70 protein-coding genes and 2 tRNA genes are annotated in these 102,117 nt (G+C 63.2%); 34 read left to right on the top strand and 38 right to left on the bottom strand.

Annotated features, from left to right (window positions below; genetic code table 11):
• From Q7P63_06745 to nuoB, 7 genes are all read right to left on the bottom strand, one after another.
• Positions 1 to 915 (bottom strand): NADH-quinone oxidoreductase subunit H (locus tag Q7P63_06745; protein MDP0499784.1); only part of this gene is annotated, 915 nt, incomplete at its 3' end.
• 12 nt (positions 916 to 927) lie between these two features.
• A complete protein-coding gene (locus tag Q7P63_06750; protein MDP0499785.1) occupies positions 928 to 2,631 on the bottom strand; it encodes a 2Fe-2S iron-sulfur cluster-binding protein in 1,704 nt (567 codons plus the stop codon).
• A gap of 45 nt (positions 2,632 to 2,676) precedes the next feature.
• Positions 2,677 to 4,050 (bottom strand): NADH-quinone oxidoreductase subunit NuoF, encoded by a 1,374-nt coding sequence (gene nuoF, locus Q7P63_06755; GenBank protein MDP0499786.1) that lies wholly within the window; start codon positions 4,048 to 4,050, stop codon positions 2,677 to 2,679.
• A 12-nt stretch (positions 4,051 to 4,062) separates the two neighbouring features.
• Positions 4,063 to 4,587, bottom strand: a complete 525-nt coding sequence (locus tag Q7P63_06760) for an NAD(P)H-dependent oxidoreductase subunit E (GenBank protein MDP0499787.1) — start codon at positions 4,585 to 4,587, stop codon at positions 4,063 to 4,065.
• Positions 4,588 to 4,612: 25 nt separating this feature from the next.
• Positions 4,613 to 5,848: an NADH dehydrogenase (quinone) subunit D gene (gene nuoD, locus Q7P63_06765; GenBank protein ID MDP0499788.1), complete on the bottom strand. Its 1,236-nt coding sequence runs from the start codon at positions 5,846 to 5,848 to the stop codon at positions 4,613 to 4,615.
• A 20-nt stretch (positions 5,849 to 5,868) separates the two neighbouring features.
• Positions 5,869 to 6,534, bottom strand: a complete 666-nt coding sequence (locus tag Q7P63_06770; protein MDP0499789.1) for an NADH-quinone oxidoreductase subunit C — start codon at positions 6,532 to 6,534, stop codon at positions 5,869 to 5,871.
• Between the two features lie 53 nt (positions 6,535 to 6,587).
• On the bottom strand, positions 6,588 to 7,124 hold the full coding sequence (gene nuoB / locus Q7P63_06775) for an NADH-quinone oxidoreductase subunit NuoB (GenBank protein MDP0499790.1): 537 nt from the start codon (positions 7,122 to 7,124) through the stop codon (positions 6,588 to 6,590).
• A gap of 222 nt (positions 7,125 to 7,346) precedes the next feature.
• On the opposite strand from nuoB, the gene Q7P63_06780 reads away from it, so the two are divergent.
• A tRNA-Ser gene (locus tag Q7P63_06780) sits at positions 7,347 to 7,436 on the top strand.
• A gap of 491 nt (positions 7,437 to 7,927) precedes the next feature.
• A complete protein-coding gene (locus tag Q7P63_06785; GenBank protein MDP0499791.1) occupies positions 7,928 to 9,757 on the top strand; it encodes a transporter in 1,830 nt (609 codons plus the stop codon).
• On the opposite strand, the gene Q7P63_06790 is transcribed toward Q7P63_06785, so the two are convergent.
• The 6 genes from Q7P63_06790 to Q7P63_06815 all read right to left on the bottom strand — a co-directional run bounded on the left by Q7P63_06790 (position 9,754) and on the right by Q7P63_06815 (position 19,456).
• Positions 9,754 to 10,521 (bottom strand): SDR family oxidoreductase, encoded by a 768-nt coding sequence (locus Q7P63_06790; protein MDP0499792.1) that lies wholly within the window; start codon positions 10,519 to 10,521, stop codon positions 9,754 to 9,756. The two genes, Q7P63_06785 and Q7P63_06790, sit on opposite strands and share 4 nt — an antisense overlap.
• A gap of 6 nt (positions 10,522 to 10,527) precedes the next feature.
• A complete protein-coding gene (locus tag Q7P63_06795) occupies positions 10,528 to 11,613 on the bottom strand; it encodes a mannonate dehydratase (protein MDP0499793.1) in 1,086 nt (361 codons plus the stop codon).
• A gap of 73 nt (positions 11,614 to 11,686) precedes the next feature.
• Positions 11,687 to 14,593 carry a glycosyl hydrolase 115 family protein gene (locus Q7P63_06800; protein ID MDP0499794.1) on the bottom strand — a complete coding sequence of 969 codons (2,907 nt, stop codon included), beginning with the start codon at positions 14,591 to 14,593 and terminating at the stop codon, positions 11,687 to 11,689.
• A gap of 2 nt (positions 14,594 to 14,595) precedes the next feature.
• Positions 14,596 to 16,236, bottom strand: a complete 1,641-nt coding sequence (locus Q7P63_06805; protein MDP0499795.1) for a DUF5597 domain-containing protein — start codon at positions 16,234 to 16,236, stop codon at positions 14,596 to 14,598.
• 51 nt (positions 16,237 to 16,287) lie between these two features.
• The gene (locus Q7P63_06810) at positions 16,288 to 17,325 is read right to left on the bottom strand and encodes an NAD(P)-dependent alcohol dehydrogenase (GenBank protein ID MDP0499796.1); all 1,038 of its coding nucleotides are present in this window, start codon (positions 17,323 to 17,325) and stop codon (positions 16,288 to 16,290) included.
• Positions 17,306 to 19,456: a glycoside hydrolase family 3 C-terminal domain-containing protein gene (locus Q7P63_06815; protein ID MDP0499797.1), complete on the bottom strand. Its 2,151-nt coding sequence runs from the start codon at positions 19,454 to 19,456 to the stop codon at positions 17,306 to 17,308. Before Q7P63_06815 ends, Q7P63_06810 begins: the two co-directional genes overlap by 20 nt.
• A 259-nt stretch (positions 19,457 to 19,715) precedes the next feature.
• On the opposite strand from Q7P63_06815, the gene Q7P63_06820 reads away from it, so the two are divergent.
• The 7 genes from Q7P63_06820 to Q7P63_06850 all read left to right on the top strand — a co-directional run bounded on the left by Q7P63_06820 (position 19,716) and on the right by Q7P63_06850 (position 26,579).
• Positions 19,716 to 20,852, top strand: coding sequence for a LacI family DNA-binding transcriptional regulator (locus Q7P63_06820; GenBank protein ID MDP0499798.1), 1,137 nt, complete (start codon positions 19,716 to 19,718; stop codon positions 20,850 to 20,852).
• Between the two features lie 215 nt (positions 20,853 to 21,067).
• On the top strand, positions 21,068 to 22,084 hold the full coding sequence (locus tag Q7P63_06825) for a TRAP transporter substrate-binding protein (protein MDP0499799.1): 1,017 nt from the start codon (positions 21,068 to 21,070) through the stop codon (positions 22,082 to 22,084).
• A complete protein-coding gene (locus Q7P63_06830) occupies positions 22,081 to 22,626 on the top strand; it encodes a TRAP transporter small permease (protein MDP0499800.1) in 546 nt (181 codons plus the stop codon). The genes Q7P63_06825 and Q7P63_06830 overlap by 4 nt, the downstream gene beginning before the upstream one ends.
• Positions 22,627 to 22,646: 20 nt before the next feature.
• Positions 22,647 to 23,954, top strand: coding sequence for a TRAP transporter large permease (locus Q7P63_06835; protein ID MDP0499801.1), 1,308 nt, complete (start codon positions 22,647 to 22,649; stop codon positions 23,952 to 23,954).
• A gap of 205 nt (positions 23,955 to 24,159) precedes the next feature.
• Complete coding sequence (gene kduI, locus Q7P63_06840; GenBank protein ID MDP0499802.1) at positions 24,160 to 24,984, top strand: 5-dehydro-4-deoxy-D-glucuronate isomerase; 825 nt, start codon at positions 24,160 to 24,162, stop codon at positions 24,982 to 24,984.
• A complete protein-coding gene (gene kduD / locus Q7P63_06845) occupies positions 24,985 to 25,752 on the top strand; it encodes a 2-dehydro-3-deoxy-D-gluconate 5-dehydrogenase KduD (GenBank protein MDP0499803.1) in 768 nt (255 codons plus the stop codon).
• A 56-nt stretch (positions 25,753 to 25,808) separates the two neighbouring features.
• On the top strand, positions 25,809 to 26,579 hold the full coding sequence (locus Q7P63_06850) for an IclR family transcriptional regulator (protein MDP0499804.1): 771 nt from the start codon (positions 25,809 to 25,811) through the stop codon (positions 26,577 to 26,579).
• Positions 26,580 to 26,638: 59 nt separating this feature from the next.
• On the opposite strand, the gene Q7P63_06855 is transcribed toward Q7P63_06850, so the two are convergent.
• The 9 genes from Q7P63_06855 to Q7P63_06895 all read right to left on the bottom strand — a co-directional run bounded on the left by Q7P63_06855 (position 26,639) and on the right by Q7P63_06895 (position 46,448).
• Complete coding sequence (locus tag Q7P63_06855) at positions 26,639 to 28,714, bottom strand: methyl-accepting chemotaxis protein (GenBank protein ID MDP0499805.1); 2,076 nt, start codon at positions 28,712 to 28,714, stop codon at positions 26,639 to 26,641.
• A 232-nt stretch (positions 28,715 to 28,946) separates the two neighbouring features.
• A complete protein-coding gene (locus tag Q7P63_06860) occupies positions 28,947 to 30,341 on the bottom strand; it encodes an MFS transporter (GenBank protein ID MDP0499806.1) in 1,395 nt (464 codons plus the stop codon).
• Positions 30,342 to 30,353: 12 nt separating this feature from the next.
• Entirely contained in the window at positions 30,354 to 31,796 is a 1,443-nt protein-coding gene (locus Q7P63_06865) for a glucoamylase family protein (protein ID MDP0499807.1), read from the bottom strand.
• A 20-nt stretch (positions 31,797 to 31,816) separates the two neighbouring features.
• Positions 31,817 to 34,093 (bottom strand): glycoside hydrolase family 3 N-terminal domain-containing protein, encoded by a 2,277-nt coding sequence (locus Q7P63_06870; protein MDP0499808.1) that lies wholly within the window; start codon positions 34,091 to 34,093, stop codon positions 31,817 to 31,819.
• Entirely contained in the window at positions 34,093 to 37,506 is a 3,414-nt protein-coding gene (locus Q7P63_06875; protein ID MDP0499809.1) for a hypothetical protein, read from the bottom strand. Before Q7P63_06875 ends, Q7P63_06870 begins: the two co-directional genes overlap by 1 nt.
• A 94-nt stretch (positions 37,507 to 37,600) precedes the next feature.
• Entirely contained in the window at positions 37,601 to 40,492 is a 2,892-nt protein-coding gene (locus Q7P63_06880) for a TonB-dependent receptor (GenBank protein ID MDP0499810.1), read from the bottom strand.
• 405 nt (positions 40,493 to 40,897) lie between these two features.
• Positions 40,898 to 41,983, bottom strand: coding sequence for a LacI family DNA-binding transcriptional regulator (locus Q7P63_06885; protein ID MDP0499811.1), 1,086 nt, complete (start codon positions 41,981 to 41,983; stop codon positions 40,898 to 40,900).
• A gap of 72 nt (positions 41,984 to 42,055) precedes the next feature.
• Entirely contained in the window at positions 42,056 to 44,230 is a 2,175-nt protein-coding gene (locus Q7P63_06890) for a glycoside hydrolase family 31 protein (protein MDP0499812.1), read from the bottom strand.
• Positions 44,231 to 44,258: 28 nt separating this feature from the next.
• Positions 44,259 to 46,448, bottom strand: a complete 2,190-nt coding sequence (locus Q7P63_06895; protein MDP0499813.1) for a glucoamylase family protein — start codon at positions 46,446 to 46,448, stop codon at positions 44,259 to 44,261.
• A 244-nt stretch (positions 46,449 to 46,692) separates the two neighbouring features.
• On the opposite strand from Q7P63_06895, the gene Q7P63_06900 reads away from it, so the two are divergent.
• Positions 46,693 to 47,541, top strand: a complete 849-nt coding sequence (locus tag Q7P63_06900; protein ID MDP0499814.1) for a DUF6515 family protein — start codon at positions 46,693 to 46,695, stop codon at positions 47,539 to 47,541.
• 151 nt (positions 47,542 to 47,692) lie between these two features.
• On the opposite strand, the gene Q7P63_06905 is transcribed toward Q7P63_06900, so the two are convergent.
• The 4 genes from Q7P63_06905 to Q7P63_06920 form a co-directional block, all read right to left on the bottom strand.
• Positions 47,693 to 50,293 (bottom strand): metallophosphoesterase, encoded by a 2,601-nt coding sequence (locus Q7P63_06905; GenBank protein ID MDP0499815.1) that lies wholly within the window; start codon positions 50,291 to 50,293, stop codon positions 47,693 to 47,695.
• Positions 50,294 to 50,661: 368 nt separating this feature from the next.
• Positions 50,662 to 51,672, bottom strand: coding sequence for a glycoside hydrolase family 5 protein (locus tag Q7P63_06910; protein MDP0499816.1), 1,011 nt, complete (start codon positions 51,670 to 51,672; stop codon positions 50,662 to 50,664).
• A 31-nt stretch (positions 51,673 to 51,703) separates the two neighbouring features.
• Positions 51,704 to 53,128, bottom strand: coding sequence for an MFS transporter (locus Q7P63_06915; protein MDP0499817.1), 1,425 nt, complete (start codon positions 53,126 to 53,128; stop codon positions 51,704 to 51,706).
• 242 nt (positions 53,129 to 53,370) lie between these two features.
• The gene (locus Q7P63_06920) at positions 53,371 to 56,901 is read right to left on the bottom strand and encodes a TonB-dependent receptor plug domain-containing protein (GenBank protein MDP0499818.1); all 3,531 of its coding nucleotides are present in this window, start codon (positions 56,899 to 56,901) and stop codon (positions 53,371 to 53,373) included.
• 173 nt (positions 56,902 to 57,074) lie between these two features.
• Between Q7P63_06920 and Q7P63_06925 the strand changes: the two genes are divergently transcribed.
• Positions 57,075 to 58,247 (top strand): DNA-binding transcriptional regulator, encoded by a 1,173-nt coding sequence (locus Q7P63_06925; GenBank protein MDP0499819.1) that lies wholly within the window; start codon positions 57,075 to 57,077, stop codon positions 58,245 to 58,247.
• A gap of 3 nt (positions 58,248 to 58,250) precedes the next feature.
• Here Q7P63_06925 and Q7P63_06930 read toward each other — a convergent pair whose 3' ends face one another.
• Positions 58,251 to 59,216, bottom strand: coding sequence for a D-2-hydroxyacid dehydrogenase (locus tag Q7P63_06930; GenBank protein ID MDP0499820.1), 966 nt, complete (start codon positions 59,214 to 59,216; stop codon positions 58,251 to 58,253).
• Positions 59,217 to 59,295: 79 nt separating this feature from the next.
• On the opposite strand from Q7P63_06930, the gene Q7P63_06935 reads away from it, so the two are divergent.
• From Q7P63_06935 to Q7P63_06945, 3 genes are read left to right on the top strand one after another with little or no spacing between them, the layout of a single operon-like run.
• Positions 59,296 to 59,709: a hypothetical protein gene (locus Q7P63_06935; protein MDP0499821.1), complete on the top strand. Its 414-nt coding sequence runs from the start codon at positions 59,296 to 59,298 to the stop codon at positions 59,707 to 59,709.
• A gap of 15 nt (positions 59,710 to 59,724) precedes the next feature.
• Positions 59,725 to 60,189 (top strand): hypothetical protein, encoded by a 465-nt coding sequence (locus tag Q7P63_06940; GenBank protein ID MDP0499822.1) that lies wholly within the window; start codon positions 59,725 to 59,727, stop codon positions 60,187 to 60,189.
• A gap of 56 nt (positions 60,190 to 60,245) precedes the next feature.
• Positions 60,246 to 61,121 (top strand): hypothetical protein, encoded by an 876-nt coding sequence (locus tag Q7P63_06945; GenBank protein MDP0499823.1) that lies wholly within the window; start codon positions 60,246 to 60,248, stop codon positions 61,119 to 61,121.
• Positions 61,122 to 61,228: 107 nt separating this feature from the next.
• Here Q7P63_06945 and Q7P63_06950 read toward each other — a convergent pair whose 3' ends face one another.
• The 3 genes from Q7P63_06950 to lysS are packed head-to-tail and all read right to left on the bottom strand — an operon-like array spanning position 61,229 to position 64,674.
• The gene (locus tag Q7P63_06950) at positions 61,229 to 61,906 is read right to left on the bottom strand and encodes an ABC transporter ATP-binding protein (GenBank protein ID MDP0499824.1); all 678 of its coding nucleotides are present in this window, start codon (positions 61,904 to 61,906) and stop codon (positions 61,229 to 61,231) included.
• A gap of 7 nt (positions 61,907 to 61,913) precedes the next feature.
• Positions 61,914 to 63,146, bottom strand: coding sequence for an ABC transporter permease (locus tag Q7P63_06955; GenBank protein MDP0499825.1), 1,233 nt, complete (start codon positions 63,144 to 63,146; stop codon positions 61,914 to 61,916).
• A 10-nt stretch (positions 63,147 to 63,156) separates the two neighbouring features.
• Positions 63,157 to 64,674, bottom strand: coding sequence for a lysine--tRNA ligase (gene lysS, locus Q7P63_06960; protein MDP0499826.1), 1,518 nt, complete (start codon positions 64,672 to 64,674; stop codon positions 63,157 to 63,159).
• A gap of 207 nt (positions 64,675 to 64,881) precedes the next feature.
• Here lysS and Q7P63_06965 point away from each other — a divergent pair, with 207 nt between their 5' ends.
• The 3 genes from Q7P63_06965 (at position 64,882) to Q7P63_06975 (ending at position 69,227) form a co-directional block, all read left to right on the top strand.
• The gene (locus Q7P63_06965; GenBank protein ID MDP0499827.1) at positions 64,882 to 65,547 is read left to right on the top strand and encodes a hypothetical protein; all 666 of its coding nucleotides are present in this window, start codon (positions 64,882 to 64,884) and stop codon (positions 65,545 to 65,547) included.
• A gap of 88 nt (positions 65,548 to 65,635) precedes the next feature.
• Positions 65,636 to 66,292 (top strand): hypothetical protein, encoded by a 657-nt coding sequence (locus Q7P63_06970; protein MDP0499828.1) that lies wholly within the window; start codon positions 65,636 to 65,638, stop codon positions 66,290 to 66,292.
• A 106-nt stretch (positions 66,293 to 66,398) separates the two neighbouring features.
• Positions 66,399 to 69,227 (top strand): alkaline phosphatase family protein, encoded by a 2,829-nt coding sequence (locus Q7P63_06975; GenBank protein ID MDP0499829.1) that lies wholly within the window; start codon positions 66,399 to 66,401, stop codon positions 69,225 to 69,227.
• Between the two features lie 67 nt (positions 69,228 to 69,294).
• On the opposite strand, the gene Q7P63_06980 is transcribed toward Q7P63_06975, so the two are convergent.
• Positions 69,295 to 70,269 (bottom strand): hypothetical protein, encoded by a 975-nt coding sequence (locus tag Q7P63_06980; GenBank protein MDP0499830.1) that lies wholly within the window; start codon positions 70,267 to 70,269, stop codon positions 69,295 to 69,297.
• A 174-nt stretch (positions 70,270 to 70,443) separates the two neighbouring features.
• Between Q7P63_06980 and Q7P63_06985 the strand changes: the two genes are divergently transcribed.
• Positions 70,444 to 71,262 carry a hypothetical protein gene (locus tag Q7P63_06985; GenBank protein MDP0499831.1) on the top strand — a complete coding sequence of 273 codons (819 nt, stop codon included), beginning with the start codon at positions 70,444 to 70,446 and terminating at the stop codon, positions 71,260 to 71,262.
• A gap of 88 nt (positions 71,263 to 71,350) precedes the next feature.
• Here the strand turns inward: Q7P63_06985 and Q7P63_06990 are convergent, their stop codons facing one another.
• Entirely contained in the window at positions 71,351 to 73,000 is a 1,650-nt protein-coding gene (locus tag Q7P63_06990; protein ID MDP0499832.1) for a sigma-54 dependent transcriptional regulator, read from the bottom strand.
• Positions 73,001 to 73,186: 186 nt separating this feature from the next.
• Here Q7P63_06990 and Q7P63_06995 point away from each other — a divergent pair, with 186 nt between their 5' ends.
• The 6 genes from Q7P63_06995 to Q7P63_07020 all read left to right on the top strand — a co-directional run bounded on the left by Q7P63_06995 (position 73,187) and on the right by Q7P63_07020 (position 81,357).
• Positions 73,187 to 74,422, top strand: a complete 1,236-nt coding sequence (locus Q7P63_06995; protein ID MDP0499833.1) for a site-2 protease family protein — start codon at positions 73,187 to 73,189, stop codon at positions 74,420 to 74,422.
• A complete protein-coding gene (locus tag Q7P63_07000) occupies positions 74,373 to 77,210 on the top strand; it encodes a hypothetical protein (GenBank protein ID MDP0499834.1) in 2,838 nt (945 codons plus the stop codon). The genes Q7P63_06995 and Q7P63_07000 overlap by 50 nt, the downstream gene beginning before the upstream one ends.
• A 120-nt stretch (positions 77,211 to 77,330) precedes the next feature.
• A complete protein-coding gene (gene glnA / locus Q7P63_07005) occupies positions 77,331 to 78,740 on the top strand; it encodes a type I glutamate--ammonia ligase (protein MDP0499835.1) in 1,410 nt (469 codons plus the stop codon).
• 90 nt (positions 78,741 to 78,830) lie between these two features.
• Complete coding sequence (locus Q7P63_07010) at positions 78,831 to 79,553, top strand: rhomboid family intramembrane serine protease (protein MDP0499836.1); 723 nt, start codon at positions 78,831 to 78,833, stop codon at positions 79,551 to 79,553.
• Positions 79,554 to 79,571: 18 nt separating this feature from the next.
• Entirely contained in the window at positions 79,572 to 80,510 is a 939-nt protein-coding gene (locus tag Q7P63_07015) for a PfkB family carbohydrate kinase (GenBank protein MDP0499837.1), read from the top strand.
• Positions 80,511 to 80,583: 73 nt separating this feature from the next.
• Positions 80,584 to 81,357: a phosphatase PAP2 family protein gene (locus Q7P63_07020; protein ID MDP0499838.1), complete on the top strand. Its 774-nt coding sequence runs from the start codon at positions 80,584 to 80,586 to the stop codon at positions 81,355 to 81,357.
• On the opposite strand, the gene Q7P63_07025 is transcribed toward Q7P63_07020, so the two are convergent.
• Both Q7P63_07025 and Q7P63_07030 read right to left on the bottom strand, forming a co-directional pair.
• Entirely contained in the window at positions 81,350 to 83,134 is a 1,785-nt protein-coding gene (locus tag Q7P63_07025) for a glycosyltransferase family 39 protein (protein MDP0499839.1), read from the bottom strand. The two genes, Q7P63_07020 and Q7P63_07025, sit on opposite strands and share 8 nt — an antisense overlap.
• Positions 83,135 to 83,212: 78 nt before the next feature.
• Positions 83,213 to 83,545, bottom strand: coding sequence for a GxxExxY protein (locus Q7P63_07030; protein ID MDP0499840.1), 333 nt, complete (start codon positions 83,543 to 83,545; stop codon positions 83,213 to 83,215).
• 114 nt (positions 83,546 to 83,659) lie between these two features.
• On the opposite strand from Q7P63_07030, the gene Q7P63_07035 reads away from it, so the two are divergent.
• Both Q7P63_07035 and Q7P63_07040 read left to right on the top strand, forming a co-directional pair.
• Positions 83,660 to 85,072 (top strand): RICIN domain-containing protein, encoded by a 1,413-nt coding sequence (locus Q7P63_07035; GenBank protein ID MDP0499841.1) that lies wholly within the window; start codon positions 83,660 to 83,662, stop codon positions 85,070 to 85,072.
• Between the two features lie 242 nt (positions 85,073 to 85,314).
• Entirely contained in the window at positions 85,315 to 86,886 is a 1,572-nt protein-coding gene (locus Q7P63_07040; protein MDP0499842.1) for an ankyrin repeat domain-containing protein, read from the top strand.
• Positions 86,887 to 86,958: 72 nt separating this feature from the next.
• On the opposite strand, the gene Q7P63_07045 is transcribed toward Q7P63_07040, so the two are convergent.
• The 3 genes from Q7P63_07045 to eda form a co-directional block, all read right to left on the bottom strand.
• The gene (locus Q7P63_07045) at positions 86,959 to 88,569 is read right to left on the bottom strand and encodes a pectinesterase family protein (GenBank protein MDP0499843.1); all 1,611 of its coding nucleotides are present in this window, start codon (positions 88,567 to 88,569) and stop codon (positions 86,959 to 86,961) included.
• Positions 88,570 to 88,854: 285 nt separating this feature from the next.
• A tRNA-Ala gene (locus Q7P63_07050) sits at positions 88,855 to 88,930 on the bottom strand.
• A gap of 194 nt (positions 88,931 to 89,124) precedes the next feature.
• Positions 89,125 to 89,766 (bottom strand): bifunctional 4-hydroxy-2-oxoglutarate aldolase/2-dehydro-3-deoxy-phosphogluconate aldolase, encoded by a 642-nt coding sequence (gene eda / locus Q7P63_07055; GenBank protein MDP0499844.1) that lies wholly within the window; start codon positions 89,764 to 89,766, stop codon positions 89,125 to 89,127.
• A gap of 174 nt (positions 89,767 to 89,940) precedes the next feature.
• Between eda and Q7P63_07060 the strand changes: the two genes are divergently transcribed.
• From Q7P63_07060 to Q7P63_07080, 5 genes are all read left to right on the top strand, one after another.
• On the top strand, positions 89,941 to 90,474 hold the full coding sequence (locus tag Q7P63_07060; protein ID MDP0499845.1) for a helix-turn-helix domain-containing protein: 534 nt from the start codon (positions 89,941 to 89,943) through the stop codon (positions 90,472 to 90,474).
• Positions 90,475 to 90,502: 28 nt separating this feature from the next.
• Positions 90,503 to 91,879 (top strand): glycosyl hydrolase, encoded by a 1,377-nt coding sequence (locus tag Q7P63_07065; protein ID MDP0499846.1) that lies wholly within the window; start codon positions 90,503 to 90,505, stop codon positions 91,877 to 91,879.
• Entirely contained in the window at positions 91,876 to 92,712 is an 837-nt protein-coding gene (locus Q7P63_07070; protein ID MDP0499847.1) for a sugar phosphate isomerase/epimerase family protein, read from the top strand. Before Q7P63_07065 ends, Q7P63_07070 begins: the two co-directional genes overlap by 4 nt.
• Positions 92,713 to 92,947: 235 nt before the next feature.
• Positions 92,948 to 94,105, top strand: a complete 1,158-nt coding sequence (locus Q7P63_07075; protein ID MDP0499848.1) for a Gfo/Idh/MocA family oxidoreductase — start codon at positions 92,948 to 92,950, stop codon at positions 94,103 to 94,105.
• 6 nt (positions 94,106 to 94,111) lie between these two features.
• Complete coding sequence (locus tag Q7P63_07080) at positions 94,112 to 94,885, top strand: 3-ketoacyl-ACP reductase (protein MDP0499849.1); 774 nt, start codon at positions 94,112 to 94,114, stop codon at positions 94,883 to 94,885.
• An 84-nt stretch (positions 94,886 to 94,969) separates the two neighbouring features.
• Here the strand turns inward: Q7P63_07080 and Q7P63_07085 are convergent, their stop codons facing one another.
• Complete coding sequence (locus Q7P63_07085) at positions 94,970 to 96,913, bottom strand: methyl-accepting chemotaxis protein (GenBank protein MDP0499850.1); 1,944 nt, start codon at positions 96,911 to 96,913, stop codon at positions 94,970 to 94,972.
• Between the two features lie 375 nt (positions 96,914 to 97,288).
• On the opposite strand from Q7P63_07085, the gene Q7P63_07090 reads away from it, so the two are divergent.
• The 3 genes from Q7P63_07090 to Q7P63_07100 all read left to right on the top strand — a co-directional run bounded on the left by Q7P63_07090 (position 97,289) and on the right by Q7P63_07100 (position 101,783).
• Positions 97,289 to 99,130, top strand: a complete 1,842-nt coding sequence (locus Q7P63_07090) for a 5'-nucleotidase C-terminal domain-containing protein (protein ID MDP0499851.1) — start codon at positions 97,289 to 97,291, stop codon at positions 99,128 to 99,130.
• Positions 99,131 to 99,349: 219 nt separating this feature from the next.
• Positions 99,350 to 100,495, top strand: coding sequence for a DUF481 domain-containing protein (locus Q7P63_07095; GenBank protein MDP0499852.1), 1,146 nt, complete (start codon positions 99,350 to 99,352; stop codon positions 100,493 to 100,495).
• A gap of 394 nt (positions 100,496 to 100,889) precedes the next feature.
• Positions 100,890 to 101,783: a transposase gene (locus tag Q7P63_07100; protein ID MDP0499853.1), complete on the top strand. Its 894-nt coding sequence runs from the start codon at positions 100,890 to 100,892 to the stop codon at positions 101,781 to 101,783.
• Positions 101,784 to 102,117 lie beyond the last annotated feature (334 nt).

Genomic DNA, 102,117 nt, shown 5'->3' on the forward strand with positions numbered 1-102,117 from the left:
CCACGGGTTGGCGACCCAGTCCGGCAGGACCCCAAAGGTCGGCAGGAACTGCCACCCGCCGAAGAGCAGCAGAGTGAAGATAGCCGAGCCGATGACCATGTGCGCGTATTCACCGGTGAAGTACAGGCCGAACTTGAAGCCGCCGTACTCGGTGTGGAAACCGCCGACCAGCTCGGTCTCGGTTTCGGGCATGTCGAAAGGCAGACGGTTCGTCTCGGCAAAAAGCGCGGTCAGGTACACGAAGGCCGGGATGGGCATCCAGATGACGTTCCACAGGGCCGTCTGCGAGGTCACGACGTTGAACAGCGTGAGGTCGCCGAGACCGCCGGTCGGGCCGTTGGCCCACATGAACACCGGCAGGATGCTCATGCCCAGCGCGAGCTCGTAGGAGATCATCTGCGCCGAGGAGCGCACGCCGCCGAAGAAGGAGTACTTGTTGTTACCGGCCCAGGCACCGAGCACGATCCCGTACACCCCCAGCGAGCTGATCGCCAGGATGAAGAGGATGCCGATGTCGAGGTTGGCCAGGACGAGGGGCAGCGTGCCTTCATCGGTCTTCCAGATGCCGACGGGCAGCACCGTCATCGTGGTCATCGCAGGGATGAACGAGACGATGGGCGCGAGGATATAATAGAAGCGCTTGACGTGGCCGGGGGTGGGCTCCTCCTTGACGAGGAACTTGAGGCCGTCGGCCATCGGTTGCCAGATGCCCAGCCGGGTGAGGAAGGGCCCGATGATGGGGAGATCGCCCAGGATCGGCAGCTTGGTGCGGTTCGGGCCGGGGCGCCCCTGGATCCAGGCGCAGACCTTGCGCTCCGCCAAAACGGCGTAAGCGGCCATGCCCATCACGACGCCGACCATGATCAGCGACTTGACCAGCGCGAGAAGCAGAGGGTTTTCGAGGAGGAAGTCCATGGCGGCAAGCGCTTAGGCGTTGGCGGCCTCCGCCGCCGGGGTGTAGTGGAGGGATTTGCCCTCGCGGAAAGGAACTTGGGCGAAGCGGCTGGCGTCGAGCACCTTGCCGGTGCCGGGGATGTCCTGGTAGCGCAGGCCGGCCAGCTCGGGCACTTCGGCGGCGAGGTGGCTCCAGATCGCGGCCGGGCTGGGCGCGTAGGGCGACTCGCCGGTGAGCGCGGCATACAGCTTGGTAAAGGTGCTGAGGCCAAAGAGCGTGCCGACGGGGCCCGCGACGGCCTGGTGGAACTTCTGCACGCGGAACTGCTGGTTCACAAAGGTGCCGGACTTTTCGAAGGCGGTGAGCAAGGGCAGCTCGATCTTCGAATGTTGGCAGGTGTCGCAGTGTTGCGTGCCGATGTAGGCGACTTGAGCCTGCTTGACCAGCTCGGCCGGGATGCCAGCGGCGGTGAGGTCTTCGCCCACCACGAGGAGGTGGGTGACTTCGCCGTTTTCGAGCTTGCCGCGCAGGGTCGCCAGTTGCTCTTCGGGCAGCTCGGAAATGAGGCCGGTCAAGAGGGCACCGCGGACATTGGGGTTACGGTCGGCCGAAATCAGCTTGCCGTCGGGCTCGCCATAGCGGGCCACAAGGTATGTCGGGGCGTCGTTGAGGACGCTGGCGATCTTCTTGAGCAGGAACTGCTCTTCGAGGCTCAGGCGTCCGCTGCCGACGATGGCCACCTTGCCCTGCCCTTGCAGCAGCAGCTCGGCGGCGGCCTTGACGGCTTCTTCGCCGGTGCAGGGTTTGCCTGCGATGCTGTAGGTGGTCAGGCGGTCTTCGGCCTCGACTTGCTTGTAGAGCATGCGGCCGGTGTCGGGCATCCAGGTGTCGTTGACCTGGTCGTTGCGGCGCGGGGTGATCCGGTGGATCTTGCCTTCGCGGCTGCCGACCACGGTGTTGCAGCCGACGCTGGACTCGGTGTCGATGCTGTCGGTTTCCTTGAGGAACCAGACGCGCATCTTGAAGCGGAAATCGGTGCTGGTGAGCGCGCCGACGGGGCAGATGTCGACGGTGTTGAGCGAGTAATTGTCGTCCAGCTCCTTGCCAGGGAAAGTTGTCAAGGTGCTGTAGCTGCCGCGCTCGGTGAAGCCGAGGATGGGCTTGCCGATGACTTCGTTGCAGAAGCGCACGCAGCGGCTGCAGAGGATGCAGCGTTCGTCGTCGAGCATGACACGCGGCCCGATGCGGGTGCGCTTGGGCTTGACGTTCTTGCGCTCGACGAAGCGGCTGTAACCGCGGCCATAATCGGTAGCAAACTCCTGCAGGCGGCACTCACCGGCCTGGTCGCAAATCGGGCAATCGAGGGGGTGATTGATGAGGAGGAACTCCATCACGCCTTCGCGGCACTCCTTGACAGAGTCGGACTCGGTCTTGATGTGCATCCCGGGCGCGATCTTGGTCGCGCAGCCGATCACGGGCTTGGGCACCCACATGATCTGGGGCGTGCCGTCGGGGTTGAGCATGGGCTCGCCGGTGGCGCGGTCTTTGCCGGGCATGCCCATCTCCACCAAGCACATGCGGCAGTTGCCGGGCACGCTGAGGTGCGGGTGGTAGCAGTAGTGAGGCACCTCGACCCCGAAGCGATTCGTCGCCTCGATGATGTTCAGGCCCGGCTCCACCTGCACGTCCTTGCCGTTCAGGTTGATGGTGATGAGGTTGCTGGGTTGTTCGCTCATTGCGAGGAAAGTGGTGTGCGTGAGGGGCGCGGGCGCCCGTTAAGGCTAGATGAGGCGGGTCTCCCCGGTGCCGGAGGCTGCCTGGCGTTGGGCGCGCTCGATGAACTTGTCGCGGAATTTGGCGACGAAGCTTTGGGTGGGCCAGGCGCAGGCTTCGCCGTGGGCGCAGATGGTGCGGCCAGCAATCTGGTCGCCGATGCTCGCGAGCAGGTCGACGTCTTCCACCCGGGCTTGGCCGGCGGCCATGCGGGAGGTGATCTTCTTCATCCACAGGCTGCCTTCGCGGCAGGGCGTGCACTGGCCGCAGCTTTCGTGGGCGTAAAAAGCGTTGATGTTGGCGAGCACGTCGACGATGTCGACCGAGTCGTCGACCACGATCACGGCACCGGAGCCGCTCATGGAGCCGGCTGCGGCGGGGCCGTCGAAATTGAGCGGCACGTCTTCGATACCCCAATCATACTCGCTGCCGTCGCGGTTCTTGCCTTTGAAGCGGTCGCCCGCGCGCCAGACCTTGGAGCTGGACCCGCCGGGGATGACGGCGAGCAGGCTGCGGCCGGGCTTGAGGCCGCCACCGATGTCGTAGATCAGCTCGCCGTAGGTGTGCTTGCCGTTTTCCAGCTCGTAATAGCCGGGGCGCTGCACGTGGCCGGAGAGGCTCCAGATGCGGGTGCCGGAGTTGTTGGGCGTGCCGAGCTTGGCGTATTCGTCGCCGCCCATGTCCACCGCGTGCTTCACGTGGCAGAGGGTCTCCACGTTGTTCACGATGGTGGGGCACATGTAGAGGCCGAGGGCGGCCGGGAAATATGGGGGCTTGATCCGCGGATAAGCGCGCTTGCCTTCGAGGGACTCGATGAGGCCGGTTTCCTCGCCACAAATGTAAGCGGCGGCCCCGCGGTGGACGATCAAGTCGCACGAGTAGCCGCTGCCGCCGATGTTATCGCCCACGAAGCCCTTGGCGCGGGCTTCTTCGATCGCCTGCTCCAGGATCAGAGCGCCGTGCGGCATCTCTTCGCGGATGTAGATAAAGGCTTTGGCCGTGTTGGTGGCCCAGGCGGCGATCATCATGCCTTCGACCAACTGGTGCGGGTCTTTGTGCATGATCTGGCGGTCCTTGAAGGTGCCGGGCTCCGATTCGTCTGCATTGCAGATGAGGTAGATCGGCTTCCCGCTCTTGCGGTCGAGGAACTTCCACTTCATGCCGGCAGGGAACCCTGCCCCACCCCGGCCGCGGATGCCGGCCTTCATGACGTGGTCCTGCACCTCTTCGGGCTTCATCGCGAGGGCCTTTTTCAGCACCTCGTAGCCACCATGGCGCATGTAGCAGTCGATGGAAGTATCGTAATTGGGATCGTCCGCATGCTTGAGGATCATGCGGCGTTCCTTCGGGTGGATCTCCGTGCGCTTGGGGGCGACAATCATGACGGCAAAGGCTTAGTGGTGGTGCGTGTCGGCGGCGGGGGCCGGGGTTTCGGCGGGGACTTCCGCCTTGATGCGGTCGCACAGTTCCTTGACCTTGTCTTCGGTCAGGTTTTCGTAGAGGTCGTCGTCGATCATGGCGACGGGCGCGGTGCCGCAGGAAGCCAGGCACTCGGCAAACTCGACCGTGACGCGTCCGTCGGGCGAGGTGTGGCCCAGCTTGGCGTCAAACTCGGCCAGGAACTTGTCGCACACCTTGTAACCGCCGTTGAGCGCGCAGGAGAGCGTTCGGCAGACGCGAATGAACTTCTTGCCGACGGGGTGCTCGCGGTAGAACGGGTAGAAGGTGACGACTTCGCGCACCTGGATGGGCTGCAGGTCGAGCTGCGCGGCCACCCACTCCTGCGCTTCGAGGGAGATAAAGCCCTGCTCGCGCTGGATAAAGTGGAGGATCATCATGATCGCGCTCCGCTTTTGCGGGTAGCGCGGGATGAGCTTCTCGGTGTATTCGCGGAGTGGCTGGGACGGTTCGAAAGCCATGGGAAATCGGTGCAGGATTCAGCGCTTAGCGGTCGCATTCGCCCATCACGAAGTCGAGCGAGCCGAGGATGACAGGGACGTCGGCGACCATGTGCCCGGGCACGATCTTGGGCAGAATGGAAAGGTTGCAGAACGAGGGGGAGCGGATCTTCATGCGGTAAGGCACGCCACCGCCCTTGGAGACGATGTAGAAGCCGAGCAGGCCCTTCGGGTTTTCGGCCTCGAAGTAGACTTCGCCCGCCGGGATCTGGGGGCCTTCGGTCACGATCATGAAGTTCTGGATCAGCTCTTCCATGCTCGTCATGACCTTGTCTTTGCGCGGGGCGAAGATCTTCTTGGCCTCTTCGGCATACCAGGGGCCGTCGGGCATGTTGTCGATCGCTTGCTTGACGATTTTAATCGACTCGCGCAACTCGACCATGCGGACAAGCCAGCGGTCGTAGCAGTCGCCAGTCGAGCCAATCGGCACGTCGAACTCGTAGTTCTCATAGCCGAGGTAAGGGTCGTCCTTGCGCAGGTCGAGCGCCACGCCACTGGCGCGCAGGTTCGGGCCGGTCAGGCCGTAGGCGATGGCGTCTTCCTTCGTGATCACGCCCAGACCGTAGGCGCGGTCGTAGAAAATGCGGTTGCGGGTGATGAGGGCGTCGAGTTCGTCGATCACCGGCTCCATCTCATCCACTACCTTGCGCACATTGCCCAGCCAGCCGTCGGGGATGTCGCGCATCAGACCGCCAATACGGGTGTAGCTGGTGGTGAAGCGGGCGCCGCAGAGCTGCTCCATCAAGCTGTAAAGCTTTTCGCGCTCGGTAAAGGTATACATGAACGCGGTGATGGAGCCGCAGTCCATCGCATACACGCCGACACCGAGCAAGTGGCTCTGCAGGCGGGCCAGCTCGCAGCAGAGCAGGCGGATGGCTTCACAACGCGGCGGGACCTTGATGCCTGCCAGCTTTTCGACCGCAAGGGCAAAGGTAACGTTGTTGTGGATCGGCCCGATGTAGTCCAACCGGTCCGTATAGGGCACGAACTGGTTGTAGGTCATGTTTTCGGCGATCTTTTCGTCACCACGGTGCAGGTAGCCCAGCACAGGCTCGCACTTGGTGATGGTCTCGCCGTCCAGCTCCAGCTTCAGGCGCAGCACGCCGTGGGTCGCCGGGTGGGAGGGGCCCATGTTGACCACGAGGTGGTCGCCCTTGAATTCGCCCTCGGCGGCGGCGCTGCGGGCGCTGATGTCGCCGATACTGACTTCTTTGATGGCCATGGAAAATAAAAGGGGGTCGGTTATTGCTCCTTGCGGGCGGATTCGCGGAACTCGCGCGGCTTTTCGAAGCTTTCGAGCTCGTCCGGGCGGGGCTTGGTCTCGTTCCAGGACTCGTCGTCGGCACGGGGCTCGCGGCGCGACATCGGGCCGGTCTGGCCAGAGTGGAAGGGCCCGCCCATCATCGGGGCCGGCTTCACCTTCACGCCGGTGCGCTCAGCGATCTCCTCGTTGGGCAGCTCCACTTCGTGGCCCGCCAGCGGGAATTCCTTGCGCAGGGGGAAATACGGGTAGCTCTCCCACATCAGGATGCGGCGCAGGTCGGGGTGGCCGACGAACTTGATGCCAAACATGTCGTAGGTCTCGCGCTCATGCCAGTCGGCCGTGGGCCAGAGGCCGGCCACGCTGGGTACGCTCGGCTCATTGTCGTCCACACAAGGCGTCGCGACGCGGATGTAGCGCGACTGCTGGATCGAGTAGAGGTGGTAGACCACCACGAAGCGCGGGGACTCCTCATACCAGTCGATCGCCGTCACGTCGCTGAGGAAATCGTAGCCATATTCCTCACGGAGAGCCTGGAGGAATGCAAGCAGGTGCTCCGGCGGGCAGTCGAAGGCCGGCCAGTCGCGACTGGGCCGCGTGGTCAGATAAGGGAAAGCCTGGAGCAGGTCGTCAGTCAATTCAGACATAGCGATGCAACTTCGTCAAAAGGCGGGAGGATGATAGACCCGGCCCGGTTGGTTCAAGATTTATAGGCGAGCTCGCGGGTCTCGCGGTTCTTCAGCAGCGTCTGGCTGGAGTGTTCACGCTGGATCTTGCTCTGCAGCTTGATCATCGCGTCCAGCAAAGCCTCGGGCCGCGGCGGGCAACCGGAGACGTAGACGTCGACAGGGACGATCCGGTCGACCCCTTGCAACACCGCATAGCTGCGATACATGCCGCCGGACGAGGCGCAAGCGCCCATCGCCACTACCCATTTGGGCTCGGCCATCTGGTCGTAAATCCGGCGCACGGCTTCTGCCATCTTGTAGGTGACGGTGCCCGCCACGATCATGCAATCGCACTGGCGGGGGCTGAAGCGCATGACCTCCATGCCGAAGCGGGAGATGTCGAAACGGGAGGCACCCACGCCCATCAGCTCGATTGCGCAGCAGGCCAGGCCCATCGGCATCGGCCACACGGAGTGGCTGCGGATCCAGTTGATGGCCGCATCCAGCTGCGTGACCACCACATCGCCCTCAATCCGGCTATCGTAGGTGTAATCTTTGGCAGTAACCATCAGTCAAAAAAGTCCAAGATAATCGAAGCAAAACCCAGCCTGTAGGTGGCTCGCCCCGATTGCAAGTACCTAACTAATGGCGGCGATCAAAAGACAGGCAAGCTGTTTGTAAGAGGAAACGAGCCCCGCCCCCCAGCCCGCACCAATAGCGGGTCCGCAACTTTCTCCACCAATAAGAGTTGACGAGCCCACGAAAAACGCTTCTGCTCACCCCTTTCTACTGGAGAGGTGACAGAGTGGCCGAATGTGCACGATTGGAAATCGTGTGTGCCAGAGATGGCACCGAGGGTTCGAATCCCTCTCTCTCCGCCATTTTCGAAAGAATTAACCCGCAAAAACTTGCGGGTTTTTCAGTCTCTATAGGTCGCCTTTTTAGGGATGAGCGAAGAAGATGGCGTCTACAGGTGAGGCGGCGTCAATGCGCGCCAGAGGTGTCTCAAGCTGAGCAGAGTGACTTGAACAAAGGCTCTCTTCTTCTTGCGGTTACAGCTTCTACGATCAGGTCGACGCCCGCTGACTAGGATCAGCTATGAAACGCTGGAACTGCGCTTGAAATTGCCCGAATCGCTCACAGATGTATGGGGAAGAGCCGAGCGGATGCGGGGCGTTGATCGGCTGTCTTAGTCCGGCGTGCAAAGCTTTCTCCTGCTGTTAAGGTATGTGTGTGTTGGGCTGCCGTTTTGGCAAGAGCAGCCCGGATCGATCCAGATCGCCCTGCCGGAAAAGGTTGACCACGCTTCGTTGACTAATAATTATCAGACATTCCCCACAGGTTTATTTGTTCACCCCTTCTCCCCTACCCCATGATTTCCGTTGCTGATTACGCCGTTATCGCCCTGTACCTCCTGTTCATCGTGAGTGCGGGCGTCATCTTCCGTAAATTCCTGACCAACACGAGCGACTACTTCCGCGGAGGGGGGAAGATGTTCTGGTGGATGGCGGGCAGCTCGGCCTTCATGACGCAATTCAGCGCGTGGACGTTTATCGGGGCGGCTGGCAAGGCTTATACCGACGGGCTGATCATCCTCACTGTCTTTATCGCCAATGCGGTGGGGTTTTTCCTCAACTACCTGCTGATTGCCCCGATGCTGCGACAGGCGCGGGTGATTACGGCCATCCAGGCCATTCGGCGGAGGCTGGGGCCGGGCAACGAGCAGTTTTACACTTGGTCTCAAATCCCGGTCGGGCTGATCTACGCTGCGATCTGGCTCAACGCCGTTTCGAAATTTTTCGCCCAGGCGTTCCCGGGCTTCGAGCTGACATCGACCATCGTCGGTGTGGGGGTGGTGGTGATGGTCATCTCGGTCGTGGGCGGGGCTTGGGCGGTCTCGGCGACGGACTTTATCCAACTGACCCTCCTCATGCTGATCACGGTGGTGATGTCCGCCTTTGCGCTGTCAGCGGTCGGGGGGCCGGTAACGCTTTTCCAGAGCCTGCCCCAGGAGTCGATGCTGGGCACTGGTGTCACCTTTGAGCCTCTGGTCGTGTTCTGGATGATGATGGTGCTGGTCAAGCAGATCGTCTCGACCAACTCCATCACCAACGCGAATCGTTACCTCAATGCGCGCGACTCCGGCCATGCGCGAGGGGCGGCCCTGCTGGCCTGCATCTTGTTCCTGGGCGGCTCGGTAATCTGGTTTATCCCACCATTGGCGGCATCGGTCCTGTATCCCGATTTGAGTGCGTATGTGTCGGCCGAGATCGCCGTACCCAGTGAGCTGGCCTATGTGGTGGCGGCGCAGCAATTACTGCCGTCGGGCATGCTCGGTCTTTTGATCGTGGGCATGTTTGCTGCCACCATGTCGTCGATGGACAGCGGGTTGAACAAAAACGCCGGGTTCTTCGTGCTCAATTTCTACAAGCCGGTCTTGCGCAAGGCCGCGTCGGAGAAGGAGCTGTTTTACGCGAGTATCCTGACGACCATTTTCATGGGGTGCGCGGTGATTGGGCTGGCCTTGTATATCGAGTATCTGGCTGCGCAAAACGAGGGGCTTGGCCTTTTCGAGATCATGCTCAACTTTGGGGCCATGGTGGCGGTGCCGGTGGCGGTGCCGGCGATCCTCTGCCTGTTCATCCGGCGCGTGCCCGATTGGGCGGGCTGGAGCACGGCCTTGATCGGCTTGCTCAACGCCTATCTGATCACGGGCATTGGCTTTGGGAACCTCGGCCAGGCGGGCGCATGGCTCGATTCCCAGTGGTTCGAGGGGCTGCTGGGCCTGGACTTGAGCCCGCGGGAGGAGCAGGACTACCTCTACTCCATGCTCGTCTTCCTGAATGTGGGGCTGGCGGTGGCCTGGTTCTTCTTCACCAAGCTCTTTTACCGGGGCCTCAAGCCGACCCGGGAACGAGAGGTGCAGGATTTCTTTGACGATCTTCACCGCCCGGTGGAAGCCGATGAAATGACTTCGGAGTTGGACGCTCCGCAGAATCGCATCATCGGCTGGATGGCGACGGCCTTTGGCGGCTTCATGCTGCTGCTGGCGGTCGCCATCCCGAATTCCCTCTCGGGCCGCGCGGCTTTCCTCTTTTGCGCCGGCGTGCTGCTCTTGATCGGGTTCCTCCTGCTACGGGCTGCACGGCGCGCCCAGGCGAGGCTGGACGCGGCTCTCAGGCAGCCCACGGCGAAAGCCTAAAACCCGACGCTCACCCCGCCGTCGACGGGCAGGATGACGCCGGTGACAAAGGCGGCGGCGGGGGACGCGAGGTAGACGGCCGCCCAGCCGATGTCTTCGGGTTGGCCGAGCTTGTTCATCGGGGTACGACCCAGGATCTTGGCTTTGCGGGCGGGGTCGCCATCGAGGGCTTTGCGGGACATCTCGGTCTCGATCCAGCCGGGGGCGATGGCGTTGACGCGCACGCCGTCGGGCGAAAGCTCGGTCGCAAGGCCTTTGACCACACCGACGTAGGCCGATTTGGCGGCGGTGTAGGCAATCACCTTCGGGATGCCGAAGAGCGAGGCCATCGAGGCGGTGAAGAGCACGGAGCCCTCCCCTCGCGCGGCCATGCGGGGAGCGAAGGCGCAGGTGAGGGCATGGGCGCCGAGCAGGTGGGTATCGAGCACGCGCTGGAACTCGGCCACACTCGTCTCCATCGCGGGCTTTTTCAGATGAATGCCGGCGTTGTTGACGAGGCAGGAGACGGGCCCGTATTCGGCTTCCAGGCGCTCGGCGAGAGCCGGGGCGGCGTCAAAATCCGTCACGTCGTAGCAGGCGTAGGCGGCACGCTCGCCCATCGTGGCAACGGCGTTTTGCAGCTCGGCCTCGCGGCGCCCCAGCAGGATGACGTGGGCGCCCGCCGCGTGGAGGGCCTGCGCGATAGCGAGGCCGATGCCGGTGCCACCGCCGGTGATGACGGCGCGTTGGCCGACAAGCGAGAATGCTTCGGAAAAGGTCTTCATGGGTGTTTACTTGCCTTGCTTGATACCCAGGGTGCCCATCACGCCCTTCATGTAGCCGAGCGCGTAGGCCATACCGGCGTGCCAGGGGGCGGCGCAGGCCATTTGGGGGCAATGATCGGGAATGAGCACTCCTTGGAATCCGTTGGCGTGCAGGATCTGAATCACGCGCACCATATCGACATCGCCGTCGTCGACAAAGCTTTCCTTGTAGGTCGGCACCTTGCCCACCACGTTGCGGAAGTGCACGTAGCCGAGACGGTTGAGGCGGCTGAATTGGTCGACCACCTCGTAGATGTCGCCCTCCGTCATTTCGGCGAGCGAGCCGATGCAAAACTCCAGCTGGTTGGCGCGACTGGGCTCGAGGTCGATCATCTTCTGGTAAAGGTGGGGCTGGTAGACAAGGCGCGGCTGGCCCCGGACGGTCGGCATGGGTGGGTCGTCGGGGTGCGCAGCGAGGGTCACGCCCGCCTCTTCGGCCACGGGTGCCAGCTCGCGGATGAAGCGGGTGTAGCGATCCCATAACTGCTCGGGCGTGATAGAAGGTTCGATTTCGTCGCCCTTGGTGCTGGGGTCGTAGACCATATTCCAGACCATGCCTTTTGTCATCGGCTGGTCATAAGGGCCTTCCATGCCGACGGAAGGGGCCTCGCCGCGCGCGTAGGTGCCGACAGTGCGGCCCGCCACGCCTGCAATCGAGAAGTTGTAACCCATCACGGGAATACCAACCTGCCCCATGCGGCGAATGATCGTCTTGAGGCCCTCCATCTGGGCGTCGCGCTTCGGCCCGTCGAGCAACACGTCGTGCCAGTGGGCGGGGTCGAAGTTCTCGATTGCCTCCAGCTTCAGCCCGGCTTCTTCGACCGAGCGGCGCAGCGCCACGAGCTCTTCGAGCGTCCAGAGCTGATCGGGATCGCCCGCCAGCCCCCAGCCCCGGTCCGTGCCGGTCGGCTGGTCGTCCGTGCCGTGAGCGGTTGCGCCGCCCCGGAAGTAGTCGACGAGGTGGGCGACGATGTGCGTCGCGCCCGCCTGCTTGGCAAAGCGGAAATTCTCCGGCGTGAGCATGTGCCGGTAAAGTCCAAGTCCGAGTTTCATGGGTAGGTGGAAAAGGCAAAGGGCCGGCCCCACTACAAGAGCAGGACCGGCCAAAAGAGGTTGGCAGTTATTTTTAAGGAACGCGAGGGCTGGCTGGTGCGCCGAGGTAGCTGGGTTGCAGGCCGCCGAGGTCGAGCTGGAGGTGTTGCAACACGGGCCCAGGGTCGATCATCCAGACCTTGAGCGTGTGCTTGCCCGTGCGGTCGAAATTCAGGGGCAGGCGGATCTGCAAGAGGTTGTGCGCCACGGCTTCCTCCCAGCGCTTGTCGGTCTGCGACAGTCCGAGGCCGTGCACCTGCGGCTCCTGCCCGTCGACCGACACCGCAAAGCGTATGCCGGGCTCCGACTGGAAGTCGAAGGTGGGCGAAAACGACAGGATCAACTCCGCCTCGCCCATGCTTTCGAGGTAGAAATCGTATTCGAGGCGCGGCGACTGGCCATCGATCGGCTCAACCGGCTCCGCCAGCACCGGGAAGGGCGTGACGCCGTCGTGCGCGTTGCCGAAGTCTTCCAGCACGCGCCAGGCGAGATCGCCCGCCGGGAGATTGCGGCTGAAGCCAGAGGCGGGCATCGAGACGTAGCCGTTGGTTTCGACAAAGCCGGAGAAGCCGCGGAAGTGGTCGGGCGCGTATTTGCGCAGCGGCAGCGTCACCATGACCGTTCGCTCGTGCGGGCCGCTGATCTCGATCTGTGCCTCGGAATCACCCACCGGCACGCGCGTCCAGTCGACAGACACCTCCAAACGCTCGGTCAGCGACACCTTGCCGCTGGAGCCGCTTACCTTTACCCACGGCTGGGAGGTCTTCACGGTGTAATCGAAGGGGTCCTGACTGCGGTTGAAGACCTCGATCCAGCGCGACTCGCCACCTTGCAGCGAGGTCAGTACAGGCAGGCGCGAGGGGCCCTGAAAAATGTCGTGCGTGGGCCATGAGCCGTAGCGGCCTTCGAGTGCGACGGCCATCTCCGAGCCCTTGGGCGCGTGCATCCACGTGACTGCGGGCATGAACTCGCGCTCGGGCTGCTGCCAGATGGTGTAGCCGAGGTTGTTCTGGTCCATGAAGTGCGACCATTTGCCGTCGGCGAGGTCTTCGTTGTAGGCGAGGGCCAGCTCGGCATCCTGCGCGAAGAGCTCACGGGCGCGGTCGGCCATGGCGTTGGTCGCAGTGCGGCCCTGCGGAGCGTAGACGCGGTTCCACGCCGCCGACAGATACAGCTCGTTCACAACGGCCGAAGCTTTGACCGGATAGTCCACGAGCTGGAAGTAAGCATCCTGATACGCCGCCGGTAAATCCGCCGAAACTCTGTCTGTCAACTCGACCAGCTCCTGCCACTCCGCCAGCACGCGCTCGGCCTCGCGGTAGGCCACGGGGTTGTAGACTTCGGGTGAAAGCAGCTCCGGCTTGCGGCGGGAATTGAGGTGCGAATAGCCGCGCATCAGCTGAGCGATGTCCTCAGCCTGTTCGGGTCCAAATTCGCGGGTGGCCCAGCGCTCGGAATACTCAGTCAGGCGCTCGTAGGGCCACTTGGCCGGATCCCATGCGTAGGTCAGGAAAAACTCGATTGGGTACTCCATCGGCTTGAGGTCGCCGACGTTTACGATCCAGATCTTGTTGGCGTCATACTGCCAGGCGAGGTGCATCTGCTCCCACACCCGCGGGAGATGCGCGGAGTTGATCCACTTGTAGGAGCGCGGATCGCCCACGTAATCGAAGTGATAATACACCCCTGCTCCGCCGGAGCGGGTGCGCTCTTCCGGGCGCGGCAGGCGGCGGATGTTGCCCCAGTTGTCGTCGCACCAAAGCAGCGTCACGTCGTCGGGCACGCGCATCCCGTGCTCGTAGTAAGACTGCACCTCCTTGTAGAGCGCCCAGACTTGCGGCACGTCCTCCAGCGGGCGGCCAAAGGCCTCGGCGATCATCGCACGCTGGTCGTCCACGATGCGCTCCAGCAGGGCCACGTTGGTTTCTTCCGACATGGCTTCGTCGCCGTCGCCGCGCATGCCCAGCGTGATGATGTTGGGATGGTCGCGGTTGCGTTCCAGCGCGCCTTGCCAGAACTCGCGCAAGGTTTCCTCGTTGGTCGAGTAATCCCAACGGCCTTCACCGTATTTGCGCCATTCCTTGTGGGCGCGCATCATCGGCTCGTGGTGCGAGGTGCCCATCACGATGCCGTATTCAGCCGCCAGCTCGGCATTGAGCGGGTCGTCGTCGTTGAAGGCGGCGTCCCACATGGCGGGCCAGAGGTAGTTGGCCTTGAGCCGCAGCAGCAGCTCGAAGACGTGCTCGTAAAACTGGTGGTTATAGCCGCCAAACTTCTCGTTGACCCAGCCCGTCAGCGCCGGGGCCTCGTCGTTGAGGAAGATGCCACGGTATTGCACCGTGGGGCCGTCGTCGACGTGGCGCCGCCCTTGGGGCCAGTAGAGCGCGTCGTGTTGATCCACCGGCACGTCGGCCCACCAATACCAAGGCGAGACGCCAATGTGTTCCGACAGCGTATAGGTGCCGTAAATGGCGCCCCGCAGGTCGCTGCCGACGACGACCAGCGCCTGCTCCACGCCGGGCCATGGCTTTTCGACCACCTCGATCTGGAACGCCTCCCATTTGCCGTCGATGGCGGAGAGGTCCAGCTTGCCCGCCTGCACCAGTTGATCGAGCAAGGGGCTCTCGCCCGCCGTCGCGAGCAAGACAACCTGCTTGGGCAGGCGATTTGTGGCTTCGGCGACCGTGTATTCCTTGCCGGTCACCGCCTGCAGGTCGCCCGCGAGATCGTTGCCCGCCCGCTTCAGACCGGCGGGCGCAGAGGCTTCGACCACGAGCGTCGGCGGCGTCTGCCGGGCGGCGAACAGCGGGAAGGCACCCTTTTTCTGAGGCGCGGCAAACTCGACCAACTGGAAGTCGTCGAGCGCGGCGAGGGGCGAAGCACCGGCCAGGCAGAGGCTGCCGAGCAGGGCAAGGCGCGCGAGTCGGGAAGTCAGAGGCATGGCTAGTAGCGGTAGAGCTTGATGCGTTGGATGGTGAAGCGACCCGGCTCAAGGCGCAGGTGGCGGCCCTGGTGCGTCTGGTCGCCGTTGAGCAAGCGGATGCGCTGCCACTCGCCGTTTTCGTAGCGGCCTTCCTCACATTGGAGGATCCCCACCTGCGTAGTCGGGTCGAGATCGTCGAAAGTCACGACCACGCCGATGCCCGCGAAGAGAAACTCGTCGGGCCCGAGCTGCAGCATGAGACCGCCGGCAGGGTAAGTCGCGGCACCGTAGCCACCCGTGTTGTCGTGCACGATCACGCCGTCCGCCGGACCGGGGAGGGTCGAACGCTCGAAGGAGGCGTTGAACACATAGCCGCCGAGCCGGATTTCCTGCGGCTTGGTGTTGGTGGGGGCTTCCTTCAGTAGGCCGCGCGATTGCGAAGGCTCGGTCTTGGCCAGCAGGGGTGTGAGCTGACGCACGATGTCGTAACTGTCGCGCAAGGCCCGTTCGACCTGGCCGTCGACCGATTCGATGCCGAAGGGGCAGAAGGCCATCGCCTGGTGCTCGCCAAAGGCGTAGAGGCCGTTGACAGAGGCGTCGATGGTGCGCAGCGCTTCAGGCACAAATAGCGGGTTCCCGAGACGGCGGTAGGCGCGGGTCCATTCGACGAAGTTGGGGAAATAGATGTCGGGCGAAAAGAAGTCGATCGACGGTGCCCCCAGCTCCCACAGCTCGATCAGATGCGGTAGCGGCCCGGCGCTCGGATACTGGCCGGGCTGGTAGCCGGCCCGGATGAGCGCGGCGTTGACGAACATCGGCAGCGGATAGATGTCCTTGCCCGCCTTGGTCACGTGCTCCACATATTTCGCGAAGTAGTAGGCCATGAAGAACTCTTCGGTCTCGGCGTTGGCGCCAAAGACTTGCGCCCAGGAACCGGTGGTGAGCGAGCCCTGCTCTCGCCACGCGACGGCGACGCGACCGTCGGCCAGCTCCGGACGGTTTTGCAACATTGCGATCACCTCCGCCGGCACGTTGGCGGTATAGGCGCGGTTGGCGGCCTCGCTGTAGTCGCGGGCGGAGGGGATCATGCCGATCTCGTTCTCCACCTGCACGGTGATCACGGTGTGGTGCTGGCCGTCGAAGCTCTTCAGCTCGCGCATCAGGGCCGCGAAGGCCTTCGCATCGGTCCGCCAGTTCTCTTCATAGAAGGGCGATACGATCTCCTGCCGGATGCCGTTTTCGTCCAGCGCGCGGGGGAAGCGCTCGACGTCGGTCTTTACCCACGCGGGGGCGTAGCACGACATGCTGTTCTTCCACGAGGCAAACCAGAGCAGGCCGAGGCGGATGTCGCGCGCGCGGGCTTCTTCAATCACCTTGCGCAGGTCGGAGAAGTCGTAACGGCCCTCCTCCGGCTCCACCATGTCCCAATAAACGGGCACGAGCAGGAAGTTGACGTGCATGCCCTCCAGCTTGTCCCAATATTGGGCCAGATAGCCGGATTCGCCGGTGGAGTTGCCCAGCTCGCCGCCGCGGGCGATAAAAGGCTGGCCATCGACGATAAGACGGACGGCCCCAGCGCGCGTTTCGAGGCGGGGCAATTCGGCGCGCAGCACGGCGACGAACGGGAGGAGGAGGATCAGGTAACGGAGGATTAATCGCATCGTTCGGGGGTTCTGGGACTACACTGGGAGAGGCGGTAACTTCTATTCTATTCAGGACGGCAACTCGATCTGGACTTTGACGCTTTCGGGTCGCATGGCACAGGCATAATCGAAGGCGTCGATCGAGTCGGCAAAGGCATAGGTGTCGGTGATGAGCGGGCGCACGTCGATACGGCGGCTGGCCAGGAGCGCGAGGGCGCGCGGGAAGACGTGAGCGTAGCGGAAAATGGACTCAATCCGCAGCTCCTTCACCTGCGCGGCCACAATATCGAACGGCACCGGCGCGCCCGGCATGCCGATCAGGACCACCCGGCCACCCGGGGCCGCCACATCGAGGGCTTGCGCCACCGTGCGGGGGTGGCCGACGGCGTCGAACACGACATCCGCGCCCCACCCTTCCGTTGCGTCGCGCACCAGTTGGGTCAGGTCGTCACGCGCGGGGTTGACGGGCGTGATCGGGCCGAGGGACGCGGCGAGGGTCAGCTTGGCCTCCTGCAGATCGGTGATAAACAAACGACTGCACCCGCCGGCGAGGGCCGACAAGGCGGTGAGGATGCCGATGGGCCCCGCGCCAAGCACAACACCGACGTCACCCGGCTGAATGTGTGCCTTGTTGACCGCATGGATCCCCACCGCCAAGGGTTCCACCATCGCCCCTTCACCGAAGCTGAGGTGGTCAGCCATCTTGAAGGTAAACGCTGCTGGATGGACTACGGTGGGCCGCAAACAGCCGTGCACGGGCGGGGTCGCCCAGAAGCGCACGTCAGGATCTAAATTGTACATCCCCAGCCGGGTGGCCTTGCCCTGCGGGTTGGGGATTCCCGGCTCCATGCACACACGGTCCCCTGGCTGGAGGTGCGTGACTTCCGCGCCGACCTCGTCGACGATACCGGCGGCCTCGTGCCCGAGCACCATCGGCTCGCGCACCACAAAGGGCCCGATGGCCCCGTGTTGGTAGTAATGCACATCGCTGCCGCAGACGCCGACCGTCCGGATGCGCACGCGGACATCGTGCGGGCCGAGCCGCTCCGGGATCTCGATCTCCCGGAGGCTCAATTGACGGGCCTGCTCAAGAACGAGCGCCTGCATGGGAAAGCTCCGAGGCGAGCGTGACGGTGCATTCGGCGGGAACCGGCGCGCCCAGCTCCTGCGAGCGGGCGTTGGGCGAGCTGGTGCCGACGACCACGCGATATTCGCCCGCCGGCAGCACGCGGCGGCCTTCCGCGTCGAACTGGCTAAAGCTCTTCGCCGGCAACTGGAACGACACGCGTTTGCTGCCGCCCGCCGGGAGCGTGACCTTCTCGAAGCCGACCAGCGTAGCGTGTGGGGCGTTCGGCCAGCTCTTGGGCGGCACCACGTAGCACTGCACCGTCTCGGCAAACTCACGCTGCCCCTCGTTGCGCACCTCCACTTCGACTTCGACGAGGCCCTCGGGCCTAAGCGTTGCCGTGGAGGGCGAAACCAGCCGGTAGCTGGAGGTGCCGTAGGTGAGGCCGAAGCCAAAGGGGTAGAGGGGCGTCTTGTCGGCAAAACGATAGGTGCGGCCCTGCAGGTGGTAGTCGTTGAAGGCCGGGAGGTCTTCCGTGCGCATGGGCGTGGAGAACGGCATCCGACCCGAAGGCGCCACCGTGCCAAAGAGCACATCCGCCACGCCGCGGCCACCTTCGCAACCCGGGTACCCGACAAACAGGACCGCGTCGGCCAGCTCGTGGGCTTCAGGCGCGGCGATGGCGCTGCCGCCGGTCAAGACCAGCACGAGCTTCTTGCTGTGTTGGCGCAGCTCGCGGAGGAAGTTCATCTGCACTTCGGGCAACTCCACGCGGTCGCGGTCGCCGCCGGAGGACGAGGCCACGGTGTCGCCCTCTTCGCCTTCGAGCGTATGGTCGAGGCCCATCACGGCGATGACCACATCGGAAACTTCGGCAGCCGGGAAGGTGTAGTTCACCCCCGGGGCCTGCGGGCTGAGGATCGGGCAGCCGGGGCGGTATTTGACGGCGGTGTTCGGTTCCGTCGCCTCCAGAATGCCCTGGAAGATCGTCACCATCTCGGGAGAGACGCCGTAGTAGTTGCCGAGCAGCGCCCCGTAATTGGCGGCGGTCGGCCCGACTACCAGCAGGCGCTCCGGGTCGCGGTTCAGCGGCAGCACGTTACCGGCGTTCTTGAGCAGCACCGCCGATTCGGCGGCGGCTCGGCGGGCGAGCTGCCGGTGCTCCGGGCCGTCCACGATCTCCAGCGGGAGCTGGGTCCACTGCACCCGCTCCTCTGGGTCGAAGAGGCCGAGGCGGAACTTGGTCGAGAGCAGGCGGCGCACGGCGGTGTCGATCTCCGCCTCGGTAATGCGGCCCTTTTCGAGCGCCACGCTGAGGTCGTTGAAGGTGCAGCCGCAGTTGAGGTCGCAGCCCATGCGCACGGCCAGCGCAGCGGACTCGGCGGCGTTGCTCGTCACCTGGTGGTAGAGGTGGAAATCGTCGATCGCGCCGCAGTCGCTCACGTAGTGGCCCTCGAAGCCCCACTGGCCCCGCAGGATCTGGTTGATCAACAGGTCGCTGGCGCAGCAGGCCTCGCCGAGCGTGCGGTTATAGGCCCCCATGAAGGCCTCGACGCCCTCGCGGCTCAGGCGCTCGAAGGCCGGGAGATAGGTCTCCCACAAATCTTTCTGCGTGGGCTGGGCATCGAATTCGTGCCGTTCGGACTCTGGGCCGCTGTGCACCGCGTAGTGCTTGGCGCAGGCGGCCACCTTTAGATACTTGTCGTCGTCGCCCTGCAGGCCGTGGACGACACAGGTCGCAAGCTCGGCGGTGAGGAAGGGGTCTTCGCCAAAGGCTTCCTGCCCTCGCCCCCAGCGCGGATCGCGCACGATGTTGACGTTGGGCGTCCAGAAGGTGAGGCCGCGATAGATCCCGCGCTTGCCCCGGCGGGCGGCGTCATGGTGCTTGGCGCGGGCCTCATCGGAGATGGCGGTGGCGACCTGCCCGACCAACTCACGATTCCAGGTTGCGGCGAGGCCAATCACCTGAGGAAACACCGTGGCGCGGCCCGCCCTCCCCACCCCGTGGCAGGCCTCGTTCCACCAATTGTAGGCGGGCACCTCAAGGCGCTCGATCGGGTGGTTGTCGTGCATCATCTGGCCGATCTTTTCAAGCGGGGTCATGCGACCGAGCAGGTCGTCGATGCGCTCTTCCAACGGCAGGTCGGGGTTTTGATACGGGAACTTTGGCATGGCCGGAATTTTCGAAGGGGGAGACAATGGCATACCCGGGGCGTGCCCAACCAGCGGTGGGTGCCAAGGAAAGACCGCGTTTGCAGTCCGGGGGGTGGGGTTGAATCAGGAGCCGGGGTAAGCCGCTGGGGCCGAATATCCACCACCGCCAGCCTGGGCACAACGCAAGCTCTATGCTAACATTAGAACCCGAAATCCGTTGCGCCTTGACCTCGGATGGTTTGAAGTCTCCTCCACTCCTCTACCCCTACCCCAAACCATGGCTTCCAAGCGTATTACCCTGGCGGATATCGCGCGCGCGGACGGCACCCACGTGACTACGGTCTCGCTCGCAATGCGCAACAGCCCCAAGCTCCCGGAGGCGACCCGCCGCCGCATCCAGGAGCTGGCGGAGAAGATGGGCTACCGGCCCGACCCCGTGCTGCGCGCCCTCGTCTCTTACCGCGAAGGCGCTCGCGAGCATTACGACCGCAAGACCCTCGCCTACGTCACCAACTGGACGACCCGCTGGGGCTGGAAGGACGTTACCGCCCACCCCCAGTTCTTCGACGGAGCCAAGGCGGCAGCCGAGCGCCTGGGCTATCGGCTGGAGCACTATTGGCTACGCGAACCGGGCCTGAGCCATGGGCGCCTGAGCCGCATCCTCAATTCGCGCGGCATCGACGGGCTGATCATCGCCTCCCACGCGCGGGAGATGGAAGACAGTCTGGCGCTCGACTGGGAGCACTTCGCCGCCGTCAAGATCGACTTCTTCCCCCACTACCCGACCCTTAACAACGTGACGAACAACCAGTGCGGCATCATGCGGCTGGCCATGCGCAAGGTGCTGGAGGCTGGCTACACCCGCATCGGTTGTATCATGCACCGGGGTTGGGACTTGAGCGTCGACCGCATGTGGACCGCCGGCTACCTCGTGGAGCAGCAACAGATCCCGGAGACTTCGCGGCTGCCGGTGTGCCTCTTCCCCGCCTATCACCCGGTCGACACCTGGATCCACGAAAACCAGAGCACGGTGCAGATCGACGCCACCCGCCTGCGCCGCTGGCTCGACGCGTGGCAGCCGGAGGTGATCATCACCAACGGGATCTTTGTGCGCGACGCGATCGAAGAGCTGGGCCTGCGGGTGCCGCGCGACGTGTGCCTGGTTGATCTCTTTCTCGACCGCTTCGACGGCACGGTCGCTGGCGTGCAGCAAAACCATGACGAGGTGGGCGCGGCGGCCATCTCACTGCTGGCAGGCCAGCTGACCCAAAACATCCGGGGCATCCCACGTATCCCCACGACGACTTTCATCGAAGGCACTTGGCACGACGGTGCCACCCTGCCCTTGCGGCGTCGCCGGCAGCCCGCCGTCGGCGTGCCCGAAGAGGCGGCGGTACCCCTGGAGGCCGAATAACGCCGGGCTGCCCCACAGCTGGATCGCTCTCGTATTCATGGCGATTTCATTCTATTTCATTTGCATTTCATCACCCGGCCCTCAAGCGTAGCGGGCACAGAGGCTCCAAGGCTTCCGCCCCCTCCGGTTGCTTTTGGCTGGAAGTCCCAGTCTCAGCAGCCTTTAGTCGCATGTGCCGGGCGCAAGCCCGTCCCCGAAATCCCCCCTTCAACCTCATGGACAAAAAGTCCCTTTCGTTTCTCTTCGTCGGCCTCCTGATCGGAGTATTCGGCGCCACAGTCACCCTGGCGGTGATGGCGGGCTCCGGCTACGGATCGGGCAGCAGCCAGACGAAGGTCCTCAAACTGGCGCACTCGCTGGACCAGGCGCACCCCGTCCACCTGGCCATGGTTCACATGGCGGAAAAGGTGGCCGAAAACTCCGGCGGCGCCCTCCAGGTGCAGATCTTCCCCAACGGTCAGCTGGGCACGGAAACCGAGACGGTGGCCCAGGTGCAGCGTGGCGCGTTGGCGCTCGTAAAGACCTCCGCCGCCAGCATGGAAGCCCTCGTGCCCGAAATGGGCGTCTTCTCCGTGCCGTATCTCTTCCGCGACGAAGAGCATTACTGGAATGTGCTGAACGGCCCGGTGGGCGAAGAATTCCTGCAAATGGGCGTGAGCCAGGGCCTGCACGGTCTCACCTATTACGACGCCGGTGCCCGTAGCTTTTACGCCAGCAAAAAGCCGATCCAGACCCCCGCCGACCTCCGGGGCATGAAGGTGCGCGTGATGCAGAGCGACGGCGCGATCTCCGGCCTTGCCGCCACCGGCGCCTCCCCGACGCCGGTGCCGTGGGGCGACCTCTATACGGCCCTGCAGCAGGGCATGGTCGACGCCGCCGAAAACAACGTGCCGAGCTACTTTACCAGCCGCCACTACGAGGTGGCCCCCTATTTTTCGCTGGATGAGCACATGCGCATCCCCGACATCCTGTTGATCAGCGAAGTCGTCTGGAACAACCTCACGCCGGAGGAAAAGCAGTGGCTGACCGATGCCGCTGACACCTCCCTCCAGTTCCAGCGTGAGCTGTGGGCCGAGCAGACCGAGGCCAACCTGAAAGAGTTGGAAAACCTGGGTGTGAAAATCTACCACCCCGACCAGAAGCCCTTTGCCGCCGCCGTGCAGGATTACCAGAACTCTCTGCGCCAGACGCGCCTCGGCAAGTACATCGAAGCAATCGAGGAGGTCCAATGAGCACCGCATCTTCCCCGTCTTTTCTCAGCCGCGGCCTCAATGTGCTGGCCGCCATCCTGAACTTCCTCCTCATCGTCTCCATGGCCCTGCTGGTGCTGGCGGTGTTGTGGGGCGTCGTGAGCCGCTACGTGCTTGGCTCGCCCAGTAGCTGGACGGAGCCGCTCGCCACCTACCTGCTGATGTGGGTATCGCTGCTCGGTGCCGCCGTGGTCTTCCGCGAGCGCGGCCACCTGGGGGTCGACTACTTCATGACGATCATCAACCCCAACGCCCGCCGCATCGCCAAGCTGGCCGCAGAGCTGATCGTGATGTCCTTTGCCGGTTACGTGATGGTCTACGGCGGCAGCAGCCTCGTGAGCCGCGCCCTGGCGACAGGCGAAACGGTGGCTGGCCTCGGCATGTTGCTGGGCCCGATCTACCTCGCCATCCCCATCAGCGGCGTCTTCTTCATGCTTTTTGGCATCGAGCACCTCGTGGAGTGGGCGCGTGAGCCCAAGCTGGCCGAGGCCGAGCCCGTGCACGCCATCGACCCCGAAATCTAGATCCTGCCCTCCCCCGCAACATGGACCTACAAATTCTGATTTTGCTGCTTTCCTTCACGGCCCTCCTGCTCATGGACGTGCCCGTGGCGGTCTGTATCGGCGTGGCCACCGTGCTCACGATGTATTCGATCGGCGAAGTGCCCACCGAATATATCACCGCTCAACGCCTTTCCACCGGTATCGCCAGCTTCCCCTTGCTGGCCATCCCCTTCTTTGTGCTTGCCGGCGTGCTGATGGGCGCGGGCGGCATGGCCCGACGCCTGATGGACTTCGCCAACGCCCTCGTCGGCGGCTTCCACAACGGCCTCAGCTACGTCAACACCATCACCTGCATGCTCTTCGGCGCCGTTTCGGGCTCCGCCGCTGCGGCGGTGTCTTCCATCGGCAGCTTCATGATGCCGGAGATGGAGCGCAAGGGCTACGGGCGCCCGTTTTCGGTCGCCTTGACCACGACTTCCGCTACCACGGGCCTGCTCATCCCGCCCAGCAATATCATGATCGTGTATGCGGTCGTGGCGGGTAATGTGAGCATCACCTCGCTCTTCATCGCCGGGGTCGTGCCGGGGATGGTCGTCGGTGGCCTCCTGATGGTCGCCTCGTGGTGGGTGCAGCGCAAGAACCGCAGCGAAGAGCTTTCGCACGCTTCGCCCCGCAAGATGCTGATCAGCTTCCTGCAGGCGGTGCCCAGCCTCGCGCTGATCTTCATCGTGATGGGCGGTATCCTGGGCGGGATCTTTTCCGCCACGGAGGCCTCCGCCGTCGCCGCGCTGTATGCCTTCCTGCTCGGGGTGGTCTTCTACCGCGAGGTGAAGATCAAGCAGATCCCCGAAGTGCTGCTGCAAAGCGCCAAGACGACCGCCATCGTGATGTTCCTCGTCGGCGCCAGCCAGGCGATGAGCTGGGTGCTCTCTTACGAGATGATCCCGCAGACGGTGAGCGACGCCATGCTCGCCATCAGCGACTCGCCCATCGTCACCCTGCTGATCATCAACATCCTGCTGCTCGTCGTGGGCACGTTTATGGACATGACGCCGGCGGTGCTGATCTTCACGCCTATCTTCCTGCCGGTGGTGACCGGCTTCGGCATGGACCCCGTGCACTTCGGCATCATGATGATCGCCAACCTTTGCATCGGCCTCTGCACCCCGCCGGTCGGCACCTGCCTGTTCGTCGGCTGCGGCGTGGGCAAGACGACGCTCGCCCAGGTGATGCGCCCGCTGGTCCCGATGTTTATCGCAATGTTTGCCGGCCTGCTGATCATCAGCTACGTGCCCGCCGTTTCGCTCTGGCTGCCGAACTTCATCGAGAGCCTGCTGCCCGGCCAATAAACCGGCGCCCGGCCTTTTTCTCCCGACTGGAGGCGCGTGCTGCACGCCCTCCAGTTTTTTACTGGGCCAAAGTGTTCATATTTGGATAATATGTCCATTTTGGTTTACAGAGGCCGACGCCTTTCCTACGGTGCACCGTCTAGGCGCTGGACTGTGGTTACGGCGCTGCCCGATCAAACCTCTCCCAACAATCTACCCGAATTTCATGCTGTATACATTGCCTCCCGAAATGGTCCGCCGGGCCGATACTCAAGAACTGCGCGACAACTTCCTGCTCGCCGGCCTCTTCGCCCAGGGCGAGATCAAGCTGCGCGTGTGCGAGCTCGACCGCGTGGTCGTAGGCGGCGTGGTGCCGACCTCCGGTGCGCTGGAGCTGCCGGCGCTCAAGGAGCTGGCCTGCGAATACTTCTGCGAACGCCGCGAGCTGGGTGTGATCAACCTCGGCGGCGAGGGCGACGTGACCGTCGACGGCGAAACGTTTTCCATCGGCCACTGCGACGCCGTCTACGTGAGCCGCGGCAGCAAGAAGGTGACGTTTGCCTCCAAGGACAACGCCAAGCCCGCGCAGTTTTACCTCGTGAGCTACCCCGCCCACAAGGAATACCCGACCAAGCTCGTGCGCCATGCCGACGTCGAGCCGCGCGTGCTCGGCCAGAAGACGACGGCCAACTGCCGCAAGCTCTACCAGCTGATCGTGCCCGGCCGCGCCGATAGCTGCCAGCTCGTGATGGGCTTTACCAAGATCGAAGACGGCAGCGTGTGGAACACCATGCCGCCGCATACCCACCTGCGCCGCTCCGAAGTGTATTGCTACTTCGACGTGAGCGAAGGTGCGCTTGTCTTCCACTTCATGGGCGAGCCCACCGAAACGCGCCACCTCGTGATGCGCGAAAAGGACGCCGTGCTCTCCCCCGCCTGGTCGATCCACTCCGGCGCGGGCACCGGCCCCTACAGCTTTGTCTGGGCCATGGGCGGCGAAAACCAGTCGTTTGACGACATGGACCACTGCGACCTCAGCACCCTGCGCTAAATGAGCCAAGCAGCCAACTTTGACCTGAGCGGCAAAACCGCCATCGTGACCGGAGCCTCCAAGGGCCTCGGTGCCGCCATCGCCATCGGCCTCGCCCAATCGGGCGCCGACGTGGCCCTGGTGGCCCGCGGCGACCTCTCCGAAACTCGCGCCGGGGTCGAAAAGGCCGGGCGCAAGGCCTTCGAGATCCCCGCCGACCTTTGCAACCGCGAGGAGACCCGTCAGGTGCTGCCCCGCATCCGCGAAGCCATCGGCGGCGAGCCCGACATCCTCGTCAACAACGCCGGCACCATCCGCCGCGCCGACTTCCTCGACTTCAGCGAAAAGGACTGGGACGAGGTGCTGGAGCTCAACCTGACCTCCCTCTTCCTCCTCAGCCAGGAGTTTGCTCGTGGCGTGGTCAAGGCAGGCAAGCCGGGCAAGATCATCCAGATCGCCTCGATGCTCTCCTACCAGGGCGGCATCCGCGTGCCCTCCTACACTGCCTCGAAGAGCGCAGTGATGGGGCTGACGCGCCTGATGGCCAACGAGCTGGCGCCGCACCAGATCAACGTCAACGCCATCGCCCCCGGCTACATGGCGACGGAGAACACCGCACCGCTGCGGGCCGACGAAGCGCGCAACAAGGCGATCCTCGACCGCATCCCCGCCGGGCGCTGGGGCGACCCGACCGACATCGTGGGGCCGACCGTCTTTCTCGCCTCCGCCGCCTCCAACTACCTGCAGGGCTACACCATCGCCGTCGACGGCGGCTGGCTCGCCCGCTAAGAAGCTTGTTTCACGCGCCGGGCCTGCCAAACGCCCGGCGCTTTTTGTCTCTTCCCATGCCGGCCTACACGATCCCCAACCTCAGCAACGCTTGCACGGTGCTGCGCTTCCTCGCGCAACGGCCCCAAGGTGCCACGCTGGCCGGGATTGTGGCTGGGCTGGAACTGCCGCGCACCACGGCACTGCGCATCGTGACTACGCTGGAGCACGAGGGCTTTGTGCGCCGCGACGACCGGCACTACTTCGTCGGCCCCGCCCTCATCCCATTGGGAGTCGCCGCCCAGGCCAAGGTGGAGCTGCGGTCCATCGCCCTGCCCTTCATGCAGCAAGCGGTCGAGGCCACCGGCGAAACGTGCCACCTCGCGGTGCCGTTCGAAGACAAGTCGATGATCGTGGAAGCGGTCCAGAGCCCCCACCCGCTCACCGCCAGCAGCCGCACGGGCTCCCTGGTCGACCTCGTCTGCTCCGCCTCGGGCAAGGTCTTCCTCGCCTATCTGCACGAGCATGACTTCGCCCAACTGGTGCCGGTGGAAAAGCTGGTCGCCCGCACTCCGAATTCGATCCTCACCCACCAGCGCCTTGCACAGGAGCTGACCGCCACGCGCACGCGCGCCTACGCGCTGGACGAAGAGGAATACTTTACCGGCGTGCGCTGTGTGGCCGTGCCCATCTGGTCGAGCCGGGGCGTGGAAGGCGCGCTGGGCCTTACCGCCTCCGCCCACCGGCTCACGCCCGAGCGTGTGCCGACGGTAGCCGCCAGCTTGCAGAAAATCGCCAGTCGTATCTCCGAGCGCATTGGAGGGCCTGCCGTCCACACAGCCCGCTGAGAACAAAAAAGGCCGTCCACGAAGGGACGGCCCATGAGCAGGGGGTAGTGAAATAAAGCTTAATGCTGCGAGATCTTCACCTCGGAGCCATTGCGCGAACGGTGGCCGTTCAGGCTTTCGGGCTTGGATTGGCGCGGCGTTTCGGTGGCAATGTAGACTTCCTCTTCCAGAGAACGGTGGCTGCCCCGTTGTGAGAAGAACGCCTCTTCGGCCTGACGGTAGTTGCTGGAGCGAGCCGGAGCTTCCATCTGGCGCTCTTCCTCCTCTTCCTGCGACTCGTCGTAACGGCCTCGGTGGAGGAAGGAAAGCGGGGCTGCCGCCTTTTCCGGCTTGTTCCAGGAGCCGTAGCTGGCCTTCTGGCTTTTCTGGCGCTGGATCTCCTTGTCGGATTCGATCATGGCCCAGAGCTGGCTGATGGCCTCGCGAAGGTCTTCGGACTGGGCGCTGAGCTCTTCGGCCGCGCTGGCCGATTCGGTGGCGCTCGCGGCATTGCTCTGCGTCACCTTGTCCATCTGGGTAACGCCGGCGGTGACCTGCGTTACGCCCTGGCTTTGCTCTTCGGAGGCAATGCTGATGGCTTCCACGAGTTGGTCGACCTCGCGGGCCTTCACCACGATATCCTTGAGGCTGTCCATGACGGCCTGCGACAGCACGACGCCCTGGCGGCTGCGCGACTTGGCCTCGTCGATGCGCAGCGCCGATTCGCGGGCGGCTTCGGCGCTACGCTTCGCAAGGCTGCGCACCTCTTCGGCCACAATGGCAAACCCGGCCCCGGCTTCTCCCGCCCGGGCGGCCTCCACGGCGGCGTTGAGCGCCAGCATGTTGGTCTGGAAAGCGATTTCGTCGATCGTCTTCACGATGTTGGCCACTTCGTTGGACGACAGCTCGATGGCCTGCATGGCCTGGCTCATCTCGGTCATCTTGGCCGCGCCGTTTTCGGCAGCGGAGCGGGCGGCGTTGGCGGTGGCGTTGGCAGAACGGGCATGCTCGGCGTTGCGAGCGGTGGTAGCGGAGATTTCTTCGAGCGTGGCGCTCGTCTCTTCCAGCGTCTCGGCCTGCTCGCTTGCGCCCTCGGCCAGCACTTGGCTGGTGGTCGAGACTTGCGTGGCGGCGGAGGCCACCTGCTCTGCACCATTAAAGACAAAGTCGGTAATCTCCTTGAGGCGCTTGTAGATGCGCGAGCTACTGAACCAGCACCATGCGGCACTGAAGACCACTGCCAGCGCCACGACGCTCAAGAGCTGTTTGGCGGAAGTCTGCAACAGTTCCTGCTCGGAGGCCGAGGCCGTTTGCGTTTCCAGGACCGAATCGTCGAACAAGGCAGCCAGGGCGCTCTGGGCAGCGGTGTTACGCTCGGTGCGCTGGCGCTGCAATTCCCGCAGGTTGGCGGATACCGACTGCAGCTCGACGAGGCCAGCCTTGTAGGCGGTCACCGCATCGCGGATCTTCTGCTGCTGGGCCTGTGCATCAGCACTACCCTGCGCCAAGACGGAGGCGGCTTCGATGCTGCGGACGATCTGCGAGGAGATCGAGTCGAGGGTTTCAGCCGCGATGTCTTCGTTGCGAGACTGGCTGCGAAAGTTCTCCGCGCGCAGCTGATTCATGTACCGCCCAATGCGCTGCACCTGGATCAGCTCCTGCAGATAACGCTCGCGTTCAAGGTCTCCCGCCTCTGCGGCATCGGCCAAGGCTTGCAGACGAGCGACATACGCCGTGATCGTCTCGGTGGCCGTCACCGCCTGCGCGTCGAGTTCGCTACGGATCAAATTGGCCTGGGCCACGGTGGTGGCCGTCGACTCGAAGAGGCTCCAGTAATCGCGGTAAGCCTTCTCCGCAGAATCAAATCGTGCCTGCGTTGCTTCCGCCGTATTATCAAACCGATCGGCTGCCTCCTCCCACTGGGCCTGCAGCTGCGTATTCTGCTGGCGGGCTTGCTCCAGATACCGCGCATCGCCCGTCAACCCAAACGATCGTGTAGAAAGGTTGATTCCAGAGGTCGTATTGAGAATGGCAGAGACGTCGTTGGCACGCGGAATGACGACGCTGCCGAGGTGATGCGAGGTGTTGGTAGCCTGGTCCATCCGCCAAAAGGCAAATGAGCCGAGTGCGGCGATCAGCACGGTCAATGTGCTCATGCCAAGGACAATCTGACGCCGGATCTTGAAGTTACGTTTGTTTTTGCGGTGCATGACGGGAGGGGGGAGGGAGACTTGGTAGTTACCTCGCTTATCGCCCCATCAACACGATGATTAAGGTTTTTCACCCGATTTCGCCGTGGTTTGTACCCTTTTTAAATACCGCTTGAATGTCTACCAAAATGTACGTCAGGAAAATTGCGTAAGATTACGCTCTCGTCCGTAAGTGTTTTCACGTACGAGCTTTTTGCTGCTCCAGCTCGGCCTTGATCTGGTAGACGCGCTCCTCCGTCAACGGATAGCCGCGCAGGAGGAAAATCGCGAGGCCGCACAGCACCGCCGGCAGGCCGATCTCCCAGAAACGCATCCAGAAGAGCGTGTCGGCCGACTGCGTCACCACCTTGTCGTCAAAACCGGTCGATTGCAGCAGGATGCCCGACACGAGGAAACCGGCCGAGACCGCCACCTTGAGCCACCAGCTGTAGACGGCGGCATAGGTGCCCTCGCGCCGCACGCCATGCTTCAGTTGGTCGAGGTTGGCCACGTCGGCCACCATCGAGACGGCCATCGTGTAGAGCGCGAGCATCCCGGCGGAGATAAAGACGGTGGGGATCAGCGTCAGCCACGGCAGCGCGGGGTTGTAGCACACGATCTTGAGCAGGCTGCCGCCGAGCATGAAGCCGACGAAGAGCTGTACCGTGCGCGCCTTCCCCACCTTTTCGCTGGTCCACGTCATGGGCAAGACGGCGAGGAGGCAGGTGATGGCCCAGACGCTGCCGTTGTAGGCCAGCATCTCCGACGCCGCCACGCGGTCGCCGCCGTAGACGAAGAAGATCACGATGTAGTTCGTGAAGTTGTTCACGAAGTTGAAGCCGCAGGTGATGAGGAACACGATGCCCACCACGCGCAGGAAAACGCCGTCGCGGGCCGTGGTAGCGAGGCTCGACCAGAACTTTACCCTCTCCTGCGTCGCGATCTCGACCTGACGGCGCTCGCGGCAGAGCAGGCCCGGCAACAGGGCTGTGATCAGGACCACCACCCCCACCCCGACGGCAATCGTCCGCATGCCCTCTACCTCGTTGTCGAAGACTTCGTTGTTCGCCAGCCAGTACATCCAGGGGGTGACGATGGCGAAGATGTTGCCGAGGAAGCTGCCGATGGCGAAGAGCCGGGTCTTCTCGTGATAATCGAGACTCATCTCGTAGCCCAGCGCGGTCAGGGGCACGGAGAAGACCGTCGTCGCGGTATAAAAGAGCAGGCTGACGCCGAGGATGTAGGCCAGCAGCGCCCACTCCGGCCAGGCTTCCGGAGCCCACCAGAGCAAGACGTAGGTGACCGCGCTGGCGATGCCGCCCGCGATGATGTAGGGCCGGCGACGCCCCCAGCGCGAACGCGTATTGTCGGAAAAATAGCCCGTGAGCGGGTCCGAAACCGCATCCCAAAGGCGGGGAATCATTTGCACCACCCCCAGCCACACCACGCTGACCCCCAGCCCGAGGTTGAAGATCAGGTTGGTGAGCTGCGCGACCGAGTTGATGAAGGCGATGGGGATGGCCATGCCGAGGCCAAACGCGACCTTTTCGATCAGCGGGATACGGTCTCGGGCAGCAGTGGCGTGGTGGGCCATGGCAGTATAGGATCAGTCGACCGCTACCGGTTGGGGCTTCAGCTCGGTCAGCCAGCCGCCGCTGAAGCCCGCCCTTTGCAGGCCACGGACGATGTGGGGGTTGCGGCGCATGACTTCCCAGACGAAGCCGCTGCGGTAGTTTTCGATCATCAGGACGATGGGCCCCTGGTCGATGCCGAGGTGGTCTTTGCCGAACCAGCCGAGCCCTTCCACGATGTGGCCGTTCTGCAGCTCGCGGTCGGCAAAGTCGAAGGAGGGGTTGAAGGCGTCGACGAAGCCGTGCTCGGTGTAGACGTGCTCGCCGTAGCGCTGTTGCATCTCCTGCAGCGCCGGGATCACGATCTCCGGGGCGAAGGCGATGGAGCCGGCGGCAGCGGTGGGCGCAATCGTGCCATCGTCGGTCGTGTAATCGGCCCCCGCCCCGCGTGCGCGGTAGGTAAAGAACATGCGCATGCGGCCCTTGTACTCCAGCAGCACGTCGGCCGGGCCGTCGCAGGCCGTAAGCCCCCAGATGTTGGGCCCGTAGTCGCGCCAGCCGAGCGGGTTCTGGATGGCATAGTTGCGCTGCGCATGGGCGGCGCGGCGCGAATTCTCGAAGTAGTCGATCCCGCGCGAGCGCATGTAGGTGTCCTGGATGCCGCGCATGTCGATCCACGACTGCGTGTACTGGTGGCCGAACATCGGGGCGAAGGCCACATGCTCCACCTGATTGAAATCTGCCCAGTGGTAAGACCAGACAAAGCGCTCCCACGAATCTTCCGGGATGGGGTGTGTCGGCGAGGCGAGGGCCAGCAGGTAGAGGAACATGGCCTCGTTGTAGCCCTCGTAATCCGCGGGGATAAAGCCCGTCTCGGGCATCCAGCCCATGCACATGAGCGAGGGGCGCACGAGCGCCCAGTCCCACTCCACACGGCGGTAGAGCGTCTCCGCCAGCTGCCGGATCTCCACCTCGGCCTGCTCCGGCCCGTCGAAGTAGCTCTGGCAAAAGAGCGCGCCGAGGATAAACAAGGCCGTGTCGATGGTCGACAGCTCGACTTCGAGGTAGCGCTCGCCGTTCTCCATGTCGAGGAAGTGATAGTAAAAGCCCTTGTGGCCGGTATTGCCACGCGGCTCCGGCCCCTGGGGGGCCTGGTCGAAGAAGCGGAGCGTCGCCAGCACGCGCTCGAGCCCCTCTTCCCGCGTGATGAAGCCGCGCTCGATCCCGATCGGGATCGTGGTCAACCCGAAGCCGACCGCCGCGATACTTGAAAACGATTCGGTGGGCGCGCGGTCGGGCACGAGCCCGCTTTCCGGGTGGGTATTCTCCCAAAACCAGTTGAAGGTGCGCTCCTGAACATCGTCGAGGAACTCCTGATGCTCCTGGTAGAGCACGGGCGGGGCGGCGTGCATCTCAGTGGAAACGAAAGCCGGGATGGGAAGAACGGCAAGACAGGCAAGGCGGATCTTTTTCAGCATGGGCGTAAGGCGTAATGGGTCTAGGGTTGGGTGGAAGCGGTCGTCGCGGGCTCCACGGAGAAGCTGCGATTCAGCTCCGCCGCCGAGCTACCGCCGACATAGACTTTGAATTGGCCGGGCTCCACGCGCCACTCCAGCTGCGGGCTGAGGCAGGCGAGGTCTTCCGGCTGGAGGGTAAAGCTGATGCGCTTGGTCTCACCAGGCTCGAGGGGCACGCGCTCGAAACGGCGCAGCTCACGCACCGGGCGGGCGGTCGTGCCCACGACATCCTGGATGTAGAGCTGCACGACTTCGACGCCCGCGCGGTCGCCCGTATTGCGCACGTCGAACTCGACCGTGATCGGCTGCTCGGGCGTGATCTTTTCGCTGCTCACGCTCAGGTGGTCGTAGTCGAATTCAGTATAGCTGAGGCCGTGGCCAAATACGTAGAGGGGCGTCCACGGGGCGTCGATATACTTGGAAGTATACATGTCCGTCGCATCGGCGGGGCGCCCCGTCTGGCGGTGGTTGTAATAGATCGGCACCTGGCCCACCGTGCGGGGGAACGTGATCGGCAGCTTGCCGCTGGGGTTGACGTCGCCAAAGAGCACGTCGGCCACGGCATTGCCTGTTTCGACCCCGAGGAACCAGCTTTCGACGATGGCCGGGATGTTTTCGTCGAGCCAGCCGATGCTCAGCGGGCGGCCGTTCATGAGCACGACCACGACGGGTTTGCCCGTCTCCAGCACCGCTTCGGCCAGCTCGCGTTGGACGCCGGGCAGGTCGAGCGAAGTGCGGCTCTTGGCCTCGGCGCTCATGTCGCGGTGTTCACCGAGCACGAGCACGACGGCGTCGGCCGCCCGCGCGGCCTCGACCGCGCGCACAAAGCCGCTGGTGTCTTCGGTCGCCACGTCGGCCCCTTTGGTAAAGTGGATCTCCGTATCGGGCAGCGCGCGGCGGATGCCTTCCAGCACCGTTACGGCGTCTTCGGGGCGACCGGCTGCCGCCCAGTTGCCAATCGCAGAGTGCGCATCGTCGGCCAACGGCCCGATGACGGCCAGGGAAGCGATGTCCTTGCTCAACGGCAGCACCTTGCGGTCGTTTTTGAGCAGCACGATCGACTTTTGTGCGACTTCGCGGGCGGCAGCGCGGTGCTCGGGCGTCAGCGTCAGGGCCTTCTGCCGCTCCATGTCGCTGTAGCGGTAGGGGTCTTCAAACAGGCCGAGCTTCCACTTGGCTTCGAGCACGCGGCGCACGGCAGCGTCGATCACCTGGGTGTCGATCCGGCCATCGTCGATCGCGTGGGGCAAGAGCAGGTAGGCCTTGCTCAGCATGTCGATATCGACGCCCCCGTGGATGCCTTGCAGGCCCGCGTCGAGCAGCGAAGCCGCCACGCCGTGGTCCATCAGCTCCTGAATGCCGGTGTAGTCGCTCACCACAAGGCCGTTCCAGCCCCACTCGCCCCGCAGCACGTCGTTGAAGAGGAAGCTGCTGGCGTGGGCGGGGACGCCGCCAATGTCGTTGAACGAGGCCATAAAGGTGGCCACCCCCGCGTCGGCCGCTGCCTGGAAGGGCGGGAAGTAGACCTCGCGCAATGCACGCTCGGAGATCTCTACCGTATTGTAGTCGCGCCCGCCCTCGGCGGCACCGTAGGCGGCAAAGTGCTTGGCGCAGGCCAGCAGGGTGTCGAGCGCAGTCAATTCCGTTCCCTGGAAGCCCCGCACCCGGGCGGCAGCCATGACCGCACCGAGGTACGGGTCTTCGCCCGAGCCCTCCACAATGCGGCCCCAACGCGGGTCGCGGGCGATGTCGACCATCGGGGCGTAGGTCCAGTGCACGCCGTGCGCGGTGGCTTCGACGGCAGCGATGCGGGCGGAGAGCTCCGCCGCTTCCGGGTCCCAACTCGAAGCCTCGGCCAGCGGCACCGGGAAGATGGTGCGGAAGCCGTGGATCACGTCGTGCGCGAACAGCAGCGGGATGCCCAAGCGCGATTCCTCGACGGCGATGCGCTGCATCTCCCGCGTCACATCGCTGCCGTAGACGCTGAGGAACGAACCGATGGCGCCCTTGCGGATCTCGTCGACACCCACTTCGGGCACGGCGGGGCCGGTGTCGTTCCAGGCACCGGGGGCTTGGTTGAGTTGACCGACCTTTTCCTCCAGCGTCATTTGCGCGAGGAGGTCGTCGATAAAGGCTCGCATCTCGGCCTCATTGGCCGCGGGCGGGGTGGAAACGGGAGGCGTCTGGGCTTGCCCCGAAGGGCCCAACCCCAGACTGACGGCAAAGGCCAGGCTCATGCGCAGTATCGTTTGATTCATTAGATTTCGATCGTGAGTCGGTTCTGGTCGTCAGCCAGCAAGGGCTTCAAAATCTCGACCGGCACCCGAAGGCCGCCGGGGCGGTAAGGGTTGGGCTCGCGGGCGGTTGCGTGCACTTGCGTGCCGTTGATCTCCAGCCGGGTGGGCCCAAAGCCGCGCACCTTCACCCGGTAAGTGATGGCGACGGGGCGGTCGCAGAGGCTTACCTCCGCCACCAGGCCGTCGAGGCTGGGCGGTAGCACGGGGTCGAAGACCACGTCGCCAAATGAGGGGCGCAGGCCCAGCACGCTCGACTTGAGCATGTTCAGGAACAGGCCGGGACCGCTCGAATAGAGCCTCCAGCCGCCCCGCACCGCGATCTTGCCCGCCTTGAGGTCGTCCCAATGGGCGGCAGCCTCGTGGCGGTCGGCAAAATCGGCGTCGGAACTGGAGAAAAACACGTTAGCCTGTCGACGGGCGGCCTGCGGCAGCACCTCCTGCAGCGCAACCGGGTTGACCCGTTGCAGCGCCTGCCAGCAGCCGACAGCGTCGCCCACCTTGGCCAGCGTCTCGGCATAGCGGAGGTGGGCGTGCACATACATCAGCCCGATCTCGCGCCCGATGTTGGCGGCCGTCTCGGCTCGCTTGAACATGTGCGATACGCCGCCCCGGTACTGCACCGGCTCGCTCATCAGGCGTACCCCATCCTCAAAGAGCAGTTCGTCGCGGATCAGCTCCAGGTGATGTTGCGCCTCCTCTGGCGTAAACAGCTCGGCCAGGATCGAGCGCGTCATCGGCAAGAGACGATAGCGGATGCCCGTCAAGTGGTCGCGCGGATGCAGGAGCAGTTGACGCCCGCCCTTATCTTCCCGCAGGAGAAAGCCTGCGACTACGCCTCCCACGACCAGGTATTGGTGGAAGTCGCGGTACATGCGCGCCAGCAAGTCGTCGAGATGCGTCACCCGTCGGGCGTCTTCCCGGCGCTGACAGACGTCCCGAAAGAGCCGCAGCGTGTGGTAGGCAAGGCCGACCGTCCAGGCGCTGATCAGACGGGTGCGCAGGGCCGGATCGGCAGGCTGCAGGGTGTCGTCCCAATCGCCGTCGCCGTAGTCGACCAAGGCCGTGCCTTTGGCCATCCGGGCCTCCAGCAGGTGCACGATTCGGTCGCAATGTGCCAGCAACGGCTCCTGCGGCCCGGTGGGCTGAAACGTCTTGGGATCGGTATAGCCGACCGGCGTATCGAGCAACTCCAGGTCGCCCGTGCGTTCCAGATAGTCGCACAGGGCCTTGAGCGGCCACAGGCAGACATCACCATGCGACTCGTGCTGCTGGATAAACTGGAAGGGTGCATGCATGAACCATTGCGGCCAGCCGCCTTCCCCCGCGTATTGCTGGGCGAAGACCGCCCGCAGGGTCTCACGCGCCACCGTGGTCTGATCGACCGCCAGCAGCCACTCCAACGAGCCTTGGCAGACGTCGCGCACGCCCCAGGCCGCGCCACCGTATTGCTCCAGCCCGTGCGGGGCCGAAAAGTGGATCGAAGCGTTGTGGTTGAACCACGGCACGATCTCCTGCACCCGCGAGACACCCGCATCGGTGCCCCCACGGATCCGCAGCGGAGCGGCTGGCGGGGCGCTGGCGGGGCAATCTTCGAGCAACACGGCGCGGGCTCGCTTCACCCGTGTGTCCAAGGAGTCGAGCCCATCGTTGCTGCCCGCCAGGATGATTTCGCAGCGCCGCGTGGGCTCCGTCCGCATCGTCACATAGGCCCGGCTGCGGGCACCGGGACGGATGGCCTCGTCGCCGTCGAAATAATCGAGCACGGTGGGGTCACCCATCGCGATGGCAAAGCAGGCATTCGGGTAAGCCCGCGCCAGCAGGCTGTCGTGCGCAGGGCGAATCGTCGAGCGCCCCAGCTCCGGCTCGGGCGTGATGGCAGGCGGTGCCTCATCTTCGTCCGCCCCCGCCGTCACACGATGAGTGATGAGAAAGGCCAACGTGGCGCCCTCGACCACTCGGATCTGCAGGAAGGCGGCGGCAAGGTCTTGACCACAGCAGGCCGCGACTTCCAGCCGCGCATCCGGCAGGCGATAGATCCAGCGCACTTTGCCGGGCTCGAGCGCAAAGGCCGAGGGCACGCCAAGCTGCCGCCACTGCCCATCGGCCCCCAGCACAAAAATCCGCTGCCCGTTGGAGCGATTGACGCCAAGGGCATTGCGCGCGACCGGCAACAGGCGGGCCAGGTTGGGATTGCCGAGATAGGCCTGCGCACCAAAGACGCCCGCTGCGTAGCAGGTGAGGCCAAAGTGGCCCGGATCGAGCCGGGTATGGTCGCCACTGCGGAGGACGTGGCCGTGCGGGCGCAAAATCGTAGCTTCCTTCGCGCGCGTCGCCACATGCGTCTGGCGGTCGCAAAAGAACGAGAGCACCCTGCCCTGCTCATCGTGCTCCAGATGGCGGTGTTCGCCCGGGAACCAGTCGCGCAAGTCGCTGGCCGTCGGCTCTTCGCCATGCAGCCAGGGCGCGGTGCGGAAAAGTGTGTCCACCCCGTCTCGCTTGGAGAAATCAGGCTCCGGGTGGTGGATCCAGTCCGCCGGCAACAACGCCTGCAAGCCTTCCACGTCTTCCGTCGACGAAGCCGCCGGGTGGTGCGGCCAGAGGCGCAGGAGGAATGTCACGCGCCGGCTCTGCCCGGGTGCGATCTCCAGCTGCGGGCTCTGCAGGCAGGCCATCGCGCACTCATATTGGAGCTTGCGCGAAGGCAGCTGCGGCTGCTCCAGCGCGGCGGGCGTGCCGGTAAGGCGGTGGTCCTGACCGTAAAACTGCCAGCCGTCGGTCGCGTAGCCAACAGCGCCTTCGAGGCAGGCGACCGCCAGCATCGGGTGCCGCCCTTCGGCCATCGGCTGATTTTGCCGCGCCAACACCACCCAGCCCAGCGTGGGATCTTCGACCGGGTTGAGGTCGATGTAGTGGGAGGTGAAGGCCTCGTTGTTACGCACTGCCGCTTCGTCGGCCAAGCCCAGATCTTGCGCGAGCAAGGCATCCACCGTCCGGGACTGCTTGCCACGATTTTCGACCGTCAACGTCCAGGCCCAGGCGGGCAAGCTCGGGTGAAGCTGCACATGCACGCCGCAGCGCAAATCGGAGCCGAGGCGGGCCGTCCAGGTGGCGGCGTCTTCCACGTCGGCAGCAAAATTACGGTTGCCCGTCACCAGCGACTTGCTGCACGCAGGTGCATCGCCCTGCCATTCGCGCAGGTAAAGCCGGAAGAGGCCGTCGGCCCATGGGTCGGGGATCAACTGGTTGACCAGGAGCCCTTCGTGGCGCACGGCAAGCGGTACGCCTTCGCCAGAAAACTGGAGGCGCAGGGGATGCGCGTCCCGCAGCTCTACCGGGTCTCCCTTGGAGATGATAATATCGTTCGAAATCGCCATGTGTACGCAAGGTGATTGGGAATGGGCTCGCGGCCCAAAATTCAGGAAGCCGGCGACCGTTCGCGGGAAAGGCCGCCGGCTAGTGCTCACGCCTCTAGAAAGTGACGCGGGCCGTAAACTTGAAGGTGCGGGGCGCCTGCATATACCAGCCGCTCGCGATGCGGTCTCCGCTGCGGTCGACGTAGGTATAGTGGTAGTCCGTCACGATCGGGTCGTTGCGATCGAAGACGTTGTCGATGTTGAGCGCGAAGCGCACCGGCAGGTTGCGGATCTCCGTCTCGTAGGCGATCACCATATCGGTAGTCGACACGTCGTCGCCCCAATAGGTGCGGCCATCGTAGACGCCCGCATAACGGCGCCCCGTCAGCGACATACCCGCGCCGATCGAGAGACCGTCCAGCGGCTGATCGTCGAGGAAGGTATACGTCGCGAAGAAGCTGGCGGTGTATTTGACCGAGCCCGACACAATGGCGCCCGGCACCGCCTGATCGAGCGCATCGCGCACATTGTCGATCTGGTTCTGCAGATCTTCCGCCGCTTGCGGCGAACTGGCGTTCTGGACGCCCGCATTCCAGGTGTCGATGTTGGCATCGAAGTAGGCGCGGGAGTCGGGGTAGTAGTCCACCACTTCGGCGGTCGGCTTGGCGTAGCTGGCCTGCAGGCGGAGGTTGCGTGTCGGGTTCGCCGTCATCTCAAACTCCCAGCCCTTTACGTCCACTGAGGTCGTATCGGAATAGGCCACAATGGGGCTCTGCGCGCCGGGATTGGTCGCATCGTTGTAGCGATCCCAGATGCCGCGCAAGCCGACCGGGTTTTCGATCAGGCGCCCTTCCGACTGCGTGTCGTAGCGCGTGATCGTCAGGTAATACTTGTGGTCTTCGGTCGAGATGCGCACGCCAAACTCGTGGCCGCTGCCTTCTTCGGGATCGGGGCGCTCACCGCTCAGCAGCGGCTGCGAGCCGGGGTTGGGCGGCTGGATGTTTTGCGAGTAATTGGCGAAGAGGCCGAGGAACTTGTAGTAGTAGATGCCGCCCACCGAGTAGGTCGTGCCATCGCCCTCCTGCTTGGAGAAGCGGTCCATCCCGTCGTCGCGACGATATTCTAGGATATCCTCGGTGTAGGTATCGTAACGCACGCCGGCGAGAATGCTCAGGCTCTCATCAAAAAGACGGGTGTGAGAGAGGAAGGCGAAGTCCTTCAGCTTGAAGGTGTCGTCGAAGTCGTACCAGTAGCCGATGGGTTGCTGGGCGTAGTAGACCCCCTGCTCCGGCATGATCAGCTGGTTCGGATTGTCGAGGTAGAGGCGGCCCCACACAAGGTGCTGCTGCCACTGGCTCGTATCGGGCATATCGGCCGGGGCGACGTTGAAACCGAGATACTGGTGCGCGTTGATCTCAAGCTCCTTGTAGGCGGCGGACGCGCTGAAGAGCTGGTCCCAGCGCTTGTCCATGAAGGTGCCGCCAAAGCGGTAGTTCAACTGCACGCGCGCCTCGGTGACGGTGCGGCTCTGGTCTTGCTGGCTGAGGAAAAAGTCCGCAAAGGCCTTGCCGTAATTCGGGTTGGGCTGGCCGTTGGGCAGCTGCTGGTTGATGTCGATAGCGGCCCCGTCGGTCGGCTCGTAAGACTTGGCGGTGACGTTGTCTTCGTAGCGGTAGACGGCAACGGTGCCTTCGAAGTTCTCGTTGAACTTGTGCTCCACCGTGAGCGTGAAGTCCTTGTATTCGGTGTCGGCCACGCCGCTGCCGTAAGACCAGTCGTCGTCGGGCAACACAGGGATCTGGTCGGTCGAATACCAGTCGGTGCCATCGTGGAAGCGGACCTCTTCGGGGTAGAAGCCGGCGTGCGGAGCGTAATTGAGCTTCACCCCGTTGGGCATCGAGGTATTGGAAGCAAAACCGCCCGCCCAGGGTTGGATCTGCGGGTCCTGCCCGGGGATGTAAACCGGGTATGAAGTCAGCCAGTCGCCCCAGCCGCCCGCGTTCTGGATCGGCTGCGTGGCATCGACCGCACCTCCGGTGGGCGCGGCACCCCAGGTGGCCGAATTGGTCTGGCCGTCCCAACCGGAGACTTCATCGCCGATCGTGGTGCCAAAGAGCGTGCGTTCCCGGTCCGCGTATTCCGCCTCGAAGGTGATCGAGGTGCGCGCGGTCGGGCGATACATGAAGGCAACGGTGGCGGCGCGGAATTCGCCGTTGTCGTTTTCCTGCCAGCCCTTGAAGTCGTCGGCCACGGCGTTGACACGCACGGCCAGTTGTTCAGTCAGGCGCTGGTTGGTATCCAGCTCGAAGCGGGCGCCGCCATTGCTGTCGAGAATGCCCGTAAGGGTGGTAAAGTCGCGGTTGAGCTGCGCGCGCTTGGTGTAGATGGCCAGCGTGCCGCCGACGGTGCCCAGGCCGAAAACGATGGAGTTAGGGCCGCGCAGGAATTCAATCCGGTCGACGTTGTAGCTGTCGGCATTCTGGTAAAACGAAAAATAGTTGCGCGTGGGCCCGGGGCCGCCTTGTTGACCGGCACCGGCGCTGCGGTAATTGAACGACCAGTCCTGAAACGGCGCCCCCAGGCGGCGGCCCGCGCTTTGGTCGGTCGGGACGACGTTAGGCGACCACTTGAGGGCATCGCGCACGGTGGTGATGCCAAGGTCTTCGATGAAAACGCTGGTCAGCGATGAGACGGACGACGGGGTGAGCTTGAGAGGCGTATTGATACGGCCACCGGCCAGGGAGTCCACTGCAGTGTAGCCGACATCGTCGCCGGCATTCACCGCGAAGGCCTCCAGCTCGTAGACCGGCATATCCGGGTCGGGCGTGGTGGAAGTCGTGGCGGGCGGAGGCGTGGGAGCGGCAGGCGTGGCGGCAGGGTCTTGGGCCGTGGTGGTGATCGGGGCGATCGAGTCGGAGTCGGCGGGAGCTTGGGCGAGAACCGCGAAGGGAAGCCCGAGGGTCAGGACGCTGACGGGGAGGCACTTCCAGGGCGCAATCTGGTTCATGGGGGTGTTCCGGGTTAGAGGAGTGGCTTTTGCCGCAGGCTTCGCTCACGAGCACAAGGCATCGCGGGTTGCACCGGCGACCTGCTGCGAATGAGTCGTTTCGCAGCCTTTGATTGGGATTGAGGGGATGGAACCGGCCTCTACACGACCGGCGACATACAAATACTAAAATATGAAAACATTTGCATTGCAAACCCGACAGATGCTTTTTCACCTCCATAAACCGACCTTAAATCCCCTATTTTACAGGCTGAATATACCAAAAAGCGCCAAACAAGCCTGCCTTTTACATTACTGCAAAAGATTACATTTCTACCTTTTCAGGATCGGCGAAGAAGCACGTACAAGCGCCACCCTGTAGCAAGTCACGAACCACTTCTTCTTCTACCGGCCGAGGCCAAGACGTCAGGCCACCCGGGTCGAATCGCGAATCACCAGCGACGCCGACAAGTCGGCCGGTTGGGAACGCACGGGCTTCGCCTTGCCTGTGGCACTCGCGGCCTCCACGATCACGGCCACCGCGCGCTCGGCGAGGTCGGCCAAGGGCTGGCGCACGGTGGTGAGCGTCGGCCGGGCCATCGTCGCCCACAAGCCGTCGTCGAAGCCCACGATCGAAATATCCTCCGGGCAGCGCAAGCCCGCCGCCTGCAGGGCCGTGATCGCGCCAAAAGCAATCTCATCGCTCGCGCAACAAAGCGCCGTCGGCCGCTCCGGGCCTTGCAGCAGGCGCTCCATCATTGCCCTGCCCCCTTCAAACGAAAACGAGCCCTGCAGGATCCAGTCGGGCCGGGCATCGAGCGCGAGCGCCTGCATGGCTTCGCGGTAGCCCATATCGCGCTCGTAGGCATCGCGCGAGGAATCCGCCGGCCCCAGCAAGAGGCCCAGCCGCCGGTGCCCGAGCTGGTGCAACAGGCGCACGGCCGAGCGCGCACCCTCCACGTTGTCGACCCCCACGACGGGAAGGGACAGATCCGAGACTTCGATGCGGCGAGGCAGGGCGGCCTTCGTCAATACGAGCGGCCGCCGGTAGCCCTTGAGCTGCGCCAGCTCTTCGCGTGAGAGCGGCTCGGCCAGGTAGATAACGCCCGAAGTGTCGAGGCTCACCTGCTGCATCGCTTCGCGCAGGTCGTGATCGGGTCCGCGCTTGAGGGTGCGGATCTGCACGTCCCACCCACGCGAGGCGGCGGCACGCAGGGTGCCGGCGAGGAAGCGCCCGTAGAACTCCGAGAAAAAGATGCTCTCATCGAGCGGCACGATGACCGAGAGCGAGGTATTGACGCCCCGGCGGAGCATGCGCGCCCCGGGGTTGGGCGTAAAGCCGCGCCGTTCGGCGAGGTCGAGGATCTCCTTGCGTCGCTCGCTGCTCACGAGGTGCGACGTCTCGGAGCGCAAGGCGCGGGAGACCGTCGAGGCCGAGACGCCGAGCTCTTCCGCGATCGAAAGGATGCCCGTTTTATCGAGCCGGGAAGATTTGGAAGAAGCACGTGGCATGTCGTGGGGGTAAGTCTTACGGTCTACCGTGCGGCGATGCAAGCATCGGCCCGCCCCGGCAGCATTTCCAGATCAATTACGTAACGGGATGACCACTGGCTGGCCGTCGATACCTTCCGCGCGCGTCACGCCATGGTCGGTCACCAGTTCGACCACCACCGGGCGGCGCGGGCGGGCACGATCCCCTTCGGTTGCGGCCACCGTCACGTGCACCTCCTGCCCGCGGCGCTCTGCGCGGTAGGTCGTGCGGAGAAAGTCGCCGTTGCGGTAGCCAAAGCCGTCGCCCGCGTCCTCATACAGCGTGCCTTGGGCCTTGCCGTATTCGTTGAGCGACACCACCAGCGTCAACGGCTGCAACGAGTCTTCCACCGTGCTCTGGACCACGCGGCCCAGCGGCAGGATGGCCCCGCCGCGCAGCTTCAGCACCGGCTGGTAGGGGTCGCCCGTCGCCGGCTCGCCGACCAGCGAGATGGGGCGCCAGGTGCCCGGCAACGGGGCGGGAGCCGAGGCCCAGACGGGTACCACCAGCAGGTCATCACCGAGCAGGAAGGTCTCGTCCTCTCCGCGCAGCTCGGCGTTGGTCGGGTCGGCAAAGAAGGTGGGGCGCATCACCGGCAAGCCGTTGCGCGCGCTCTGCTCAAAGAGCGTGTAGAGGTAGGGCAACAGCCGATAGCGCCGCTCCAGTGCGGTGCGGGCAACGCCCTCCACCTCTTCGCCGAAGGCCCACGGCTCCTTGGCGTTGGAGTCTTTGGTCGCGTGGCCCCGGGCAAACGGGAACAGGCTGCCGACCGCGATCCAGTTGGCATAAAGGTCGGCCTCCGCATCGCCGCCGAAGCCCCCGATGTCGGGCCCGTTGAAGGGCTGGCCGGAAAGGCCGAGGTTGAGCGTCATGGGGATCGACCACTTGAGGTGCTCCCAAGTCGAAAGGTTGTCGCCCGTCCAGGTGGCGGCGTAGCGGTGGCCGCCCAGAAAATTGGCGCGCGTGAGCACAAAGGGGCGCTTGTCGGGCTTTGCATCGAGGATGCCTTCCCGCGTGGCCTGCACCATGAGCATGCCGTAGACGTTGTGGTATCGGGCGTGCGGCCCTGCCGGCAGGTCGCCCCCACCCCGGTGCCAGTTGTGCGGCGGCATCGTCTTGCTGGGCACGTTGGCCACGGCGGGCTCATTCATGTCGTTCCAGACGCCGTCGATCCCGGTGGCCATGAAGTCGCCATACAAATCGGCCCACCACTCGCGGACTTCCGGGCGTGTGTAATCCGGGAAGACGCAGGGCCCCGGCCACACATCGCCCACAAACGGCTGCCCAAAGGCGTCCTGCACCCACATGTCGCCCTCCGTCCCGGCCTCGTAGATAAAGTAATCCGGGTCGACCTTGATCCCCGGGTCGATCATCCACACCGCCTTGAAGTTGTGCTCGTGCAGGTAGCGGTTGACCGCGTGGGGCTCCGGGAAACCAGTGGGATCGAAGGTGAAGACGCGGAAGCCGTCCATGTAGTCGATGTCCATCCAGATCACGTCGGTCGGGAGGCGGCGCTGGCGAAGCTCATCGGCAATCTCACGCACCCGCGTGTCGGGGTAATACGACCAGCGGCTCTGCTGGTAGCCCAGCGCCCAGCGCGGCGGCAGCGGCATGTGACCCGTCAGGTCGGCCAACGCCGAGACAACTTCCTGCGGCGACTCGCGCTCGATCACGATGACGGGGAACCAGGGACCCTCGCTCGTAAACTCGATCTTGCCGTCGAGCGCGATCTCGCTGCGCCAGGTGGTGTCGGCCAGCATCCCGAAGGCAGTGCCATCGGGCCGGACCGCCAGTACCCACGGGTGCGACTGGTAGAGCTGGTGCCCCCCGTTGTCGCGGTAGCCGTAGTTGTCGCGGTTCCAGAGCGTCACATTCTGGCCCGAACGCTCAAGCGGGCCGGTGACTTCGCCCGTGCCGTAGAGGCTGGTGCCGGGCGGCACTTCGATCGTCACCCGCGTGCGCTCATCGCCGAGGAAAAACTGCGGCTGCACCTGCCAGCCCTCTGGCAACGCGCCTTTCGGCTCCGGCCGCTCCAGCAGGGCAAGGGATGGCGGCATCTGCTCGATGGGCAGATCGGCGGGGAGAAACAGTGCGATCCGGTCGCCGACGAGGCCGCTGAAGCCGGTCGCGCGCTCGACATAGGCCTGGGCGCGCGCGGCGACAAAGATCAGCAGGCCGAGCAGGCACAGCAGAGACGTTTCGCGTCGGGAAAAAGGCAGGGTGTTCATGTATTGGGGCAGTGAAAGGGGGGTGGGATTATTCTGCGGGGTCGGCATGGAAGCCGATGGCGTCGAGCGCAGGCTGGATCTCGGGGTTGGCCATAAAAAGATCCCAGACGAGGCCGCTCCGGTGGTTCTCGATCATGACCGTGATGGGTGCCTGATTGAGCGCCATGTAGACTTCCTCGAACCAGCCTTGAGACTGGTTGAAACCGTCGTGGAAGCCGTAGACGCCCCACACGCGATCTCCCAACACGCGGTAAAAGTGCTTGAGCGCGGCCATCGACTCATCGGGCGTGTAAGGCATGGAGGCCAGCGAGGCCATGACGTTGATCGTGCCGTTGTCGTCGCGGGGCTGAGCCCGTCCGCCGCCCGTATTGATGCCGGCGGAGAGGCCCCAGCAATCGGCGCCGTAGCCGTCGAAGCCGCGGGGGTTGTCGATAGCGTAGGCCTGGCTGATCAAGGCGATGGCCCGGTTGTTCTCGAAGTAATTCGTATAAGCGTCGCGACGACCGCGCGGATCGAAGCCCAGGAACGAGAAATGCGCAAAAAACAGGTCCGAGCCGGAGCCGCTACCCACCTCCAGCGGGATGCCGTAGTAGGTATTGCCGTTCACGTAATGGTCGCCCTCGGTCGTGCGGCTCCAGGTCTGCCGGTATTTCACCGCCTCGTCGGCAGTGCCCGCAAAGCCCGTGTGGTAGAGGTCTGCCGGCACCGGGTGGGTCGGCGAAGCGATGGCCAGCAGGTAGATGATCAAGGTCTCGTTCCAGCCGATCAGCGGGTGGCTGATGTGGAAGCCGTGGTCGGGCGACCAGTGCCAGTAGAGGTAGCGGCTGTCTTCGCTCTTGCGATACCAATCCCACTCCACCTCTTCCCAAAATCGTGTAATCGTCTCGCGGATCGCGCGCTCGGCAGACGTGTCGCGGTCGAAATACTGCCGCGCCGCCAACAGGCCCTGGATCATGAAGGCCGTTTCGACCAGATCGCCCCCGTTGTCGTATTTGCCAAAAAACGGCACCGCTTTGCCCGTCTCGGCATCGAGGAAGTGCGGCCACACGCCATGGAAGCGCTCCGCCCGGTCCAGGAAGCCGAGAATCTTCTGCATGCGGCCGATTGCCTGCTCACGCGTGACGAAGCCCCGCTCCGTCGCCACCAGCAAGGCCATCACGCCAAAGCCGTTACCCCCCAGCGCCACCAGCTTGCGATCGCCGGGGTAGACCTCCGGGGCAAGACCCGATGACGGGTGCGCAGCCTCCCAATAGTAGCGGAAGCAAGCCTCCTGCACCATCGTCAGCAACTCGTCGTCGCTCATCGGGCGGGTCTCGGCCTGCACCGGCGCGGTCAGGGGCGATTCGTTACCCGCCAGATCGACCGCGCTGACCTGGTAGAAGACCGTCTGGCCCGGCTCGCCCACAAAGTCCTCGAACCGCGTCAAATGCCCCTGCTGGAGGCCGATGGGCCGAAACGTCTCGCCGTCGTCGGACCGGTAGATGCGGTATTGCAGCAGGTCGTCGGCCTCGCTCGGCTGCCAGCTCAGGTCGACGTGACGCTCCGCCCCTTGGGCACGCAGGCGCGTCGGCACCGACGGAGGAGTGGTGTCGTCGAAGTCCTGCGGGTGGACGAAAAAATCGTCGAGATAAAGCGTGCGGTCTTCGTCATCGTCCAGCCCCTGCATAAAGGCTACGCTGATCAGCTCGGCCGGGCGGAACTTGGGATCGGCAGTTCCCTGGTACAGGCCCTCGTGGAAGCTGGCGAAGGGCAAGGTGACACGGGTCCACCTCCCGGCAGGCAGGGTCTCCTGATCTTTGACCAGGCGGACGGTGCCGGTGCCGTTGCCCGCACTGTCGCGCAGGAACACGAGCGGGGAGTTGTGGTAGGTGACTTCGTCCTCCGGGTAGACCCAGAAGCTGAGCGCGTCGCCCTCGAAGTGGAAGGTGCGGGCGTAGCGACGGGGGATCTGCACGTCGATCTGCCAGTCGCCGCCGGGGGCAGACCGCCAGTGCAGGCGCAGGCCGTTGGGCGCGCTGTGAAAACGCTTGGTGTCGACCGGGAAGCGGCCTTCATGGGTCTCCAACGTGCTGGGCGCGATCACCCGGCTGCCGCTGTATTCAGCGGCGTGGGGCGATGAGCTGAAGTCGAAAAAGACGTGGCGGTCGTAGAAGGACTGGGGATGAGCCGAAGCGGCCGCGAGGCTGATCATGGCAAGGGTCAGGGCTGGGAGCTTCATCGGGGAGCGTGGGGGTGAAAACAATTGCACGCGGGGGCCGGGCGGGGGCATTCCCGGCAGGCATACTATTGCAAATGATTGCAGCGCCTTCAACTCGCGAACGGTAATTGGCGTTTCAACCTCAGGAGAAGACCGGGAGCGAAGGGGTGAGTAGCTGACCGCTCGTCCTCGGCAGCTACCGCTGATCACGAAGCCGCAACACCGGCCAAGGACGCGGGTTTAAGGGTATATCATCACCGTGAGCATGCAGCTCCCCACCCCTGAGATCACCGCCGTTCTGGCTTCCTCGATGAAAACCCTCGCCACCATTCCCCTGCTCGCCCTTGCGCTGAGCCTGTCGACGGTTCCCGCCTTCGCCCGCGATCGAGACCGCCATGATGATCACGACCGGCACGACGGACACCGCCACCGCGATGACCGCTGGGATCGCCACGATCATGATCGCGACCACTGGCACTACCGGCCTCCCGTCCGCTACGTACCGCCGCCAGTGCGTTATGTGCCCGCTCCGCCCTCCTCTTCGGTCACATTCGAGATGGGGATCCCCAACGGCTTTATCTCGGTGCGCGTCGGGCAGGATTATTACTACGAACGGCGCGGCGTCTATTACCGGCACCTGCCGCAAGGCTACGTGGTCGTCCCGGCTCCGCGCGGTGCGATCATCCCTATCCTGCCGCCCGGCTACAGGCGGGTAGTCTACAACGACTTGCCCTACTATCGTTGCGGCGACGTCTATTACCGCTCGGTCAGCGGCGGCTACATGGTGGTAGAGCGTCCGGTCGTCATCGAGCGCACGGTCGTCGTGGAGTCGCGCCCTGCCGTGGCGGAGCCCCCCACCCCAACCCGAGCCAGCGCCGATTATTCGTTCTGGATCGACAGCTACGAATTTACCTACCGCGACGGCCAGTTCTTCCGCCGCACCGCCAGCGGGCTCATCTGGAACGAACCGCCCATGGGCGCCGTCTCCAACGAGCTGCCAGCCGACGCCGAAAGCCTCTGGTATCGCGACATCGAGTATTTCGACCTCGACGGCGTTTACCTGCGCAAGACGCAAGACGGCTACAAGATCGTGCCCGCCCCGTGGTCGATCTGAGCGGATCGAGCCTTTGTTGTTACTGATCTATATAGACGACCCCTCATCACAGAGAGACTGACCAGACAGACATAGTAAGGAGAGATTACAGGAAAAGCGTCCGGGAACTCCCGGACGCTTCTTTTTTGAGCACAGAAGACGATTTGCCGGATCAGTTGGCCGTGTGGCGGAACTGCCAGCCAGCCGAGCCCCAGACCCAGGGGTAGACGGCTTCGCTGGTGTACAGCCACTCCCCACTGCCTTGATCGACGAAGTAGTAACCGCCGTCATCATTTTCCGTCCAATACGACCAGCCGATGTCGGAGTCGTAGAGGAAGACCCAGGGGAAGTCTTGCAGATACATCGAGCCGAGCCAGGGCGAGTAGGCGCGCGAGACGCTGTTGATCTCCGACAGGCCGCCGAAGAAGTTACCCAACTCACCCGAGCCCGCCTGCACCACCATAAACGTGGTGTCGTTGATCGTGACCGTGGCGGCGCGGGCCATCGCTCCCTCGTTGGGAGCGACCTGGATCGTCAGCTCGGTCTCACCGGTGCCGGAGGTCGTGGGCAGCGTCAGCCAATCGGCAGAAGCTTCGGCCATCCAGGCAAGGGACGCCGGCGTGGTGGTGATCGGCAGGGCAAGCTCGGCCGCCATTTCGCGCACGAGCGAGCCGGGAGCGGGAAGCGTCACGCCCTCGGTAGCCGCGTTGACGGCCTGGTCGATCATCGCCTGCACGTCCAGACCTGCTTGGGTGACGGTGTATTCCTGCCCGCCGATCAGCACGGTGGCCTGGCGAGGCTCGGTGGAGGGATTTTCGGCCACCACGAGGCGGACGGTGCCGTCGCCATACTGGCGAGTGTTGCCCTCGAAGCTGATCCAACTGACTTCGGTCGAAGCCGTCCAGCCGGTGCCGGCCGGGTTGGCAGTCACCGCAACGTCGTAGCTGCCGCCCTGTTGGCTGGGTTCGGCAGAGGTCTGGTCGAGCGAAAACGCGCCCACCTCCTGGTTGAGCACCGAAAATTCGTCGAACTTCACCACTGCGCTCTCCGGCTGGGCCGTATCGAAGTAGTAGCTGGAGACGGTCTGCGTCGCGGTGTCGAGGATCGAGAAGACGGTGATCGAATTGCTGTCGATGGTGGGCAGCGTAGTCGCGTCGTTGGGGTTTTGCATCACGGGCGCGATCGTTGGCATGATCGGCTCCGCGCCCCACGGGTCGCCGACCGTAAAGTAGTTTTTGGCCTCGTAGCGCGGGTCGCGCGGGGCGTTGCTGCGCGCCTTGTAGCCCTCGATGTAGCTGCCGTAGTTGTTGCCGACATTGGAGGTCTCGATATAGTTGACGCCCGCATCGGTCAAGAGGCGCACCCAGAGGTGGGAGTGGCCGAAGTGCACGATGTCGACATCCGCAGCCTCAATCAGCGGGTGCAAGTCGCGGTGGAAAACGTCCTGCTCGGGCGGGTATTCATATTTGATGAACGAGATTTCGCCGTCGGTCCCGCGCTCGATGGTCTGGACCGGCTCGGCGAGCAGCGGGTTGACGTTGTCGCCCGTGCCACGGCTCGTCTGGTGCGTCAAAACATAGCGGATGGCGGCGTTCTGGTAGGCCTCGCTTTCGAGCTGTTGGGCAAACCAGTCGTATTGGGCCGAACCTTCCGCAAAGTCCCAGAAGAGGAAGTCGCCGAAGCCCCACATGTCGGGGTTTTCGTAATCGGCCACCCGCTCGCTGTATTTGCCACGGGTGTTGTCGTTAATCGTGGGTGAGCGCCAGATGCGTGTGGTGTAGAGGCCCATCAGAAACACGTCGCCAAACTCGATGGAGTAGTATTTTTCTCCATCGGGGCCGTCGGCGGGCAGGCTGAAGATCTCCTCGTAAGTAATCGAGTTGAAGGAATTGTTGGTGATCCACTCTTCACGGATGGTGGGATCATTCGAAGGGTTGAGAACGGCCTTCTGTTCTTCATAACGCTTTTCGGCATACCAGCGGGGTTGCGGAAAATTGAACTGATTGCCGAGGCTCTGCGACAGATCGTATTTACCCATCACTTCGTGATTACCAATGACGGGGAACAGCGGGGCATTCTGAATAATGGCGCCGCCGGTGTAAGGATCTTCCGGGTTGAAGACCTGCACGCGACCCTGCAAAGCAGCGAAGTAGGAGAAGCCACGATTGTCGTCGAACCACTCCGAGGCGCGGTCCGGGATGTTCTGCAGGTCGCCCGCGTAGAAGACGGCATCGACCATTCCCACCGTCTCGACCACCTTCTGCAGGTTGGCCGGCGTCATGGCCTTGAGCTGGTGGTCCGATGTCATCAGAATCTTCAACGGCTGGCCCTTGGGTGGCACCGGCGCAAGGCTGTAGGTCTCGCTCTCAACGGTCGCTTCACCATCTACGCTGACGACGCGGTAAGGCACTCGCTGGCCGGGATTCAGGCCCGTCACGGTGGCTTCGTGGCGCCAGATATCGCGCTCGGTCGTCGCGCTGTAGAGGCTGCCGTTGCCGTCTTGGGTCTTGACCCACGAGGAGCCGTCTTCGGCCACGCGGGAGAGCTTCGTCGTGGTGGCCGGGAACGAGGCGTCCAACGCGTCGCCCACCTCGACGGTGTGGCTGGAGCCTTCGAACTCCGTGAACCACACGACGTTGATCGTCGATTCGGTCGGCAACTGGAGGAAGGGATCGGTCAGGAGCATGGGCTCCGCTTGAGCCGCAAGCGTCAGCGGCAGCGCGAGAGCGCCGAGCAGCGTGGTATAATACTTGATCGAGCGAGATAGCTTCATGGTTCGAGTCGAATGAGAGGTGTACTTCGAGCGCGCACACCTCTTTATTTCCGACTCGAATGTGGCCACCTTAAACGACCCTAAACTGTTGATTTATCAAACTATCTTACCCGATGATCATAAACGCAAACCACACGTTATACTTATGCAATAATTCACCAACGAATGCGTCGAAAGCCTGCGAATTACGGCACTTTCGCGACAAAGTTACGCGTATGTCAATCCCAGTTATGAACCCATACACCGCCCCATTTATCCATACGATAAATACCTATTGTAGCACAATTCATACGAAGCATTTCGATACCAAAAAGCCGGAGAGCCGATCCCCTCCGGCTTCCCAACCAAGGCCACAGAGCCCAAGACTGCTATTGGGCATCCTTGAGCAAAGCGTCGCGCAAGCCGGTGCGGTATTTGCCCGTCTGCGGGTCATAGATGCCGAAGCCCGATGCGAACTCCCAGTAGTGCCAGGAAAAGCCGAACGCCTCGCACATTTCGCGCACGGTGCGGGTGTAGGCCACGCGCGACTCCATGTCGGCCGTCGAGTAGGCCCCGAACTCACCTACGCAAACGGGCACCCCGAGACCATCGGCCCATGCCTTGACCTGCGCGAAGTGGCTCGACATCGCCACCAGCTCCTCAATCGAGTCGGTAAAACGCGTGCCGACCGGCGGTGGCTCTTCCAGCCACTCCGCTCCCTGGTGCGTGAACTCGAAGGGCAGATAATAGTGGAAGGTGGCGATGAGATTGTCGTCGTTTTTCGGCCAATCGAGGTCGGCCAAGGTCTGCCAGCCGTTCCACGGGCTGCCGCCCATCAAGACCGGGCGGTCCTCATTTTCCTGCCGGATGATCATGAGCGCCGGCGGGTAGATCGCCTCCCACAGCTCTTGCGTCATGTTGCCATGCGGCTCGTTCAGGATCTCGAAAAACAGCTCGTCGCGGTCGTACCCCTCGTAGTGCTGCGCCACCTGTTGCCAGATCGCGAGGAACTGCGGCAGCTCGGCATACGGGTCTTCGTAAAACTCGTTGTAGTGATGGACGTTGATGATGACCTTCAGGTCGTGGTCGAGCGCGCGGTCGACAATGGAGTCCACCAGCTTGAAAAACTGCGGCTGGATCGTGTAGGGAGGCGTGTCGGCCGCGTAGTCCGACCAGCGGATAGGCACGCGTACGGAGGCAAAGCCCTGCTCGGCAATGCGGTCGATCATCTTCGGGTCGGCTTTGACCACATCGGTCCACGAGCCATCGGCAGGCACTTCGAGCGTGTTGCCGAGGTTGATGCCCGGGCTGAGCGACTGGTTGAGCTCGTGGATGTCTTTCGCCGCGAGCGGCAAGGCCAGCGCAAGGGCGAACAGGCCAAGAAGGGAGCGTTGGTTCATCGGAGTATCAAGGGGGTTAGAAGGGAAAAGATCAGGATTCGAGCGCGCGGGCTTTGAGCGAGGCTTCCATCTCGACCTCGACCTTGCGCGTAATGCCGTAGAAAAACACGAGCCCAGCCGCCACCACCGCCACCGCCGACGGGATGAAAGACATCATGAGCCGCAAGCCCTCGATCGTCGTCTCGCTCTGCGCCACGTTGGCCTTGAAGCCGTAGTAGCCCAGCAGCCAGCCCGCGATCCCCGGCCCGATGGCCCAGCCCGCCTTTTGCGAAAAAGTGCCAGCCGAGAACACTAGCCCGGTGAAGCGCCGCCCGCACTTCCACTCCGAATAATCGGCCGTATCGGCGATCATCGACCAGAAGAGCGGCATCAGCGGCCCCATCATGAACGAGGTTATGGCCTGCAACACGAGGATGTAAGTCACCGCGCCCGGCCCCGCAAAGTAGTAGAGACACGCCGTCGCAGCGGTGAGCAGAGTCAGCCAGACGTAAGCACTGCGCTTCGAGCCGAAGACATCCGTCAGCAGCTTGGTGCAGGCGACACCGGCCAGCGTCGCAAGGGTGCCGACGAGGTTGAAAGTGGTGGCCAGCTTGACGAATTCGCTGGTTTCCTCCACCGCCCCTACCACGTAGTAGCGGAAATAGTAGAGGATCGAGGCATCGCGTAGCGCGATCCAGATAATCGTCGTGACGCCAATAAAAATCATCGCCACCCACGGCTTGTTGCGCACCAGTTGGGCCAGGTCTTTGCCAATGTCGGACTTCTGTTCCTTGGGCGGCTGAACGCGCTCACGGGTGGAGGCAAAGGTGAAAAGGAACATGCCGCCGGCCATCAGCGCATAGAGCACCATCGTCCAGACGTAGCCTGCCTGGGTGGCCGTCTGGCCGTCGGCGCTACCGCCAAGCCACACCACGAGCACGAGGATCGTGCCCTGCACCAGGAAATTGGCCCCATAGGCGCCGTAGAAGCGGAACGACGAAAGGATCGTGCGCTCCGCCGAATTCGGCGTCATGACGCCCATCAACGCCCCGTATGGGATGTTGATCATCGTGTAAAAGACCATCGCCAGCGTGTAGGTGATGTAGATGTAGACGATCTGCCACGCCTGAGCGACATCTGGCACCGTAAACACGAGAATGCCGCTGATCGCATAGGGCAGGATCATCCAGCGCAGCCAGGGGCGGAATTTGCCATGAGGGGACTTGGTGCGGTCGCAGAGGATCCCCATCAACGGGTCGTTCGCAGCATCGAAGATGCGCGTAACGATGAGCATCGTGCCGATCACAGCCGCCTCGATCCCGATGATGTCGGTATAAAAGAACATCAGGAACGACGAGAAGGTCTTGAAGAACAAGACCGAGGCGAAATCGCCGGAGGCATAGCCCAGCTTTTCGCGCAGGCCAAGCCTGCCGTCGGGCGTCATGGCGGGAGCTTTGGAATCTACAGGGGGCGTCATGGGATCAGGAGGAGTCAAAAGGCGGCTGCGCAACGAAAGGGGGTATTGCGACAGCGCATGCAAACGGGGCTGAAGCGATCTAACGCCTCGCCAGGCTTTCGCCGAGTCAAAAAAAAAGGGACCGTCGAAGTGGAGTAGCGGGAGCCTGGACCGGCTGGCCCAGGCCCCCTTACTGATCTGTAGCGCTACTCCTTATCGACTATCCCCTTGTCGATAAGAGCGTTCCGAGAGGTTCGATTTCTCTAGAAACTGATGGTGTTGGTGAGGAACCAGCTGGTGCCTTCCTTGATGCGGAAACCACCGGGCGAGCCGTCGGGCTGCACCGTCACCGGGATGAGCTCGTTGTCGGCGAAGGCGTTGCGCACGTTCAGCTGGATGCGCCAGCGGAGGTTGCGCGGCAAGTCGCGCTGGTAGCCCACCCAGAAGTCGAAGTCGCTCTCGGCATCGCCGTAGTATTTCTTGCTGAGGTCGTAGCGATAGCCGACGGACGAATCAGGATCTTCCGCGATGCCGTAGCCGAGCAGGATCTCGTCTTGCCAGCGGTAGGCTCCCCCGACGTTGACGCCTTTGAGCGGCCCTTCGCTGAAGCTGTAGTTCGTGACGACGTTGACGCGCCAGGGGCGCAGCTCGGCCACATTGGAGCCTTCCAGGAGCTGCTGGAGCTGGTAGTTGCCATAGAACTCGCTCTCGAACTTGCCTCGTAAAGTCTCCGTGCCAGCACCACCCCACCAGAAGCGAGCGTCACCACCCGGACCTTGGTAAAAGGCATAGCGTTGGTCGACCCAGGCGGCGATGGACTCCGCGATGTTGAAGCGCGTGGCTTCCGTCTTGGCTGCGTTGATGGTGACGTTCCAATTGGGGGTGATCTGGGTCGTCAACTCGAACTCAATACCTTCGGAATGGGTGTCGCCTGTGACGGTGACATCCTGCAGATAGGTGATGTTGATTCCACCCGAGGTATCGCCCGCCGCCCACTGGTTGAGGTTGTAGCCCCAGGCCTGCTGCAGGCTTTGCGGCGGCGGATTGTCGATGATCGCGTTGACGGTCTCCAGCATCGCGTCGCGGGCTTCCTCAACCGTCTGCCCCTCCTGCGGCTCATAGGGCAGGAAGAAGTTACCGCCTTCATTGAAGTTGGAGGTGAAGGAACCATAGGGGCGGCCCAACTCGTAGGCCGTTTTGGCCTGCACCGCAAACTGGTAGGCCCAGGCCTCGCCATACCCAAGCAGATAGTCGTTGGTGACCGCATTGGAGAGGGTGGCGTTGGTCACGTCGGTCTCGTACCAGTTGACCTTGAAGATCACGCGATTTTCAAGGGCACTGACAGTGAAGCCATACTCGGTTGTTTCGCCGGTGGGCGACTGCAGCGGGTTGCCCAGTGGGTCGACGCGCTCGGGCTGGGGCCGGAAATTGGAGCTTTCGCCATAGTGGACGGAGAGGTCGAGGCCGTATGGCAGTTTTTCGCGAATGGAATCCGGCATGTGGAGCACGACGCCCCAGGTCAGGCTTTCGTCCTCCACTTCGGCATAGCGGCGATTCGTGTCCGGGATGGTCGGGTAGGCATCAGCCGCGCTATCGGGAATATACCAGCCGGTCTCACCCGGCAAACCGCCTCCAGAGGTGGCATAAAGCGCCTTGTCCTCGCGCCAGCCTACGGTCGGCACGATAAGCCCGTCCATCAGGAACCCTTGCCATACGAGCGAGTAGGAATCGATCTCGTTATGGGACATGGAAGTGCCGCCAGGCGTATAGAGAGCGGTGCGATCTCCACGTTCTGCGTTCAGGATCGCGAGTTGCGTATCCGTCCAGCCTTGGTAGCGGTCGAGATCGTCCATCGGCAAGCCCGGATTGACAACATCGAGGCTGAACAGCGGGATCGTGCCGCCGGTGGGGTTACGAATGGCACCAATGCGGGGAACACTGAGATTTCCGAGGGAAACGCCGAAAAGTGGATCGGTCAGATAGCTGAGGGTCGAGACCTGGCGTTCGCCTTCACTGACTGCCAGCTTGTCGGCGGGGAAGTAGTCTTCTTCCGCTGCGAAACGCTCCCAGGCATACGAATCGACGTCGTAATCCATGGTGGTATAGACGCCGGTAAAGAGGTGCCGCCCCAGGATGCGCGTCAGAAGACTGTCTGCTTCCATGAAGTCGGAGAAGTCGAGCTCGCCGTAGGCAGTCACACGATCGGTCGTGCGTTCGCTGTGGCGGCTATCGTTGGAGCCACCGCGCGAGGCAACCATGGCGCGGCCCACATTGGGGTTGGGCTGGCCGTTCGGCAGCGTCGCCATGACATCGACGGTCAACGCGTAGCCGCTGCCACTGATGGTCTGCATTTGGCCTCGGTCCACCTCCTGGTAGTCCCGGGCGTACTCAATGCCCACCCGGTGATCGAAGAAGCTCTGGAGAATGGTGAAGTTGTAAGCCTCGAAATCGGTCCACTCGCGCTTGTTCGGGCCGTCGAGCAGGTTGTTGTAAAAGTCGAAGATGTTGTCGTCGGTCAGCAGCTTCTCCTTAAAGGCACCGATCTGGTGGCCGGGAAGCTGGGCGAGGCGGGCATACTCTTCATACGTCTGAATCCCGTACCAGGCCTGGAACGGCACGCCCCCAAAGCCATCGGGGACAGCAGCAGTGGCCTCCCACTGCCCCGGCATGATGAAGGCTTGATCCCGCGAACTATTGTTGGGGAAGATGACCATCGGCCCGCCAAAGTAGTCGCCGCCACGGCCCGCGACCCAAGGCTGGTAATTGGGGTTCGTTACCGCCGTCGAGCCTTCGCGCTGGAGCGTGCGATTGACTGCGCCGTAGTCGGCAGGCTGACCAAGCTCGAGCCATTCGTCGTAGCTGGTCCCGTGCATGTTGATCGCACCATAGGTCTGCTGGTTCAGCTCCGTGAACCAAGGGGTGATTCGGTCGATCGGCGGAGTGGAGCGCGGACGGTTGGAGCGGATCTCGCCGTTCTCGTAGTTGAACTTGATCGTGGTACTGGCGTTCTCGAACTTGAGCAGCTTCGGATCCCAGCGGGCAGAGCCAAAGACGCGCTTGTCGCGCTCGAAAGCGGGCTTTTGCTGGAATTTTTCATCCTCATAGAGGCCGATGACTCGCACCGCCAGCTCGTCATCGAGGACTTCGACATTGTAGTCACCGGAGACTCGGTGGGAGTCGTGTTCCGAAAAACGGTATTCCACCTCGCCCATGGTATTGTACTGGGCCTCTCGGAGGTTGGTATTGATAATACCTGCCGGGCTGCCGATGCCGAAGAGCATGCTGTTGGCCCCACGCTGCAGGTCTACGCGGCCTACGTTGTAGCCGTCCCACGGGATATCCGAGAGGAAGAAGTTACGCACATTGTCGGCCGAATCGAGGCCACGGACCCGCGTATTGTTTTGGGGTGCCACGGCACTCTGCTCACGCAGGCGGCTGGCGTCTCCGGCCCCGAGGTAATTACCTTGCAGCCCTCCCACCTCCGTGCCGGTGGTGTAGACGAGCAGGCTTTGGGTATCCGTAACGCCGGTGTCCTGGATGAACTTTTCGTTGACGACGGTGATGGAGTTGGCGACGTCGCGCAACTCGGTGCGGAGGCGGGTGCCAGCGAGGGTTTCGGTGGCGGCGTAGCCGATGTCGCCGGAGGAAGTGATTTCGAAGGGGCTGAGTTCGAAGACTTCTTCCGAGTCGGCGGTTTGGGTAGCAGCAGGGGTTTGGGCAAATACGGCCGCTGCGGGCAGGAGCATCCCGAGCAACCAGTACGCCCGCGAGAACATGCGGGGCGAAACGATCATTGGAGTAATAAGGAGGGGGGTGTTTGGTCAGACTAAGTGTCTTGGGAACGGACGAATCTTATCACGACCTTTAGGATTAAAAACATGAGAACGAGCGTGAAAGGTTTGTGTGATTTTGGCACATGTCTTGTCTTTCCACGCTCAAGCCGTCTATATACAGACAGGTCTCCTGCATGCTTACCGATTCCACCAAAAACGTTGCCCTGATCCTGCAGACCCGCATGGAGGAAAATATCGGCATCCTGAACGGGATCGCTGCCTACGAGCGGGAAAATGCAGACTGGAATTTCTTCCTCGACGACCAGTCGATGTCGGTCAGCAACCACGCTTGGCTGTTCCGCCGTGAGTGGGACGGCGTGATCTGCCGCCACCGCTCCTCGTCGCTACTGGAAGAGTGCGTGCGGCGCGGCATCCCCTGCGTGGACCTCGACGACTCCCCTATCCTGCTCCCGGGTGTGCCCAAGCTGCGCCCCGACAACCTTGCGGTGGGCCACGTGGCGGCCGAGCACTTTATCGAGCGCGGGTTCAAGCGCTTTGCCTTTTGCGGCTTCGGCAACGAAACGTGGTCGTGCGAACGGCGGCGCGGCTTCATGGAGGCCGTGCAGGCGGTGGGCTGCGAATGCTCCGTACTGGAGACAATTTACACCCAGCAACTGACGCCCGACTGGGACATCGCCGAGCAAGAGCGTATCGGCGCTTGGGTGAAGGAACTGGAGCACCCGCTGGCCCTGATGGCGTGCAACGACCTCCGTGCGCTGCAGGTGATCGCGGCGGTGCACCAGGTCGGCCTCAGCATCCCCGACGAAGTGGCCGTGCTCGGCTCCAATAACGAGAGCGTGCGCGCCAACCTCTCCCACCCTCCCCTCTCCAGCGTGCCGATCAACGCCGCCGACTGGGGCTACCGGGCAGCCCAGGCCCTGCATGGCCTGTTCGACGGCAAGCCGGTCGCGGCAGAGACTTTCATTGACCCGGGGGCGGTCGTCGTGCGCCGCTCGACCGACATCCTCGCAGTGGAAGACCCTGCGATCGTCGAAGCGTTGCGCATCATCCAGAGCGAGGCCACCGGCCCCCTGCGCGTCGAAGACCTGGCCCGCCGCGTCAACCTGAGCCGTAGCCTGCTGGAGCGCCGCTTCCGCAAATTCCTCCGCCGCAGCCCGCAGGAGGAGATCCGCAACGTGAAGATCAACAAGGCCAAGCAGCTCTTGCTCGATACCGACATGACGCTGGCCGAGATCGCCGAAGCCATCGGCTTCGAGCACCCCGAATACCTCAGCGTGATGTTCAAGCGGCTGACCAGCGAAAGCCCGCGCGACTTCCGCCAGCGTTACCGCCCGAAGGTGACGTAGGGCCTAGTCGACGCGGTTGACGCGTTCGCCGGCGCGGAAGGCCTCGATGTTGCGCACCACTTGCTCGTAAAGGCGTTGACGGGCTTCGCGCGTCGCCCAGGCGATGTGGGGCGTCACGGTGCAATTGGGCAGGCCGATCAAGGGATTGTCGGCGGCAGGCGGCTCCTGCGTCAGCACGTCGAGGCCCGCCCAGGCCAGCTTGCCTGCCTTGAGCGCCTCCGCCAGCGCCGGCTCGTCGATCAGCGGCCCGCGCCCGTGGTTGATCAGCACCGCGCTGGGCTTCATCTTCGCCAACGTGTCGGCGTTGATCAGCTTTTCGGTCTGCGGGGTCAGCGGGCAGCAAAGCACTACCACGTCGCTCGTCGCCAACAGCTCGTCCTGCGAGACCAGCTTGCTCACGCCCTCGGGCAACTCTTCCGGCTCGGTGCGGGTCTGCGCGACCACTTCCATGCCAAACGCTGCCGCCACCTTGGCCACGCTGCGCCCGATGGAGCCCAAACCGATCACGCCCATACGCCGCCCCGCCAATTCGATCAGCGGAGCCACGGTGAAGGTAAAGTCGGCCGAGGTCGCCCAGGCCCCACCCTGCACCGCCGCATCGTGCGCCGCCACCTGCTGGGTGTAGTGCAGCAGGTGCGCAAACACCATTTGCATGACGGACGCGGTGCTGTAGGCGGGCACATTCGTCACCGCGATGCCGCGCTCACGGGCGGCCGCGAGGTCGACGACATTGTAGCCGGTCGAGAGCAGGCCGATGTAGCGCAGCTCGGGCAGTTGCTCGATCTGGGCGCGCGTCAGTACTGTCTTGTTACTCAGCACAAAATCGGCCCCCGCCGCGCGCTCCACCACCTCCTCGGGAGGCGTGCGGTCATGGATCGTGACGTCTCCCAACGCCTCCAGTGCCGTCCAGCTCAAATCGCCGGGGTTCATCGTATATCCGTCGAGCACGACAATGCGCGGTGTGGCCATGCGGGCAGCCAAGCAGTCAACCGCCACCCGCGCAAGCCGCAGCTTGATTCCGTCGGTTCAAAAGCTATGCTGGCGGCGTATGGCTAAGGTCAATGCCCACCGCTGGCTGGCGGAACCGATCCTCGCGCGCCCGGAGGCGGTCATGAAGCGCATGTTTGGCGCCGAAGCGTTTTACCTCGGCGGCAAGATGGTGCTGCTCACCGCCGACGGCGATCCCGACTGGCGCGGCTGCCTCTTCCCCGCCGAACGCGATCAGCACGACGCGATCCGCGCCGAGTTCCCCACGCTGCACCCGCACAAGATCCTGCCCAAGTGGCTCTATCTCAAGGAAGACGCCGACGACTTCGAGCCGACCAGCCAGGCCGTAATCCGCCGCATCCTCGACGGCGACCCCCGCTTCGGCATCATCCCCCCACCCCGCAAATCGAAAAAGAAAACCACTACCGCCACCAAGAAAGCCCTGCCAGACGGAAGGCCGCCACATCTGGCGTAGATGAGAAGTCCCACCATGAATCAAATTTTCAAAACGCTGCTACTTTTATTGATGCTCGCCATAGGCCAGGAATTAATTAGAGCGGAGCAAATCGAATCGTTGCCAGAAATCTCTCAACAGAACAGAGCCGCAATTCTGGCGCTGCCCAAAATGGAGGGCATTTACGAAGTCGAATCGAACGAAGTTGGCCCCGACGGAGCCGAAGGTAACTTCTATAGACTGGCGGTGTGGCTGTCCAAAGAAGGCACCATAGAGGATTTTCAAGCGATGATACGAGATCCCGAAGCTGTCGTGCGAGCGATGAGCCTCGTGTGCCTGCTACGCAGCAATCGTCCATTGCCAGCTCTGACGGGCGATGATGAGATCATCGCCGTAACTCTTGGATGCATGGGGATGGACGTTACCCTCGAACTTTTTTCGCAGCTGCTGTCGACTGCGGATTGGTGGAAACAGAGTTTTCTCGATTACCCGGAAGAGTAACCCAACCCCTTTAGCAAAGATTTACTTTTCAGGAACTTGTCGCAAAACTCCCCCTCATGCGACGCCTCCTTCCCCTTTTCTTCGTCCCGCTCATCACCCCTGCCCTCAACGCCCAGCCGGTCAAGCTGACCGAGGTGGAGTGGCATGGCACGGGGTGTTACAAGATCGAGATGCCGATGGGCACGGTCTACTTTGAAAAGGACAACGGCGTGTCGGGCTTCAAGAGCTTCCTCGACCCGCAGGGCAACGATTGGATCGCGTCTTACCTGCCGCCGGGCCCGAACGGCGACTTCCGGGGCTTCCCCAACAGCACGGGCAACTTCGGGCATGCCGGGCGTGACAGCGGCTCGACCACGATCGTGGTCGACGACCGGACGGAGGGAGATTACGTGGTGCTGGAGTCGTCGAACCATCAGTTCACGTTTCAGTACTGGTTTTTCCCGCAGCACATTGCGCTCAAGGTGCTGAAGTCGGAGGGCGATTACGCGTTTCTGCTGGAGTGCGTGGCGGGCGGCACTGCCGATGCCGAGGATTACTTTGTGACGGCGGACGGCGAGAAGCACATCCCGACCCAAGAGGGCGAGTTCGACGACTTTACGCCGGAGTGGATTTACCTGGGCGACCCGAAGGCCGAGCACGTGATGTTCTTTGGCAAGACACCGGAGGACGACGCGCCGAACGAAAACCACCGCCAGTTCCGCAAAGGAGGCGTGCACAACATGGACCTCTACAGCTTTGGCCGCAGCGGGGTCGACAACGGCTACAAGACCTTCGGCATGAGCGGCAACGAACACGTCTGCATCATCGGTTTTGCCCCGGCCAAGACACCGCACAAGGAGATGAAGCAGATGATCGAGGGCCTGCTGGAGCAGCCGTTTGTCGCGGGCAGGAAAGCGGGGCCTCACGCAGAGGCGCAGAGCCGCCAAGAATAAAGGCAATTTGATCAACAGAGGCACCCATCAACGAAGGAGGATTTTCACCTGAAAAACTTCTTCCCTTCGCGGCTTGGCGCCTCTGCGTGAGGCCAATTTTCCCTTCCCTAAACTTCCCCCAGCACGCCGTTGTGCAGCTCGTATTTGCGCTCGGTGCGGGAGGCGAAGTCGCGGCTGTGGGTGACGAGCACGAGCGCAGCCTGTTGGTCGCGGCAGACCTGCAGGAGCAAGTCCATGATGACCAGGCCGGTGGTCTCGTCGAGGTTGCCGGTCGGCTCGTCGGCGAGCAGAACTTGCGGGCGGTTGACGAGAGCCCGTGCGACGGCCACGCGTTGGCGTTCGCCGCCGGAAAGCTGGGTGGGCAAGTGGTGTTCGCGTTCGCCCAGGCCGACGAGGCCGAGCAGCTCTTTGGCCCGGGCCGTGGCGTCCTTGCCTTTCATGCCGCCGATGCGGGCAGCGAGCACGACGTTTTGCAGCGCATTGAGCTCGGGCACGAGGTAGTAGCTCTGGAAGACCATGCCGAGGTGCTGGGCGCGGACGGGCGCGAGGCTGCTGGAGCTTTGCTGCGTCACATCGCGCTCGCCCCAATGGACGGCGCCGGCGTCGCAGTCTTCCATGCGGGCCATGATGTTGAGCAGGGTCGTCTTGCCGCTCCCGGATGCGCCGCGCAGGCTCACGCTTTCGCCCGCATCGACGTGCAGGCAGATGTCCTGCAGCACGGTGATCTCGCGGGGGCCGCTGCGGAAGCGTTTCTGGACGCCGTCGACGGAAAGGACGTGGGGCATGGCGGGATCAGGCTTCGGTGCGGAGGGCTTCGGCCGGGCGCATCTTGGCGGCGCGCAGGGCCGGCACCAGCCCGGCGAGGGTAGACAGCACGAGGGCGCTGCTGATGATGACGACAAAGTCCTGCACCGTGTAGTGCACCGGCAGGCGGTAGAAGAAATAGAACTGCACGAGCGTGTCGTAGCTGCCGGTGAGGCGCGTGAGCACGTCGATGATCGGGTTGCGGAAGGTCAGGATGGTGATGGCCAGCGCAACGCCTGCCGCCGTGCCGATCACGCCGATGCAGAAGCCCTGGAAGCAATACTGGATCACCAGCTCGCGAGCGCGGGCGCCCATCGCCCCAAGGATGCCGATTTCGCGGGTCTTGCGCACGACGTTGAGCAACTGGGCGATGGCGATGGCAAAGACCGCGACGGCCACGATAAAGAGGTTGATGAAAAGCATCATCGTCTTCTCGAAGTCGAGCACCCATAGCTGGCTGGCGAAGCGCTGCTTCCACGTCATGGCGTGCAGGCCGGGCCGCAAGGTCTCGTTGAGCTGCTCCACCACGCGGAATTCGTCGCTGCCGGGCTTGAGGCGCACCTGCACGGCGTGGACCCCGTCGTTGAGCTGGTAGAGGTCCTGCATCGTGCGAAGCGTCACCATCAGCCCCGGCACCAGCTCCTGATACCAGTCGACATCGTAAATCGCGGTCACCTCCAGTTCCAGCGGCAGGATCACCTCGTCGCGCTTCAGCCCTTCGAGCATGAGCGGCGAATACACCTCGACGTAGTCGCCCACGTCGACCCCGATCTGGTCGGAAAGGGTGCGCGAGATGGCGACCGAGCCGTCGTAGAGATCGGAGAGGCTGCCTTCTTTGACGAAATTGCCCCAGCCGTAGCCGTCGGCCTGCATCACGTCGATCCCCACGATCTGCGGGAACACGGGGATGTTGCGATACATGACCATGACCATGCCGTTGGCCATCGGCACGGCGGACTGCACGGAGTCGATCTGGTCGAGCGCTTCGTGCGCAGCGGGCTCGTAAAAGGGGCGGCCACCGGCGTCGATCACGACTTCGCCCGCCAGCTCGACCATGCGCGTGCGGTGCTCTTGGCCAAAGCCGCCCATCACGCTCTGCACCACCACGAGCACGGCCACGCCGAGCGCGACCCCGAGCGTGGAGGCCCAGAAAAAGAAAGACCCGAAGCGCTTTCCGGTGGGGAAAAGCTGCTTCAGGGCCAAATAGAGAAACCAGGGCATGCGGTGCGGCCTAGGCCTGGGCGTCCGGTTCCGCCGTGGCCGTTTCGCGCGGCATCGGCTTCATGGAGGGGAAGAGGATCACGTCGCGGATCGAGGGCACGCCCGTGAGCAGGATGATCAGGCGGTCGATGCCGACACCCATGCCACCGGCGGGCGGCATCCCGTGCTCGAGCGCGAGCAGGAAGTCTTCGTCGATCTTTTGGGTCTCTTCGCCAGCCTGACGCTCCAGTTGTTCGCGCTGCACGAGCGGGTCGTTTTGCTCGCTGTAGGCGGGCGCAATTTCCTGGCCGTTGATGCACAGCTCGAAGACTTCCACCGTGTCGGGGTCGTCGGGCGAGATCTTGGCCAGCGGCACCAGCTCCTTGGGCAGGTGGGTGACGAAGGTCGGCTGGATGAGCGTGTGCTCGACGCGCTTTTCAAAGACGTTGTTGGTGATCTCGAACTCTTCGCGCTCGTCCACGCGGTCGATCTCGATCCCGGCTTCGCGGCACCACGCGATCTTTTCCTCGCGGCTCAGCTCAAACCAGTCGACCTTGCCGGTCGCTTCGATCACGAGATCCTTGTAACGGGCTTCGCGCCATTCGCCGCCGAGGTTGATCACCTGGCCGTCGTAGCGAGTGATTTCGTGGCTGCCGAGGACATCCGTGCAGATGCGGTCGATCATGCCGCGGATCAGGCGCATCATGCCCCGGTAATCGCTGTAGGCCTGGTAGACCTCCAGCATGGTAAACTCGGGGTTGTGGCGGCGGCTGAGGCCTTCGTTGCGGAAGACGCGGCTCAACTCGAACACGCGGTCGAAGCCGCCCACGAGCATGCGCTTGAGGTGCAGCTCCAGCGCGATGCGGAGGTAAAAGTCGCAATCCAGCGCGTTGAAGTGCGTCTGGAACGGGCGCGCGGCCGCCCCACCCGCCTCAGGCGTCAAAACCGGGGTCTCGACTTCGAGGAAGTCCTGGTCTTGCAGGTAGCGGCGGATCGTGGCAATGACGCGGCTGCGCAGTTGGAACACGCGGCGGCTGTCTTCGTTGGAAATCAGGTCGAGGTAACGCTGGCGGTAGCGTTGGTCGTCGTCCTGCAGGCCGTGCCACTTCTCGGGCAGCGGGCGCAGGGCCTTGGCCACGATCTGCAGCTCTTCGACGCGCAGGGTCACTTCGCCGGTCTTGGTCTTGAAGACCTTGCCGCGCACGCCCACGAAGTCGCCCAGGTCGAGCTGCTTCTTGAAAAACGCATACGCCTCTTCGCCCAGCACCTCGCGCTGCACGTAGAGCTGCAGCTTGCCCGCGCGATCAAGGATGTGGGCAAAGCTGGCCTTGCCCATCACGCGCTTGGTCAACAGGCGCCCGGCGCAATAGACTTCGGGGCACGCGGCTTCGTCCTCCACCCAGCTGGCCTGGGCTTCGACGGAGGTGTGGGTCTGCTCCCAGTTTTTGTGGAAGGGGTCCAAGCCATTGCCGCGCATCTCGTCGAGCTTGGCCCGGCGCACGGCGTATTGATCGGAAGTGTCGATGGACTGCGGCTGCGAATCGCTCATGGGAAACGACTAGAGGTGGCAGACGCCCGCCCGCTTGGCAAGGGAAAGGGAGGAGAAGATGCGGGAGGGGACTGACTCCGGGGCAAAACATACCTTCATCTGCATAAGGCCGATTGCCTGTTTAGTTAAGCCCGAGCAATTTACTTGCTCCTGCCCTAGATCACGTTAAAGACTTTGCCCCAAGTCTCCTGCTTACACACGATCTCTATGAAGTCTAAAAACGTTACACTCCTGTCTGTCTCTTCACTTGGCGTCTCGGCCACTGCCTTTGGCGCGATCAATTTCGTGGCGAATCCCGTCACCCTCGATACCGATGGCGATATCTGGTATCTGGAGGGCGGCTCTAGCGGAACGGCTTTGGCAAGGCTCGATTCCTGGTCGAGTGTGACGACCTTCACCGTCGGCTCTAGCACTTACACCAGCAGTTACCGGTATGCCTACTTCCCGTCCCCGGCTTATAACAATCTCAAGATCGCACTAGACGGCTCGAATCGGGTGGCTTCGCTGGCCGAAGGCGTTGAAATCTCTGCGTCCTTGCTTACCAATGCGGACAGCGGGCTTACTCTCACCTCCAGTTCTGGACCGGGCTGGCACTGGCGCCAGTTCCTCTTTGGCGAAGCTGGCTTCATTGCCTTCGAGTTCGATTCTGGCAATGGTGTGCAATACGGCTGGGCCAACGTCACCCTCAATGTGGGTCAGATCACCATCAATAGCTGGGCTTGGGCCGATGCGGGCGAAACGTTGACCGTAGGCCAGACCGAGTCGACGCCGGCGGTGCCGGAGCCGAAGGAGACGATGGCCGCACTGGGCTTGCTGGCCGCCGGCGCTGCGGGGATGCGTCGCTATCTCGCCAGCCGCAAGAGTGCTGCCTAGCGAAGAACGTTATTGCCAGGAGAGATAAAAACCTCCATACCCAGAACATCCCCACAGCTGGGCATGCAAATTATTACCATCTAGTGCAATGAAATCGCGCAACGTCACCTTACTTTCTGTTTCAACTCTCGGAGTCTCGGCGACCACCTTTGGTGCAATCAACGTGGTGACCTCCCCGCTCACCCTCGATACCGACGGCGATATCTGGTATCTTGAAGGCGGTTCGACCGGTGCGACCGCCCTGGCCAGTTTCGATACCTGGATCTTTTTTTACTCCTCCACATACAGCGTCTATACTAGCAGGCGCGCCTACTTCCCGGCAGGGAACTACAACAATTTCAAGATCGCACTAGATGGCTCGAATCGGGTGGCTTCGCTGGCCGAAGGCGTTGAAATCTCTGCGTCCTTGCTTACCAATGCGGACAGCGGGCTCACTCTCACCTCCAGCTCGTGGGTGGACTGGAACTGGCGGGAGTTTTCCTTTGGCGAAGCTGGCTTCATTGCCTTCGAGTTCGATTCCGGCAATGGTGTGCAATACGGCTGGGCCAACGTCACCCTCAATGTGGGCCAAATCACCATCAATAGCTGGGCCTGGGCGGATGCGGGCGAAACGTTGACCGTAGGCCAGACCGAGTCGACCCCGGCGGTGCCGGAGCCGAAGGAGACGATGGCCGCCCTCGGCCTGCTTGCCGCCGGTGCCGTGGGGATGCGTCGCTACCTCGCCAGCCGCAAGAGTGCCGCTTAAGGGCTCAGATACTGTATCATCTTTTGCTTGAACAGGATGCCGCGCGCGTGGCGTCCTGTTTTTGTTTGGGCCCAGCCCGCGAGATTCCCCTATTTTCTCTTTCCAGATGAAGGCAAAAAGAACTCTGTTGATTGGCTGGGATGCCGCCGACTGGCGCATGATCCGCCCCTTGCTCAACCGGGGCAAGATGCCCAACCTCCAGCGCCTCATCAAAATGGGAGTCTGGGGCAACCTGCACACGCTTCACCCCGTGCTTTCTCCCATGCTCTGGACGAGCATCGGCACCGGCAAACGCCCCTACAAGCACGGAATCAACGGGTTCAGCGAGCCGGACCCCGCCACGGGAGCCGTCCGCCCGGTGACGAATCTCTCGCGCAAAACCAAGGCCGTCTGGAACATCCTCAACCAGTCGGGCAAGCAGAGCAACGTAATCGGCTGGTGGCCCTCGCACCCGGCAGAGCCCATCAATGGCGTGATGGTCTCCAACCAGTTTCAGCGGGCAAGCAAGGACCCGGAAAACTGGCCACATGATACCCAGGCCATCCACCCCTCGCGCCTCTTGCAGCCACTCTCCGAGATGCGCCTGCACCCGGCCTGGGTCTCCGGCGAGATGTTGCTGCCCTTCATCCCGCGCGCAGCAGAGATCGATCAGGAAAAGGACCGGCGCCTGGGTTCGCTGGCCAAGATCCTCGCGGAGATCTCGACCGTGCACGCAGCCGCCACCGCGACCATGCAGCTGGAGCCGTGGGATTTCATGGCCGTCTATTACGACGGGATCGACCACTTCGGGCACGGCTTCATGAAGTATCACCCGCCGAAAGACCCCCGGGTGAGCGACGAAGACTTTGAGATTTACCGCCACGTGATGGAGTCCGGCTATGTCTTCCACGACATGATGCTCGGCGTGCTGCTGCAGCTCGCAGGGCCGGAAACCAACGTGATGCTGATTTCCGACCACGGGTTCCACCCCGACCACTTGCGGCCTCACTCCCTGCCCAACGCCCCGGCGGGTCCGGCTTCGGAGCACCGCCGATACGGCATTTTCGTCATGGCCGGGCCAGACGTGAAATCGGGAGGCGAAGAAATCTTCTCGGGCTCGCTGCTGGACATTACCCCCACCCTCTTGCATGCCTTCGGTCTACCGGTGGGGCGCGATATGGACGGCAAAGTCCTCTCCAAGGTCTTCCGCGAAAAACGTCCGGTGGAATACGTGGAGAGCTGGGACGCCATTGCCGGCGATGACGGATGTCACCCCTCCGACCGTCAGCTCGACGCGCGCGACGCCAAGGCCGCCCTGCAGCAGCTCGTCGACCTCGGCTACATCGACCAGCCCGACGAAGACAAGGAGGTGGCGGTAGCCGAAACGGTGAGAGAGCTCGACTACAACCTCGCGCAGGCCTACTTCGACGGCAAAAAATTTGTCGAAGCCCACCGCATCGCCGTCCGCCTCTGGGCGCAATGGCCCGAAGAAAGCCGCTTCGGCCTGCTGCAGCTCCAGTGCGAGATGACCCTCAAGGCTCATGACGACCTCAAGCGGACCTTCAACCGACTCAACACGACGATCCGACGCTACGCCAAGGAGGCACAGGCGGAGCTTGCCCGGCTGGACGAAGAGCACAAGGCGCAGGCGGCAGCGGGCGAAGAAGCAGAGGAGAAGCTACGCCGCAAGCAGCCGAAGATACGCCGCCTGGTCGGTCGCTCGAAAGTGGATGAAGCAGGCCTCAAATTTTACGAGGCGCGCGTCCTGATGGCAGTGGGTGAAGACGAGGCCGCGCGGCAGTTGCTCGAAAGCCTGACCGACACCTGGCCGGGCCGTCAGCAGCGGCTGTTTCGTCTGCTCGGGGATCTTTGCACGCGCCTGAACGAGCCGGAGAAGGCGGTCGAGTGGCTGGAAAAGGCTCTCGAACTGGACCCGGACGACGCCGAAGCCCACCTGCAGCTCAGCCGGGCGCAATACCTCCTGGGCGAGGACTACATCTCCGCCACCCACGCCTTGACGAGCCTTCAGCTCAACTACTTCAACCCGAGGGCTCACTATGCCTACGGCGCGGCCCTCGTGCGCCTCGGCCACCTCGAATGGGCGGTAGAAACCCTGGAGGTAGCCGTGCAACAGGCGCGGCATTACCCCGAGGCCCATGAGTTGCTGGCCGCCATCTATGCCGACCACCTGCAGCAGCCGATCAAGGCCAAAGCCCATCAGGCCCTCGCGGCGGAAGCCCGCGAAGCCAACGCGCAGCGCATGGCAGACTTGAGCGCAGACCTGCCTTCGGTGGAGGAACAGGACGATGCCGCCTGGAAAGTCGTTACGGCCAACTTCGAGGGCCGGCAGCCGTTGTGTGTGACCGGCAAGGCGCAGGCCCCCGCCTCGGAGCGGCTTACCGTAGTCTCCGGGTTGCCCCGCTCGGGCACCTCCATGACCATGCAGATGCTGGTAGCCGCCGGGCTCGACCCGCTGACCGACCGCAAACGCAGCGCGGACGAATCCAACCGCAAGGGCTACTTCGAGCACGAGCGCATCAAGCGCCTTCATCAGGACAACACCTGGCTCGCCGAAGGCCGCGGCAAGGCACTGAAGGTGGTCGCCCCGCTGGTGAAGTTCCTCCCGCCCACCGAAGCCTGTAAAGTAATCTTCATGGAGCGGCATCCGCGCGAGATCATGGACTCGCAACGCCAGATGCTCGAGCGCCTGCAAAAGCCGGGCGGCCAGGCCCACTCGCCGCACCTCGCCCGGGTCTTGCTCCAGCAGATGGAAGACTGCCAGCAGGCCTTGCGCAGCCATCCGAAGTGCGACCTGCTCACGATCAACTACAATGCGTTGATGAACGACCCCGAGCAGACCATTGCACGGATCATCGAGTTTCTGGAGCTGCCCGATGACAAGGCCGCGGCCATGCTCGCCGTCGTCGACCCGCAGCTCTATCGCAGCCGCTTGTAAGAGAGCACAACAACGGCGAGGCCCCTATCGGTAAGCCTCGCCGCGAGAACCTGCCTGCAGCGCCGCGCTACTTGCGCCGACGCACCCACACGACCGCGCCGACGAGCAGCCCGGCCCAGAGGGCGATGGTCTGCGGCTCCGGGACGATCGTGACGCCGTAGATGGCGCTGCCGTAGTCGCCCGACCAGTCCCACGACTGTTCGATAATGTAGACGGTATCACCGTCGGTCACGAACTTGTGGAACTGCTTGCCGTCGTCGGAGGTAGCGACAGTGCCAACCATCGTCCCAGTGCTCAGGTCGTAGCGGTTGATGGACGAGCCGAGAAAGTCGTCGAGCTGGCTGGCGAGCAGGAAACCGGCGCTGTCGAAGCCGAGGTAGCCGCCGTTTTCGAGCGTCATGACCACGTTGGCGTCGGCCAGTTGCAGGCCCCCGGTTGCGACCTGGCTGGCGCTGAACGAGATCAGTTGGTCGGCATCGAAATTGGCGTAGTAGAGATTGCCCGCCGCATCGAAAGTCAAGCCGCCGCTGGCGCCACCAATCGCCGCCACTTCGTTGGCGAGGCCGGTCGTGATGTCGAACTGGTAGATGCGGCTGCCGTCGCCGAGGTCGTCTCCATTGGAGTCGTGGTTGGAAACGAAGTAGAGGTTGCCGTTGGGGGCCACCGCCGCGTCGTAAATGCCGTCCATCTGCAGCTGCTGATTGAAGCTGCCGCCCTGGCTCACGCTGCCGAAAAAGTAGGGATAGGGCTGCGCGTAAGACGTGAAGTGCGAGGCGTAGACCTGGCCGCCGGCGTAGGTGACGTGCGAGATCCCGTTGTTGCCCGGCAGGCTGCCGTAGATGCTCTCGGTGCGGGTGCCGAGGTTGAAGGCCTTCACTTCGCGGAAGTTGCCGTAATAGAGCGTGCCGCCGCTGACGCTGAGCCCTTCATACTGGGTGAAGCTGTAGTCGTTCACATTGGAAACAACCTGCTCCACCTCGTAATTCCCGCCGACCGAGAGGCCGAAGAGGCTGCCCGCTGCGAGCATGTGAATTCCGAGCACGATGGAATGCCTTAATTGACACATAAGTGCCACTAAGAGTCGGCGATTCATGAATCTCAAGCGCAATCGCGAGGAATTGTAGCCGCATTTCCACGACCAACGTCACGGAATCGCCCCCTGCATGTCACCGGAACGTCGCGCATACCTCGTATGGTCAAGCGTTTTGCGCCTGCCATGAAACTACGTTGTCTCTTCGTCTTGCTGCCGCTGCTCACCCTCTCCCTGGTCTACGCTGAACCGCTCGCCTCCTCCGGTCGCAGCTTTACGGAGACGAAGCGTTTCGAGGCCCCGGACGCCAAGCAGGGGGTGGCGTCGGACGGCGAAGCGTATTTCGCGATCCACAACTACAAGATCGTCAAATACAACCGCACCGGCGAGCTGCTGAAGACCTGGGAATGCCCGGAAGGCGACCCGATGATCCACCTGAACGCGGGCATCGTGCTGGACGGCAAGCTCTACGTCGCGCACTCCAACTACCCGCAGGTGCCAATGACGAGCTCGATCGAGATCTTCGACCCGGAGACGCTGGAGCACCTCGGCAGCCACTCCTTTGGCATCGCCTACGGCTCCTGCACTTGGGTGGACCGGCGCGACGGGCTCTGGTATATCTGCTTTGCCCACTACGGCCAAAAGGCGGCCGAGCCCAACCGCGACCCGTCCTGGGCGCAACTGGTGGTGTTTGACGCGGAGTGGCGGCGTGTCGGCGGCTATGTCTTCCCGCCGGAGCTGGTGGACGCCTGCGCCCCCTACTCCTTCAGCGGGGGCGGCTTCGGCCCCGATGGCCGCCTGTATGTAACAGGCCACGACCACCAGAGCCTCTACGTGCTGGAGTTCCCTACCGGAGGCTCCGTGCTGCGCTGGGTCGACGAAATCCCGATCCCGATGGAAGGTCAGGCGATCAACTGGGACCCACGCGAGCCCTGGCTGCTGCACGGCATTCTCCGCGAAACGCGCGAAGTGATCTCCGGTCGGATCGACGCGCCGACGAAGTAGCTTCTTTTAGCCGCAGATGAACGCAGATTGGCGCGGATGTTTTGGGATCCGTGCCTATCCGGGTTTTATCCATGGCCAAGGGAGGCCTCTACCAACGCAGGTTGTGCTGGTCGATGCGTTTGCGGAGGGTAGCGCGGGTGATGCCGAGGATGGTGCTGGCCTTGACCTGGTTGCCGCCTGTCTCACGCAAGACACGGACGATCATCTCGCGCTCGATGTGGTGCAGGATGTCTTCGTCCACTTCCTTGCGGATACGCTCGAAGAGGATGTCGAGGGCAGTGCTGAGGTCGATGCTGCCACGATCAAAGGCGGGGGCCATGGCCGGGATCGGCTGGGCTGCCGCTTCTACCGGCGCCGCGACCGGCGCAGGGGCGGTCACGGCCACGGTTTCGCGCAGCGGTACGGCCGCGCTGGGCTCGGGCGAAGTAACGTCTGCCGTCGTGGTTACGGTCTTGGCCTTGGGCTCTTCGGCGGAGTCGGGCGCGCTTTCTTCAAAGGGTGGCTTGGTGGTGGAGCCCGCCTTGCGGGTGGGCGCAGGAATGGCCCCCGGGCGGCGGATTTCGTCCGGCAAATCCTTGGCGAGGATGGTATCGCCCTGGGCGAGCACGGCGCTGCGCTGGATCACGTTTTCCAGCTCGCGGACGTTGCCCGGCCAACTGTAGTCGACGAGGCGTTGCATAGCCTCCGAAGACACGCGGCGCACGCGGCTGCCACGGTCTTTCTGCAGCCGCTGGAGCATGAAGTCGATCAGTGCCGGCACGTCGCCCGGGCGCTCGCGCAGCGCGGGCAGGCGGATGCGCATGACGTTGAGGCGGTAATAGAGGTCTTCCCGGAACTCTCCCTCCTCCACCATCTGCTCAAGGTGCTTGTTCGTCGCAGCGACGAGGCGGACGTTGACCTTGATCGTGCTGGTGCCGCCGACGCGCTGGATCTCGCCCTCTTGCAAGGCGCGGAGGATCTTCGTCTGGGTCGGCAGTGCCATATCGCCGATCTCATCGAGAAAGAGCGTCCCACCGTCGCACAGCTCGAACTTGCCGAGGCGTTGCTGCGTGGCGCCGGTGAAGGAACCCTTTTCGTGGCCGAACAGCTCCGACTCGATCAAATTATCGGGGATTGCCGCGCAGTTGACGGCCATGAACGGCCCGGTGCTGCGGTGGCTGTGCTGGTAGATGCAGCGGGCGACGAGTTCCTTACCCGTGCCGCTTTCGCCCGTTACCATCACCGTCACATCGCTGGCGGCGACTTGACCGATGATCTTGAAGACTTCCTGCATCGGCTCCGAATTGCCGACCAGCCCTTCCTTGTAATCCTCGCTGTTGAGGACGGGGGAATACTGGTTGCGCTCGGTTGCGGCCAAGTCGCGATGGGCCTGGACCGCCTTTTCGGTCAGGCTCAGCACCTTCTTGATGTCAAAGGGCTTGATGATGTAGTCGAAGGCCCCGAACTTCATGGCCTCGATGGCGGTCTGTGTCGTCCCGAAGGCCGTCATCAGAATCGTCATCGAGTGAGGGCTGACGGAGCGGATATGCTGGAGCGTCTCCAGCCCGCTCATGCCCTCCATGCGGTTGTCGAGGAAGATGACGTGCGGGCGTTCGCGCTCCGCTACACCGATCCCTGCTTCGCCGCTGCTGGCCGTGGAAACGCGGTAGCCACGCGAGCTGAGCACGCGGTCGAGGGAATATAAGATTTCGGAGTCGTCATCGATAATGAGGATCTGGGGCGAGGCGTCTGCGCACATAGAACGGGAAGTTTTGCAAGTGGGTCAGCAGGAAGCGTTCTCAAATGGAATATTGCATCACCATGTGCATTTTTACTCACTCACTTTGCAAGCCTGAGGTGCTTGGTCAATTTTAACCAGCATGGCGTGAGGCGCGAAAAGGAACCCATACTTGCTAAAAAGCCCGCGCGTGTAGAGGATAGGTTTATGCGAGACCGCTCGTGGTCGATCCCTCTCTTCAGGATTCTCGGTGTCAGGCTCGACCTGCATATCACCTTCGCCTTGCTGCTGGTGTATGCGGGCTGGATGGGCGCAACCCACCCCGAGCGCCCGGCCGACGTAGCGCCCGCCGCCAACGCGCTGTGGTGGATCCTGTTGGTAACGGGCATCTTCGCCTGCGTGGTGATGCACGAATTCGGGCATATCTTGGCCGCTCGCCGCTACGGCGTGGAGACGCGGCGCATCCTGCTGCTGCCAATCGGCGGGGTCGCGGAGATGGAGCAACTGCCGAGGCAGCCAGGCCGCGAATTCATCGTCACTGCAGCCGGGCCGGCCGTCAATTTTGCGATCTCGGCCCTCGTCTTTGTCGCGCTCTACGTGACGGGCCATTGGCGAGGTTGGGACGGGCTGGAGCGTGCCTTCACTCCTTTCGACGGGATCGGCTTCCTGCTCTTTCTCTTCATTTACAACCTCACGATGGGGGTCTTCAACCTCGTGCCGGTCTACCCGATGGACGGCGGGCGCATCCTGCGTTCGCTGCTGGCCACGCGCCTCGACTACCTCACCGCCACGCGCTGGTCGGTCTGGGTGGCCAAGCCGCTGGCGCTCTGCGCGGTGCTGGGCGCGATCTACATCGGCAGTTGGCAGCCGGCGGTGCTGTTTGCGTTTATCTTCCTCGCGGGCGATCTGGAATACCAGGCCATCCGCCGCGAGGAGATGATGCGGGGCGTGTCGCTGGGCGAAGTGGCGGCCCACCGCTGGCGTGACGTGCCCGGCAACCTTCCGTTGGGCGAGGCTTTGTCGCTGATGCGCCGCGAGCAGGTGCCCGAAATCGTGATCCAGACCCATCCACTACCGTCGGTGCTGACGGAGGATGAGCTGCGCACCTTGGCCGAAGAATACGCGTGGAGCTTGCCGCTGGCTTCCCTCCCTCTCCCCCGGGCGCGCATTGCCGACGCCACCTCGCCGTTGATCCTCTACTTGAGCAAGGTGGAGTCTCAGCCGGGGCGGATTCTGATTTTCCACCTCGGGCAAATGGTCGCGGTCTTCCGGCAGGAGACGGTGCCGGAGGTATTGGCTTGGCGGAGCTGGGAAAAGAAGCTTGCGCGTAACCGCCCGCGTACCAACCTGTACCGCACCTTCTGGCGCCGCACGACGCCCCCGCCCCTGCCCCATGGATTTTCACGAGGAACTACGCCAGGCGCTGACGGCGTCGGAAACTGATCCCAGCGTCCTCGTGTGGCTGGAGTCGTCTGGCCGCTTCGTCGAATTCGAGCGACTGGCGGAGGCGAGCCCCCTGTATTTTCGCCTGCTGGTGCGCCAGCCGCAGATTGTAGCCTGGCTGGCGGATACCGGCGCAGTCGATCTGCCCTTTGGTGCGGGCCGGTATGCCACCCACTGGAGAGCCTTTGCGGGCGAAGTGAGCGGTGAGGCCCTCTACAGCAAGTTGCGCCAGTTTCGCCGCTGGCACTCGCTGCGCATCGCGTGGCGGGAAGTCAACGAGCTGGCTCCGATGCGCGTGACGCTGCGCGAGCTCTCCTCCCTGGCCGACTTTTGCCTGCAGAAGGTCTTTGAACAGGCGTGGGCGAAGTGGGAGCAAAAGCTGGGCACGCCTTGGGATGAAGAGCTGGACCAACCGGCCAAGCTGGGCGTGCTGGGCCTGGGCAAGCTGGGCAGCGAAGAGCTGAACTTTTGCTCCGATGTCGATTTGATGTTCCTGAGCGAGGGGCGCGGGCACGTGAAGCGCGGCGACCGCCTGAGCGGGATGGCCAACGGCGAGTTTTTCACCCGCGTCGGCCAGGAGTTCCTGCAGGTGCTGACCCGGCGCACTGCCGACGGCTTTCTCTACAATGTCGACCTGCGGCTGCGGCCCGAGGGCGCGGCCGGGCAACTGATCACCTCGGTGGGCGCGGCGGTGAATTACTACTTCGCCCGGGGGCAGACCTGGGAGCGCATGATGCTGCTCAAGGCGCGCGCGGTGGCGGGTGACAAGGCCGTGTGTGGCGAGTTTCTGGAGCTGGTCCATACCTTCCGCTACCCGCGTCACCCGCCGGCCTCTTTGCCGCAAGACGTGGCGACGCTCAAGCAGCGCATGGAGAAAGAAGTCGTGGGCACCAACCGCCTGCAGCTCAACCTCAAGAACGGCTACGGCGGCATCCGCGAGATCGAGTTTTTCGCGCAGATCCTGCAACTGGTGCACGCCGGCCGCTTCCCCTTTTTGCAGACGGCTTCCACGCGCGAGGCGATCCGGCAGTTGACGCGCTACAACCTGATTGCGCCCGAGCTGCGGACGTTTCTGATCGAGACGTACGACCTCTTGCGTCGACTGGAGCACCGAGCCCAGATGCGGGACGAGCAGCAGACCCACGATCTCCCGCCGCCGGGCCCCGAGCGCGCGCGCCTCGCCAAATCGATGGACTACCCGAGCGTGGAAGCTTTTGAGGCCGACCTGCAGGCGCGCCGCGACCGCGTGCGCCACAACTACCAGGAGCTCTTCCCTCACGAGGCCGACCACCGGCACGAAAAGGAGTGGGCCGACTTCCTGACCACCGCCCAGGCGAGCCCCTTTGTGGAGCAGTGCATCCGCACTTGGTTCGGTCCCCACGCGGATGCGGCCAAGCACCTGCACGAGTTCATCCTCGGCAGCCCGGATGCATCCCTCACGCGCGAGCATGTGATGCTCTTTGCCGACCTCGCGGCCAACTTCGGCGACGCCTTTCAGGGTCTGTCGCGCCCTTTGCGCACGCTGCGCCGGATCAGCCGCTTTGCCGAACGCTATGGTGCGCGCAAGCAGTTCCTGAAGACCTGCGGGCTCAACCCGTCGTTTTTCCGCGTGCTCTGCCTGCTTTTCGACCGTAGCGAATTCATCTTCAAGCTGCTCTGCCAGCACCCGGAGATCATGGAAGAGCTGCTGGTGCAGAGCGTGCGCCGCCAGAAGTCGCGCGTCGATCTGCTGGACGAGCTGAGGCATGGCCCGACCGAGCGCGAGGCGTTCCGGCGCTGGCTGTGGCTCTTCGTCAAGGCCGAGCAGGTGCGGGCTTCGATCAACGGCCTGCTGGAAGACTTCTCGCTGGTCGACCTGGAGCGGCAGTTGACGGCCCTCTCCGACGCGGCCCTCACCCACACCCTCCAGCGGGTCGATCCCGAAGGGCGGTTGCTGATCGTGGCGCTCGGCAAGTATGGCGGCGAAGAGCTGGCGTTGGGCTCCGACCTCGACCTGTTGCTCATCGGCCCGGAGGGCGAAAGCGAAGCATCCATCAGCCTCGCGCAGGAGCTGAACGACCTCATCGCCTACAAGGAGCAGGACCTCGGCCGCACCTTCGACCTCGACTTCCGCCTGCGCCCGCACGGGCAGGACGGTCCGCTCGTGACGACCCTGCCTGCCCTCCAGCGTTACCACGAGAAGCGGGGGCAGACCTGGGAGCGCCAGATGTTGACCCGCGCGCGGGTAGTGGCGGGCAATCCGGAGCTGGAAACGGCTTTCGAAGCCTGGCGGCAAGACTGGGTCTATGAGCGCCCCTTTACGGAGGAGGAAAGCGCGGACCTCGACCATGTGCGCGAGCGCATCCTGAAAGAGAAGGCGCGCACCGCCGAGCAGGATTACCGGGGCTTCAAGGTGGGCCGGGGCGGCCTGCTGGACATCGAATTCCTCGCCCAACGGCTGCAGTTGCAGCACGGGCGCGATCACCCCAGCCTGCGCACGGCCAATACCCGGGCTGCGCTGGAGGCAATGGCCGAGGCGGGCCTGCTCTCGCCGGAAAGGCTCGACCTTTTGCGCAAAGCCTACACGTTTTATCGTCGCATCGAGCTGCACCTACGGCGCGAAGCCCACGAGGCCGTAAGCGAGCTGCCCGAGGCGGAGGCCGCACAGCAAGACCTGGCCGTATGGATGCGCCTGACTCCCGCCAGTTTTCTCCAGACGTATCGGCAGCACCGCCGGGAGGTGGCTACCGTCGTCAGCGAACTTCTTCCCCATCTTGAACCGGCCCTCACTACAACTGGTCAAAATTAACCAGAGCACCCCCACCCCTGCGCCTGGTATCGCCATTGCTGCGATCGGGCGTGGTTGATGGAGCCCGCGAGGGCCGGCCGCAACACCTCTACCATACCTCTCAACCCGACCACCAGAGACATGACACCCAAGGAAGTTTTGGAGCTGGCAAACGAACACGACGTCCAGTTTGTGGACCTCAAGTTTGCTGACATTCACGGGCGTTGGCACCATCTGACGATGCCGGCCCACGAATTGACCGAAGACCTTTTCGTCGACGGGCACGGTTTCGACGGCTCGTCCATCCGCGGCTGGCGCAGCATCGAGTCTTCGGACATGCTCATCATGCCCGACGCCGCCACCGCCTTTATCGACCCCTTCGTCGCCGCCCCCACGCTGAGCCTGACCTGCGACGTGGAAGACCCGATGACGCGCGAGTCGTATTCCCGCTCCCCCCGTGGCATCGCCAAGCGAGCCGAGGAATACCTCAAGAGCACGGGCATCGGCGACACGGCTTTCTTCGGCCCCGAGGCGGAGTTCTTCGTCTTCGACGACGTGCGCTACTCCACCAGCTCCAACGAATCCTTCTACGCGGTGGATTCGGTCGAAGCCCCCTGGAATACCGGCGAGGACGAGCGCCCCAATCTGGCCTACAAAATCCCGCACAAGCAGGGCTACCTCCCGGTGTCCCCCATGGACAAGCTGATGGACCTGCGCAACGAGATGTGCCTGACGATGGCCTCCATCGGCCTCGACATCGAGACGCAGCACCACGAGGTGGCGACTGCCGGCCAGTGCGAGATCGACCTGCGCTTCGCCCCCCTGCTCAAGATGTCCGACGACATCTGCAAGTACAAGTATGTGGTCAAGAACGTGGCCTACAAGTACGGCAAGGCCGCGACCTTCATGCCCAAGCCGATCTTTGGCGACAACGGCTCGGGCATGCACGTGCACAGCTCGATCTGGAAAGACGGCAAGCCCGTCTTCGCGGGCGACAGCTATGCGGGGCTGAGCCAGGAGGCGATCTACTACATCGGCGGTCTGCTCAAGCACGCCCCGGCCCTCTGCGCGCTGACCAACCCGACGAACAATTCCTACAAGCGCCTCGTGCCCGGTTTCGAGGCCCCGGTGATCCTCGCCTACTCGGCCCGCAACCGCTCGGCCATCTGCCGCATCCCGCAATACAGCCAGTCGCCCAAGGCCAAGCGCGTGGAGTTCCGTTGCCCCGACCCGTCGGCCAACCCCTACCTCGCCTTCTCCGCCATCCTTATGGCCGGCCTCGACGGGATCGAAAACCAGATCGACCCGGGCGACGCGATCGACAAGAACCTCTACGACCTGCCGCCGGAAGAGGCCGCCAACCTCCAGATGGTGCCCGAAAGCCTCAAGGGCGCCTGCGAAGCCCTCGCTGCCGACCACGAGTTCCTGCTCAAGGGCGATGTGTTCACCAAGGACTTCATCGACAACTTCGTGGCCCTCAAGATGGCGGAGTACGACGCCGTGCGCCTGCGCACCCACCCCTACGAGTATACGCTCTACTTCGACATCTAGAGCCGTTCGCAGCGTTTCCGCACACTTCCGCCTCGCCCTTTCCGGGTGAGGCTTTTTTGTCTTTCGACTGGGCCACTGCGCCGCAACTGCATGATTCCGATCAAAGACCACAACCCGGCGCGCCGGCGGGCCATCATCGTGCCCTCGCTGCTCGTCTTCAACGCCGTCGTCTTCCTCTGGGAGCTGTCGCTGGGCGCCCGGCTGCACGAGGCGGTCGTCTTCTTTGGCGTGGTGCCGCGCTTCTTTACCGACGCCGAGCTGCGGGAGCAAGTGGGGCTGTTTCACCTCGCGCAAAGCCTCATCACCACGATGTTTTTCCACGGCGGCTGGTTTCACCTCCTCGCCAACATGTGGACGCTCTACATTTTTGGCGACAACGTGGAAGACCGCCTGCGCCCGGGGCGTTTCATCGCGCTCTACCTGCTCGCCGGGATCGCCGCCAGTGCGTTGCAGATCGTGGCCCATCCGAATTCACCGATCCCGGTGATCGGGGCCAGCGGGGCGATCGCCGGGGTCATGGGGGCCTACCTGCGGCTCTACCCGCTCGCCCGGATCGACATGCTGATCCCGCCGTTCTTTTTCGGGCCGTTTTTCCGCATCTCGGCCTACATCTTCCTGCTCTACTGGCTGGGCCTGCAGTTTTTCAACGGCTTTATTACCGACCCGGATGCGGCGGGCGGAGGCGTCGCGTGGTGGGCGCACGTGGGAGGCTTTGGCATGGGCTACCTGTTGTGCCATTTCTTGACGTTGGGGGATGGTCGGGGCGATACTTACCAGAGCCCCAGCGGACGCTGGCGACCGAGCCGGCGCTAACCTCTTTCACCCCTCCATATGGCCCACCTGATTACCCTCACCGGCAACCTCCTGGCCGAGACCACCGCCTACTACCGCAGCGCCAACTGGGGGCGCACCCAGCGCGCTTATCAAGAAAGCTTTCAAGTGGGCGGCAAGGGCATCAATGTCTCCCGCATGGCCGAGCGGCTGGGGTTGGAGACGACGGCCTACTGTTTTACCGGCGGTTTTATCGGGCAAAAATGCGAGGCGTGGCTCGAAGCCCAGCCGTTTGCCTATCGCGCCTTTGGCCTCGGGGCCGAAAACCGACAGGGCTGGGTGGCGCGTGTCGACGACCGGCCGGATGAGACGACCTTCATGGGGCAAGACCGCCCGGTACCCTTCGAGGCCTGGAAAAAGGCCCTCGCCGCCATTGCCGAAGAGCGCCCGGGTTGGATCGCCCTCTGTGGCTCCATGCCGGGGTGGGACGGACGCTTTACGGCCAGCCTGCAGGAAGCGATGGAAGCACTACAGCCTCAGGGGGTGCGCTTCGCGCTCGATTGCTACGGCGCCCCTCTCGAAGCCGCGCTCGAACTGCCCTTCGACCTGCTGAAGATCAACCGCGACGAGTGGCGGGGCATGGCTGAAGCCCGCAGCTGGCACGAAGACCCGCGCTACGGCCTCGAAGCCGTCCACGAAGCCCCGGTGCGCCGCTGGATCATCACCGACGGCGGCAACGAAGTGCTTTTTTGCGACGATGGGCGCGCGCTCTACCGCCTGAATCCCCCCCGTCTGGAGCAGATGGTCTCTCCCGTGGGCTCGGGCGATGTGACGCTGGCGGCGCTGCTCGCGCACTTGGAGCAGGGAGAATCCTGGCCAGCCGCCTTGGCCGAAGCGATGCGGTATGGAGCCGTCAATGCCGGCGACGCCGGGGTAGCGGCCTTCGACCTGGAAGCCGTGCGCACGTTGGCCCTGCCGCGCGTGGAACGACTATCCTAAATTGTAGTGACGTATCTGTAAAACGAACACTTCCGCTTGCTCCGACAGGCGAGAGGCTTCAACGTCGGCGGCGATGAATTCCTGGCAGATGCTCGCCACCCTATGGAAGGGAATTCCCGGGGTGGCGCGCGATCATTGGCGTATGTTGCTCATGCTGAATTTGGCCGCCATCCTTTTGGCGGTAGGCCTCAGCTTTTTCGATCAAAGCCTGCTGCCAGCCTTGCAACTGGGTGAGCCCAGCGAGGCCTACGAGCTGGCCGGGTTCCTCAGCGAAGAGCTGAACTTCGACCGCCTGCCGCTCTACGTCTGCCTCGCCCTATGGGTGATCGGCACTTTCCAGAAGCGGCGCGACTGGAAGGCGATCGCCCTCACGATCATCTTTGCGGCCTGCTTTGCGGGTATCGGCGTCAACGTATTTCGAGGCACCCTGGGTCGCCCCCGCCCCAGCGCCGAATGGGCGGATGTCGTGGGCACCGAGACCCAGAAGCCCGCCTGGTTTCTTTTTGGTGCGCCCCAGATCCCCGCGGGGGCCGAGTTGACCGATGCGCCGCCGCAAGGCTTTTACGGCCCGAGCAGCACCATCCAGTTTCAATCGCTGCCCAGCGGCCACTGCGCCACGAGTTTTGCCTACTCCACCGCCGTCTGCATCGTCGCCCCGGCCTATGCGATTCCCGCCACGATTGCCGCCGGCGCCGTCGCGTGGTCGCGCCTGGAGCGTAACCGGCACTGGCCCTCGGATGTCTTGATCGGCAGCAGCTTTGGCATCACCTGCGGCCTACTGGTGGGCATCGCAGGCCGCCGCATGATGCGGGAGACCAAGGCCTTGCCGCCCGAAGAATTCAGTTAGCGGCGCTTTCCCGGGCTTCCTCGGAGCGCAAGAGCGCTTCCCGCGCGCGTTCGCTCAAGCCTTCGGGGCGCAGAAATACGGCCAGCTCCACCCAGCTCGAGCGCGCGTAGTTGAAGCCTTGCAAGCGGATCATCTTGAAGCCTGCCGCCTCCGCCTGAGCCTCGACTGCCGTGACCGCTTCGCTGAAGTCGCGCCAAGGCTCGGGTGTCTCCCCGGCGAAGATCGCGTCGAAAGTATCGTCATCGAGTCGCCACTCGCGGACGCGTGCCAGGACTGTCTGCACGCCCTCCTGCGCCAGCAGGTCGCTCAGCGCACGATCTTCCTCGTGGAAAAACTCCCACTCGCGCTGGCTATAAAAGACGAGACCCGGCTCGGCGTAGCCCCACCCAAAGGTCTGGCCCTGGGGCGCGAGATTGGTCCAGAGCACCTGCAGCTGCTTGGTCGCCACCACCATGCGCAGGGAACCGCCAGCTGTAGTCGCGCCGATCACGATCAACAGCAGGCCGAAGCCGAACACCTGACGCAGTTGATAGCGCGCGAAGATCCCCAGCAGCCAAAAGCCGAGCAAAGCCGCCGCCAGCCCCACGACTGCTTGTCGCAACACCACCAACGGACCGGCCCAGGCAAAGCCGAAGGCTCCATAGGCCAGCACGCCGATGATCACCGCCCAGAGGCCCATCACTCCCCAGTAAAAGATCGACTCGATCCGACGACGCGCGGGCAGCTTGGCGCTCTGAAAAAGCACGAGGCAAAACGCGGGGAAGCCGGGCAGGATGTAGTGCGGTAGTTGCGTGGCGTAAAAGCTGAAGATCAGCACCGGGGCCAGGAACCACGACAGCAGGAAGCTGTTCGCAGCGCTCCAGTGTGCCCGCAGCCGGTGGAACGCCAGCCCGGCCAGGGCAACCCAGGGGAAGAGGCTGAAAAAGATGGTGCCGAAGTAATAGAGCGGCAGCACAAAGCGGTCGTTGAAGCTGCTGGTGCCGCGCTCGATCACGTGCTTGCCCATCCCGACGTCCCAGAACGCCCCTTGCGTCATGAGCAGCGCGGGAATGCCCCAGGCCGCGACCGGTAGCAAGGCCAGCGGCAGACCGGTCGGCACTTGCAGGCGCTTCCACGGCAAGGCCTTGCGGTAAAAGGCAAAACGCCAAAGCAGCAGGGCGAGCAGCGGCACGGCCAGCGCAATCGGCCCTTTGGCAAGGAAGCCCATCGCCTGCGAGAGCCACAGCATCCAGTACCAGCGGCTGAAGCGCGGCGGCTCTTCGTCGGGGGTCAGTAGCTCGTAAAGCGCCCACATCGTGAGCGTCACGGCGAGGATCATCGGCATGTCGGCCAGCGCCAGCCGCCCGTGGATGAACACCTGCAGGCAGGTCAGCCATGCGCCGGCGGCCAGAAACGCGGCCTTGGCCCCAAAGATGCGCCGCCCCATCCAGAAGACCACCAGCGCCACCAGATAGGCCGAAATCGCCGAATGCAGGCGAGCCGCAAATTCGCTGCGCCCCAGCAGGCCGTAATGGACGCCCATCCACCAGTAGGTAAGCGGCGGTTTGTCGAAGCGATACTCGCCGTTGAAGTAGGGGATGAAGGCGTTTTGCCGGTTGATCATCTCCTGCGTCGCCTCGGCAAAGCGCGGCTCGTCGCGGTCCACCAGCGGCAGCAGGTCCATCCCCGGCAAGAGGGTCAGGAACGCCAGCACCAGCAACAGCCACCACGCATGCCGCTGCAGCGTCGGCTCATCCAGCGCCACCAGCGACTTCAACTGATCCTTCATCGACGACATGCGCGGCATCCTGCTCCCCCACCCCCACACCGTCAACGGCATTAGGCGCGAGGCTACTCTGGAAGCTAATTAGTTTTTTTAGCCGCAGATGGACGCAGATGGACGCAGATGAAACGCAGATGGTTGGCGGGACGTGGCCAGCCTTTTGAATTCGACCTTTTCCTGGCCGAAGTTGATGAGAAGGCCCACCTTGATTCCCGTCGCCTTCAATTCATTGAGGAGCTGCGCCTCGTCTTTGGCGTTGTAGTAGGAGGCGATCTTCAACTCGACCACGACTTTGTCTGCGACGAGAAATTCAGTTATTTTTTGTCGGATCTGGCGGGCAAACGGCGCATGTAGAAATGAGAAGCCCCCATTATGTGACAGTCTCCCCTCTTCCCCGTGTTGAGCGAAAGTTCGAAGCCCTAGCAACTATCCCCCCTTGGCTTAGGACGATTTTGAGGGACCCAAACCCTCAAAGAACAACCCGAACTACTACCGAACCCTTGGCCACAAGCCAGCGGTTACCTCAACCCCCCGTTATATATGAAGCATACAGACTCCCCCGACGTGACTTCCAGGATCTCGCCCCCCGGAATGCCACGCTGGTCATCACCGCTACTCCTCATCCTCGCCTTCCTCTGCTTCGGCACCAGCGTCTTGCAGGCCTACGCCAACGAAGTGTTCTGGCGCAACGGCTACTACCGTTGGAAGACCTTCGATGTCGAGCGCGGGCAAACCAGCGACCTCGCCACCGCGATCAACAACTGCATCGAGACGGGCAACCGCGACGTCCACATCCTCGTGGGCGGCAACCTGAATTCGCAGATCAACCTGCAGCCGGGCCTCAACATCTACGGCCACAACAACACGTTTCAGAAGACTCACAACGGCTACGGTTTTTACCGCGACGGCTCCGGCTCGATCGGCATCTACGACCTGATCCTGACGGGACCGCGCGGCAACGGCATGGGCATCCGCACCAGCCGGGCCAGCAACGTGAGCATCCGCAACGTGCGCATTACCGGCGGCAGCATCGGCATCCGCGTCGACAGCCACCCCAGCCGCCCGTACGAGGCAGGCCGTTGGGTCACAAACCTCAGCGTGATCGACTGCAGCTTCGACAACGGCAGCAGCCACGGCCTCGAAACCTACGGCGTCGACGGCGTCGAGGTGTCGCAGATCTATGCCACCAACATGGGTGAATGCGGTGTGCTCTTCAACAAGAGCATCAACGGCCATGTCGGCTCGGTCTACGCCTACCGCTGCAGCTACGGCGGCGGCTATGCCGGCCTGCGTTTCGCCAACGACTGTGCCTACTTCACCGTCGAAAACGCCACCTCGATCGAGTGCGGGCGCGGCCTGTTTGTCCTCACGGGCAGTAACAACATCCAGGTGAACAACGTCTACATCGCCAACACCAGCGACATCGGCATCTGGCTCGAAAATGTGGCCAACTGCACCGTCGTCTACGGTGCGAACAACTCCGGCACCGCCGTCAGCGGCTCCGGCAGCTCCTCCAACACCACGAGCAACCTCGGCAGCTTCGGCATCAAGCGGCTCAGCAACCGCGGCACCGGCATGTTCCTCGACGGCCTCGGAGCGGCGAACAACGGTGCCGACGTCGGCCAATGGTCCGGCACAGTCCACCTCAACGCCAACTGGGGCCTGATCCCGGTCGGCTCCAACTACTACGTAGTCAACCAAGGCACCGGCCTCAAGCTCGACGGCTACGGCCGCACCACCAATGGCGAAGCCGCCGCCCAGCACACGGCCTCCAGCCAGCACCCCAACGCCCAGTGGACCCTCCAGTCCGCTGGCAGCGGGTATTACTACCTCGTCAACGTCGGCACGGGCATGAAGCTCGACGGCTACGGCCGCACCACCAACGGCGAATCGGCAGCCCAATACTCCGGCAGCACCACCCACGTCAACGCCCAGTGGCAACTCGTCAACTGAGCGCGTGGTAGCCAGTTAGTCAGGTTTACAGATTCGAGCCCCTTGCCCAGTGCGGTGAGGGGTTCTGTTTTTTGAGAGTGAATCGCCCTTGACCCTTGGGCCGTTTCCGGTTGCAGATACGTCTGCTCGCCTGGGAGCAACCGGTCCGCGGAAAGGGAACGTCCCGCCAGTCGACTCGCCATAATTGGATCGTGCGATCCTCCTGCTCGCATGCGGACAACGAGCGCACCCGGAGAATCGTCATGTCTATACCGATCCCATCGCGGCCCAACCTGGAGTTTGACCGCAAGCAGGCCAAGCGGTTGCTGAAAGCCTTGCGCTCAGCCGAGCCCGAAGCCCAGGCGCGCTTCCTGGCCCACCACCCGCGCGGCGTGCCGCCCGAGCCCAAACTGGCCGATGCACTGCTCGTGATCGCGCGGGAATATGGTTTTGCGAGCTGGCCGCGCTGGTGCCACTTTGCCGAGACACGTAACCTCACCCGTGAGCAACAGGCCGCGATTGCGTTACAGGCGCTCTGCTCCAATAACGTCCGCGACGGGCGCACGTTGTTGGAGGCCGAGCCCGACTTGGCCCGCAGCGACTTCTTCCTCGCCTGCGCCGGTGGAGAGGTCGAGACGGTGCGGCACCAACTGGAGCGCGAAAGCGGTCTGGCATCTCGAACGGGCGGATTGCATCACTGGCAGCCACTGGAGTATGTCTGCTTTTCGCGCCTGTGGCGGAGCGATCCAGAGCGGGCACCGCGTCTGCTGAAGGTAGCCGAGCTGCTGCTGACGCACGGGGCCGACGCCAACGCCTTTCACCTCGATAACCCCGCCGAGCCCCTGCATCGGCAGACGGTGCTCTTCGGCGCGGCAGGGATTGCCAACCACCCGGGGCTGACGCGGCTGCTCTTGCAGGCGGGGGCCGATCCCGACGAGGGTTTGCCGGAGCCCGATCCGCAAGACCCAAGCAAGTCACCCTGGGGGCCGGAAGCGCTCTACCACGCCTGTGAATTTCGCGACACCGCCTGCCTGCAACTGCTGCTGGAGGCGCGGCCCCACCCTATCCGGGTCTCGTATTGCCTGGCGCGGGCGCTGGATTTTGAAAACCCGGAGGCCGTGCGCCTGCTGCTCCAGCACGGGGCGGACGCGAACTTCAGCCCGCACTACGCCTACTTGCACAAGGCTGTGCAGTGCGGACGGTCGGCGGAGGTCGTGCAGCTGTTGGCCGAGGCTGGCGCCGACGTGCGGAAGCGGGACCACTCGGGCTTGACGGCCTACCAATGGGCGGTGCGACTGGGCCACGAGGGCGCCACAGCGGTGCTGCAAAGCCACGGTGCCCCGCCGGCCACAGAGGAGGATCGGCAACTGGCGGAAATCTTCCGCGGCGGAAGCGTCGAATCCCACGCGATCCCGCCCCTGCTGCTGTGCGAAGCGGCCCGACGCAACGACACGGCAGCGGTGCGTGCCCTGCTCAAGGCCGGGGCTGCCGTCGATGCCACCGCGTATGCGACGGGGCCCTTCACTCCTCTCCACCTTGCGGCATGGCGGGGGAACTTCGAGACGGTCGAAGCTTTGATCGAGGCCGGGGCGGACCTTCACTGGCGCAATCCTCACGGCGGCGACGCCCTCGGCACAACGCTCCACGGATCAACATATTGCACGGACCCCGAAGGCGGCACGACGATGCACTTGCCGGAGGAGGTGCCGCCACGCGGCTACATCCAGATCGTAGAGCTGCTGCTCGCACGAGGGGCCGCCCTGCCCCGCGCGGTGAGTGGCAACGCGGCAGTGCGCGAAGTCTTGCTACGCCACGGCTGTTCTCCAGAAGCGTAAAGCGACAAAAAAGGCCGGGCGCATGATGCCGCCCGGCCGTTTCATGAAATCCTGCCGCTACTTACCGGCGGTTTAGTGGAACTCCCAGCTTTGGGTCGCAAAGTTCCAGAGCCAGTGCGGGTGATCCAGCGAGCCCCAGAGCCAGGTGTTGTAGTTTTCGCCATGGACGTAGGCGTAGACGGAGTCGGCGGTGTCAGGCTCGACCCACACCGCAGTCTCGAAGCGGGTGGAGTAATACCAGTCGTAAGCGTCCGAAGCGCCTTCGCTGTAGTCATAGATCCAGCCCAGCGCGGGATACCAGCTCCAGCCCTGCGCATTGTGCATGTACTGCGCGGCGGTAAAGGTGCGGCCCATCGGATCCCAGTCCAGCACCCACTCAGGGTTGGTGTAGTCGGTCTCGGCGGGCAGCTCACCCGTGGTGGCGTCGGCGAGACGGCCCGAGAGGTCGAGCGATTCGCCTTCGAGATCGGTCGAATTATACTCGACAAAGCGGATCGTGGGCGCGGTGTCGGCGTTGTTCAGCAGCCAGCCCTGCTCGTTGATGTGCGAGCCCATCTGGGTGTTGATGAAGACGACTTCGCTGCCCGGGTATTCGCCGGGGTTGATGCGCGAGAGCCAGACGTCGTCCACGCCATCATCGGCCGTCAGCGTGCAGTCCACAAAGACGAAGCCGCGGCGGGTGGCATCGTTGCGGATCTGCGTGATGTAGCCGGAGTCGTTGGAGTGGATGGTGCAGTCTTCGAAATAGGCTTTGCCTTCGCCCCAGATGTAGTCGACGTCGCCCTCGATGTAGGAGTTATAGACGTAGACGGAGCCGTTGAAGCGGATCGTGTCCTGATAGCTGTAGAAGGCACTGTCGCGAATGACCACGCGGTCGCGACGGTTTTCGATCGTCTCGGCCTGCGAACCGCCTTCGGGAGTCGTGTTGATCATGGTGACGCGCGACATCACGAAGTCGCCTGCGTCGATACGCAGCAGAGCACGGGAGGAGGAGCCGTTGCCGCGGTTGGCGTTGTTCAGATACTTGATGACGACGCCTTCGGTCGACTCACCGTTGATCTGGATAAAGGGCTTGTTGCTCTCGACGCGCAGCAGCTCGCGGTAGGTGCCGTTCATCACGTTGATGTGGAAGGGCGTGGTACGGCTGCGAGGGGCGTAGTCGATGGCCGACTGGATGGTGGCGAAGTCGGCGGAGCCGTCCTGCGCGACCGTGACCGCTTCGAGGCCGGTGGGGAGTGCTTCGGCGCGGGTGCTGAAGCGGACCGTCTCGTCGTCGCTGATGCCGGCAAAGGGTTGCTCTTCGCTGTCCACAATCACGCCGGAGTCGACCGTCACGTAATACGTCTGGCCATAGCTGAGGGAGTTGGTCTGGAAGGCGATGTAGGCCGTGTTGCCGTCGACCACCACGGGGTCGTAGTTGTAGCGGTAGGCCGAGCTGGTGCCACCGACGTTTTTGGAGTGCGTCGAGGCGCTCATGTCGATGGAAACCACTTCGCCGCCGGAAGCGTCGAAGACCTTGATCGTGCCGCTGTTGCCGACGCTGATCGCTTCATCGAAGGTGAGGCTCACCTGCACGTCGTGCGGCAGGTTTTCCGTGCCGGTCTCGGACATGACGTCGACGAGGGAAACGGCCTGAAGGCTGGCGATGGGCAGCACGCAAGCGGCGGCGGCAAGGGCACCCATCCGGGCCGGGGAAAGGGGACGGGTAAAACGGGGGGAACGTATTTGGGTTAACACCCGGTAGAGAATTTCGAGCTACAGCTGAAATGACAATCTTATTCCATGAAATTGCGTGGCATACCATGAAGGAAGCAAGCGCCAGATCCGCGTTACATCTTGCCTCTTCCCCGCCCGTCGGCTCTGTCCCTCCGCGAGATACAGGGACACAAAAAAGCCGCGTCTCGTTGCCAGACACGGCTTTCGGAACCTTTTTCTGGGATTCACCACCATTTCCTTTTGGGAGGAAAATGGTGGAGCCGATCGGGATCGAACCGACGACCTCCACAATGCCATTGTGGCGCTCTTCCAACTGAGCTACGGCCCCAAGTGAAAGTTCATATAAGGCCAAAAGCTTCCGCGTCGGTCAATACCTTTTTCGGAAAAAATTACCTGCTCGAACAAAAACGGCTGGGAAGGCCCCTTTTGCCTTCCCAGCCGTATCTCTCGCGGCGGGACATGTCTGTCTCCCTTGTCTCCGCCGACTGGTTCTCCTTGTTTTTCTATCTCCAGTGAAAAGCTTTAAGCTTGGGGCACGGCGGCGCGGGCTTCCTTGGCCAGTTGTGTGACCTTGGCCCAGTCGCCCTTCTTGAGCGCGTCCTTGGGGGTGAGCCAGGAGCCACCGATGGCGATGACAGCCGGCTGTGAGAGGTAGTCGCCCATTGTCTGCGCGGTGATGCCGCCGGTGGGGACAAAGCGCACCCCTTTGTGCGCGTGGGGCGCGGCGAGGGCCTTGAGGTGAGGAGCGCCGCCCGCCGTCTCCGCCGGGAAGAACTTGAGGGCCTTGCAGCCGAGATTGAGCGCGCAGGCAATGTCGGAGGGAGTCATCACGCCGGGCATGAAGGGCAGCCCGAGGGACTGGGCCTGGCGCACCACGGCGGGGTCGCAACCGGGGGCAACGGCAAACTTCGCACCGGCTTCGACACAGGCGCTGACGTCGTCGGGGCTGAGGAGCGTGCCGGCGCCGACCAGCATGTCAGGCACTTCCTTGGCCACGGCGCGCATGGCGTCGAGGCTGGCCGCCGTGCGCATCGTCAGCTCGATCACGTCGATGCCGCCGGCGAGGAGGGCGCGGGCAAGGTCAACCGCTTGATTGGCGTCTTCGAGGATGACGACCGGGACGATCCGGCAGGCCTCGAGTCGTTGAATGATTTCTAAACTCATCGGAAGGAGATACTAGGGGAACAAAGCGCGCATCGCCACCACGAACTACTTGCTTGATTTCGGCAAAGTGAAGGAGGGGAAATGCATGAAAAGCTGGGGTAAATTTTCTCCAAGACGCATATTTTGCTCTTTTATTATTGTCAAAGATAAATTCTTTGGCGTATTTCGTAGTCCATGGCCGCGAAAAGCGTGTTCGATTTCAGCATCCTGCGGGAGCTCCGGAAGCAGCACGGGCTGACGATGGACGAAGTGTCCACCCGGTCCGGCGTGTCCGTCGCGGTGATCTCCAAGCTGGAGCGCAACCAGTCCCGCGCGGAGCTGGAGACGATCTACAAGCTCAGCCGCGTGTTCGAGCTGAGCGCGGCCGACCTGCTCGCGCTGGCGGAGTCTCCCTTTGCCCACCGCGAGCGCGAGACGAACTACCGCTCCGACGGCTTCCAGTTTCGCCGGATCAGCTACGCCAACGCCATTGTGCTGCAAGGCGAGGCCCCCGCCGGCGCGCATGTGAAGCGCCCGGAAGTCCACCACGACGACTACGAAGTCTGCTGGGTGACGAAGGGCCGCCTGCGCCTGCAACTGCCGCACGAGACCTACGAACTGGAAGCGGGCGAGAGCCTGCAGTTCGACGCGGTGCTCGAGCACACCTACGAGGCGCTCGAAGACAGCGCGCTCATCATCATCCATTTGCGCAAAGAGAAGCGTTACTAAGCCACTACACCCCCTCCCCGACTCACCTATGAAGATCGACTTCAACCTGCAACCCGCCGACCTGAAGGCCGACCTCGGCCGCTTCTGGGACTACTCGGGCCGCAAGATCGCCCACATTGCCGCCAACTACGACCTGGCCAAAGGCAGCCCCGTCTTCACCGTCGAGGGCGGCTACACCACTCGCGGCTGGACGGAATGGACCGAGGGCTTCGTCTACGGCTCCGGCTTCCTCCAGTTCGACGCCACGGGCGACCAGAAGGCGCTCGAATACGCCCAGCGCATGACGGTCGACCGCATGGCGACGCACGTCAGCCACATCGGCGTGCACGACCACGGCTTCAACAACCTCAGCACCTACGGCAACTGGCTGCGCCTGCTGCGCGAAAACAAGGTGCAAGGCAGCACGGGCGATGTGAATTTCTGCGAGCTGGCGATCAAGGTCTCCGGCGCCGTGCAGGCCGCCCGCTGGTCCCGCATCCACGGTGGCGGCGGTTACATCTACTCCTTCAACGGCCCGCACAGCCTCTTTGTCGACACCATCCGCAGCTGCCGTATCCTGATGTGCGCCCACCAGCTGGGCCACGTGCTGATGGGCGAAAACGACACCAAGTTCAGCCTGCTCGACCGCGCGCTGCAACATATCGAAGCCACCGCCAAGTATTCCGTCTACTACGGCAAGGGCCGCGACTCTTACGACGAGTGGGGCCGTACCGCACACGAAAGCATCTTTAACCCTAACGACGGCCGCTATCGCTGCGCCAACGCCCAGCAGGGCTTCTCCGGCCTTACCACCTGGACGCGCGGCCTCGCCTGGGCCATGGTGGGCTTTGCCGAAGAGCTGGAGTTCCTCGAAACGCTCGACGACGCGCAACTGGAGCCGTTCGGTGGCCGCCAGCGCTGGAAAGAGCTGATGCTGCAAGGTGCCCGGGCCACTTGCGACTGGTTTATCGCTAACACCGCGAGCGACGGCATCACCTATTGGGATGGCGGCGCCCCGGCGCTCGAAAAGCTGGGCGACTGGCGTTCGCGCCCGGCCGATCCGTTCAACGATTTCGAGCCGGTCGACAGCACGGCAGCCGCCATTGGCGCGCAAGGCCTGCTGCGTCTCGGTCGCCTGCTCGGCCTCGAAACCGAAGAGGGCAAGAAGTATTGGCAGGCTGGCCTCACCAGCGTGCGTGCGCTGCTCAAGGAGCCTTACCTCAGCACCGACGACAAGCACCAGGGTCTGCTGCTCCACTCGATCTACCACCAGCCCAACGGCTGGGACAACAAGCCCGCGGGCTGCAAGATCGCGGCTGGCGAGTCCAGCATGTGGGGTGACTACCACATCCGCGAAGTCGCCCTCTACCTGCACCGCCTCGTGGCGGAAGAGCCTTATTACACCTTCTTCGGCTGCCTGAAATGAGCACCCCCACCCCCATTACCGATACGTCGCGCCTGTGCGTGCACACCGTGACGACCAAGCCGTGGTCGATCGAAGAGATCGCCGACCGCTACCCCGCCGCCGGGGTCAAAGGCATTACCGTGTGGCGCCAGAACCTCGAAGGCCGCAATATCGCCCAGATCGGCGAGCGCCTGCGTGGCAATGGCATGGAAATCGTCTCGCTCTGCCGGGGCGGTTTCTTCCCCGCCAAGGCGGAGGCCGACCGCAAGGCCGCCATCGACGACAATCGCAAGGCGATCGAGGAAGCCGCCGAACTGGGCGCGCCCCTTATCGTGCTCGTCTGCGGAGCCACTCCGGGGATGCCGCTGAGCCAGGCGCGCGACCAGATCGTGGCGGGCATCGAGGCCCTTTTGCCCGACTGCGAGCGCACGGGCGTGAAGCTGGGTATCGAACCGCTCCACCCGATGTATGCCGACGCCCGCTCGGCCGTGAACACGATGAAGCAGGCCAACGACCTTTGCGAACGTATCGGCAGCGATTACGTGGGCGTGGCGGTCGACGTCTACCACCTCTGGTGGGATGAGATGCTGAAGGCCGAGATCGCCCGCTGTGGCGACCTGGGCAAGCTCTTCGCCTTCCACGTATGCGACTGGAAGACGCCCACCACCGACCTGCTCAACGACCGCGGGCTGATGGGCGAAGGCTGCATCAACATCCCCGAGATCCGCGCGTGGGTCGAAGCCACCGGCTTCAAGGGCTTCAACGAAGTCGAGATCTTCTCCTACCACCACTGGGAACGCGATCAACACGAGTTCCTCCGCGAGATCGTGCAGGCTTACCAGCAACACGTTTAACAAAACAGGAACAGGAGTTAATAGGAGTTAAAAAGAGAAGGACCATTAGACAAAGGGTAACGAACAGGGCCGAAGAACAAAATGCGATTGCTCCGTTCAATCATACTCCCAACCCCACCCCACCTTCGTTCTCTTCGTTTTCTTCTGTCTGATCCGACTCCTCTTAACTCCTTTTAACTCCTGTTCCAATCCTCCCACTTTTACTCCCTCCCCAATTCAGAAAGGACTTACTGTTATGCAACATCGCGTTGGCATCATCATGAACGGCGTCACGGGCCGTATGGGCACGAATCAGCACCTCATGCGCTCGATCGTCGAGATCATCAAACAAGGTGGCGTCAAGGTCTCCCCGACCGAGAGCATCATGCCCGACCCCATCCTCGTGGGCCGCAACGAGATCAAGCTCAAGGAGCTGTGCGCCCGCAGCGGCATCGAAAAGTGGACGACCGACCTCGATAGCGTGATGGGCGACCCGGCCTACAGCATCTACTTCGACGCCCAGAGCACCCTCCGCCGCGCCGATGCCGTCAAGGCCGCCGCGACCGCCGGCAAGCACGTCTACTGCGAAAAGCCGACCGCGATCGACACCGAAACGGCCTATGAGCTCTACAAGTTCTGCCAGGACAAGGGCGTGAAGAATGGCGTGGTGCAGGACAAGCTGTGGCTGCCCGGCCTCGTTAAGCTCCAGCGCGCGATCGACAACGGCTACCTCGGCCGCATCTTCGCCGTCACGGGCGACTTCGGCTACTGGGTCTTCGAAGGCCACGGCGTGCCCGCGCAGCGCCCCTCCTGGAACTACCGCAAGGAAGACGGCGGCGGCATGATCATCGACATGCTCTGCCACTGGCGCTACGTGCTCGACAACCTCTTCGGCCCGGTCCGCAGCGTCAACTGCCGTGGCGCGACCCACATCAAGGAGCGCGTGGACGAAGCCGGCAAGCCCTACAACTGCACGGCCGACGACGCCGCCTACGCGATGTTCGAGATCGACGGCCCGAATGGCGAAATCGTGGTCAATTTCAACTGCTCGTGGGCCACTCGCGTGCGCCGCGACGACCTCCTGACCTTGCATGTGGACGGTGAAAAGGGTTCCGCCGTCGCCGGCCTGCGCGACTGCTACATCCAGCACTACTCCAACACGCCGAAGCCGGTCTGGAACCCGGACATCGACCAGCCGATCAACTTCTTCCAGGACTGGTCGAAGGTGCCCAACCAAGAGCTTTACGACAACGCCTTCAAGGTGCAGTGGGAGATGTTCCTGAAGCACGTGGTGCTCGATACGCCCTTCCGCTGGGACTTGCTCGAAGGTGCCAAGGGCGTGCAGCTCGCCGAATATGGCATCAAGAGCTGGGACGAGCGCCGTTGGCTCGACTTGCCCAAACTCCAAGCCTAACCCGCCATGGCCCGCACCGCACTCATTACCGGAGGCTCGCGCGGCATCGGCTTCGGCATTGCCCAGGCTCTTGCCGCCGAGGGCTGGAACCTCGTTATCAACGGCATGCGCCCCGAAGATGGGGTGCAGGAGCCGCTTGAAGCCCTGCGCGCCCAAGGTGTCCAGGTGGCCTATGCCCGGGGCGACATCGGCTCGGCCGAAGGGCGCAACGCCATCCTCGAAGTGGCGCGCAAGGCCGCCGGGGGTTCGCTCAACCTGCTCGTCAACAACGCCGGCGTGGCCCCCAAAGTCCGTGCCGACCTGCTGGAGACGACCGAGGAGAGCTACGACTATGTCGTGAACACCAACCTGCGCGGGGTCTTCTTCCTCTCGCAGGCGGTCGCCAACGACATGGTCAAGGCGAAGCAGGCCGACCCCAGCTTCAGCGCCACGATCGTCAACGTGTCGTCGATCTCCGCCACTGTCGTGAGCATCAACCGCGGCGAATACTGTGTCGCCAAGGCCGGGCTCTCGATGGTCACGCAGCTCTTCGCGACTCGCCTCGGCTCCGAAGGCATCCCCGTCTACGAAGTGCGCCCCGGCGTAATCAAGACGGACATGACCTCCGGCGTCACCGCGAAATACGACAAGCTGATTGAAGAAGGCCTTTGCGTGCAGCCGCGTTGGGGCTTCCCGGAAGACATCGCCAAATCCGTCGCCAGCCTCGCCCGGGGTGACTTCCCGTTCTCGACCGGCCAGGTGATCATGGTCGATGGCGGCCTGACGATTCCGCGCCTTTAGTAGCCACAAATATCCTGGCGGTGTATCTCACCGTCCCTCGAGGCAGGGGGCCGCCCCCCTGCCTTTTGTATTCTAGACAGCACGCTAGTTTTTGGCGCCTTCCAGTGAGACTAAAATCCGCGAGTCGTTTTTCGCCCTGGTATGGCCATTAAACCCAAAGGGTTCGCCAGCCGCCTCATCGCGTGGCGAAGCGTCATCCGGATGGGTCCCGCGGATCATGAGGGCAAGGTCTCGCGCGAACTGCTGCAGGCTGGAGGCTTGAGATTCCATCTCCTGTGCGGTGGCAGCCGATTCTTCGGCTACCGCGGCATTCTGTTGCACGACGCCGCTCAACTCGTGCATCGCCTTAGCAATCTCCGAAATGCCGTTTCTCTGCTCGGACGACGCCTGTGCAATCTCCTTGATCAACACTGTCACCTGACGAGCGGCCACCTCCACTTCCTGGAACTCGCTCTCGGTCTGGCTCGCTACTTCAGCGGCCTTGCTGATCTTGCTGACGCTGCCTTCGATCAGGCTGGAAGTGTCGCGAGCAGCCTCCGCCGCCCGCTGGGCAAGACTGCGCACTTCATTGGCCACCACCGCAAAACCGGCCCCAGCGCTACCCGCACGAGCCGCTTCCACCGCTGCATTCAGCGCGAGCAGATTAGTCTGAAAGGCTATTTCATCGATCGTCTTGACGATGCGCTGCGTCTGGCGGCTGACTTCGGTGATCTGGGCCATCGACTCGGAAAGGTGCTGCATACTAGACGTCGTGCTCGCCACCAACTCTGCCGTATTGCCCATTGCGTGGTCCACCGACGTCGAGTTCTCGGCGTTGCGCTTGACCATCGAGGTAATTTCTTCGACCGACGCGCTAGTCTCTTCAATCGCAGCGGCAGACTCAGTCGCCCCTTGAGCCATCGTATTTCCGGCGGTCAGGACTTCCTTGCCTGTCCGGGTTAGCTGCTCGGCAAAACGGTGCATCTGAACCGACAGTGCGGTGAGCGGCGCCGCGATTCGGTTCGCCATCAGCCAGATGAGGATCAACACCAGCAGGCACGCCGCTGCGCCAATCGCGATGCACAGATTGCGGATCGCGGTAGCTTCGGCCAAGGCATGAGACTCAGGCGTCACCACGCACAGCATCCAAGGCGCACCGCCGTCGTGAACCACGGGCAGGCCCGTAGCGAAAGCCTTCGAACCGTCCAGCTCCGACGTGGTCTTTTCATTGAGCGGCGTTCCTTCTGCCAGCCGCGACTGAAGCGTGTCGAGGTCTACAAACTGTGCCGCCTGCTGGCCCCAGGCCTCCTGCTCAGGATACGAAACCAACAGGCCATTCGCCGCCACGAGGAAGCCGTAGCCACCCTCCCCGTGCTGGATCGCGGCGACCATCTCCTGAAACTGATCCATCGCAAAATCTACCCCGGCGACTCCAATGATCTTCTCGCCCGAACGGATCGGAACGCAGTAGCTGACGACCATGATGTTCTTGCCCTGAATCGGGTAGACGATCGGCTGCATCAGGACCTCGCCCCCCGACTTCAAGGGTCGCATGTAAAAATCGCTGTCGGGAGCAGGCTTACGATGAGCCTTGCAGACATCGAGCTGGATTGTATCGCCGCGGACCCAAAGCGGAGCAAAACGCCCGTCTGGATCGCTCCCCAATTGGCCTACGTACTCCGCATCGCGGCCGTCGAGCGCATTTGGTTCTGCAATAGCCCAAACGTCCATCACCTTTGGATTGTCTGCCAGCATGCGCCGGATCATCTGGTGGATTGTCTCGCGGTCGGGCACTTGCCCGCTCTCATGCAGACCGCCGAGCATGGACGCAACGCCGCGAGCGGTGGCTGCCGCCTGCCGGATCTCGTCGGTAATGCGTGCAGCCTCGGTCGAGGCCATCTGCCGTGCTAGATCCAAGGAACTATCCCGGGCGTAATCGGCAGTCCGCATCGCCACAATGGAAACGGTTGCCGTGAAGGTTGCAATGACGGCACCGCCAATGAAGAGAAGCATGCGGTTCCGAAGGCTCAAACGTAATTTCAGCGGCATGGAAGCGAAGATGTGAAGGATCAGGAGACGACGCGGGTTGGATGAGCGCCATTTGCCCGAGCCGGATCACGATTACGCAAGTTTCGCAGTCCCGGCCTTCCAACACGCCTCGGATAGCTGAAAGATCGGCGACAGAAGAGGTATTGTTAGCGCTCCAGCCGGCAGCAATGGACGATTTCAGGCTCGGGAATGTAAAAAAGATGTTGAGCAAACGCTTAATAGGCGTCGGACGCTGGCAAGGCTAGGAAAACCCGCCTCACCTCGAGGGCGAAAGCGTCCATTTACACCCGATAGTCGCACGATCTTCACGGGGTTGACACAGCGCTGCGGTACCTTCGGCAGAAGCTGCCTCGCCGCAGCAAATCTCTCAAAACCATGAAACTGCATCGCTCCCTATCGCTGGTCGGCGCTCTCATTGCCGGCCTTTTCTCGGTGCACAGCGTCAGCGCGCAATACAAGCTGACGATCCTGCACAACAACGACGCCGAATCCCAGTTGATCAATGCTGGCTCGGGTCTCGAAGACTACGGCGGCGCGGCCCGTTTCGTCAGCCTCGTGAACAACCTGCGCACCGAGGCCAATAATGCCGGCAACGGTGTGATCACGCTCTCCTCGGGCGATAACTTCCTCGCCGGCGCGGAGTTCGACGCCAGCCGCTCCAACAATCTCGGGCCCGGCGGCACGCCTCTGTGGTACGACGCCCTCGCCTGGGAGCAGATCGGCTACGATGCGATGGTCCTCGGCAACCACGACTTCGATTTCGGCACCCAAGTGCTCTCGCAGATGATCTCGCAGGCTTCGAGCACCCGGTTCCTCAGCTCCAACCTCGACTTCTCCGCAGACAGCAACCTCAACCCGCTGGCCACCGCCGGCCGCATCGCCTCCAGCACCACCGTGACGGTCAACACTGCCAGCGGCAGCAAGACGATCGGCATCGTGGGTGCCACTACCCCTGCCCTCCCCACTATTTCCAGCCCTGGCGCGGTCAAGGTGCAGAACATGGCCAACACCATCGCCACCGTGCAGGCCGAGATCGACGCCCTGCGCAACGGCGGGGCCGACCATGTGATCTTCGTCTCTCACCTGCAGGACGTAAACACCGACAAGACGGTGATCAACCAGCTGCGCGGCGTCGACCTCGCCATCGCGGGCGGTGGCGACGAAAACCTGGCCGAAGGCAGTGAGCCGGTCGGCGGTTTTGTGCCGGGCGACAGCAAGCAGGGCGACTACCCCCTCACCGACACGACCGATGCCGACGGCAACACGATCCCCATCGTGACCACCGCCGGCTCTTACAAGTATCTGGGCAAGATCGACCTCGAGTTCGATGTCGACGGCAACCTTATCGGTGCCAATGGCGACGCCTACACGGTGAAGGACTTCGCGATCGACAACGCCAACGGCGTGACGGCCGACGCCAACACCCAAAACACGGTGGTGAACCCCGTGGCGGCCCACGTCTCGGGCCTCGCCGCCCAGATCATCGGCACCAGCGAAGTCACCCTCGACCAGCGCCGCGCGACTGTGCGCGGGGGCGAATCCAATGTGGGCAACCTCCTGGCCGACGCCATGCTCGCCGCCGCCAAGGCCAATGCCCCCACCGGCATGGAGCCCGTGCTCGCCTTCGTCAACGGTGGCGGTATCCGCGCCGACATCCAGAACGCCCCCGGCGATATCTCGCAGCTCTTCACCTTCGATACCGCACCGTTTTCGAACTTCGTCGCGATCAAGGAAATCACGATGGGTCAGCTCATCGCCGCTCTCACCTACTCTTATGACGAGCTGGTCAGCGACGGCATGGGCGGCACCGACGGCGGCAACGGCAAGCTGCTGCAAGTCTCCGGCGGCCTCTATGTCCAATACGACATCGACAACGACAAGCTCGTCAACCTCATCATCGACGGCCGCATCATCATCCAGAACGGCGTGCTCATGGTCAGCGAAGACGAGCTGATCCTCGTGGCCTCCACCCAGTTCACGCTCAATGGCGGCGACGGTTACGACTTCGGCGAGGGTGACGCCACCATGCTGGGCGAAACCTACCAGCAGGCCCTCTCCGACTTCATCCAGGAAGACCTCGGCGGGGTCATCACCGACGAGCTCTACGGCTCCGGGGCCGACCCGCGTCTGAGCTTCGTGCCCGAGCCCTCGACCTACGCCGCCCTCGCCGGTGCATCGGTCCTTGGCCTCGTGATCCTGCGCCGTCGTCGCGCATAGTACCTTCAGGGTTAGAGCCTAACATTTCGCCGGGTAAAAATCGCCCGGCTTTTTTTGTCGCCTAGAATGAGCGATTTGCGAAGGTTGATGGTCAAAACACGTGTTGGACTAAAGATGTTGAATCATTTCCAGTGCATCTGCACGCTAGGAGAACGGTTGACCATCCTTGCCACTTGAATCCTCTTTTCGTGTTTTCTTAAGTTGCGGAAATCGCTCCGTATGATCGCGCGCCCTCGTTCCATTTCATCCATTCTGGCCCTCAGTGCCGCCGTAGCGACCGGCGGCAGCTTACGGGCGGCTGAAATCACCCTCTCCAACGGCGACAAGCTGACCGGCGAAGTGCTCCGGATCGAAAACGAGACCGTCTACATCCTCTCGCCGATCCTTGGAGAAATCGCCATCCCCGACCTGGGGGTGACGATCGTCTACGGCGAAAACGAAAACGTGGTGGTGCCGCTCGACCAGACGCCTCCGCCCGCCGCCGAGCTCGTGGGCCCGGCCGAGCCGGAGGAGGACGCCGTCGTCACCGGCGAAGAAATTGCCCTGGCCGAGGCCGCCGCAGCGGAGCCCGCGCCCGAGCCCGCCACCATCGTCGACCCGACCAGCGGCGCCCCCATCGGCCAAGACGACTTGAAGCAGCTGGAAGAAGTCTGGTGGCACCCGCAACACCTCTTTGCCTGGCTGCGCCCTTATTATCCGCTCGCAGCCTGGAACAACAGCATCGACGTGGGCCTGACGCTGGAGGACAACAAGACGGACAAGACCAAGATCCTGCTCGCGCTTGAAACCAAACGGAAGTTTACCGACATCGAGCTGACCCTCTACGGTCAGTATCGCTACGACCAGAGCAAGACGCAAGAGGGCGTTACCAGCACGACCGAGGATAAGTTCGAGACGTATTTCCGCTACCGGCACGACATCTCCGACCGCCTCTTCTTTCAGAGCCGCACCGATTACAAGACCGATGCCGTCTCCGCCATCGACTATGAGGTGCAGGAAAATCTGGGGGTTGGTTATCGCTGGCTCGACTCCGAACGCTGGAAGGCCTCGATCACGCCTTCGGTCGGTTACCAGCTGCGCAAATACACCGTGCAGGAAGACGACGACCAAGCCATTGCCACGCTTTTCCAGGATCTGGAATACCAGATCAGCAGCCGCCTGAAGTTCAAGGAAAGTGCGACCTACAAGGCCAACCTCCAGAACATGGAGGACTACTCCCTCGATTTTATCGCCGAGCTGGAAAACCGCCTCGCCGCCTACCTCAACCTCAAGCTGCGCTACGAGTGGCACTTCGACCAGGCCATCGACGGTCGTATCGAAAAGGATCAGAAGATCTTCAACGTCACGATGGGCGCAGATTTTTAGCGCCTCAATATGCCGCCGTAGCACCCATCCAGGGTGCAAATTCTGGTTCGGCTCTTGTCCGGTGGTGTCGGACGCAAAGCGTCCGATACCACCGGCTTGTAGGTTGGGCTCGATTTCAGTTTTGGGGTCCTCAACTCGCATCACTTTTGTGCGGGTAAGACTCGAAGCTGGCTCTTAGCCTGGCAGGCTCAAGAGCGCCAGGAACCCGGGAGCGGATGGCCATCCGCTCCCGGGCCCTCCGGATGAGATCGTCTATTACAGGCTCAGACGTCCTTTGGGACCGTCTGCCCCTTAGCTTAGATCCTCCGGAGGTTCCTGGCTTGATCTCGAACAGTTGCCTGAGCCCATGAGGTTAGCCCATGGAGCTCGTCTCTACAAGCCTGAGCATCAAGCCATGACATCCTCACCCACTCAATCTTACGTTTACCTCGCCGTGGATGTGGCCAAAGGGGGCCTTGAGGTCCTGACCGCCGCACCACAGGCCGTTTCTTTGCCACACGACGAGCAGGGCCTCGCCCAGCTCGTCGCCCTGGCCCAGCAAGAACAAGCGCGCACCGGCCAGGTGGCGCTGGTCGTGTTCGAGCCCACCGGCGGCGATGAGCGCACCGTGCAAGCCGCCCTGACCAACGCCGGGCTGCTCTGGGCCTGCGTGCCCGCCAAACGCATCCGTGCCCATGGCGAAGCCCTCGGCTGGCGGGCCAAGACCGACCGCATCGACGCCCGCAAGATCCTCGACTACGCGCAGCACTACCGCCCGGAGCCCACGCGCCTGCCGGGGGCCGAACAGACCGAACTGCGCGCGTTGATGGATCGCCGCCGCAAGCTCATCCACTACCGCAGCTGCGAGCAGATGCTGCTCGACAAGTGCACCGCCTTTGAAAGGCCGTGGATCGAGCGCAGCATCGGCGAGCTGCAAGCCCAGATCGATGCCCTGGAAAGCGCCATGGACGAGCTTCTGGCCAAAAGCTCGGATCTGGCCGCACGCGACCAGCTCCTGCGCACCATCAAGGGAGTGGGCAAAGTCGCCTCATGGACCATCCTGGCCTACATGGCAGAAATCGCCACCGTCAGCCGCCAACGCGCCGCCGCCCTGGCCGGCCTCGCACCCTATAATCAGGACAGCGGCCAAAAACAGGCCGCTCACATCAGCGGCGGGCGCCCCGTCGTGCGCCAAGGACTCTACATGGCAGCCATCGCCGCCGTGCGACCCAATCTACCCTCAAAGCCTTCAATCAACGCCTGCGCAAAAAAGGCAAACCCGCCAAAGTCGCCCTCGTCGCCGTCATGAGAAAACTCCTCCTCCACATGCGCGCAATCCTCGTACAATACGAAAAAACACTTGCCTGAAAATACAGTTGCTAAGTGATGGCATCCCTCCGGGATGCTGCATTATCTAGCAAGCCAGAGGCTTGCACCCCTTAGCGCGGGGTTGATCTCCGCACCAGCGGGACGATACCCCGGGTTAGTTCTCCTCCGCGAATGCACCCCTTCAGAGATCTCTGCAAAAGAAGTACCTTTTGAGTTCTGGATCTGCTAGAGTGTGTGGATGGAAGGCAAACCGAGCGATCAACGGAGCTTTTTTGAGGTATTGTCGGAGGATCGTGGTCGTGGGAATCGTGTGC

The organism is Verrucomicrobiota bacterium JB022 (assembly GCA_030673845.1).
In the GTDB taxonomy this organism is placed as follows: Bacteria; Verrucomicrobiota; Verrucomicrobiia; order Opitutales; family Oceanipulchritudinaceae; genus WOUP01.

Bases quoted from the DNA above. Each gene is read 5' to 3' on its own strand.
- Q7P63_06750 (MDP0499785.1), bottom strand. From the start codon at position 2,631: ATGAGCGAACAACCCAGCAACCTCATCACCATCAACCTGAACGGCAAG.
- nuoF (MDP0499786.1), bottom strand. From the start codon at position 4,050: ATGATTGTCGCCCCCAAGCGCACGGAGATCCACCCGAAGGAACGCCGC.
- Q7P63_06760 (MDP0499787.1), bottom strand. From the start codon at position 4,587: ATGGCTTTCGAACCGTCCCAGCCACTCCGCGAATACACCGAGAAGCTC.
- nuoD (MDP0499788.1), bottom strand. From the start codon at position 5,848: ATGGCCATCAAAGAAGTCAGTATCGGCGACATCAGCGCCCGCAGCGCC.
- Q7P63_06770 (MDP0499789.1), bottom strand. From the start codon at position 6,534: ATGTCTGAATTGACTGACGACCTGCTCCAGGCTTTCCCTTATCTGACC.
- nuoB (MDP0499790.1), bottom strand. From the start codon at position 7,124: ATGGTTACTGCCAAAGATTACACCTACGATAGCCGGATTGAGGGCGAT.
- Q7P63_06785 (MDP0499791.1), top strand. From the start codon at position 7,928: ATGATTTCCGTTGCTGATTACGCCGTTATCGCCCTGTACCTCCTGTTC.
- Q7P63_06790 (MDP0499792.1), bottom strand. From the start codon at position 10,521: ATGAAGACCTTTTCCGAAGCATTCTCGCTTGTCGGCCAACGCGCCGTC.
- Q7P63_06795 (MDP0499793.1), bottom strand. From the start codon at position 11,613: ATGAAACTCGGACTTGGACTTTACCGGCACATGCTCACGCCGGAGAAT.
- Q7P63_06800 (MDP0499794.1), bottom strand. From the start codon at position 14,593: ATGCCTCTGACTTCCCGACTCGCGCGCCTTGCCCTGCTCGGCAGCCTC.
- Q7P63_06805 (MDP0499795.1), bottom strand. From the start codon at position 16,236: ATGCGATTAATCCTCCGTTACCTGATCCTCCTCCTCCCGTTCGTCGCC.
- Q7P63_06810 (MDP0499796.1), bottom strand. From the start codon at position 17,325: ATGCAGGCGCTCGTTCTTGAGCAGGCCCGTCAATTGAGCCTCCGGGAG.
- Q7P63_06815 (MDP0499797.1), bottom strand. From the start codon at position 19,456: ATGCCAAAGTTCCCGTATCAAAACCCCGACCTGCCGTTGGAAGAGCGC.
- Q7P63_06820 (MDP0499798.1), top strand. From the start codon at position 19,716: ATGGCTTCCAAGCGTATTACCCTGGCGGATATCGCGCGCGCGGACGGC.
- Q7P63_06825 (MDP0499799.1), top strand. From the start codon at position 21,068: ATGGACAAAAAGTCCCTTTCGTTTCTCTTCGTCGGCCTCCTGATCGGA.
- Q7P63_06830 (MDP0499800.1), top strand. From the start codon at position 22,081: ATGAGCACCGCATCTTCCCCGTCTTTTCTCAGCCGCGGCCTCAATGTG.
- Q7P63_06835 (MDP0499801.1), top strand. From the start codon at position 22,647: ATGGACCTACAAATTCTGATTTTGCTGCTTTCCTTCACGGCCCTCCTG.
- kduI (MDP0499802.1), top strand. From the start codon at position 24,160: ATGCTGTATACATTGCCTCCCGAAATGGTCCGCCGGGCCGATACTCAA.
- kduD (MDP0499803.1), top strand. From the start codon at position 24,985: ATGAGCCAAGCAGCCAACTTTGACCTGAGCGGCAAAACCGCCATCGTG.
- Q7P63_06850 (MDP0499804.1), top strand. From the start codon at position 25,809: ATGCCGGCCTACACGATCCCCAACCTCAGCAACGCTTGCACGGTGCTG.
- Q7P63_06855 (MDP0499805.1), bottom strand. From the start codon at position 28,714: ATGAGCACATTGACCGTGCTGATCGCCGCACTCGGCTCATTTGCCTTT.
- Q7P63_06860 (MDP0499806.1), bottom strand. From the start codon at position 30,341: ATGGCCCACCACGCCACTGCTGCCCGAGACCGTATCCCGCTGATCGAA.
- Q7P63_06865 (MDP0499807.1), bottom strand. From the start codon at position 31,796: ATGCTGAAAAAGATCCGCCTTGCCTGTCTTGCCGTTCTTCCCATCCCG.
- Q7P63_06870 (MDP0499808.1), bottom strand. From the start codon at position 34,093: ATGAATCAAACGATACTGCGCATGAGCCTGGCCTTTGCCGTCAGTCTG.
- Q7P63_06875 (MDP0499809.1), bottom strand. From the start codon at position 37,506: ATGGCGATTTCGAACGATATTATCATCTCCAAGGGAGACCCGGTAGAG.
- Q7P63_06880 (MDP0499810.1), bottom strand. From the start codon at position 40,492: ATGAACCAGATTGCGCCCTGGAAGTGCCTCCCCGTCAGCGTCCTGACC.
- Q7P63_06885 (MDP0499811.1), bottom strand. From the start codon at position 41,983: ATGCCACGTGCTTCTTCCAAATCTTCCCGGCTCGATAAAACGGGCATC.
- Q7P63_06890 (MDP0499812.1), bottom strand. From the start codon at position 44,230: ATGAACACCCTGCCTTTTTCCCGACGCGAAACGTCTCTGCTGTGCCTG.
- Q7P63_06895 (MDP0499813.1), bottom strand. From the start codon at position 46,448: ATGAAGCTCCCAGCCCTGACCCTTGCCATGATCAGCCTCGCGGCCGCT.
- Q7P63_06900 (MDP0499814.1), top strand. From the start codon at position 46,693: ATGCAGCTCCCCACCCCTGAGATCACCGCCGTTCTGGCTTCCTCGATG.
- Q7P63_06905 (MDP0499815.1), bottom strand. From the start codon at position 50,293: ATGAAGCTATCTCGCTCGATCAAGTATTATACCACGCTGCTCGGCGCT.
- Q7P63_06910 (MDP0499816.1), bottom strand. From the start codon at position 51,672: ATGAACCAACGCTCCCTTCTTGGCCTGTTCGCCCTTGCGCTGGCCTTG.
- Q7P63_06915 (MDP0499817.1), bottom strand. From the start codon at position 53,128: ATGACGCCCCCTGTAGATTCCAAAGCTCCCGCCATGACGCCCGACGGC.
- Q7P63_06920 (MDP0499818.1), bottom strand. From the start codon at position 56,901: ATGATCGTTTCGCCCCGCATGTTCTCGCGGGCGTACTGGTTGCTCGGG.
- Q7P63_06925 (MDP0499819.1), top strand. From the start codon at position 57,075: ATGCTTACCGATTCCACCAAAAACGTTGCCCTGATCCTGCAGACCCGC.
- Q7P63_06930 (MDP0499820.1), bottom strand. From the start codon at position 59,216: ATGGCCACACCGCGCATTGTCGTGCTCGACGGATATACGATGAACCCC.
- Q7P63_06935 (MDP0499821.1), top strand. From the start codon at position 59,296: ATGGCTAAGGTCAATGCCCACCGCTGGCTGGCGGAACCGATCCTCGCG.
- Q7P63_06940 (MDP0499822.1), top strand. From the start codon at position 59,725: ATGAATCAAATTTTCAAAACGCTGCTACTTTTATTGATGCTCGCCATA.
- Q7P63_06945 (MDP0499823.1), top strand. From the start codon at position 60,246: ATGCGACGCCTCCTTCCCCTTTTCTTCGTCCCGCTCATCACCCCTGCC.
- Q7P63_06950 (MDP0499824.1), bottom strand. From the start codon at position 61,906: ATGCCCCACGTCCTTTCCGTCGACGGCGTCCAGAAACGCTTCCGCAGC.
- Q7P63_06955 (MDP0499825.1), bottom strand. From the start codon at position 63,146: ATGCCCTGGTTTCTCTATTTGGCCCTGAAGCAGCTTTTCCCCACCGGA.
- lysS (MDP0499826.1), bottom strand. From the start codon at position 64,674: ATGAGCGATTCGCAGCCGCAGTCCATCGACACTTCCGATCAATACGCC.
- Q7P63_06965 (MDP0499827.1), top strand. From the start codon at position 64,882: ATGAAGTCTAAAAACGTTACACTCCTGTCTGTCTCTTCACTTGGCGTC.
- Q7P63_06970 (MDP0499828.1), top strand. From the start codon at position 65,636: ATGAAATCGCGCAACGTCACCTTACTTTCTGTTTCAACTCTCGGAGTC.
- Q7P63_06975 (MDP0499829.1), top strand. From the start codon at position 66,399: ATGAAGGCAAAAAGAACTCTGTTGATTGGCTGGGATGCCGCCGACTGG.
- Q7P63_06985 (MDP0499831.1), top strand. From the start codon at position 70,444: ATGAAACTACGTTGTCTCTTCGTCTTGCTGCCGCTGCTCACCCTCTCC.
- Q7P63_06990 (MDP0499832.1), bottom strand. From the start codon at position 73,000: ATGTGCGCAGACGCCTCGCCCCAGATCCTCATTATCGATGACGACTCC.
- Q7P63_06995 (MDP0499833.1), top strand. From the start codon at position 73,187: ATGCGAGACCGCTCGTGGTCGATCCCTCTCTTCAGGATTCTCGGTGTC.
- Q7P63_07000 (MDP0499834.1), top strand. From the start codon at position 74,373: ATGGATTTTCACGAGGAACTACGCCAGGCGCTGACGGCGTCGGAAACT.
- glnA (MDP0499835.1), top strand. From the start codon at position 77,331: ATGACACCCAAGGAAGTTTTGGAGCTGGCAAACGAACACGACGTCCAG.
- Q7P63_07010 (MDP0499836.1), top strand. From the start codon at position 78,831: ATGATTCCGATCAAAGACCACAACCCGGCGCGCCGGCGGGCCATCATC.
- Q7P63_07015 (MDP0499837.1), top strand. From the start codon at position 79,572: ATGGCCCACCTGATTACCCTCACCGGCAACCTCCTGGCCGAGACCACC.
- Q7P63_07020 (MDP0499838.1), top strand. From the start codon at position 80,584: ATGAATTCCTGGCAGATGCTCGCCACCCTATGGAAGGGAATTCCCGGG.
- Q7P63_07025 (MDP0499839.1), bottom strand. From the start codon at position 83,134: ATGTCGTCGATGAAGGATCAGTTGAAGTCGCTGGTGGCGCTGGATGAG.
- Q7P63_07035 (MDP0499841.1), top strand. From the start codon at position 83,660: ATGAAGCATACAGACTCCCCCGACGTGACTTCCAGGATCTCGCCCCCC.
- Q7P63_07040 (MDP0499842.1), top strand. From the start codon at position 85,315: ATGTCTATACCGATCCCATCGCGGCCCAACCTGGAGTTTGACCGCAAG.
- Q7P63_07045 (MDP0499843.1), bottom strand. From the start codon at position 88,569: ATGGGTGCCCTTGCCGCCGCCGCTTGCGTGCTGCCCATCGCCAGCCTT.
- eda (MDP0499844.1), bottom strand. From the start codon at position 89,766: ATGAGTTTAGAAATCATTCAACGACTCGAGGCCTGCCGGATCGTCCCG.
- Q7P63_07060 (MDP0499845.1), top strand. From the start codon at position 89,941: ATGGCCGCGAAAAGCGTGTTCGATTTCAGCATCCTGCGGGAGCTCCGG.
- Q7P63_07065 (MDP0499846.1), top strand. From the start codon at position 90,503: ATGAAGATCGACTTCAACCTGCAACCCGCCGACCTGAAGGCCGACCTC.
- Q7P63_07070 (MDP0499847.1), top strand. From the start codon at position 91,876: ATGAGCACCCCCACCCCCATTACCGATACGTCGCGCCTGTGCGTGCAC.
- Q7P63_07075 (MDP0499848.1), top strand. From the start codon at position 92,948: ATGCAACATCGCGTTGGCATCATCATGAACGGCGTCACGGGCCGTATG.
- Q7P63_07080 (MDP0499849.1), top strand. From the start codon at position 94,112: ATGGCCCGCACCGCACTCATTACCGGAGGCTCGCGCGGCATCGGCTTC.
- Q7P63_07085 (MDP0499850.1), bottom strand. From the start codon at position 96,913: ATGCCGCTGAAATTACGTTTGAGCCTTCGGAACCGCATGCTTCTCTTC.
- Q7P63_07090 (MDP0499851.1), top strand. From the start codon at position 97,289: ATGAAACTGCATCGCTCCCTATCGCTGGTCGGCGCTCTCATTGCCGGC.
- Q7P63_07095 (MDP0499852.1), top strand. From the start codon at position 99,350: ATGATCGCGCGCCCTCGTTCCATTTCATCCATTCTGGCCCTCAGTGCC.
- Q7P63_07100 (MDP0499853.1), top strand. From the start codon at position 100,890: ATGACATCCTCACCCACTCAATCTTACGTTTACCTCGCCGTGGATGTG.